This window comes from Pseudomonas sp. B21-032, from assembly GCF_024748965.1.
Taxonomy (GTDB): domain Bacteria; phylum Pseudomonadota; class Gammaproteobacteria; order Pseudomonadales; family Pseudomonadaceae; genus Aquipseudomonas.
In genome coordinates this window covers 860,741-971,592 of the sequence record NZ_CP087180.1, presented here as the reverse complement: position 1 = coordinate 971,592, position 110,852 = coordinate 860,741, and the positions used below count along the sequence as shown (strand labels likewise).

The 110,852-nt window shown below is 62.1% G+C and carries 113 protein-coding genes, 5 pseudogenes and 1 riboswitch (1 of these 119 cut by a window edge); of the genes and pseudogenes, 38 read left to right on the top strand and 80 right to left on the bottom strand.

Annotated elements, in window-relative coordinates; all coding sequences use genetic code 11:
• Positions 1-204: 204 nt before the first annotated feature.
• The 8 genes from LOY54_RS04375 to sodC form a co-directional block, all read right to left on the bottom strand.
• Entirely contained in the window at positions 205-564 is a 360-nt protein-coding gene (locus LOY54_RS04375; protein ID WP_095190026.1) for a hypothetical protein, read from the bottom strand.
• A complete protein-coding gene (locus tag LOY54_RS04370; protein ID WP_258609456.1) occupies positions 561-782 on the bottom strand; it encodes a hypothetical protein in 222 nt (73 codons plus the stop codon). Before LOY54_RS04370 ends, LOY54_RS04375 begins: the two co-directional genes overlap by 4 nt.
• Positions 783-884: 102 nt before the next feature.
• Positions 885-1,511 (bottom strand): hypothetical protein, encoded by a 627-nt coding sequence (locus LOY54_RS04365; protein ID WP_258596496.1) that lies wholly within the window; start codon positions 1,509-1,511, stop codon positions 885-887.
• A gap of 185 nt (positions 1,512-1,696) precedes the next feature.
• Positions 1,697-2,104, bottom strand: coding sequence for a hypothetical protein (locus LOY54_RS04360; RefSeq protein ID WP_258609454.1), 408 nt, complete (start codon positions 2,102-2,104; stop codon positions 1,697-1,699).
• A 196-nt stretch (positions 2,105-2,300) separates the two neighbouring features.
• Positions 2,301-2,534 carry a hypothetical protein gene (locus LOY54_RS04355; RefSeq protein ID WP_258596492.1) on the bottom strand — a complete coding sequence of 78 codons (234 nt, stop codon included), beginning with the start codon at positions 2,532-2,534 and terminating at the stop codon, positions 2,301-2,303.
• 840 nt (positions 2,535-3,374) lie between these two features.
• Positions 3,375-4,049, bottom strand: a complete 675-nt coding sequence (locus LOY54_RS04350) for a site-specific integrase (RefSeq protein ID WP_258596490.1) — start codon at positions 4,047-4,049, stop codon at positions 3,375-3,377.
• A 1,163-nt stretch (positions 4,050-5,212) separates the two neighbouring features.
• Positions 5,213-5,518 carry a HigA family addiction module antitoxin gene (locus tag LOY54_RS04345; RefSeq protein ID WP_258610688.1) on the bottom strand — a complete coding sequence of 102 codons (306 nt, stop codon included), beginning with the start codon at positions 5,516-5,518 and terminating at the stop codon, positions 5,213-5,215.
• Between the two features lie 72 nt (positions 5,519-5,590).
• Positions 5,591-6,103: a superoxide dismutase family protein gene (sodC, locus tag LOY54_RS04340; RefSeq protein ID WP_093388085.1), complete on the bottom strand. Its 513-nt coding sequence runs from the start codon at positions 6,101-6,103 to the stop codon at positions 5,591-5,593.
• A 137-nt stretch (positions 6,104-6,240) separates the two neighbouring features.
• On the opposite strand from sodC, the gene LOY54_RS04335 reads away from it, so the two are divergent.
• From LOY54_RS04335 to LOY54_RS04320, 4 genes are all read left to right on the top strand, one after another.
• Positions 6,241-6,717, top strand: a complete 477-nt coding sequence (locus tag LOY54_RS04335) for a GNAT family N-acetyltransferase (protein ID WP_258609452.1) — start codon at positions 6,241-6,243, stop codon at positions 6,715-6,717.
• 76 nt (positions 6,718-6,793) lie between these two features.
• The gene (locus LOY54_RS04330; protein WP_258609450.1) at positions 6,794-7,672 is read left to right on the top strand and encodes a bestrophin family protein; all 879 of its coding nucleotides are present in this window, start codon (positions 6,794-6,796) and stop codon (positions 7,670-7,672) included.
• A 392-nt stretch (positions 7,673-8,064) separates the two neighbouring features.
• Positions 8,065-8,301 (top strand): hypothetical protein, encoded by a 237-nt coding sequence (locus LOY54_RS04325; protein WP_258609448.1) that lies wholly within the window; start codon positions 8,065-8,067, stop codon positions 8,299-8,301.
• 275 nt (positions 8,302-8,576) lie between these two features.
• A complete protein-coding gene (locus LOY54_RS04320; protein ID WP_093388073.1) occupies positions 8,577-9,242 on the top strand; it encodes a hypothetical protein in 666 nt (221 codons plus the stop codon).
• A 14-nt stretch (positions 9,243-9,256) separates the two neighbouring features.
• On the opposite strand, the gene phnE is transcribed toward LOY54_RS04320, so the two are convergent.
• The 4 genes and pseudogenes from phnE to LOY54_RS04300 form a co-directional block, all read right to left on the bottom strand.
• Positions 9,257-10,024 carry a phosphonate ABC transporter, permease protein PhnE gene (phnE, locus tag LOY54_RS04315; RefSeq protein ID WP_258609446.1) on the bottom strand — a complete coding sequence of 256 codons (768 nt, stop codon included), beginning with the start codon at positions 10,022-10,024 and terminating at the stop codon, positions 9,257-9,259.
• On the bottom strand, positions 10,021-10,848 hold the full coding sequence (locus tag LOY54_RS04310) for an ABC transporter permease (RefSeq protein WP_213602383.1): 828 nt from the start codon (positions 10,846-10,848) through the stop codon (positions 10,021-10,023). The genes phnE and LOY54_RS04310 overlap by 4 nt, the downstream gene beginning before the upstream one ends.
• 253 nt (positions 10,849-11,101) lie before the next feature.
• Positions 11,102-11,636: pseudogene (locus tag LOY54_RS04305) on the bottom strand (phosphonate ABC transporter ATP-binding protein); the annotation flags it as partial.
• Positions 11,633-12,487 (bottom strand): putative selenate ABC transporter substrate-binding protein, encoded by an 855-nt coding sequence (locus LOY54_RS04300; RefSeq protein ID WP_258609438.1) that lies wholly within the window; start codon positions 12,485-12,487, stop codon positions 11,633-11,635. The pseudogene LOY54_RS04305 and the gene LOY54_RS04300, both read right to left, overlap by 4 nt.
• A gap of 121 nt (positions 12,488-12,608) precedes the next feature.
• On the opposite strand from LOY54_RS04300, the gene selD reads away from it, so the two are divergent.
• A complete protein-coding gene (gene selD / locus LOY54_RS04295; protein ID WP_045196165.1) occupies positions 12,609-13,643 on the top strand; it encodes a selenide, water dikinase SelD in 1,035 nt (344 codons plus the stop codon).
• Positions 13,643-14,746 carry a tRNA 2-selenouridine(34) synthase MnmH gene (mnmH, locus tag LOY54_RS04290; protein ID WP_258609436.1) on the top strand — a complete coding sequence of 368 codons (1,104 nt, stop codon included), beginning with the start codon at positions 13,643-13,645 and terminating at the stop codon, positions 14,744-14,746. Before selD ends, mnmH begins: the two co-directional genes overlap by 1 nt.
• Positions 14,747-14,748: 2 nt before the next feature.
• Here the strand turns inward: mnmH and LOY54_RS04285 are convergent, their stop codons facing one another.
• Complete coding sequence (locus LOY54_RS04285) at positions 14,749-15,132, bottom strand: lysozyme inhibitor LprI family protein (protein ID WP_093388055.1); 384 nt, start codon at positions 15,130-15,132, stop codon at positions 14,749-14,751.
• Positions 15,129-16,100 carry a LysR family transcriptional regulator gene (locus tag LOY54_RS04280; protein ID WP_258609433.1) on the bottom strand — a complete coding sequence of 324 codons (972 nt, stop codon included), beginning with the start codon at positions 16,098-16,100 and terminating at the stop codon, positions 15,129-15,131. The genes LOY54_RS04285 and LOY54_RS04280 overlap by 4 nt, the downstream gene beginning before the upstream one ends.
• Before the next feature lie 88 nt (positions 16,101-16,188).
• Here LOY54_RS04280 and LOY54_RS04275 point away from each other — a divergent pair, with 88 nt between their 5' ends.
• Positions 16,189-16,671, top strand: a complete 483-nt coding sequence (locus LOY54_RS04275) for a DMT family transporter (RefSeq protein WP_045196159.1) — start codon at positions 16,189-16,191, stop codon at positions 16,669-16,671.
• Here the strand turns inward: LOY54_RS04275 and LOY54_RS04270 are convergent.
• The 18 genes from LOY54_RS04270 to LOY54_RS04185 all read right to left on the bottom strand — a co-directional run bounded on the left by LOY54_RS04270 (position 16,668) and on the right by LOY54_RS04185 (position 35,356).
• Positions 16,668-17,222 carry a hypothetical protein gene (locus tag LOY54_RS04270; RefSeq protein ID WP_258609431.1) on the bottom strand — a complete coding sequence of 185 codons (555 nt, stop codon included), beginning with the start codon at positions 17,220-17,222 and terminating at the stop codon, positions 16,668-16,670. The two genes, LOY54_RS04275 and LOY54_RS04270, sit on opposite strands and share 4 nt — an antisense overlap.
• Complete coding sequence (locus LOY54_RS04265; RefSeq protein ID WP_258609429.1) at positions 17,222-17,749, bottom strand: hypothetical protein; 528 nt, start codon at positions 17,747-17,749, stop codon at positions 17,222-17,224. Before LOY54_RS04265 ends, LOY54_RS04270 begins: the two co-directional genes overlap by 1 nt.
• 73 nt (positions 17,750-17,822) lie before the next feature.
• Complete coding sequence (locus LOY54_RS04260; protein ID WP_258609427.1) at positions 17,823-20,342, bottom strand: TonB-dependent receptor; 2,520 nt, start codon at positions 20,340-20,342, stop codon at positions 17,823-17,825.
• A gap of 80 nt (positions 20,343-20,422) precedes the next feature.
• The gene (locus LOY54_RS04255) at positions 20,423-21,397 is read right to left on the bottom strand and encodes a FecR domain-containing protein (RefSeq protein WP_258609425.1); all 975 of its coding nucleotides are present in this window, start codon (positions 21,395-21,397) and stop codon (positions 20,423-20,425) included.
• Positions 21,398-21,403: 6 nt separating this feature from the next.
• Positions 21,404-21,922 (bottom strand): sigma-70 family RNA polymerase sigma factor, encoded by a 519-nt coding sequence (locus tag LOY54_RS04250; protein WP_045196152.1) that lies wholly within the window; start codon positions 21,920-21,922, stop codon positions 21,404-21,406.
• 88 nt (positions 21,923-22,010) lie between these two features.
• Positions 22,011-22,580 (bottom strand): GNAT family N-acetyltransferase, encoded by a 570-nt coding sequence (locus LOY54_RS04245; protein ID WP_258609423.1) that lies wholly within the window; start codon positions 22,578-22,580, stop codon positions 22,011-22,013.
• A gap of 54 nt (positions 22,581-22,634) precedes the next feature.
• Positions 22,635-23,009: a YkgJ family cysteine cluster protein gene (locus LOY54_RS04240; protein WP_045196148.1), complete on the bottom strand. Its 375-nt coding sequence runs from the start codon at positions 23,007-23,009 to the stop codon at positions 22,635-22,637.
• Positions 23,010-23,189: 180 nt separating this feature from the next.
• Positions 23,190-24,410: an alanine transaminase gene (gene alaC, locus LOY54_RS04235; protein WP_045196146.1), complete on the bottom strand. Its 1,221-nt coding sequence runs from the start codon at positions 24,408-24,410 to the stop codon at positions 23,190-23,192.
• A gap of 112 nt (positions 24,411-24,522) precedes the next feature.
• The gene (locus LOY54_RS04230; RefSeq protein WP_258609421.1) at positions 24,523-25,656 is read right to left on the bottom strand and encodes a hypothetical protein; all 1,134 of its coding nucleotides are present in this window, start codon (positions 25,654-25,656) and stop codon (positions 24,523-24,525) included.
• Positions 25,657-25,770: 114 nt separating this feature from the next.
• A complete protein-coding gene (locus LOY54_RS04225) occupies positions 25,771-27,531 on the bottom strand; it encodes an L-tyrosine/L-tryptophan isonitrile synthase family protein (RefSeq protein ID WP_258609419.1) in 1,761 nt (586 codons plus the stop codon).
• Between the two features lie 27 nt (positions 27,532-27,558).
• Positions 27,559-28,263, bottom strand: coding sequence for an HAD-IA family hydrolase (locus LOY54_RS04220; protein WP_309475659.1), 705 nt, complete (start codon positions 28,261-28,263; stop codon positions 27,559-27,561).
• Positions 28,263-29,258 carry an isocyanide synthase family protein gene (locus LOY54_RS04215; protein ID WP_258609415.1) on the bottom strand — a complete coding sequence of 332 codons (996 nt, stop codon included), beginning with the start codon at positions 29,256-29,258 and terminating at the stop codon, positions 28,263-28,265. The genes LOY54_RS04220 and LOY54_RS04215 overlap by 1 nt, the downstream gene beginning before the upstream one ends.
• 194 nt (positions 29,259-29,452) lie before the next feature.
• A complete protein-coding gene (cyoE, locus tag LOY54_RS04210) occupies positions 29,453-30,340 on the bottom strand; it encodes a heme o synthase (protein ID WP_258609413.1) in 888 nt (295 codons plus the stop codon).
• An 11-nt stretch (positions 30,341-30,351) separates the two neighbouring features.
• Positions 30,352-30,684 (bottom strand): cytochrome o ubiquinol oxidase subunit IV, encoded by a 333-nt coding sequence (cyoD, locus tag LOY54_RS04205; protein WP_038997063.1) that lies wholly within the window; start codon positions 30,682-30,684, stop codon positions 30,352-30,354.
• The gene (locus LOY54_RS04200) at positions 30,685-31,314 is read right to left on the bottom strand and encodes a cytochrome o ubiquinol oxidase subunit III (RefSeq protein WP_026001353.1); all 630 of its coding nucleotides are present in this window, start codon (positions 31,312-31,314) and stop codon (positions 30,685-30,687) included. It lies immediately after the preceding gene.
• 3 nt (positions 31,315-31,317) lie between these two features.
• Entirely contained in the window at positions 31,318-33,336 is a 2,019-nt protein-coding gene (gene cyoB, locus LOY54_RS04195; protein WP_045196135.1) for a cytochrome o ubiquinol oxidase subunit I, read from the bottom strand.
• Positions 33,337-33,339: 3 nt separating this feature from the next.
• Positions 33,340-34,284, bottom strand: coding sequence for a ubiquinol oxidase subunit II (gene cyoA, locus LOY54_RS04190; protein ID WP_045196132.1), 945 nt, complete (start codon positions 34,282-34,284; stop codon positions 33,340-33,342).
• A 565-nt stretch (positions 34,285-34,849) separates the two neighbouring features.
• Positions 34,850-35,356, bottom strand: a complete 507-nt coding sequence (locus LOY54_RS04185) for a disulfide bond formation protein B (protein WP_045196130.1) — start codon at positions 35,354-35,356, stop codon at positions 34,850-34,852.
• A gap of 226 nt (positions 35,357-35,582) precedes the next feature.
• Here LOY54_RS04185 and LOY54_RS04180 point away from each other — a divergent pair, with 226 nt between their 5' ends.
• Positions 35,583-35,846 carry a YebG family protein gene (locus tag LOY54_RS04180; protein WP_045196128.1) on the top strand — a complete coding sequence of 88 codons (264 nt, stop codon included), beginning with the start codon at positions 35,583-35,585 and terminating at the stop codon, positions 35,844-35,846.
• A 7-nt stretch (positions 35,847-35,853) separates the two neighbouring features.
• Here LOY54_RS04180 and LOY54_RS04175 read toward each other — a convergent pair whose 3' ends face one another.
• Entirely contained in the window at positions 35,854-36,873 is a 1,020-nt protein-coding gene (locus tag LOY54_RS04175; RefSeq protein ID WP_258609410.1) for a Glu/Leu/Phe/Val dehydrogenase dimerization domain-containing protein, read from the bottom strand.
• 125 nt (positions 36,874-36,998) lie between these two features.
• Here LOY54_RS04175 and LOY54_RS04170 point away from each other — a divergent pair, with 125 nt between their 5' ends.
• A complete protein-coding gene (locus tag LOY54_RS04170) occupies positions 36,999-37,805 on the top strand; it encodes a SirB1 family protein (protein ID WP_045196124.1) in 807 nt (268 codons plus the stop codon).
• Positions 37,806-37,833: 28 nt separating this feature from the next.
• Here the strand turns inward: LOY54_RS04170 and maiA are convergent, their stop codons facing one another.
• From maiA to hmgA, 3 genes are read right to left on the bottom strand one after another with little or no spacing between them, the layout of a single operon-like run.
• Complete coding sequence (gene maiA, locus LOY54_RS04165) at positions 37,834-38,460, bottom strand: maleylacetoacetate isomerase (protein WP_093388023.1); 627 nt, start codon at positions 38,458-38,460, stop codon at positions 37,834-37,836.
• Positions 38,461-38,472: 12 nt separating this feature from the next.
• Complete coding sequence (gene fahA, locus LOY54_RS04160; protein WP_213602401.1) at positions 38,473-39,765, bottom strand: fumarylacetoacetase; 1,293 nt, start codon at positions 39,763-39,765, stop codon at positions 38,473-38,475.
• Positions 39,766-39,768: 3 nt separating this feature from the next.
• Positions 39,769-41,070 (bottom strand): homogentisate 1,2-dioxygenase, encoded by a 1,302-nt coding sequence (gene hmgA / locus LOY54_RS04155; protein ID WP_045196118.1) that lies wholly within the window; start codon positions 41,068-41,070, stop codon positions 39,769-39,771.
• A 173-nt stretch (positions 41,071-41,243) separates the two neighbouring features.
• On the opposite strand from hmgA, the gene LOY54_RS04150 reads away from it, so the two are divergent.
• Entirely contained in the window at positions 41,244-42,023 is a 780-nt protein-coding gene (locus LOY54_RS04150; RefSeq protein WP_045196116.1) for an IclR family transcriptional regulator, read from the top strand.
• Positions 42,024-42,033: 10 nt separating this feature from the next.
• Here LOY54_RS04150 and LOY54_RS04145 read toward each other — a convergent pair whose 3' ends face one another.
• From LOY54_RS04145 to LOY54_RS04120, 6 genes are all read right to left on the bottom strand, one after another.
• Positions 42,034-45,090: a hypothetical protein gene (locus LOY54_RS04145; RefSeq protein ID WP_258609408.1), complete on the bottom strand. Its 3,057-nt coding sequence runs from the start codon at positions 45,088-45,090 to the stop codon at positions 42,034-42,036.
• A 503-nt stretch (positions 45,091-45,593) separates the two neighbouring features.
• Positions 45,594-45,947, bottom strand: coding sequence for a hypothetical protein (locus LOY54_RS04140; RefSeq protein ID WP_045196112.1), 354 nt, complete (start codon positions 45,945-45,947; stop codon positions 45,594-45,596).
• 75 nt (positions 45,948-46,022) lie between these two features.
• On the bottom strand, positions 46,023-46,931 hold the full coding sequence (locus tag LOY54_RS04135) for an SDR family oxidoreductase (RefSeq protein ID WP_408980555.1): 909 nt from the start codon (positions 46,929-46,931) through the stop codon (positions 46,023-46,025).
• 129 nt (positions 46,932-47,060) lie between these two features.
• The gene (locus tag LOY54_RS04130) at positions 47,061-47,966 is read right to left on the bottom strand and encodes an alpha/beta fold hydrolase (protein WP_258609406.1); all 906 of its coding nucleotides are present in this window, start codon (positions 47,964-47,966) and stop codon (positions 47,061-47,063) included.
• A gap of 186 nt (positions 47,967-48,152) precedes the next feature.
• Positions 48,153-48,839, bottom strand: coding sequence for an LrgB family protein (locus tag LOY54_RS04125; RefSeq protein WP_093388009.1), 687 nt, complete (start codon positions 48,837-48,839; stop codon positions 48,153-48,155).
• The gene (locus tag LOY54_RS04120) at positions 48,829-49,215 is read right to left on the bottom strand and encodes a CidA/LrgA family protein (protein WP_258609404.1); all 387 of its coding nucleotides are present in this window, start codon (positions 49,213-49,215) and stop codon (positions 48,829-48,831) included. Before LOY54_RS04120 ends, LOY54_RS04125 begins: the two co-directional genes overlap by 11 nt.
• 96 nt (positions 49,216-49,311) lie before the next feature.
• Between LOY54_RS04120 and LOY54_RS04115 the strand changes: the two genes are divergently transcribed.
• Positions 49,312-50,199 carry a LysR family transcriptional regulator gene (locus LOY54_RS04115; RefSeq protein ID WP_258609402.1) on the top strand — a complete coding sequence of 296 codons (888 nt, stop codon included), beginning with the start codon at positions 49,312-49,314 and terminating at the stop codon, positions 50,197-50,199.
• Here the strand turns inward: LOY54_RS04115 and LOY54_RS04110 are convergent, their stop codons facing one another.
• Positions 50,200-50,655, bottom strand: coding sequence for a flavodoxin (locus tag LOY54_RS04110; protein ID WP_258609400.1), 456 nt, complete (start codon positions 50,653-50,655; stop codon positions 50,200-50,202). It abuts the gene before it with no gap.
• A 142-nt stretch (positions 50,656-50,797) separates the two neighbouring features.
• Between LOY54_RS04110 and LOY54_RS04105 the strand changes: the two genes are divergently transcribed.
• Together LOY54_RS04105 and LOY54_RS04100 are read left to right on the top strand one after the other, a co-directional pair.
• Complete coding sequence (locus tag LOY54_RS04105; protein ID WP_258609398.1) at positions 50,798-51,259, top strand: PAS domain-containing protein; 462 nt, start codon at positions 50,798-50,800, stop codon at positions 51,257-51,259.
• 68 nt (positions 51,260-51,327) lie between these two features.
• Complete coding sequence (locus tag LOY54_RS04100) at positions 51,328-51,945, top strand: hypothetical protein (RefSeq protein ID WP_093387998.1); 618 nt, start codon at positions 51,328-51,330, stop codon at positions 51,943-51,945.
• Here LOY54_RS04100 and LOY54_RS04095 read toward each other — a convergent pair.
• Positions 51,930-52,880, bottom strand: a complete 951-nt coding sequence (locus tag LOY54_RS04095; RefSeq protein WP_258609396.1) for a MerR family transcriptional regulator — start codon at positions 52,878-52,880, stop codon at positions 51,930-51,932. The genes LOY54_RS04100 and LOY54_RS04095 overlap by 16 nt on opposite strands.
• 238 nt (positions 52,881-53,118) lie before the next feature.
• Here LOY54_RS04095 and LOY54_RS04090 point away from each other — a divergent pair, with 238 nt between their 5' ends.
• The 4 genes from LOY54_RS04090 to LOY54_RS04075 are packed head-to-tail and all read left to right on the top strand — an operon-like array spanning position 53,119 to position 55,097.
• Entirely contained in the window at positions 53,119-53,688 is a 570-nt protein-coding gene (locus LOY54_RS04090; protein ID WP_045196096.1) for an antibiotic biosynthesis monooxygenase, read from the top strand.
• 55 nt (positions 53,689-53,743) lie between these two features.
• Positions 53,744-54,442, top strand: a complete 699-nt coding sequence (gene folM, locus LOY54_RS04085) for a dihydromonapterin reductase (RefSeq protein WP_093387995.1) — start codon at positions 53,744-53,746, stop codon at positions 54,440-54,442.
• 24 nt (positions 54,443-54,466) lie between these two features.
• Positions 54,467-54,763 (top strand): DUF1244 domain-containing protein, encoded by a 297-nt coding sequence (locus LOY54_RS04080; protein WP_045196092.1) that lies wholly within the window; start codon positions 54,467-54,469, stop codon positions 54,761-54,763.
• On the top strand, positions 54,756-55,097 hold the full coding sequence (locus LOY54_RS04075) for a HopJ type III effector protein (protein ID WP_258609394.1): 342 nt from the start codon (positions 54,756-54,758) through the stop codon (positions 55,095-55,097). Before LOY54_RS04080 ends, LOY54_RS04075 begins: the two co-directional genes overlap by 8 nt.
• On the opposite strand, the gene LOY54_RS04070 is transcribed toward LOY54_RS04075, so the two are convergent.
• From LOY54_RS04070 to LOY54_RS04040, 8 genes and pseudogenes are all read right to left on the bottom strand, one after another.
• Positions 55,081-56,025, bottom strand: coding sequence for an alpha/beta fold hydrolase (locus LOY54_RS04070; RefSeq protein WP_258609385.1), 945 nt, complete (start codon positions 56,023-56,025; stop codon positions 55,081-55,083). The two genes, LOY54_RS04075 and LOY54_RS04070, sit on opposite strands and share 17 nt — an antisense overlap.
• A gap of 9 nt (positions 56,026-56,034) precedes the next feature.
• A complete protein-coding gene (locus tag LOY54_RS04065; protein WP_045196087.1) occupies positions 56,035-56,721 on the bottom strand; it encodes a GNAT family N-acetyltransferase in 687 nt (228 codons plus the stop codon).
• Positions 56,722-56,902: 181 nt separating this feature from the next.
• The gene (gene fabV, locus LOY54_RS04060) at positions 56,903-58,117 is read right to left on the bottom strand and encodes an enoyl-ACP reductase FabV (RefSeq protein ID WP_123564434.1); all 1,215 of its coding nucleotides are present in this window, start codon (positions 58,115-58,117) and stop codon (positions 56,903-56,905) included.
• A gap of 171 nt (positions 58,118-58,288) precedes the next feature.
• On the bottom strand, positions 58,289-58,993 hold the full coding sequence (locus LOY54_RS27565) for a methyl-accepting chemotaxis protein (RefSeq protein ID WP_371128694.1): 705 nt from the start codon (positions 58,991-58,993) through the stop codon (positions 58,289-58,291).
• 150 nt (positions 58,994-59,143) lie between these two features.
• Positions 59,144-59,350, bottom strand: a pseudogene (locus LOY54_RS27560) (HAMP domain-containing protein); the annotation flags it as partial.
• Between the two features lie 1,122 nt (positions 59,351-60,472).
• Positions 60,473-61,306, bottom strand: a complete 834-nt coding sequence (gene ampE, locus LOY54_RS04050; RefSeq protein ID WP_258609381.1) for a regulatory signaling modulator protein AmpE — start codon at positions 61,304-61,306, stop codon at positions 60,473-60,475.
• On the bottom strand, positions 61,303-61,869 hold the full coding sequence (ampD, locus tag LOY54_RS04045) for a 1,6-anhydro-N-acetylmuramyl-L-alanine amidase AmpD (RefSeq protein ID WP_093387983.1): 567 nt from the start codon (positions 61,867-61,869) through the stop codon (positions 61,303-61,305). Before ampD ends, ampE begins: the two co-directional genes overlap by 4 nt.
• Before the next feature lie 79 nt (positions 61,870-61,948).
• On the bottom strand, positions 61,949-64,147 hold the full coding sequence (locus LOY54_RS04040) for a DUF1631 domain-containing protein (RefSeq protein WP_258609379.1): 2,199 nt from the start codon (positions 64,145-64,147) through the stop codon (positions 61,949-61,951).
• Between the two features lie 253 nt (positions 64,148-64,400).
• Between LOY54_RS04040 and nadC the strand changes: the two genes are divergently transcribed.
• Positions 64,401-65,249, top strand: coding sequence for a carboxylating nicotinate-nucleotide diphosphorylase (nadC, locus tag LOY54_RS04035; RefSeq protein ID WP_045196075.1), 849 nt, complete (start codon positions 64,401-64,403; stop codon positions 65,247-65,249).
• A gap of 62 nt (positions 65,250-65,311) precedes the next feature.
• Here nadC and trxB read toward each other — a convergent pair whose 3' ends face one another.
• Both trxB and LOY54_RS04025 read right to left on the bottom strand, forming a co-directional pair.
• Complete coding sequence (gene trxB, locus LOY54_RS04030) at positions 65,312-66,274, bottom strand: thioredoxin-disulfide reductase (RefSeq protein ID WP_258609377.1); 963 nt, start codon at positions 66,272-66,274, stop codon at positions 65,312-65,314.
• Positions 66,275-66,409: 135 nt separating this feature from the next.
• A complete protein-coding gene (locus tag LOY54_RS04025) occupies positions 66,410-67,009 on the bottom strand; it encodes a peroxiredoxin (RefSeq protein ID WP_038993853.1) in 600 nt (199 codons plus the stop codon).
• A 271-nt stretch (positions 67,010-67,280) separates the two neighbouring features.
• Here LOY54_RS04025 and cysZ point away from each other — a divergent pair, with 271 nt between their 5' ends.
• Positions 67,281-68,009: a sulfate transporter CysZ gene (cysZ, locus tag LOY54_RS04020; protein WP_045196071.1), complete on the top strand. Its 729-nt coding sequence runs from the start codon at positions 67,281-67,283 to the stop codon at positions 68,007-68,009.
• 39 nt (positions 68,010-68,048) lie between these two features.
• On the opposite strand, the pseudogene LOY54_RS27555 reads toward cysZ, so the two are convergent.
• Both LOY54_RS27555 and LOY54_RS27550 read right to left on the bottom strand, forming a co-directional pair.
• Positions 68,049-68,408, bottom strand: a pseudogene (locus LOY54_RS27555) (methyl-accepting chemotaxis protein); the annotation flags it as partial.
• A gap of 231 nt (positions 68,409-68,639) precedes the next feature.
• Positions 68,640-69,275: pseudogene (locus LOY54_RS27550) on the bottom strand (PAS domain-containing protein); the annotation flags it as partial.
• Positions 69,276-69,542: 267 nt separating this feature from the next.
• Here LOY54_RS27550 and LOY54_RS04010 point away from each other — a divergent pair.
• Entirely contained in the window at positions 69,543-70,760 is a 1,218-nt protein-coding gene (locus LOY54_RS04010) for a glycosyltransferase family 1 protein (RefSeq protein WP_258609367.1), read from the top strand.
• Here LOY54_RS04010 and LOY54_RS04005 read toward each other — a convergent pair.
• From LOY54_RS04005 to LOY54_RS03995, 3 genes are all read right to left on the bottom strand, one after another.
• The gene (locus tag LOY54_RS04005) at positions 70,729-71,832 is read right to left on the bottom strand and encodes an NADH:flavin oxidoreductase (protein ID WP_258609365.1); all 1,104 of its coding nucleotides are present in this window, start codon (positions 71,830-71,832) and stop codon (positions 70,729-70,731) included. The two genes, LOY54_RS04010 and LOY54_RS04005, sit on opposite strands and share 32 nt — an antisense overlap.
• A gap of 117 nt (positions 71,833-71,949) precedes the next feature.
• Positions 71,950-72,432, bottom strand: coding sequence for a glutathione peroxidase (locus tag LOY54_RS04000; RefSeq protein WP_045196062.1), 483 nt, complete (start codon positions 72,430-72,432; stop codon positions 71,950-71,952).
• Positions 72,433-72,587: 155 nt separating this feature from the next.
• On the bottom strand, positions 72,588-73,073 hold the full coding sequence (locus LOY54_RS03995) for a peptidylprolyl isomerase (protein WP_045196060.1): 486 nt from the start codon (positions 73,071-73,073) through the stop codon (positions 72,588-72,590).
• Between LOY54_RS03995 and LOY54_RS03990 the strand changes: the two genes are divergently transcribed.
• The 4 genes from LOY54_RS03990 (at position 73,042) to LOY54_RS03975 (ending at position 77,066) form a co-directional block, all read left to right on the top strand.
• Complete coding sequence (locus LOY54_RS03990) at positions 73,042-73,380, top strand: DUF3565 domain-containing protein (protein WP_082075423.1); 339 nt, start codon at positions 73,042-73,044, stop codon at positions 73,378-73,380. The genes LOY54_RS03995 and LOY54_RS03990 overlap by 32 nt on opposite strands.
• A gap of 31 nt (positions 73,381-73,411) precedes the next feature.
• Positions 73,412-75,508, top strand: a complete 2,097-nt coding sequence (pta, locus tag LOY54_RS03985) for a phosphate acetyltransferase (RefSeq protein ID WP_045196057.1) — start codon at positions 73,412-73,414, stop codon at positions 75,506-75,508.
• 2 nt (positions 75,509-75,510) lie between these two features.
• Complete coding sequence (locus tag LOY54_RS03980; RefSeq protein WP_045196055.1) at positions 75,511-76,413, top strand: acyltransferase; 903 nt, start codon at positions 75,511-75,513, stop codon at positions 76,411-76,413.
• Between the two features lie 68 nt (positions 76,414-76,481).
• A complete protein-coding gene (locus LOY54_RS03975) occupies positions 76,482-77,066 on the top strand; it encodes a hypothetical protein (RefSeq protein ID WP_258610686.1) in 585 nt (194 codons plus the stop codon).
• 94 nt (positions 77,067-77,160) lie between these two features.
• Here LOY54_RS03975 and LOY54_RS03970 read toward each other — a convergent pair whose 3' ends face one another.
• From LOY54_RS03970 to LOY54_RS03925, 10 genes are all read right to left on the bottom strand, one after another.
• Positions 77,161-77,466, bottom strand: coding sequence for a DUF3077 domain-containing protein (locus LOY54_RS03970; protein WP_082075422.1), 306 nt, complete (start codon positions 77,464-77,466; stop codon positions 77,161-77,163).
• Positions 77,467-77,878: 412 nt separating this feature from the next.
• Entirely contained in the window at positions 77,879-78,574 is a 696-nt protein-coding gene (locus tag LOY54_RS03965; RefSeq protein WP_045196051.1) for an OmpA family protein, read from the bottom strand.
• Positions 78,575-78,669: 95 nt separating this feature from the next.
• A complete protein-coding gene (locus tag LOY54_RS03960; protein WP_045196049.1) occupies positions 78,670-79,314 on the bottom strand; it encodes an MBL fold metallo-hydrolase in 645 nt (214 codons plus the stop codon).
• Between the two features lie 92 nt (positions 79,315-79,406).
• A complete protein-coding gene (locus LOY54_RS03955) occupies positions 79,407-80,099 on the bottom strand; it encodes a sensor histidine kinase KdpD (protein ID WP_045196047.1) in 693 nt (230 codons plus the stop codon).
• Complete coding sequence (locus tag LOY54_RS03950) at positions 80,096-81,703, bottom strand: tetratricopeptide repeat-containing response regulator (RefSeq protein ID WP_093387961.1); 1,608 nt, start codon at positions 81,701-81,703, stop codon at positions 80,096-80,098. Before LOY54_RS03950 ends, LOY54_RS03955 begins: the two co-directional genes overlap by 4 nt.
• 235 nt (positions 81,704-81,938) lie before the next feature.
• A complete protein-coding gene (locus tag LOY54_RS03945) occupies positions 81,939-84,659 on the bottom strand; it encodes a LuxR C-terminal-related transcriptional regulator (RefSeq protein ID WP_213602428.1) in 2,721 nt (906 codons plus the stop codon).
• A gap of 205 nt (positions 84,660-84,864) precedes the next feature.
• A complete protein-coding gene (locus tag LOY54_RS03940) occupies positions 84,865-86,229 on the bottom strand; it encodes a DUF1329 domain-containing protein (protein WP_093388214.1) in 1,365 nt (454 codons plus the stop codon).
• Positions 86,230-86,256: 27 nt separating this feature from the next.
• Positions 86,257-88,155 carry a DUF1302 domain-containing protein gene (locus tag LOY54_RS03935; protein WP_045196041.1) on the bottom strand — a complete coding sequence of 633 codons (1,899 nt, stop codon included), beginning with the start codon at positions 88,153-88,155 and terminating at the stop codon, positions 86,257-86,259.
• A 334-nt stretch (positions 88,156-88,489) separates the two neighbouring features.
• Entirely contained in the window at positions 88,490-90,172 is a 1,683-nt protein-coding gene (locus LOY54_RS03930) for a fatty acid--CoA ligase (RefSeq protein WP_045196039.1), read from the bottom strand.
• Positions 90,173-90,301: 129 nt separating this feature from the next.
• Positions 90,302-90,931: a LysE family translocator gene (locus tag LOY54_RS03925; protein ID WP_045196037.1), complete on the bottom strand. Its 630-nt coding sequence runs from the start codon at positions 90,929-90,931 to the stop codon at positions 90,302-90,304.
• Between the two features lie 147 nt (positions 90,932-91,078).
• Between LOY54_RS03925 and LOY54_RS03920 the strand changes: the two genes are divergently transcribed.
• From LOY54_RS03920 to LOY54_RS03900, 5 genes are all read left to right on the top strand, one after another.
• Positions 91,079-91,657 (top strand): NAD(P)H-dependent oxidoreductase, encoded by a 579-nt coding sequence (locus LOY54_RS03920; protein WP_258609361.1) that lies wholly within the window; start codon positions 91,079-91,081, stop codon positions 91,655-91,657.
• A 12-nt stretch (positions 91,658-91,669) separates the two neighbouring features.
• On the top strand, positions 91,670-92,038 hold the full coding sequence (locus LOY54_RS03915; protein WP_045196033.1) for a MerR family transcriptional regulator: 369 nt from the start codon (positions 91,670-91,672) through the stop codon (positions 92,036-92,038).
• 20 nt (positions 92,039-92,058) lie between these two features.
• Positions 92,059-93,021 (top strand): 2-hydroxyacid dehydrogenase, encoded by a 963-nt coding sequence (locus tag LOY54_RS03910; RefSeq protein WP_258609359.1) that lies wholly within the window; start codon positions 92,059-92,061, stop codon positions 93,019-93,021.
• A gap of 51 nt (positions 93,022-93,072) precedes the next feature.
• Positions 93,073-94,071, top strand: coding sequence for a class I SAM-dependent methyltransferase (locus LOY54_RS03905; RefSeq protein WP_258609357.1), 999 nt, complete (start codon positions 93,073-93,075; stop codon positions 94,069-94,071).
• Positions 94,072-94,110: 39 nt separating this feature from the next.
• A riboswitch (yybP-ykoY riboswitch) is annotated at positions 94,111-94,230 on the top strand.
• Between the two features lie 88 nt (positions 94,231-94,318).
• On the top strand, positions 94,319-94,906 hold the full coding sequence (locus LOY54_RS03900) for a TMEM165/GDT1 family protein (protein ID WP_045196027.1): 588 nt from the start codon (positions 94,319-94,321) through the stop codon (positions 94,904-94,906).
• A 63-nt stretch (positions 94,907-94,969) separates the two neighbouring features.
• Here LOY54_RS03900 and LOY54_RS03895 read toward each other — a convergent pair whose 3' ends face one another.
• Entirely contained in the window at positions 94,970-95,785 is an 816-nt protein-coding gene (locus LOY54_RS03895) for a M48 family metallopeptidase (protein ID WP_045196578.1), read from the bottom strand.
• Between the two features lie 90 nt (positions 95,786-95,875).
• Here LOY54_RS03895 and LOY54_RS27545 point away from each other — a divergent pair.
• Positions 95,876-97,228, top strand: a pseudogene (locus LOY54_RS27545) (HAMP domain-containing protein); the annotation flags it as partial.
• A gap of 12 nt (positions 97,229-97,240) precedes the next feature.
• Positions 97,241-98,083, top strand: coding sequence for a methyl-accepting chemotaxis protein (locus tag LOY54_RS27540; protein ID WP_371128693.1), 843 nt, complete (start codon positions 97,241-97,243; stop codon positions 98,081-98,083).
• 58 nt (positions 98,084-98,141) lie between these two features.
• Here LOY54_RS27540 and LOY54_RS03885 read toward each other — a convergent pair whose 3' ends face one another.
• Genes LOY54_RS03885 through LOY54_RS03875 form a run of 3 tightly spaced genes read right to left on the bottom strand, consistent with a single transcriptional unit; the run spans position 98,142 to position 99,220 of the window.
• A complete protein-coding gene (locus tag LOY54_RS03885) occupies positions 98,142-98,765 on the bottom strand; it encodes an SOS response-associated peptidase (RefSeq protein ID WP_045196024.1) in 624 nt (207 codons plus the stop codon).
• Between the two features lie 12 nt (positions 98,766-98,777).
• The gene (locus LOY54_RS03880; protein WP_258609354.1) at positions 98,778-99,038 is read right to left on the bottom strand and encodes a DUF2007 domain-containing protein; all 261 of its coding nucleotides are present in this window, start codon (positions 99,036-99,038) and stop codon (positions 98,778-98,780) included.
• Complete coding sequence (locus LOY54_RS03875; protein ID WP_045196022.1) at positions 99,038-99,220, bottom strand: CPXCG motif-containing cysteine-rich protein; 183 nt, start codon at positions 99,218-99,220, stop codon at positions 99,038-99,040. Before LOY54_RS03875 ends, LOY54_RS03880 begins: the two co-directional genes overlap by 1 nt.
• Positions 99,221-99,344: 124 nt before the next feature.
• On the opposite strand from LOY54_RS03875, the gene LOY54_RS03870 reads away from it, so the two are divergent.
• A complete protein-coding gene (locus tag LOY54_RS03870) occupies positions 99,345-100,508 on the top strand; it encodes a 1-acyl-sn-glycerol-3-phosphate acyltransferase (protein WP_258609352.1) in 1,164 nt (387 codons plus the stop codon).
• Between the two features lie 48 nt (positions 100,509-100,556).
• On the opposite strand, the gene LOY54_RS03865 is transcribed toward LOY54_RS03870, so the two are convergent.
• Entirely contained in the window at positions 100,557-100,817 is a 261-nt protein-coding gene (locus LOY54_RS03865) for a hypothetical protein (RefSeq protein WP_045196018.1), read from the bottom strand.
• 167 nt (positions 100,818-100,984) lie between these two features.
• Between LOY54_RS03865 and LOY54_RS03860 the strand changes: the two genes are divergently transcribed.
• Positions 100,985-101,191, top strand: a complete 207-nt coding sequence (locus LOY54_RS03860) for a hypothetical protein (RefSeq protein ID WP_045196016.1) — start codon at positions 100,985-100,987, stop codon at positions 101,189-101,191.
• A gap of 63 nt (positions 101,192-101,254) precedes the next feature.
• On the opposite strand, the gene LOY54_RS03855 is transcribed toward LOY54_RS03860, so the two are convergent.
• Entirely contained in the window at positions 101,255-101,839 is a 585-nt protein-coding gene (locus tag LOY54_RS03855) for a YajG family lipoprotein (protein ID WP_038997150.1), read from the bottom strand.
• 174 nt (positions 101,840-102,013) lie between these two features.
• Here LOY54_RS03855 and LOY54_RS03850 point away from each other — a divergent pair, with 174 nt between their 5' ends.
• Both LOY54_RS03850 and mqo read left to right on the top strand, forming a co-directional pair.
• Positions 102,014-102,247, top strand: a complete 234-nt coding sequence (locus tag LOY54_RS03850; protein ID WP_258609350.1) for a hypothetical protein — start codon at positions 102,014-102,016, stop codon at positions 102,245-102,247.
• Between the two features lie 604 nt (positions 102,248-102,851).
• A complete protein-coding gene (gene mqo / locus LOY54_RS03845) occupies positions 102,852-104,357 on the top strand; it encodes a malate dehydrogenase (quinone) (RefSeq protein ID WP_045196012.1) in 1,506 nt (501 codons plus the stop codon).
• Between the two features lie 52 nt (positions 104,358-104,409).
• Here the strand turns inward: mqo and LOY54_RS03840 are convergent, their stop codons facing one another.
• The 3 genes from LOY54_RS03840 to LOY54_RS03830 all read right to left on the bottom strand — a co-directional run bounded on the left by LOY54_RS03840 (position 104,410) and on the right by LOY54_RS03830 (position 105,882).
• Entirely contained in the window at positions 104,410-104,700 is a 291-nt protein-coding gene (locus LOY54_RS03840) for a PA4642 family protein (RefSeq protein ID WP_045196010.1), read from the bottom strand.
• Between the two features lie 70 nt (positions 104,701-104,770).
• Entirely contained in the window at positions 104,771-105,238 is a 468-nt protein-coding gene (locus LOY54_RS03835; protein ID WP_045196008.1) for a hypothetical protein, read from the bottom strand.
• A gap of 86 nt (positions 105,239-105,324) precedes the next feature.
• Complete coding sequence (locus LOY54_RS03830; protein ID WP_010225758.1) at positions 105,325-105,882, bottom strand: hypoxanthine-guanine phosphoribosyltransferase; 558 nt, start codon at positions 105,880-105,882, stop codon at positions 105,325-105,327.
• 164 nt (positions 105,883-106,046) lie between these two features.
• Between LOY54_RS03830 and upp the strand changes: the two genes are divergently transcribed.
• Together upp and LOY54_RS03820 are read left to right on the top strand one after the other, a co-directional pair.
• A complete protein-coding gene (gene upp / locus LOY54_RS03825) occupies positions 106,047-106,685 on the top strand; it encodes a uracil phosphoribosyltransferase (RefSeq protein ID WP_045196006.1) in 639 nt (212 codons plus the stop codon).
• 2 nt (positions 106,686-106,687) lie between these two features.
• Positions 106,688-107,962 carry a uracil-xanthine permease family protein gene (locus LOY54_RS03820; RefSeq protein WP_258609348.1) on the top strand — a complete coding sequence of 425 codons (1,275 nt, stop codon included), beginning with the start codon at positions 106,688-106,690 and terminating at the stop codon, positions 107,960-107,962.
• A 62-nt stretch (positions 107,963-108,024) separates the two neighbouring features.
• On the opposite strand, the gene hemH is transcribed toward LOY54_RS03820, so the two are convergent.
• Together hemH and LOY54_RS03810 are read right to left on the bottom strand one after the other, a co-directional pair.
• Positions 108,025-109,038 (bottom strand): ferrochelatase, encoded by a 1,014-nt coding sequence (gene hemH, locus LOY54_RS03815; RefSeq protein ID WP_045196002.1) that lies wholly within the window; start codon positions 109,036-109,038, stop codon positions 108,025-108,027.
• A 13-nt stretch (positions 109,039-109,051) separates the two neighbouring features.
• Positions 109,052-109,957, bottom strand: coding sequence for a TIGR01777 family oxidoreductase (locus LOY54_RS03810; RefSeq protein WP_093387946.1), 906 nt, complete (start codon positions 109,955-109,957; stop codon positions 109,052-109,054).
• A gap of 186 nt (positions 109,958-110,143) precedes the next feature.
• On the opposite strand from LOY54_RS03810, the gene LOY54_RS03805 reads away from it, so the two are divergent.
• Positions 110,144-110,852 carry the 5' portion of an NAD(P)/FAD-dependent oxidoreductase gene (locus tag LOY54_RS03805; RefSeq protein WP_045195999.1) on the top strand. 278 nt of this gene lie beyond the right edge of the window, so the window shows 709 of its 987 coding nt (coding positions 1-709); the start codon lies at positions 110,144-110,146; its stop codon lies beyond the right edge, outside the window.

The following is a 110,852-nucleotide window of genomic DNA, read 5'->3' as shown; positions in this document are numbered from 1 at the left end:
AGCACACACCGGACTCCAACTCCTTCGGATAACGCCGTAAAGGTCAGCCAGCCACTAATGACTGAGTGCACATGCACGATGCCATCTTTGTGCGACCACTACGATATACCAAATGAAATTATCGGCCTTTCATGTGTGCCACCAATATTATTGAATCCCAAACTGAAGTTGGGGGTCAGCATACTGGTGATATATTTTATCCTCCTAACTTGGGAAGCGCCCTTGCGTGTAAGTCCTCCAAAGATTTTCAATAAAACCAATGTCAACTCCATTCTGGAATGCCTGCGCAATCAGGCCCAGATCGTCCGATACATATGCTGCGAGATCAGAGTTTTTAGTTATTTGATAAACCTTCTTGAACGCAGCCTCTCTTATTTCCTTAATTGATACATCTTCAGGCGGGCACGACGAAATTATTTTTTCATAGCTAGTGCTCCATGCAGTATCAAACTCTATGGAATCCCTTGAGTCTAATTCAGCATCCCAATCGGTGTTTTTCCGAAAGACAAGCTCAAGAAAAACACCATCATTTATCTTAGATAAAATCTCACTTGTAGTTGTCATCTTAATCCTGCCTCCTTTAACCAGTTCTCTATTAGGTCTACAGCTTTAACTGGTGTGACGTTTTCACCCAAAACATGAGTACCATTCGGAGAGCGCACATCGACTTTTATGTCATTCAGATCTTTGTAAGCATTCCGATACGCAGCAAAAAGCTCATCATCTGTGCCCTTGAAAGCACCTTGTCGAGGACCAATAATGGGCCGCTCCGCGTCGTGCATTCGCCAGTGATCATGTTCCGCATTAGCCCCTCGAGGGAATAAGGTAGGTCTAGTTTTATCTGATCTGCTAACCTCGAAAGGTCTACCCACAGTTTTCCTCGATCAATCGTCGTACCGCGCGTCAGCCTCACGGGCAAGGGCCATTTGGTGGTCATGGCATGGCCTGCAGATCTCGTACTTGCGGCAACACCCTTCCTCGGGGTCGCGATAGTTGACCCGCTTTTCAACCTGCTGCTTACAGAACTGGCAGATCCCAGGATTATTCACACGAGTATAAAAATGCTCGCTGTGGCCCTCTTCGTCGAACTGAGGGAGTGGGTAACGATCACCTGAGTCGTCGGTGATGTACTCCCCGGTTTCATCCGTCACGATGCGGTGAAATTGCTCACGCGGATGCCCTTTCGGAGTACACCACAGGACACCAGGTCGTTCAGCGAATGGATCAATGTTCGGCGCCTTGTCTACCAGCTCGTCAATGCTGATGGTGTTGGCCTTGGCCCAACGAAAGACAGGCACCCACTCACTGGTTTCGTAGCGGTACGTCCAGAGAGCATCCGGCCAATATGGCAAGCTGAGCAGCGCTTGCTCACTGCAATGCGAAGTCTGGATGTAATGCTCCATGCCGTTCTCGATGAATCCGAGGCTGGCCGAGTCACGCAGATCCAACAGCTCAATAATCTGGCGAGTGGTGTAGTCGCGCTCACTGCGGGGCTCGATACGCTTGTTCATGCCTGCCGTTCTCCATGTTCCTGGGCGCGAGCACCGCGCCACTCTTTACGCCTCGACCCAGCGCGTGGCTGGGCTTGTGGTTTTCCGTTGTTCGTGGAGCTGGTGGTGGACGGGGTGACTTGTCGCCCTGGATGGCAGCAGCCAGCAAGCCCATGGGAGCGGTAGCCGATTGTCCTTTGAACGAATCAGCGGTCCCTACCAACGTCTCCTCGCTGTCTGTCAGGATCAACTACAGGGGCTAGTTCTTTGGCTTTAGCGACGAGAAGCTTGATGTCCTCCTCGGTGTTACCTTCAACCTCTATATCCCCAACCTTCAAACGCAGCTTGCGTCCATTTTTTCTGCCTACCCATGCAACAACCGCAGCTGTAAGAAAAGGCACGATGGCTTGAGTCATCGGAATTATGAATTCACCCGTGAGGCCGCCTGTAGCCCCTACGCTGTCAAATACAGCAAGGCGAGGACTTATAGCAGTCCCCGAAGCGTTTACTGCATCCCTAAACTCACGCAGTTCGCCTTGGTAATCCGCTCCGAAGCTGGCCGCATCATCTTGGGAACGCACTAAACTAATGAAAACTTTCAGAGCTTCATTCATACCCGACTCCTTTCTTATCGTGCCAAGGGAGCGAAAGCGACCCTCTACTACTGACCTTGCCCCACGTTTGACGGCGGGGCTTGGGGGTTCCTGGGCGACCTTTCCCATCGAAACGCCTTCAAAGCCGTTCCAGAAGGCCAGCGCAAGACCGCTTGCGCTGTGGGGATCTGTTCCCCATCCGTTACTTTAACAACTGTCAAACATGCGGGTGTTCACGACCACAGGCATCAATAAGCTGCTGCTTAAAATCTCTGTACTCTTCAAGGCTGATGATTTCCGCATCGGCCAATGTGGAGATGATCCCGAAGGCCACACCGTAGTAGTACCCATCATAAGGCACTCCATCTAACTGGCGCTCAAAACACCCATTTATCAGGCTGTTGATGCGTGGTAACTGCATATTACGAATTGCATTTTTCATCTCATTCATTTTGAAGATTTTTCCTACCCAACTAAGCCGTTCTCATGAACATGGCAGTAACCGCCTAGCAGAGCTACCCATCTGCTGGGTGAATCGATAGCATTCCCCCCTGTAATAATATTTCGGCAGGGATTGCCTTCTACTGTGGCATCTGCACAGTAGACGCAATAAGAAGAACGATGCCAACTGAGGTACTGACTTTTTGTCACACCGTAATATTTAGCGGTGTACTCCACCGGATCACGGGAGTAAGCAACAACGTCTTCGGCGGGCAGCGGGATGGATTTACTTCCATATGGACCTGCATGAGTCGCCTGAAAAGTCACTCCTTTCTCAGCCAGGTCCCCAATAAATAACTCGTTACTCAAAGTAATTTCCTCGTCAATTAACTACTTCAAGAAGGAACGCGTATGAGACTCTCGGCCAGTACGACGCTCAAAATCCTTCCGTTTGGCCACGGCCAACAGGTAGCACTGTGTGCATGCCGCATCAGGCGCTGCAGCCTTGATCGCAGCAGTGGAGCGTAGTACGTAGCATCCACATACGCATTTACAAACCCATCGAGCTTTTCTGTCGGCAGAAATCCCGATTACAACCAGCCGTCCCATCCGAATGGATGTGAAGTCTTTGAACGAGGGATTCAATAACTGAGCCTTAGTCGGCGCCGTTATCGGTAACGGTAGATCGGAGTCCTGGTCAGTCTCATTCGCCCTGAACTCAAACGACTCACCGCCTGAAATCACCCGAGCGGCAGTAGCATCAACTGGTATTTCGTTCCCTAATTTCAACTCTGATTCCTCGCGTTTTGCTATCCATGGCATTCAAACGTAAAAAGAGTCGTCGATATCACTATGCCAGCGCAAGTTCAAATGCACGCCGAACTGCCTGCATATCCACCGTTAGGTAAGGCTTGCTGTGATCCAAGCATGCATGCCCTAGCATGGTCTGCACTATCTCGACATCGCCGGTGGCGGCCAAGATTTTTGCAGCAAGCGAGCGCCTGCCACTATGCGAGGAGCCCTGTTTGATACCCGCTTGTCGGTATAACCTGCTGATAGTTTGCTGCAATGAATCACAGGCTTGGTACACCTCCGGCCCGCTGTCCAGCTGGCGATGTTTGAATGCCAGTTCAAAGGCTTGCCCTTTGTGTGTCATGACCAGCTTTGAGCCTGGCCGGAATCCTCGATACTCATCTATGCCTGAAAGCCCCCAGCGGCGCCGAGCGCGCACGCCAAACCACGCATCAAGCGCGGCAAGGCATCGAGCATGAGTCAGATACACGTTTCGCGGCCGACAGCCTTTGGTGATGTCTGCGCGCAAGTAGACCTCGGGCTTGATAGCACCGCTGGCATACAGCACGTCGCCAATCTCCAGCAAAGCCAACTCGGTGACACGAATGCCGGTGGTATGCGTGAGCCACAACAACATCACATCACGCTCCGGCATGCGGCCAGTGACAGAGGCTACGCGGATCAGGTGTTTGAATTGTCCAGGACGAAGGGATGCAGCACGGTGAGGATTCATAGGGGTGGGCTCTCTGTCAGGATTAGACGGGAATCAGGATCAATCCAAAGAGAGTTGGCAGCAGGCCTCCAGCAAAGCCTACCACCAGTGATTTCGCAATGTTCACGGAAAACTCGGGCTAAAGACGTTACACAGTTCGCTATCGTTACACCGCACACTCTGCGCGATACAAAACGGTGTGACCTTGTTTTTTCACAACAAAATCAATAACTTGCTTATAAACGTCACACCTGAAACACCAGTTACACGTCTTTTAAGATGTCCACCCCGCCCCCCATCGGCAATGAGCACCATCAGCGAAGAGATTCCAGCAGGAGCCGGGGGACCCTGAGCAAATGAGACACATACGGGGTCGGAAACCCGCGGGACTTTGTTAGCACCAGGGTGCCCAGCTTAGTGAACAGGTGAATCGGGTGAACACACCCGTCTGGGTGGTGAACCCAATCAATTATTCTCCTGGCTACTGACCCATCTCCTCGGGGACCGTCAACCTCGTCAACTGTCAACCATCGTCAACCGACCAGCCTCTAGCAAGACGGCGAGGGTTTCCGACCCCGTGCCCTTCAGATAGTCCCAGGGGCCCCGGCGGCATTTTGGCGACTGATTGCTTTCTGCCATCCTCCAGCTAACCTCCATCCCTGCTGGTTATCGCGCACCTCAGCCAGCACAACAGACATGGTTAAAAATGTGAGTCATTACCGATCCGACACACGGAAGCGAGGACTAGCAAATGCAATCATTTATCGTGAACAGAAACGTTCAACCCAACGGCGACTACGAAGTGCACAACACGACGACTGGATGCACATTCATGCCGCTGCTGGAGAATCAGGTATCACTCGGAAATCACCTATCCTGTACCGGTGCTGTTAGCGCCGCACGAGGGGCAAATCCCACACTACGAATTAATGGTTGCTACTATTGCTGCAACCCTTGCCACACCAGCTAGGTTCTCCAAGGAAAGCACAGCGGGGTTTACAGGTCGTTTATGCCCAGATCTAGGATTGTGCAGTCATAGGCCCAAGCAAGCTGTATCCCCGCGTGTATCCCTAACTATATAATCCGGCTGTAGGCTGCGGATTATATGGAATACTCCAGTCTCCCTCGGGCACCAAACGCAAAAAGAAACCGACCCTAGGGTCGGTTTTTTTGTGCCCGGCAATTCAAGCACAAGCCACCAGGCGCTGCACTTGCCGGTGGATCTCCTCGCCGTGATTCAACTCGGCCGTGCGCAGGTCAAACGCCGTCTGCAGGTTGAGCCAGAACTCCGGCGTAGTGTCCAGGCAAGTGGCGAGGCGCAAGGCCATGTCTGCCGAAACGCCGCGACGCCGAGAAAGAACCGCATCTATCGCAGAGGCAGACACGCCCAACGCGCGAGCCAAAGCGGCGACACTAACACCCAACTCACTCTGAAAATCTTCGCGCAGGACTTCCCCTGGGTGTACCGGACGCATGGCGTTTTTGCAGATCATGATGCACCTCAGTGAAAGTCCGATATTGCAACACGTGCAGGCCTAGCGCATTGCGCAGTGGATAGCCCTTTATTGCACCACCCCACACGCAATCCGCGCCCCACCACCCCCCAACGCCTGCGGGTGATCGCTGTGGTTATCGCCGCCGCCATGCACCATCAGCGCATGGCCCTTGAACTCGTCGGCCTTCAGGCGTGGGGCCAGGACCGGGTAGCGGGCGGTGCCGTCGGCGCTGACATACAGGGCGGGCAAGTCGCCCTTGTGCCCGGCATCGTCGTACGGACCCAGGTGTTTTTTACTCTGCTGCGGGTCCCAATGCCCGCCTGCAGAACCTGCCGGCGTGGTCTTGCCGTCGGCGGTGGCCGGTGCGCAGGAGGGGTTTTCGTGCAGGTGAAAGCCGTGTACGCCCGGCGGCAAGTCGCGCAGGTCAGGCGTGAGCAAAGTGCCGTACTTATTCTGCTCAAGGGTAATGGTACCGACCGGTTTGGCGCTGCCGTCGGCGCCCACCAGGGCCATTTCCACGGTCTGGGCCTGAGCCAGGCCCGCTGTTGCCAGGGCGGCGGTGAACAGAAGTGCTTTCATGATGTTGCTCCTTGTGGGTCGATGCAGCCGAAGGGCACCTTATCAAGGTGGACCCTGGCGCAGCGTGGGGATTCCATTACCAGCTTTGTCGAAGTGTGTAGGATCACTGTTCCCTCATTTGCTGATCGAGTCGCGCCATGCAATTGACCCACCGCCCCGTCCAGCCTCAGGACATCGCTGCCATCTGCTGCTTCCCCCAAGGCCCGGACGAGCTGTTCTACATGTTCCCCAAAGCTGCGTACCCGCTGACACCCGCGCAATTGAGCGAGGCCATAGCCCAGCGCAGCGGCTCCACTGTGGTCGAGGGTGACGGTACGCTGCTGGCCTTTGCCAACTTCTACAAGGCCGAGCACGGCGGCGTGTGCGCCCTCGGCAATGTGGTGGTGGCCCCCGCCGCGCGCGGTCATGGCGTGGCGCGTTATCTGGTGCAGAGCATGATCGAGCTGGCTCGCAGCCAGTTCGAGGCCCGCGAGGTGCAGGTGTCGTGTTTCAACAGCAATGCCGCCGGGCTGCTGCTTTATCCACAGCTGGGCTTTGAGCCTTTTGCCATCGTCGAACGTGAGGGCCCCGGCAATACACGGGTCGCATTGGTGCAGATGAAGCAGGCGCTGTAGCCGATCGATGAGCTGGAACGAACCTTGAGCGTGCGAGGGCGTCCGATCTTGTGCATTCGCCGTTCGAGGTTTACCTGTGAAAGACGCCATTGCCCGCAAATACCGCCTGATCGTCAAAACCCTCGGCTACGTCGGTTGGTCGCTGTTCTGGCTGCTGATCTGGGACGTGCTGGTAACCATCGATTTCATGCTGTTCTTCAACAGCAAGTTCACCCTGCCCCTGATGCCACTGACCCTGCTCGGTTCAGCGCTGGTGGTACTGGTGAGCTTTCGCAACAGCAGCGCCTACAACCGCTGGTGGGAAGCGCGCACCTTGTGGGGCGGGTTGGTCAATAGTTCACGCAGTTTCGCACGCCAGGTGCTGACGCTGATCGATGATTTGGATGACGGCGTCAATCCGATCAAGACGACGTTGCTGCACCGCCATATCGCCTATGTGAACTGCCTGGCCGCACACCTTCGCGGCGAACCGTGCCCGGATGAACTGATGGCCTTCATCCCGCCCGAAGAATTCGCCCGGCGCAGCCGCTCGAACAACTTCGCCAACGACATCCTCACCGGCTCTGCGGCGCTGCTAACCCGCGAATACAAGGCCGGGCGCCTGGACAGCGTTCGCCTGGCGCGGCTGGAATCGACCCTGGTCGACCTGTCCAACAGCCAGGGCGGCATGGAGCGCATCGCCAACACACCGCTGCCCTACCCTTACGTGTATTTCCCGCGGCTGTTTATTTCGCTGTTCTGTTTGATCGTACCGATCGGGCTGGTCGAATCGCTGGGCTGGTTTACCCCGCTGGCGTCGACCGTGGTCGGGTTTATGCTGCTGGCCATCGAGCGCATCGGCACGGATTTGCAGAGCCCGTTCCGGATCAGTGAGCATCAGATTCAGATGGATAGCATCTGTGAAACCATCGAACGGAACCTGGAATCAATGCAGCGGGATGCGCAGTGCCTGTAGGAGCGGGCTTGCCCCGCGATCAATCCTGCAGCCGCCATCATGCGCAAGTTGCACTGGCCCCATCGCGGGGCAAGCCCGCTCCCACTAGTCCGGTGTGAATACCGCTGTTTCGCTGTTTCGTGTAGTCCATTTCCCAAGCATAATCCCCAGGCACTTCAGTTGTTGCGCCTGCGTCGCTAGCTGCCTAGTCTTGGCCGGTCGTTGCCAAATCAACGACCGGTTTTGACAGACCGTTTCACACTTAGGCGCTACAGCTGTCGATATGGCAGCTGTACGTGGGGCACATTCGTGTGCGCCGGGTTCCTAAGTCCCTGGTCTGTCAACCCGCGTACAGCTGCCACCCTTTCGTTTGACAGCGGCAGGTGGTAGCTCCGATGACTTAGGAGTTGACCATGCTGAAAATAGTCCCCGATCCCCCGCTTCTCCCCACCGATTCCCCTCATTGCCTTGAAGACATCCTCGTACAGGCCGGCGAGCATCTGACTTGTGCTTTGGATGTTGGCCAGCAAGCGGTGTTGTTGCATCCCGATTTGCATGGACAGGCGCTGGTGCGTACGGCCCTGCACGAGATGGAAGCTGCGCGCTGGCGAGTTGAACAGGCACTGGCCTGCGTTCCGGTAGCCCACTGATAGCAAGCGCTTCGCGCTCGCTCGCTGGCAAGGCCAGCTCACGCAGGGTTCGGCGAACACAGGTCCACTGTGGGGGCCGGCCTTGCCGGCGATTGGCGGCGCAGCCGACTCGAGGATCACTCCATGTGCACTGAAACAGTCGGCCCTGCAAGCCTTATCAGGTTGTCCGTGGGACTGGGTTTGCAACAAGCCGAGAACACATCCGCCAAAACCCAGTGATGATTTCCCCGGCGCGGCCGTTATCCTCAAGGTAAGCCCCTGCCCATGAGGTAACGATGTTTCAACAATGGAGCGAAATGCTGCAGCTCTACAAACGCAGCCGCCCGAACTATTGGCACGCCATCCGCAACAATCCGCTGGCCCCGCACCTGTTGCCGACCTGGCTGGTGGTGCTGGCAACCGTCCTGGTGGTCAGCGCCTCGTTCAGCGTGCAACAACACCCCCTAGGCCCGGTCACGGTGATGCTCAGCACCAGCCTGTGCATGTGGGCGATGTTGCTGGCCCGTGAGTACTTTGTCGCCGAGCAGTTCAAAAGCCTGTATCAACGCCACGCCATCGCCAGCCAGCCGCTGCTGCAGCGCGACAGCTACCTGCGCTACGCGCATTTCCTGCAGATGCTTGAGCAGAACGCTGTCAGTGCAGCCCAGGCTGGCGAGATCGCGGCGTTTGCAAAGATCTCCGAAAACCCGCCCAAGTCGTTGAACCTGACCCAGAACGCGATGTTCGTGGCGATCATCACCTTCCTCGCCACCATCGCCGCCGAGAAAGCCAAGCTCACCGAGCTGTGGGCGTTCGGCAAAGGCAACCTGGTCATCCTGTTGACCTTCGCCGTGTTGCTGGTGCTGTGGTTCGGCTTGATGGTGGTGCGTGATCACCTGCACTACAAGGAGCGGATCATCCGCTACCTGGAATGGGCCAGCCATGATCTGCCCAAGCCCTGATCATCCTGCGGCTTTCAAACCCGCACAAAGCGCTGCCGGAGCACATCGCTCAAGGCATCGACCAGCAGCACCAGCACCAGCATGGCGATGATCACCGTGCTGGCCCGGGCTTCCTGGAACAGGCTCAGGGTGGTGTAGAGCATCTGCCCCAGGCCGCCGGCACCGACAAAACCCAGCACGCTGGCCATGCGGATGTTGTTTTCCCAGCGGTACAGGCTGTAGGCAAGCATCTGCGGCCAGAGGTTAGGCAAGGTGCCGAAGCAGAATGCAGTGACCTGGCTGCCGCCTTGCAGACGAATGGCCGCAGCCGGCTCTGGCGGGGCGTTTTCCAGTGCCTCGGCGAACAGCCGGCCGAGAACACCTGAGGTGTGCAAAGCCAGGGCCAGGGTCCCGGCATTGGGCCCAAGGCCCGCGGCCAGGACAGTCAAGGCCGCCCACACCAGCTCTGGTATCGCGCGCAGGGCGTTAAGCAGCAGGCGCGCAACGCCTTGCAGCGGCCAGCCGAACCGCCCGGCGGCAGGCAAGGCCAGCATCAGCCCGAGCACCACCGCTAGCAAAGTACCCAGGCCCGACATGGCCAGGGTTTCCAATGCGCCCTTGGCGACCGCCCGCAGGTGCTCGGGGCTCAGCTCGGGGCTGAGGAAGCGCAGCGCATAAGCGCCCATCTGCCCTAGCCCGCCGTTGCCAAACAGCGCCTGCAGATCAAGTCTCAAGTAAGCGAACGAAGCTGCCACCGCCGCCACCAGTGCCAGCACCAGCGCGGTATTGATCAGCACTCTCATGCCAACCTCCCGCGCAGCAGGCGGCTGAGCTGGTCGGCCAGCCATACCAGCAACAGAAATGTCAGCAGCATGCTCGCCACCTCGGCGCCGGCGAACATGCGCATGGAGAGGTCGATCTGCTGGCCGAGCCCCCCTGCACCGACAAAACCCATCACCACCGAGGCACGGATCGCACACTCCCAGCGGTACACCGTATAAGACACCAGCTCCGCCGCCGCAGTCGGCAGGATGCCGTAGCAGAACGCGCTCAAGCGGCTGCTGCCGGTCTGCAACAAGGCATGCGCCGGGCGCTGGTCGACCGATTCGAAAATCTCGGCATAGACCTTGCCAAGCATGCCGCTGTAGGTGATGGCGATGGCCAGCACCCCGGCGGTCGGGCCCAGGCCCACGGCACGCACGAACAGCAGCGCCCAAACGATCTCCGGCACGCTGCGCAAAAAGATCAACAGGCCGCGCACCGGCAGACGCAGGGTGCGCGACCAGAATCCCAGGCGACCGCCACGGGAAGCGGCGCGCAACGACAGCGCCCGGCTGGCCAGCAGGCTGGCCGGGATCGCCAGCAGCAACGCCAGGGTCATGCCGGCGGTGGCTACGGCCAGGGTTTGCAAGGTGGCCTCAAGCAGCAGCCGAAGAAAGTCCGCTTCATGGGCTGGCGGCCAGAAGGCGCTGACAAAATTACCCATCTCCCGGCGGTTATCGGCCTGCAGAAGCACCCCAGGGTTGAGCTCGCTGAGGCGGATACCCGGCCACAGCAAGGCTATCGCCAGCAGCGCCAACAACAGCCTGGGCAACGCCGCCGGGTCACGGCGATCGGCCTTCAGCATCGGGGAATCTGCAGGTTCAAGGCCGGCAGCGGTAACGCCGGCGGCAGCAATTGCTCGTTGGCATACAAGGCATCGAGCATGGCGCTGGACACCTCGCTCGCCGGGCGGTCAAAGACGATGCGCCCCTCGCGAATACCGATAACCCGCGCAAAATGCGCCAGCGCCAGCTCTACCGCATGCAGGCTGGCGATCAGGGTCACGCGGCGTTCGCTGGCATGCTGGTTGAGGGTTTTCAGGCTGTGTTCGGCGAGCACCGGGTCCATCGCCGAGACCGGTTCGTCAGCCAGCAAAATCTGCGGTTGCTGGTACAACGCGCGGGCAATGCCGACCCGCTGCAACTGGCCACCGGACAATTGCCCGCACTGGACAAAAATCTTCTCGGCCATGCCAAGGGTCGTCAGCACCTCACGCACACCGGCGACATCCGTCGGGTGCAGCAGGTTGAGCAGCCCGCGCAAGGTGCTCCACTGTCCCAGGCGCCCGGCCAGCACTGCAGTTACCACCCGCTGGCGTGGTGGCAACGGCGGCGTCTGGTGGATCAGGGCGATGCGCGCGCGCAGGCGCTGAAGCGCAGCGGCCGACAAGCGCCAGGGTGTCACGCCGAGCAGCTCTACGTTGCCGGTACTGGGCGCGATGGCCGTGCCCAGCAGTTGCAGCAAGCTCGACTTGCCCGCGCCCGACGGGCCGATGATCGCCACCCGCTCGCCGGCGCCAACCTGCAGGTCGATGCCGTGCAGCGCCTGGACCTGGCCGTGGCGCAGGCTGGCGCCGCGCAAACGGATGGTCATTTCAGCAAGTCGGCGGCGCGCGCGGCCTCTTCGATGCCCTTGTAGTTATCCGGGCTGGTTTCGATGAAGCGGCTCGCAGCCTGCAGGTCGAGGATGACTTTGTCGTCAGGTTTGGCCGGATCAAGGTCGAGGAAGGCTTGCTTGATCCTGGCTTTGAGTGCCGGCTCGAGGCTGCCGCGCACGGTCCAGTTGTAGTCGTAGTAGCTTGGGGTGGTGGCGAACACCTTGACCTTGTTGGTATCGACCTTGCCTGCGGCCACCAGTTTGTCCCAGACGCTGGCGTTGAGCACGCCGGCGTCGACCTTGCCGGCCTGGACCCAGGCGGCAGTGGCGTCGTGGGCACCGGAATAAGCGACGCGGCTGAAGTAACTCTCCGGCTTGATGTTGTCATTCTTGAGCATGAAGTACCGCGGCATCAGGCTGCCCGAGGTGGACGAAACAGAACCGAAGGCAAAGGTCTTGCCCTTGAGGTCGGCAAGGCTCTTCACATCAGGATTGGCAGTGATGAATTTGCTGGTGAACTTGGCATCCTGTTCGCGCTGCACCAAAGGCGTGGCGGTCGGGTCCTTGAGATGTACCTGGACGAACGTAAAGCCGCCGAGCCAGGCCAGATCCAGGCGATCGGTGGCCAGCGCCTCGACCACCGCCGGGTAGTCGGCCACCGGCACAAACTGGATCTCCATCCCCAGCTTCTGCTCCAGGTACTCGCCCAATGGCTTGAACTTGCGCAGCAGTTCGGTCGGCGCTTCGTCAGGGATGGCACTGACTCGCAGTGTGTCGGCCGCCATGGCCAGGTAGGACGAGCACGACAATACCAGGCCGGCAAACAGCGCCAGGGGACGTTTGAGCATGGGGATTCTCCGGTTCAATAGCGGGGAAAGGGCCACACGGGCCACCCCGGAAATTATAAGAGGCATCGGCGTAAAGACCAGCTTTGCTACACTCGGGCCTTCACGAATTTTCGAGGTGCGTATGAGCGAGCCGATTCGCCTGACCCAGTACAGCCATGGCGCCGGCTGTGGCTGCAAGATCTCTCCGAAGATGCTCGAGGTGATCCTCGCCGAAAGCGGCACCCAGGCCCTGGACCCCAAGCTCTGGGTCGGCAACGCCTCGCGCGACGACGCAGCCGTCTACGCCCTCGATGACGAACGCGGTGTGGTTTCGACCACTGACTTTTTCATGCCCATCGTCGATGACCCCTATGACTTCGGCCGCATCGCCGCCACCAACGCCATCAGCGACATCTACGCCATGGGCGGTGACCCGCTGATGGCCATCGCCATTCTTGGCTGGCCGGTCAATGTGCTGGCCCCGGAAGTGGCCCGTGAAGTGATCCGTGGCGGCCGCGCCGTCTGCGCCGAGGCCGGTATTCCACTCGCCGGGGGCCACTCCATCGATGCCCCCGAGCCGATCTTCGGCCTGGCCGTGACCGGCGTGGTGCAAAAGCGCCACATGAAGCGCAACGATACCGCCACCGTCGGTTGTCGCCTGTACCTGACCAAGCCGCTGGGCATCGGTATCCTCACCACCGCCGAGAAGAAGGCCAAGCTGCGCGACCAGGACAAGGGCCTGGCCCGCGACTGGATGTGCACCTTGAACACCCCGGGCAGCCGCTTCGGCAAGCTGGCCGGGGTCAAGGCCATGACCGACGTCACCGGCTTCGGCCTGCTCGGCCACCTGGTGGAACTGGCCGACGGCAGCGGCCTCAGCGCCCGCCTGAACTACAGCGCGGTGCCCCGCCTGCCGAGCGTTGAGCACTACCTGAGTGAGGGCTGCGTTCCGGGCGGCACCCTGCGCAACTTCGACAGCTATGGCGAAAAAATCGCCGCGCTGAGCGACGAGCAAAAGCACCTACTGTGCGACCCGCAAACCAGCGGCGGCCTGCTGGTGGCGGTGGCGCCAGAGGGTGAAGCGGAGTTTCTCGCCGTGGCCGGCGAACTGGGCCTGAACCTGGCGCCAATCGGCGAGCTGGTCGAGCGACAGAGCCATGCAGTTGAGGTGCTTTGATGCGCGACAACTGCACCGACTACCGCCAGCTGTTTCTTAACGATGTAGCCATGATGGACATGCGCGCCCCGGTCGAATTCAGCAAGGGCGCCTTCCCCCACGTGATCAACCTGCCGCTGATGAACGACCTTGAACGGCAGAAGGTCGGCACCTGCTACAAGCAGCAGGGCCAGCAGGCCGCCATCGACCTCGGCCATCAACTGGTCAGCGGCCCGCTCAAGGACCAACGCATTGCCGCCTGGGCAGCCTTCGCCCGGGCCAACCCCGAGGGTTACCTCTACTGCTTTCGCGGCGGCCTGCGCTCGCAGATCGCCCAGCAGTGGCTCAAGGCTGAAGCCGGCATCCACTACCCCAAGGTGGTCGGCGGCTACAAGGCGATGCGCAACTTCCTGCTGCATACCACCCAGCAAGCGGTAACCGACTGTGACTTCGTGCTGATCGGCGGCCTCACCGGCACCGGCAAGACCGAGGTCCTGCAAACGCTGGACAATGCGCTTGACCTGGAAGGCCACGCCAATCACCGCGGCTCAAGCTTCGGCAAACGCGCTACCGGCCAGCCGGCGCAGATCGACTTCGAGAACCAGCTGGCCATCGACGTACTGAAAAAACGCGCACGCGGCGTCGAGCAATTTGTACTCGAAGATGAGGGCCGCATCGTCGGCAGTTGCACCCTGCCGCTGGAGCTTTACCAGGGCATGCAGCACTACCCGCTGGTGTGGCTGGAAGACAGCTTTGACAACCGGGTCGAGCGGATTCTGCGCGATTACGTAATCGACCTGAGCGCCGAGTTCGTTGCCTTGCACGGGGATGAAAACGGCCTGCCGCAGTTTGCCGAACGCCTGACCCAAAGCATGGCCAACATCCTCAAGCGCCTCGGCGGCGAGCGTTATCAGCGGTTGTCGGCGTTACTCGAGCAAGCGCTGCAAGAGCAGCTTCACACGGGTGAGGTGGACCTGCACCGAGCCTGGATCAGCGGCCTGCTCAACGAGTACTACGACCCGATGTACGCCTACCAGCGCCAGAGCAAGGCCGAGCGTATCGAGTTTGCCGGCGACCAGCGCGAAGTGCGCGAGTACCTGCGTGCTCGCGCCACCCGGCGCTGACCTTAAGGCTGCAGCAAGGCCTGCAGTTCATCGGCGCGGTCGCGGGTACTGCCGAGGATGCAACCGGCACCATTGAGCTGATCCATGGTGCCGCCAGTGAGGCTGTAATACAGGTTGCAGTTGGCGTCGCGGTACTTGATCCAGGCCCGCTGGGCTTCACGCAGCTGGGTTTGCTGCGGCCCTTCGAGGCCGGCCATGGCCTTTTTGTAGGCACTGTTGAGGCGGCTGTCCTGGCGCTTGATCTCGGCGCCGTTGCAGTTGTTCATGGCCAGGGTGGATTCGGCGGTTTTCATGCAGGCGCTGTAGGCCTGTGAGTATTCATCCTGGGCCTGGGCTATTGAAGAACAACAGACCAACAGGCCGACAAGCAAAAATGGATGTTTCATTCTGCGGACTCCTTCTTGGGTGGGAGCGGCGGTGCGACGCCTCGACTTGCCCCGCGATCAGGCCGGCCATATTGACACACCTGCATCACCTTCTCGCGCAACCAGCGATGCCCCGCCTCCCCTTCGCGGCGCTGATGCCAGGCCTGCTGGAAGGCAAAGGGTTTGATTGCCAATGGTGGCGCAAACCTGCGCAGGCGTGAATCCAGCGCACCGCTGTCCAGGCTGCGGCGGGCCACGGTCAGGATCAGGTCGGTGCCGGCAATCACTTCCTGGGCCGCGGTCCAATGGGGCAAGGCCAGCGCCACCCGGCGCCGGGCACCGATGCCCTGGAGCGCCAGGTCAATCTCGTTGTCGATACCCGGACGCACTGCCACCAGCACATGCGGCCGTGCCAGCCACGCATCCAGGCTCAGGCCGCCCCGCACAGGCAAACTGCTGCGATCGGCGATGCAGGTGAAGGACTCTTCGAACAGCGTCTGCGCCCGCAGCTCCTCGGCCATTTGCGGAAACACCGCCAGAGCCAGGTCGGCCTCGCCGTCGAACAGCTGGCCGAGCATGGCCTCACGGCTGCCCTGGGTGACAATCAGATCGATCCCCGGCGCCTCTTCGCGCAACATGCGCATCAAGCCGGGCAACACTACCCGCGCGCCGTAATCAGACATCGCCAGACCAAAACTGCGCTGCGCCCGACGCGGGTCGAAACCGGGGCTGCCGAGCAAGCCGTCGAGCTGCTCCAGCGCCTGCTGCAAAGGCTCGATCAGGGCCTGGGCGCGCGCCGTGGCGTGCAGACGACCACCGCGACGCACCAGCAACGGATCACCGAACAGCTCACGCAGTTGCGCCAGGGCATGGCTGACCGCCGGCTGGCTACGATGCAGGCGCAAGGCCGCGCGCGAGACATGCTGCTCGGCCAGCAGCGCGTGCAGGGTCAACAGCAGGTTGAGGTCGATCCGGCGCAGATCATCCATCAGACGAATAACTCCTGTGCAGCATTCGAATTTCCATTATTGGGATGGATAGCAAAGACTTTGGCAAGCCACTTTTGAGAGCCATGCCATGAACCTGCCCGCTATTACCGCCACCTTGCTGCCCCTGACCATCGCCCTGCTGGCCGGCGCCGCCGTGCCTTTCCAGGCCGGCAGCAACGCAGCGCTCGGCCGCCTGCTCGGGCACCCGTTGTGGGCGTCGCTGGTGTCGTTGGCGGTGAGTGTGCTGATGGTGATCCCGGCACTGCTGGTTTTGCGGGCGCCGCTGCCGCAACTCAATGCCTTGGCCCAAGCGCCCTGGTGGGCCTGGTTGGGCGGCGTTGCCGGGGTTGCCTACATCACCGCCGCACTGGTGCTGACGCCAAGGCTGGGCGCCGCCGGCTTCATCGTTTGCGTAATTGCCGGGCAGGTGCTGTCGTCGTTGATCATCGACCAATGGGGCCTGATGGGTTTGCCCGAACGCCCGGTCAACGGCCTGCGCCTGGCCGGGGTCGGGCTGATCGTGGTCGGCATGCTGGTAGTGCAGTGGGGAACCTCGGCGTCCGCCCGCTAGATGGCGTCCTTGTCGATCTCGATCGGTGGTGGCGGCGGTTCGATCACTTTCTTTATCTGAAAGTGCAGGCTGGGGGTCTGGATGGCGTAGACGATGACAATGTTCAATACGATTGCCAGGCCGCCATCCAGCCAATTCCAACCGGGTAGCTGCGCGCCCTTGAACCCCTGCCAACACCACCAGGCCTGCATGACGCAGAAGAAGCTGATCGACAGCAACCAGAGGTAATAACCCGGGCCAAAACCGGTAACGTCGAGAAAGCTGTAACTGTGATTGTCGGGCAGGCGCTCCACCATCAAGGCACTGAGGCCCAGGTACAGGGCGCCGAGGCCAAGCACCAGGGCCAGCCAGCGCCAGCGCCGGTGCACAAGGATCGCCAGCCCCAGCAACGGGTTGGCAAACCAGCCGTAGATCTGCATGACGATGCCCCAAGGCCCGAGCAACAGCACCTGCAGGGCATGCAAAGAGCCATCGGCCGACAGGTGAATGGCCTTGCAACTCAGGCTCAGCAGGTACAGCGCCAGGGTGATCGCAACGTAAAAGCGGGCCATCAATTGCCTCCACATTCAATGCACGAGGTTGGCTCGGGGGCCGAGCGAAACGGCACTTTACTCCAGGGCGTGAAGGCCAGCGGCACGGTCAACACGATGCCGGCGACCAGCCCCCAGGCCGGCCAGCCCAGCAGCGGCACCTTGCTGCTGTCCGCAGGTTCGTGGCGGTAACGCCACTGGCCGAGAATGAACACCAGCATCGCCAGCAGCCACACGTAGTAACCGATCAGCAGCCCCGGTCCGTTGGGCGAATCAGGCACCGGGGTCAAGCCGAGCCAGCCCAGCGGCACCATCAGGCCACTGAGCGCCAACGCCGCGCAGCCCAGGTACAGGGCTACCTGCGGCTTGGTCCGGTGCATCACCAGGGCGGCGAAATACAGTGGGTTGGCAAACCAGAAGGACCCGTTCAACACCCCCAGGGCCAGGGCGTGCATGCCGCGCATTACATCGTGCTCACGGGCGCAGGCCTGGAGGAACAGGCTGGTGAGGTAGCAGACCAGGCTTAAGGTCAGATAATTGAACGGCACCAGGCAATCCTTGCTGGTAAAAGAGCGCGCGACAATAGCGCAGACCGGTGGCCTGCGCAAAGTCGCCCGGCGCTTAGTAGGTGCCGCGCAGGGTCAGCATGAAGTTGCGGGGGTCGCCGTAGTAGTTGCCATAGGTGGAGGTTCCCACGGTCTGGTAGTACTTCTTGTCGAACAGGTTGTTGCCGTTGAGGGTCAGGTCCCAGTGCTCGTCGACCTTGTACTCGACCAGTGCACTCCAGGTCGCATACCCCCCTTGGGTGAAGTCGAACGGCACATCACGCTCGGCGATCGAACCATCGCCATTGAAACGGTTGGTGGTGCCGGATACGTAAGTCGCGCTCTGCGCCTGCACGCCGCCACCAACCTTGAAGTCCTGCAACACACCCGGCAGCCGGTAAGTGGTGTAGAGCTTGAACAGGTGCTTGGGCATCACCGTGCTCAGCGAGGTATTGGCACTGCGGTTGCGATTGAGGTTGAAGGTATAGCCACCGATCAGCATCCAGTCCGGCAGCAGTTCCCCCGACGCTTCAATATCGATGCCCTTGCTGACCACTTCACCGTTGTCCAGGTAGCGGCAGCTGCCGGCAAACAGATTGCTCGCCGAGGTGAAGCGCGGGTCACGCACCGCTTCGTTTTCACGGGTGGTGTAGTACAAGGCAATGTTGGTGTTCAACGCGCCGTCGAACAGCTCGCCCTTGAGGCCGGTCTCGTAGGTCTTGCCGGTCATCGGCTGCAACGGGCTGCCCGGTTGCGGGCCGGCCAGCTTGTTGGCCTGCGGCTTGTAGATCTGCGAGTAGCTGGCGTAGGCCGACCACTGCTCATCAAGGTCATAGACCACACCACCAAACGGCGTGAGCTTGGTGCCGATGCGCTGGTCGACTTGCGAAGCCACGTTCCATTGCTCGCCGGTGCGGGTCTGGTACATCTGCTCGAAGTGGTAACGCTGGGCGCGGGCACCGAGGATCAGGTGCAGCGGTTCGGCCAGTTGCAGGCGCAGGCTGGAGTAAAGGCCGTACTGACGCTGGGCGTTGGGGTTGTAGTCGCGGCTGTAGTCGGTGTGGTTGGCAGGCTCTGGCCAGGGCGTGGCGTCGGGGTCGAAGACATTCACCGGCCCGCCAAAGCCAGGATGCGGCGCAGTACCCAGCCAGCGGCTGTCGATGCGCTGGTAGTCAGCCCCCAGCACCAACTGGTGATCCAGGCCAAAGGCCTGGAAGTTGCCGGCCAGGTTGACATCGTACAGGTGCTGTTCGTTTTCCTGGCGGCTCTGGGTACCGTACCAGGTCACGCCGCTGCCGCTGATCGGGTCAACCGCATTGAGGGTCGACGCGGTCTTGAACCAGGACACATCCCAGATGTTGGTGTACGACAGGTTGAGTTTCCAGTCGTCGTTGAAGCGATGGTCGACCTTGGCGAAATACTCGCGCGCCGTGGTGTCGGTGAATGCCCAGGACTGGGTCAGGCCGGTGTGCCGTGGCAGGCCCAGATCGGCGCCATTGCTGTAGCGCGGCACAGCGGCGTTGGTGCCGTTCTCATGGGACTTGTTGTAGCGCACGCCGAAGGTGAGCATGGTGTCATCGCTCATGTCGGCTTCCATCACGCCGTACACCAGCGGCTTTTCCGTGCTGCGCTTGTCGATGAAGTACTGGCGGTCGGTGTTGGCTACCACCAGGCGCCCACGCAAGCGGCCGTCCCAGCCCATGGGCCCGGTGATGTCGAGTTCCTGGCGATAGTTGTCCCAGCTGCCGGCCGACAGGCTCAGTTTGAGCTGGTTCTCGGACATCGGCCGCTTGCGCACCATGTTGATGATTCCGCCCGGGTCGCCCGAGCCGCCGAACAAGGCCCCGCTACCACGCAGCACCTCGACGTGGTCGAACTCGGCCAGGTCGAAGATGTTCGACGAATAGAACGAGCCCATGGCCGTGCCCAGCGCCTGCGGGGCGGCGCCATCGATCTGCAGGTTCTGGATGGAAAAGCCGCGCGAGATGAAATCCTGGATGCGGAAAGTCGTGCTCTGGGTAATCACTCCCGGTGTCGCCTTCATCGCTTCGTTGATGTCGGTGAGCTGCTGGTCTTCGATCAGCTGACGGGTGATCACCGCCACCGACTGCGGCGTTTCGCGCAGGCTGGTCGGTGACTTGGAGCCTACGCTGATCAGCCCCGGCGCATAGGAGCCGGTATTTTCCGTACTTTCGCCCATGCCCTGGCCGGCCACCGTGGTAACCCCCAGCTCCAGCACCTGGGCTGCCGGTGCAGCGGCTTGCGGCAGCAACACATAACCGTTGTCACCCTGGGCAATACGGTAGCCGCTGCCCTCGAGCAAGCGGGCAAAACCGTCTTCAAGGGCGAAGCTGCCCTGCAGGCCGGCTGTGTTACGCCCCGCCAGGTCAGCCGGATCGAAGGCCAGGGCGACGCCGGCTTGCTGGGCGAAGCGGTTGAGCGCTGTGCTCAGCGCACCGGCAGGCACGTCGAAGCGCTGTTGTTGACCCTGGGCCATTGCTGGCACAGCGACTGCAGTCAGCAGCAGGCCGCTGCAGGCCAGCTGTACACAGAGCGCCAGAGGGCTCAAAACGGGGCGGCCAGTAAATCGGCGCATGGTGAAAAGGCTCCTTGTTTAATCATGTTGGCTTCTAGAAGGACGGGCCAAGATGAGAATGAGGAACCAGTCGCGAACAATTACTTATCAGCACTGCGGCGCTCGATACGCGTCCACCAGGCCGTATGCGAATGAATCGATATCGGCAGCACTTCAGCCAGCAGCTGCAGGGCCCGCTCGCTGTCGTCCAGCGGCAGCACTGCCGACACCCGCAGATCAGCCAGCGCCTTGCGGTCGAAGCTCAGATGGCCGCGGCGCTGGCGGGCCAGGGCATCGAGGACATCCACCAGCGGCGATTGCTCAACCACCAGTTGATGACGCTGCCAGGCCTGGTCAACGCTGGCCGGATCAATACTGGCCAGCAGCCCCAGGTCATCCCGGCGAACCCAGGCCCGCCCGCCTTTGGCCACCGCCAGCGACTTGTCCTGCTCGGCACTGCGCACCATCACCTGGGATTCGAGCATGGTCAGTTCGCTGCCGGCACCGCCACGGGCAACCACGAAGCGCGTGCCCAGGGCCTGGAACGTGCCGTCGGCGGTGGCCACCACGAAAGGCCGGCTGCTGTCGTGCGCGACATCCACCAGCACCTTGCCGCGCAACAGTTCGATACGCCGCTCGTGGGCGCTGAAGCGCAAGTCCAGGGCCGAGTTGCCTTCGAGGATGACCCGCGTGCCGTCGCTTAGCCTGTGGCTCTGCCATTGCGCCGGCGCGGTGTGCAGGTCGGCCAGCAAGTTTTGCGGATGCCAGCCGGACAGGCTCAGGGGCACGCCCAGTGCTGCCAGCAAAGCCAGGCCCAACAGCACCCGTCGTGGGTACTGCGCACGCCGCTGGGCATTTGCAGGCGTGCGCAGTGCGGCGCGCACCGGCTGGCGTTGCGGGCGCAGGCTATGCATCTGTTCGAGGATCGCCTGCATGCGAGTGAAGGTGGCTTCATGGCGAGCGTCCTGCCGACGCCAGGCATCCAGCGCCTGGCGCTCTGCCTCACTCAGCTCACCCTCGCCCAGGCGCAAAATCCATTCGGCGGCGTGCTGCTCGATTGACGCTTGGGCCGTCATCGGCAATCAAACATTAACGGCCTGGTGGCAATGCACCAGGGCCTGCATCAGGTACTTGCGCACCATGCGTGGCGAAACCTGCAGGCGCTCGGCGATCTGCACCTGGCTCAGCTCGTCCAGGTAATAGTCGACAAAGGCTTGGCGGGCCTTTTCATGCAAGCCCTCGAGCATGAAGGTAATCTGCTCCAGCGCCTCCAGGGTCAGGAGGATCTGCTCGGGCGACTGGTGGCCCTCCATGACCTCGACAGTCAGGGCCAGTTCGCGCAGGTAGGCGTCTTCGATCTGCTGGCGACGTGCCCGATCGATGATCAGGCGTCGCGCCGTGGTACTGAGGAAGGCACGCGGCTCGCGAATACCCAGGAGCGTGTCGCGCGAGCCGAGGATGCGTACAAAGGTGTCCTGTGCCAGGTCCGCCGCATGCTGTGAACAGCGCAACTTGCGCCGCAGCCAGTTGAACAACCAGCCATGGTGCTCGCAATACAGCGTATGGATCGCGCGTTGCAGCGGCGGCTCGGCGACGGACATGGCGCACTCGCAAGTGTGTAAGTGAGAATTGTTCCGAATAATATCCAGATGCCCGACCGCAACGCAACCGCAAGGCAGCGGTCAGGATTCAACCGTCCAGCGGCGCCTGATCGAGCAGCAGCCCGTACAGCCCCGAGTCCGAAAGCTCTCCGGCCACGCACCAGCGCTGGCGCAACAGCCCTTCAAGGACGAAACCCTGGCGCTCCAGGGTACGCGCCGACCCCTGGTTGCGCGGGTCGATCTCGGCCTCCAGCCGGCGCAGGTGCAGGCCATGGGCCAGGTAATCGATGAAACAGGTCAGCGCCTCGTCCATGTAGCCACGGCCCTGCGCGCAGCTGGCCAGGCAATAGCCGATTTCGCCACGGCACGAGGTGGGCTCCAGGTTGAACAGCTGGGTCATGCCGATCAGCTCGCCATTGTCGCGCCGATAGATTCCCAGCTTGAGCATCTGCCCGGCGGCGTATGCGTCGCGGTCTTCGGCCAGTGCTGCCTGGGCCTCTGCCAGCACTTGCCAGGGGCCGTGGTTCCAGTAACGCATGACCTGCGGATCGGCCATGATGGCAAACCACGCCGCAGCATCCTCGGCCACCATCGGGCGCAGTTGCAGGCGCGGGCTTTCGAGGCACAGGTCAGCGGGAAAACTGTACATGCGGGTCACGCGGGACCTCCTGTCCGATTCATCAACCCGGCAGTGTAACCCTCAAGTCACGCCTCAGGCGACTTCGGCGCCCTCGTCCGGCCAGATCGGCTCGTTGGCCTCCAGCGGTGGCAGGCCATAGGCGGCACGGGCGGCATCGCAGCTGGGGTTGGCTTCGCCATTGACCCAGGCCGCATCGAACTCGCGACAAGGGGTTGAGCGCTGTTCATACAGGCTGCAGCTGACCCCTTTGCCGATCTCGCCCTCAAGCCCGATGCAGCGACAGGGCTTGCTGTCGGTGCCGATCATCGCAACGCGGCTGGGGCTGATCTGGACCACCAGATCGTCGGGCACGACACCACCCGCCGACGTGCACTCACCCCAGAAGAAAGACACACGGAAATACCCGCAGCAGGCGCCGCAGTTCAAACAAGGATTATGTTCGGACATGATGAGAAGGGGGGGAGGTTGATTATCGTTATAGGGAGAAACCCGCCGCCATTCTATGCTTTGCCGGGTGTTTGAGAAGGGGGGTAATGCAGAAATAAATCGCCGCTGACGGACGGTTGTTTCGCGGGAAAAACCTGCTCCAGCTGTAGGAACAGGTTTGACCCGCGCCCGGGTCAGTGCTTACTTCTGGGCCGGCTTGCTGCCGATGCCATCAGCCCGGAACATCTGGCGAATACCGCGTACCGCCTGGCGGATACGGTCCTGGTTCTCGATCAGGGCAAAGCGCACATGATCATCGCCATAGTCACCAAAGCCGATGCCCGGCGACACACAGACCTTGGCCTCGGCCAGCAGCTTCTTGGCGAACTCCAGCGAGCCCAGGTGTGCATACTCTTCGGGAATCTTCGCCCAGACGTACATCGACGCCTTGGGGTTCTCGACCATCCAGCCCAGCTCGTGCAGGCCCTTGACCAGCACGTTGCGGCGCTGGCGATACTGCTCGGCGATATCGCGCACGCACTGCTGGTCGCCTTCCAGGGCAGCAATGGCCGCGACCTGCAGCGGGGTGAAGGTGCCGTAGTCGTGGTAGCTCTTGATGCGGGCCAGGGCGCTGACCAGCTCGGGGTTGCCGACCATGAAGCCGATTCGCCAGCCGGCCATGTTGTAGCTCTTGGACAGGGTGAAGAACTCCACGGCAATGTCCTTGGCCCCCGGCACCTGCATGATCGACGGCGCCTTCCAGCCGTCGTAGACGATGTCGGCGTAAGCCAGGTCGTGGATCACCAGCACGTCGTACTGCTTGGCCAGGGCCACCACCCGCTCGAAGAAGTCCAGCTCGACGCACTGCGCGGTCGGGTTGGACGGGAAGCCGAGGATCATCATCTTCGGTTTCGGAATGGATTCGCGGATCGCCCGCTCCAGCTCATTAAAGAAGTCCACGCCCGGAATCAGCGGCACCGAACGCACCTGGGCACCGGCTATCACCGCGCCATAGATGTGAATCGGGTAGCTGGGGTTGGGTACCAGCACGGTGTCGCCATGGTCGAGGGTGGCGAGCATCAGGTGCGCCAGGCCCTCTTTGGAGCCGATGGTGACGATGGCTTCGCTTTCCGGGTCGATCTCGACCTCGTAGCGGTCCTTGTACCAGCGCGAAATCGCCCGGCGCAGGCGCGGGATGCCGCGGGACGTCGAATAGCCGTGGGTGTCTTCGCGCTGGGCGACCTGCACCAGTTTCTCAACGATGTGCGGCGGCGTGGCCCCGTCGGGGTTGCCCATGCTCAGGTCGATGATGTCTTCGCCACGACGGCGTGCAGCCATCTTGAGCTCGGCGGTGATGTTGAAGACGTAGGGGGGGAGACGATCAATGCGCGCAAAGCGGCGCGGCGAACCTTGGTCAGCCATGGCTTCCTCGAAGACGTAAGCGCCCGGAACCGTCCGAGCGACGTTGGCCACTGCGGTGGCCGAAGCAGAAGATAGGGCCTCGACCGCCGCGCTGTCCAGCACAAAACAGGCGTTAACGGATTTCTTTGTAGGACGATGCCTGCCAGCGCACAGGTGCAGCCAAGCCTTCGACCGGCATCAGGCCGCTGCCTTTGACCGCGCTGAACCCCGCAGTCTGACTGCCCAGAGAAACGGCACGCTCGCCCTTCTCCGACTCGGTCACCAGGGTGTACGAATGCTTTCGCATTGCCTGATATTTGCTCTCATCTTGGACCAGCACCTGATGATAAGCCTGCAGTTCACGTTCGCCCAAGTTAAGCATTTTTTGCAGTTTCACTCCCCAACGAGTCAGGCAGACTTCAGCAAAATGGCGAACGATCAAGCCGGGTTCGGCCAGCACTTTGCTTCCGGCGGCACCGTCGGCAGCGGCATTGCCCACCAGCGTAGCGTGACGCCCGGGCATCGGATAGACGTGGCAGCGGGTACCGGCATGGGTTTTGGGAATCACGCAGGCAAAGCCCTTGGAACGCTCGTCGCGGGAGAAGAAACCTACGTACTGTTTGACGTTCTCGCCCAGTTGCACGCGATGGCGGTCGAAGTTACCAATGCCCGGCACCGGATCGATGGCGAATATGTTCACTGGAAGCTTTTTCAGCTCACTGTCGCCAAGCATGGCATTGGCCAGCATGTGGCAGCTGACGGCGCCCCTGCTCCACCCCACCAGGTTGACCTGGGTGGGAATGATGCCTTCCTTGCGAAACTGCTTGATGATCTGCTCCTGGAGCAACTGCGGGGTAATCTTGCGATTGCCGTAGTTGTAGGTGCGCCAGAACCAGGACGCCGTAGCGGTCGAGTTGGGGATAGGGATGCCAGCAGCCTTCAGGCGCTGATACTCCTCCTCGCTCAGTTCCGTGCGCTGCCAGTTGCTCTGCCCCTTGATGATCTGCAGTGCGTGCTGGACGTTCTCCTCCCAGCCTTTGCCGAACAAGGTCTGGTTCCAGTTGTAATAACCACCGGGTTCGACGAACAGTTCATCGGCTTGCAGGTTGCCACTGCCCGGGCCATCGACGACGATCCAGTGGGCGTACTCCTTGCCCTGGTCGTTTGAAGCGAGGGTCGAAACCAGCTCGCCATTCCAGAAGTTGGGGTTATTGCCGTCGAATCGGTGCGACCCGGTGCCGCAAAAATACACAGTCAAAACACTCATGCCATGATCCTGTCAGGTTGAAGATCACGACACGCTACCGCCAGCACAGCACCCGCGGCAGGCGGAAAGCCTCCCGGGCAGCGGGCACCGAGCCGCTGCCAGGGAGTGCTCGGCTCAGTACACCTGAACCCGCCACAGCTCACGGGAGGCCGAGGCCGGCGACATAGGCAAGCGGCCATGCAGGGTCTGGTAGTTGTCGATCAGCACCAGATCACCTTCGACCCAGTCATGGGCGATCAGGCATTCATCGTCGTAGACCAGGGCATTGAGCTGCTCAAGCAGGGCCTGCTGGGCCTGCGCCTCGAAGCCTTGCACCTCCTGGCTCAAGGTCTGCAGACTGGAGTCGGTGCCTTCCTGATAGCGCAGAATGCGTTCGCCGGTGCGCGGGTGCAGGTCGACCAGGCTGTAGTGACGCGGCGAACCACCAAAGTAAGTCATACGCGTGTAATAGGTGATATCAACCGCCTGCCACAACCGCGCCACCTGGTTGCCAACCTTGCGCAAGGCATTGCGGCTGTCGACGATGGTGGTCTGCCCTTCCCCCGGTTGCGGCGCAGTCTTGCAATAGAGCATGAACTTGCTTGCGCAGAACTTCGGATCGCGCTGAACCTGAGCATCGCTGTCCGGCAGCATGTTCAGGTCCCAATGCAATGGAGTCTTTTCCAGCGAGTGCACCACGCCTTCGGGTTTGTCTGCCGGCTTGACCACATGCACCTTGCCGAACGCCCACTGGTAGATGGTGCCAAAGCGCTCGCAGTCGCGGGCAAAGCTGTCGCGGTCTTCGAAGCGGCAGCCACGCAGGCAGACAAAGCCGAAGGTCTCCACCAGCGCTTCGAGCAGCTGCGTCGAAAAACGTTCGAAGCCCAGCCCCAACGGGTCACGTACCACCAAGCCGAACAACGGGCGCTTCTGCAGTTCGAACTCGAAGCCCTGCAGCGCTTCGCCGGTGCTCTCGTGGTACAGCCACGGGCGCCCCTGGTACTGCACCAGCACATGCTTGTCGATGTCCACCTCGGCACGGCCGCGCAGAGTCTGGCTGCCATCCAGGTGGCGCACCGGCACCGCATGCCAGGGGCTGGACACCCGGGTCAGACCGTCGGCCAGGGCCACGGTGAATTTTGGCCCGGCATTGTCGTACTGATGTACCGACAGGCGGATGTCGTCGGGGAAGAAGCGATTGACCGCGGCATTCAGCGCCTGGCCGCGGAACATCATCTGATAGGCCTTGTAGCCGATCTGCTGCAGGTGCTCGTCTTCGCTCTGCCCAGCTTCGCGGCACAGGCGCAAGTCGTTGTAGAGGTGGCTGCAGAGCTTGTCGTGGGCGTGGCTGAGGGTTTCATCATGGCGGCTCTGCTCGATCAGTGCCTCGACGTTCTTCCACGGCAAACGTGCCTGTTTGACCAGGGTCGCGCGTACGGCATCGGCACTGCTGGCCTGGGGGAACAGGTCTTCCATGCTCACCCAGTTGATCGTGTGGGTGGTGCACAACTCGCGCAGCGCCTGGTTGTAGGCTTTGCGCAGGTCATCAGGTACACCAACGATGTCGTTGAAGGTGGTGCCATCGCTGAGGATCGACACCACGCAGCCCGGCGCATGCAGCGCGGCGATGTCCTGGCCGAGTTGGTCGAGGCGCTCGATGGCCATGGCTTCGCCGTAATCCGGCATCGTGCCGAAGGTCTGGTCGCGGGCGTTCGGCGACTTGCACGGGAAGCCCGGCAGCACCAGGCGCACCGGCGCCTGCTGATCGTAGAAGCGGGCCAGGCTGACGGCCAGATTGGCCCTGCCCGCCGCGTCGAAGCGATCGTCATTTTCCTTGAGCAGATAACCCGCCAGCACGTCGCTGACCGCCTTGATCCAGGTGTCCTTGTGTTGCATGACCTTTCTTCCTTGAGAGGTGGTGTTTCAACGTTGGCTGGCGAGAGTGCCAGCCATGCAAGAAGTGAGTGCCTGTTGCAGGGCCCGCAACAGTTCTGCCGGCTGCTCGCAGTAAAGATCCGCCGCCTGTGCCTGCAAGGCATAGACCGGGCCATAGCCCCAGGTCACGGCGGCGCAGTGCATGCCGGCCGCCCGCGCGGTCATCAGATCGATGACGGTATCGCCGACAAACAGGCAACGCGCGGGCTCGACGGCCAGGTAGCGGGCCGCCTCCAGAGCCGCGTCAGGCTGCGGCTTGAGCGGGTGGCCGCGGCGCTGGCCAAGGACAAGCTCGAAGGTACCCGACGGGAACAGCTGCGCAGCCACCTGTAGCGCCATGTCATGGGCCTTGTTGGTGACGATGGCCATCGGCAGTTGCAGCCGGCGACAGCCTTCAAGCAGCTCCGGCACGCCATCGAACGGTCGCGAGAACTGCACCAGGTGCTGCTGGTAGCAGGCGATATAATGCTCATGCAGGGCCTTGTCGTCGGCAATCCCCAGGCGCGCGGCAACCCGCTCGAGCATCGCCCCGGTACCGCCGCCTACGTAGGCACTGATGGTCTCCAGTGACAGCGGCGGGTAGCCCTGCTCTTGCAGCACGTGGTTCAGGCACCAGACGATATCGGGCAAGGTGTCGACCAGGGTGCCGTCGAGGTCGAAGATCACCGCATCAGCCGCCAGCGCTACCGGCATCATTGCGCACTGGCGTAGTGGCAAGGACGGCCCTGGCGGAACACCAGGCGGCTGTAGCGCTCATCGATGTTGCTGCGCTTGTCGAGCATCACCACCCCGCTACGCTTGATCGCCACCGAGTGCCAGGGCGTACGCCAGAGGTCGCTGGTAGGCACCAGACGAATGCCAATTTTCGCCGATACTGCCAACTGCGGGTGGATCGACAGGCGCAGGCACTGTGGATAACGCGCCTGCAGCAAGGCACTCCAGGCTTCACTGCGCTGGATCACCCGTTGCGAGGCCGGCTTGGCGATCTTTTTCACCGCGTTCAGGCTCATGCCGGCGAACTCGCCAAGGCCCGAGTAATCTTCGGACAAGAAGCGGTGGATGCCGCAGTACATCAGCATCATGTGTGGTTCGTCCTGAAAGCGCTGGCCCAGCGCGATCAGCGACTGGCCGTACTCGATCATCAGCTCTTCGCGCATGGAGTCCAGGCAACCCAGTTGCGGATAGGCATCCTTGAGATCGAACAGGGCGAAGCTGTTCGGGTAGTGCTGCTCGGCGTAGCGCTGGATCTCGTCGGTGTAGGCTTTGACGTGCTCATCCGGCACGCGCACCAGGTCGGAGAACACATAGCCGTCGGAGCAGATGTGAATCAACGCACCCGGTGCGTACAGGGCCTGGATTTCCGCGCACAGCTGCTGCAGCTCGTCGATAGCGTGGCGCTCGGCAAGGTCTGGCAGGTGGCTGAGGGTTTTCTGCCGGTTCGGCGATTTGCCCGGGAAGGCCGGCAGAACCATCTCGATGCGCTGGCCGGCGTCGATGGCGGTGAGGACTTTATCCAGATGCGGTTCGAGCACCTCGGCCGACAGCTCGTCATCCTGCCCAGGCGCCAGGCTGCGACGACGGAACAGGCAATCGAGCACCTGCAAGGCGGTGTCGAAATGAGCGGAAGTGTGGCGTTCGCGCAACAGCGCGAGGCACGCCCGTTGAGCAACGGCGTTTGGCTCGGTCATGAACAGTCCCTTGTGTGATGAATCACGGCCAGCATCCTCTGGCCCTGCGCAGATACTCCTTACCTGCGCGGCGATAAAATCCGGCAAACACGGGGTACTTGTCAACAGCAGTTTCGGTCGTTTGTAGAAACGCCGCACAAACAAAAACGCCCCAGGCTTCGCAGCCTGGGGCGTTTTCATTACACGCTGATGAATCAGTGCGCGTAAGTCAGCAGCAGCTCGGTCGGCACTTTGGTGTCCAGCGACATCATCACGCTCAGGGCAGTGATGGTGAAGATCGAGAACACGAACAGCTTGCGTGCCCACAGGCGGTCATCGACAGCCTTGTAGCCGGTCCAGGCCATGTACAGCCAGTACATGCCCATGGCCGCGGCTACGGCCATGTAGCTCATGCCGGCGTAGCCACCCAGGGTCAGCATCAGGGTCGCTACCAGGAACGCCACGATGTACCAGAGGATGTGCTTCTTGGCCACCAGGATCCCGCGCTTGACCGGCAGCACCGGAATCGATGCGGCCAGGTAGTCGTTGAAGCGGAAAATCGCAATGGCGTAGGAATGCGGCATTTGCCACAGGCTGAACATCACCAGCAGGGTCAGTGCAGCCAGGTCGAAGCTGTCGCTTACCGCGCAATAGCCGATCACCGGAGGCATGGCACCGGACAGGCTGCCCACCAGGGTGCCGTGCACCGATTTGCGCTTGAGGTACAGGCTGTAGAACCCGACGTAGATGACAAAGCCGATCAGGCCGAACAACGCTGCCAGAGCATTGGCCTGCACATACAGCAGGCCAAGGCCGGCCACCCCGAGCAGGGTGGCATAGGCCAGCGCGACTTTCAGCGAGATCTGGCCCTGGACCATCGCCCGGTTCTTGGTTCGCTCCATCTTGATGTCGATGTCACGGTCGATGCAGTTGTTGAACACGCAACCGGACGCCACCACCAACGAAGTGCCAATCACCGTGGCCAGGAACAGCATGAAGTCGACATGCCCTTGCGCGGCAAGGAAAAAACCGCCTGCCACAGAAAGCACGTTACCGAAAATGATCCCCGGTTTGGTGATTTGGATAAAGTGCTTAACGGACATGTCGTCTTACCTCACTTCGCCATCATGCTGGTGTGGATGCTGAACATGATCCACAGCGACAGGCCGACCAACAGTGCAATGACCATCACGGTAAACATGAAGGTCGACACGTTGGAGCGCTGCTCGGCGGAACGGTCCATGTGCAGGAAGTACACCAGGTGAACCACGACCTGGATGACCGCCAGGGCCACCACGACCATGATCGTGATGTCCTTCGGCATGCTCGGGAACATCACCAGGCCGAACGGAATCGCTGTCAGGATGACCGACAGGATGAAACCGATCACATAGGACTTGACGCTACCGTGGTTGCCCTCGGCGTGGCTGTTATGTGCGTTAGCCATTTACAGAACCCCCAGCAGATACACGACGGTGAACACGCAGATCCAGACCACGTCCAGGAAGTGCCAGAACAGGCTCAGGCAGCTCATGCGGGTCTTGGCGGTGCCAGTGATACCGTGCTTGTTGATCTGGTACATCATTACCGCCATCCAGATCAGACCTGCGGTTACGTGCAGACCGTGGGTACCGACCAGCGCGAAGAACGCCGACAGGAAGCCACTGCGCTGCGGGCCGAAGCCCTCGGCGATCAGGTGATGGAACTCATAGACTTCCATCGCGATGAAGCCGGCACCGAACAGGAAGGTGACAGCCAGCCAGCCCAGCACGCCGCCCTTGTTGCCTTTGAACATCTGCAACATGGCGAAGCCGAAGGTGATACTCGAGAACAGCAGCAGTGCGGTTTCGACCGCGACAAAGTCCAGCTGGAAAATGTCGTGACCCGACGGGCCGCCGGCAAAACTGCCGGACAGCACCGCGTAGGTGGCGAAGAGCGACGCAAACAGGATGCAGTCGGTCATCAGGTACAGCCAGAAACCGAATACGGTCATCTGGCCCGAGTCGTGGTGGTGGTCGTCATGCCCATGGTCGTGACCATGAGCATGAGTATCAGCGTTAATTACATGACTGGACATTGATTAAACCCGTTCAAACGATTCGACACGTGCGCCAACCGGGGTACCGGTAGCCAGGCCCAGGGACTTCATGCGCTCACCTTCGATGCGCGCCACTTCCTCGGCTGGAACCATGTAACCCTGGTCGTCACGAGCAGCGTGGGCGACGAAGACCGCGATGGTACCGATCAGGCTTGCGCCGACCAGCCACCAGATGTGCCAGATGAAGGCGAAACCGAACACGGTCAGCAAGGCACCCATGAACACACCGGTAGAGGTGTTGTTCGGCATGTGGATCGCTTCGTACTTGGCTGGAACCTTGTAGGCAACACCGGCTTCCTTGGCTTCGTGCCAGGCATCCAGGCCGACTTTCTCAGGCATGGTGGCGAAGTTGTAGAACGGTGGTGGCGACGAAGTCGACCATTCCAGGGTACGGCCGCCCCATGGGTCGCCGGTCACGTCCATGTTGTCCTTGCGGTCGCGGATCGACACGTACAGCTGGATCAGCTGGCAAGCGATACCGAACAGGATCAGCACGGCGCCGACAACGGCTACGTACAGGTAGGGTTCCCACAGTGGGTTGTCGGAGTGGTTCAGACGACGGGTCATACCCATGAAGCCCAGTGCGTACAGCGGCATGAAGGCCACGTAGAAACCGGAGATCCAGAACCAGAAGGCAGCTTTGCCCCACTTCTCGTTCAGGGTGAAACCGAAGGCTTTCGGGAACCAGAAGGCGAAGCCGGCGATGTAGCCGAATACCGCACCACCGATGATCACGTTGTGGAAGTGAGCGATTACGAACAGGCTGTTGTGCAGAACGAAGTCAGCACCTGGAACAGCCAGCAGTACGCCGGTCATACCACCGATCGAGAAGGTCACCATGAAGCCCAGGGTCCACATGATCGGCGCGGTGAAGCGCAGACGGCCCTGGTAGATCGTGAACAGCCAGTTGAACAGCTTCACCCCGGTTGGGATCGAGATCAGCATGGTCGCCAGACCGAAGAAGGTGTTGACGCTGGCGCCCGAACCCATGGTGAAGAAGTGGTGCAGCCATACCGCAAAGCCCAGTACCGCGATCGCGCCCGAAGCGTAGATCATCGACTTGTGGCCGAACAGGCGTTTGCCGGCGAAGGTCGAGGTGACTTCCGAGAACACGCCGAAGGCCGGCAGGATCAGGATGTAAACCTCAGGGTGACCCCAGGCCCAGAACAGGTTGACGTACATCATCGGGTTCCCACCAAGCTCGTTGGTGAAAATGTGGAAGTCCAGATAACGGTCAACGGTCAGCAGAGCCAGTGCAGCGGTCAGGATCGGGAACGAAGCGACGATCAGCACGTTGGCCCAGGTGCAGGTCCAGGTGAAGATCGGCATGTCCATCAGCTTCATGCCAGGCGCGCGCATTTTCAGCACGGTGGCGAGGAAGTTGACACCCGTTAGCGTCGTACCCAGGCCCGATAGCTGTAGCGCCCAGATGTAGTAGTCGACACCCACGCCAGGACTGTACTGGATACCCGCCAACGGTGGATATGCGACCCAGCCGGTCTTGGCGAACTCACCAACACCCAGCGAGACGTTGACCAGCACAACGCCGGACACCAGCAGCCAGAAGCTCAGGGAGTTGAGGAACGGGAAGGCAACGTCACGCGCACCGATCTGCAGAGGCAGGGCCAGGTTCATCAGGCCGGTGAAGAATGGCATTGCCATGAAGATGATCATGATCACACCGTGAGCGGTGAAGATCTGGTCATAGTGTTCGGGCGGCAGGTAGCCCTCGGATCCGCCGGTGGCCATGGCCAGCTGCGTGCGCATCATGATGGCGTCGGCAAAGCCGCGCAGCAGCATGATCATCGCGACGATGATGTACATCACCCCGATCTTCTTGTGGTCGACCGAAGTCAGCCACTCGGACCACAGGTAGGTCCACTTCTTGAAATAGGTGATAGCACCAACGAGCGCGAGACCGCCGAGCGCGATCATGGCAAGCGTCACCATGACTATCGGCTCGTGATACGGAATCGCATCCAGACTTAGTTTACCGAACATCTCTTACTCCTCTGCCCCAGCAGCTGAATGCATACTCACGTCCATCCCTTCGGTACCGGCCGCTTCTTTGCTCTGCTCTTGTTCGTGGACCGGCCGGCCGCGGTTCATGCCTTCGTACTTGTCGACGATGGACTGGAACTGCTCAGGCGAGGCCACGCTGTACAGCGCGACTGGATTGTTTTCGCTTGTTTTGGCCAATGCTGCGTATTCAGCGGCATCCAGCTTTTTAGGCGATTGCTTGACTTCGTTCACCCATGCTTCGAAATCAGCCTGGGAGGTGGCGGTTGCCTTGAACTTCATACCGGTGAAACCAGCACCGCTGTAGTTGGCGGAGATACCGTCGAACTCACCGTTCTCGTTGGCGATCAGGTGCAGTTTGGTGGTCATGCCAGCCATTGCGTAGATCTGCCCGCCCAGGCCCGGGATGAAGAAGGAGTTCATCACCGAATCCGAGGTCACGCGGAAGTTGACCGGAGTGTTGGCCGGGAAGACGATCTTGTTGACCGTGGCAATGCCTTGTTCCGGATAGATGAACAGCCATTTCCAGTCCAGGGCGACCACGTCGATCTGCACCGGCTTCACGTCGGAAACCAGCGGACGATACGGGTCCAGCTCATGGGTGGTCTTGTAGGTCACGTAACCCAGGGCAATGATGATCAGCACCGGGATGGTCCAGACCGCCACTTCGATCTTGGTCGAGTGCGACCAGTCCGGGGTGTAGGTGGCTGCCTTGTTGGAAGCGCGGTACTTCCAGGCAAACGCCAGGGTCATGAAAATGACAGGAATCACCACCAGCAACATCAAGCCGGTAGCGATCAGGATAAGGTTCTTTTGCTCAATGCCGACCTGGCCCTTCGGGTCGAGCAGGGTCCAGTTGCACCCACTGAGTAAAAGCATGCCTAAAAAGGGCAGAATGCCAAACAGTCTGGGGTAACGCTTTTTACTCATCTCACGACCTCTAGAGCAGCTTGCTTCAATGCAATTTGTGTTTTGGTCGCCAACACTTCGTCCTGCCAAGCGTCAGCATTTATGGGATCGAATACGGTCATACCTTGAGGCCAGCTGCGGCGGCTCGGCATAAACCGGGTATTGCGGTGTTTATTATTTTGACTTCAGTAGGCAACAGGCCTGTGTTCAGACCAATTCCATTTGGTGCGGGAAATCACGGAGGGGGGTCAGCCCGGCATCGCCGCAGGCGATGCTCGTCAGAGTCAGCGAAAAGAGCCCTGGAGCTCCTTTAATCCTGCGACTCGCAAGCGGTGCCGAACGGAAATTGGGGGCGATTGTAGATAGGTAACCTATCGTTGACTATGACTTATTGAGCAACAGTCCTTTACCAATTGTGTAACAATCGCGCCCGAAAAATCAGTTTCGCGACAGTTTGTCGCACCCCTTTCAATACCCCTGGAACGCCCGTTCTACAAGGGTTAGAACTTGATCAGGATCAAGTTTGGTGCGACAAACTTTGCAAATCTCATTGCACAACAGGCTTGCGTCAATACATGACTTTTGTCTAAGCCTGACGGCGGTTGCGGTAGATGCCCAGGGGTACCAGAACGGCGGTCAGTATAAAGGCTACCAGTGCCCATTGCGCCAGGGACAGGCCCATGACCGGCGGGTACGGCGTGGAGCAGAAGCCATCGACCTGGAACACCAGCGGCAGCACCGAAGCCAGCGGCAGGCCGTCGACGATCGGTTGCAAGGTGTCGATGCCACAACTGACCGCCGGATTGGCGAGGATGTACACGTGGTTGCCGGCAGCGGCGATGCCACCGATGGCGCTGAGCACCACCAGGCCTTCGAGCAGGGTCAGGCTGCGCTTGCCGGGCATGGCTGCGCCAATGAAGGCAAACACGGCGATCAGCAGCAACGCATAGCGCTGCAGGATGCACAGCGGGCATGGCGCCTCGCCGAGCACGATCTGCATGTACAGCGCACCGCCGATCAGCGCCAGGCAGATCACCCCCAGCAGTACCAGAAAGCGCCGTTCCCGATTCAGGCGCGATGTTTGCTCGTTCATTGCTGTTCCTTCGTAGACTGGATGGCTCGACTGCCGATGCGCAATTCTACACGCTGAAGCAGACCATAGAGAGCGGCAAAAGTGCCGTCCCAGGCCCTGGTGAAGAATGGGCAACAGCAGAATACTGATTTGCCACTATCTTAGTCCTGTGGATTACCCTATCATTAACACTGTACAAATAAACAGTATCGAATACATCGATTACCAAAGGCATGTGAGGTGATGAATGGCCGTCGAAGTGGTATACCGCAGCAGCCGCGACCTGGAGCGCTTGTTCATGGATAAAGCCGAAGCAGACCGTCACGACAAGATGCTGGAGCTGGCCGAGCTGCTGGCCGAGGTCCTGAAAAAAGCCGTGCCGTCGCTGAGCGAACAGCAGGTCGAGGATGCCGGTATCTATATGGCGAAAAACCGTGACGTGTTCGCCAAGGCCTTCAAGAGCCAGCCCGACGCCCTGTCCGAGCTGCTCGCCGAGGGCGCCGCCGAGTAGGCGCCGTTCAGTTGTAGATCAGCTGCTCGGCGAGCATCTGCGCCACTCGCGCCGGCGAACGTTTTTCCGCCTGGGCGTGGGCGAACACTTCGGTCAGGCGCGAGGGAATGCGCGCCAGGTGCGCGGTAATGGTGCCCAGGTCCTCGCCACGGTGCTTGAGCGCCACATAGATCAACCCGCCGGCATTGATCACGTAATCGGGCGCATACAAAATGCCGCGGCTTTCCAGCTGGTCGGCCACCTGCAGGGTGGTCAGCTGATTGTTCGCCGCCCCCGCCACCGCCGCACAGCGCAACTGCATCACGCTCTGGCCGGTGAGTATCGGCCCTACCCCGCACGGGGCAAAAATGTCGCAGGGCGTGCTGATCAACATCTCGTTGGCCACCGGCCGGGCATTGAACTGCTCGATCGCCAGTTGCACCCGGCCCGGGTCATGGTCGCTGACCAGCAACTCGGCACCGGCGGCATGCAGCTGCTCGGCCAGCGCGTAGCCGACATTGCCCAGCCCCTGCACGGCAATGCGCAAGCCTTCGAGGTTGTCACTGCCCAGGCGCGCCATCGAGGTGGCGCGAATGCCGGCGAACACGCCCATGGCCGCATGGGGTGACGGATCACCGGCAGCGGTGGTGCTGGTGACGTGTTGGGTGGTCTGGGCGATGCAGTCCATGTCCAGGGTCGAGGTGCCGCTGTCCACGGCCGTGATGAAGCGCCCCTGCAGGGTTTCGACGAAGCGCCCGAACGCCTCGAACAAGGCCGCACGGTTTTCCACATGGGGGTTGCGAATGATCACCGCCTTGCCGCCACCCAACGGCAACCCGGCCAGGGCGGCCTTGTAGCTCATACCCTGGGCCAGGCGAATGGCGTCGACCATGGCGCTGTCGTCGTCCGGGTAAGCCAGGTAGCGACAGCCTCCCATGGCCGGGCCCAGGTGTTCGCTATGAATGGCGACCACTGCTTTGAGGCCGGTCGGCGGGTCGATGCACAGGTGCAGCGACTGCGTGCGAGTGCTTTGCATGAGAGCGAACATCGGCAGGCTCCTCGATGAGGTGCTGATCCCAGTATAGGTCGCGCTTTGGCGCCCGATGACAACACTCGGACCACTGGACGAAAGGCCGCGCCAGCGCTACAACAGAAGCTTGAGCGGAGGTTGTCATGAACCCACGTAGTGCCTGTCTGGCTTGCCTTGAACGTGACCCGGTCGCCTTGCTGGAGGCGGCGCTGTGGATCGCTGCCGAGCACGATGACAGCGTGGTGCCTGCGCGCGTCATGGCCGAGGTTCAGGCCCTGCAGCAGGAAGTCAGCACCGGGCTGCCGATGCTGCCGCTCAGCGAACTGGCCCAGCCGTTGTTACGCCGCCTCAACGCCCTGGGCTTCCAGCAGGACGAATACCACCCGCTGCGGCCCCAGGCGGCGCTGCTCGACAAAGTCATGCAACGCCGCCGCGGCCAGCCCCTGGCCTTGGCCCTGCTGAGCCTGGAACTGGCCCGCGGCCTGTCGATCCCTCTTGAGGGAGTGAACTTCCCCGGGCACTTTCTCTTGCGCGTGCCCGGTGCCGACCATCTGCTCGACCCCTGTGGCGGCCGACGCCTGTACCCGGCCGATTGCCGCGAGCTGCTTGGCCGTCAGTTCGGCCCGCAACTGGCCTTGAGCGCCGACCACCTGCTGACCGCCAGCCCGCTGCAGATGCTCCAGCGCCTGTCACGCAACCTGCGCCAGCTGCACGCCAGCCACGACGATCATCTCGAAGCCCTGAAGGACGCTGAACGGGTGTTGCAGCTAGGCCCTGGCACTGCCGCCGACTACATGGCCCGCGCCACCCTGTATCAGCACCTGGAGTGCCCCCAGGCCGAACGTTTCGACCTGGAGCACGCCTTGCTGCTCAGCGACGATCCAATCCAGCGCTTGCGCCTGACGGAACGCCTGAGCCATCTGCCGCCGGCGTCGCAATCGGTGCACTGACATTCTGCTCCGGGCTGAGCCGCATGATTTATGGTGCGTCGGGCTGCCTCGACGGATGAGCCTGGGCAAACGCCGAATGCGCCTCGGCCAGGGCCGCGACCCGGCGAATGCGCGGGAAGCCACTGAGGTCGATGTTGAAGCGCTCGGCGGCGTACAACTGCGGAACAAGGTAGACATCGGCCAGCCCCGGCTCGTCGCCAAAGCAGAAGCCCTGGTCACCGATCAACTGCTCGACCGCGGCAAGGCCTTGGCTGATCCAGTGGCCGATCCACTGGTTGACCTGGGCGTCGTCATGACCCAGGCCGCGCAGCTGATTGAGCACGCTGACGTTGTGCAGGGGGTGGATGTCGCAGCCGATCAGCGCCGCCACGCCACGCACCTGGGCCCGGCGCAGCGGGTCCTGGGGCAACAGCGCGGGTTGTGGATAAACTTCTTCCAGGTACTCGATGATCGCCGGCGACTGCACCAGCAGCTCACCGGAGTCGATCTTCAGCGCCGGCACTCGCCCTTGCGGGTTGAGGGCCAGGAACTGTGCTTCGCGCTGTTCGCCCTTGAGCAGGTTGACCGGCACCTGCTGGACCTCCAGCTGCTTGAGCGCCAGGGCAATGCGCACCCGGTAGGATGAGGTCGAGCGGTAGTAACCAAAGAGTTCCATGGCCCTGCCCTCTCAGTGCGCCGGCAGGATCTTGCCGCGGCACTCGCCGAAGCCGATCGAGGCCACGCCGTCGCGTTTGCAACGGGCACGCAGGATGATTTCGTCGCCGTCCTCAAGGAACTTGCGCACCTCGCCCGAGGCCAGTTCGACCGGTTCCTTGCCGCCCTGGGTGATTTCCAGCAGGCTGCCGAACTGGCCAGGCTGGGCACCGGACAGGGTACCGGAGCCGAACAGGTCGCCCGGCTGCAACTGGCAACCGTTGACGCTGTGGTGGGCAACCATCTGCGCCACGGTCCAGTACATGCTCAGGGTGTTGCTCAGGGTCAGGCGATGGGCTGGCAGGTTCTGCTCGCGCATGCGCTCGGTCAGCAGCAGCACTTCCAGCTCGATATCAAAAGCGCCATTGGCCTGGTCGCGTTTGTCCAGCAGGTACGACAGCGGCTGCGGATCACCTTCCGGGCGCGCCGGCTGGGCGCAGCGGAACGGCTCCAGGGCTTCGGCAGTGACTACCCACGGCGAAACGGTGGAAATGAAGCTCTTGGACAGGAACGGCCCCAGCGGCTGGTATTCCCAGGCCTGGATATCACGCGCCGACCAGTCGTTGAGCAGGCAGAAACCGGCGATGTGCTCGGCGGCTTCGGCCACCGGAATCGAATCGCCCATGTCGTTGCCCTGGCCGATCCAGATACCCAGTTCCAGCTCGTAGTCCAGACGCGCGCACGGGCCGAAGCTTGGTTCGCTCTGGCCAGCGGGCAGGGTCTGGCCTTTTGGCCGGCGCACGTCGGTGCCCGAGGGGCGAATGGTCGAGGCGCGGCCGTGGTAACCGATCGGCACATATTTATAGTTGGGCAGCAGCGGGTTGTCGGGGCGGAACAGCTTGCCGACGTTCTTGGCGTGCTCGATGCCGACATAGAAGTCGGTGTAGTCGCCGATGCGCGCCGGCAGGTGCAGCTGGCACTCGCTGGCCGCATACAGCAGCGGCTTGAGCGCGGCCTGGTGCTCGCTGTGCTCGCCGAGCAGTTGCAGCAGGCGCTCGCGCAGGGCCACCCGGGCGCCACGACCAAGGGCGAAGAAAGCGTTCAGCGCACCACCACGGGTGGCCTCGACTGCGGCGCGGGCCTGGCCGTCGAACAGGCCGGCGGCCAGCACTGCTTCGAGGTCGAGGATGGCATCACCGATGGCCACGCCACAGCGCGGCGCCTGGTCCTTGCGGCTGAAGATGCCCAGCGGCAGGTTCTGCAGCGGGAAGTCGCCGTGGCCGTTGGCGTGTTCTACCCAACTGCGGGCAAGGGCGGACTGATTCATGGGTTATCTCCGATTCGGGGTAAAGGTGCTCGGCAACGAGGCCCAGCAACTATCGTAGTCGGCCTGCAATTGCGGGCATTCGAGCGCATGACGGCTCGGGCGCAGCACCTGGCTGGTCTCGAACATGAAGGCCATGGTGTTGTCGATCTTGTTCGGTGCCAGCTCTACGGCGATAGCCTTGCTGCAGGTCTCGGCATCCGGGCCGTGGGCGCTCATGCAGCTGTGCAGCGAGGCGCCGCCGGGCAGGAAGCCTTCGGCCTTGGCGTCGTACTCGCCCTTGATCAGGCCCATGAACTCGTTCATCAGGTTGCGATGGAACCACGGTGGACGGAAGGTGTTCTCGGCCACCATCCAGCGCGGCGGGAAGATCACGAAGTCGAGGTTGGCCATGCCCGGTACGCTGGTCGGCGAGGTCAGCACGGTGAAGATCGAAGGGTCCGGGTGGTCGAAGCTGACCGTGCCGATGGTGTTGAAGCGGCGCAGGTCATATTTGTACGGCACGTTGTTGCCGTGCCAGGCGACTACGTCCAGGGGCGAATGATTGAGCTGGCAGCCCCACAGTTCACCGAGGAACTTCTGCACCAGCTGCACCGGGGCGTCGGTTTCTTCGTAATGGGCCACAGGCGCGAGGAAATCGCGCGGGTTGGCCAGGCCATTGCTGCCAATCGGCCCCAGGTCCGGGATGCGCAGCGGCGCACCGTGGTTCTCGGCCAGATAACCACGGGCCTTGCCGTCGAGCAGTTCGACGCGAAACTTCAGGCCACGGGGCAACACGGCGATCTCCAGCGGCTCGACTTCCAGCACGCCCAGCTCGGTGACGATGCGCAGGCGACCTTGCTCAGGCACCAGCAGCAGTTCGCCATCAGCGTTGAAGAACACCCGCTCCATGGAGCGATTGGCGCAGTAGGTATAGATGCTGATGCCGGCCGGTTTCTCGCCTGCCGAGTTGGCCGCCATGGCCACCCAGCCGTCGATGAAGTCGGTTGCCTCGCTCGGCATCGGTTGCGGGCTCCAGCGCAGGCGGTTGGGCGTCACCGGGCCCAGCGGGCCACCGGCCAGTTGACGCTGCAGGCGCTCGAAGCGCGGGTGCAGGGCCGAAGGGCGAATGCGGTACAGCCAGGTGCGGCGCTGTTCGTTGCGGGCCATGGTGAAGGCAGTGCCGGAAAACAGTTCGGCATACAGGCCATACGGGGCTTTTTGCGGCGAGTTCTGCCCGACCGGCAGCGCGCCAGGCAAGGCTTCGCTGGCGAATTCGTTGCCGAAACCGCTCTGGTAGCCAAGGACGGGGGTGTTATCGAGGTTCATCGAGCCTCCGGGCCCAGTGCAGGCCGGTCAATGGCAGTTGGCTGCGGGCCTTGAAGGAATGGCAGCGCTTCTGCGTTATTTTTATCGTAATTACATTACGCATAACGTAATTTGATTGGTGAAGACCGTCAAGCTATAAAGACGCCCATCAAACTCCCCGGATCGACTCCCCCATGGCCAAAGCCAGCTCCCCCGCCGACAGCTCCGGCAAACAGAAGGTCCGCTCGGCCGAGGTCGGCACCGACATCCTCAAGGCTCTGGCCCAGTTATCGCCGTCCACCTCGCTGTCGCGCCTGGCCGAGCACGTCGACATGCCGGCGAGCAAGGTCCACCGCTACCTGCAGGCCTTGATCGCCAGCGGCTTTGCCGAGCAAAACCCGGCCACCAACCATTACGGCCTCGGTCGCGAAGCCCTGCGCGTGGGCCTGGCCGCGCTTGGCGGGATGGATGTATTGAAAGAGGCGGCGCTGCCGCTGTCGCAACTGCGCGACGAGCTCAACGAAAGCTGCTTCATCGCCGTGTGGGGCAACCAGGGCGCCACCGTGGTCAACATCGAGCCGGCGGTGCGGGCGGTTACCGTGGTCACCCAGATCGGTTCGGTGCTGCCCTTGCTGACGTCCTCCACTGGCCTGGTGTTCGGCGCTTACCTGCCAGAACGTGAAACCATCGAGTTGCGCGAGCAAGAGCTGGCCGCATCAGGTCACAGTGCCGACGAATACCAGGCATTGTTTGCGACCATCCGCCAACGCGGCCTGCATCATGTGCATGGCCTGCTGATGCCCGGAGTCGATGCGCTTTCCGCTCCTGTGTTCAACGCCGTGGGCAAGATTGCCGCAGTGCTGACCGTGGTCGGCCCGACCTCGATTTTCCACGCGGATGAACAGGGCCCCGCTGCGCAACAACTGCTGGCCACCGCCAGGACCATCAGTTGGCGCATGGGGTATGAGGCCTGAGCCCATCTCGTCAGGCAGGAACCGTTCGCTCCAGGTGTTTGAGGAACAAGGTGAGTTCATCGTCCAACGCCTCACCGACGCTGGAGACTGTTTCCGAACCCGCCTTGCCAAAGTCGGCGACCAGCTTTTTCAGCAGCTCGGTGGTCGGCGAGCCGGGGCCCTTGGACAGCTTCGATAACGCTCTGGCGAAGCGCCCTGCCACGCCGGAAATCGACACGACCCCCACAGCCGTGACAACAAACCACTTCAAGGCTGAAGCCCGATCGCCATCCTCGTAGGCCAGCGCACCTTGCACGAACGAGCGCAAGGTCAGCACCACGTTCAGCGCCAGGGTGGCCGGTGGAAAGGGAATCGAAAGAATCGCCGCAACGCCGATGGCGACCTCGAAGAGGATGCCCCAGATTCGTTCGGCCACACTGGTGGTGTCGGCGTCCACATCGGCAATGATCCGCTCGACCATCACGTCGAATTCATGGGCAAGATCGGTCACGCGCTTACAGTCGCTGATCGCCTCGAGGACCATTGCCTGACCATCAGCTGCTCGTTCAACACTGTCGATCAGGCTGCCGATGGCCGGCTGATCATCGATGCTCACGCGCAGGTAGAAATAGTCCTGCAGCGCTTCCCATTGAAGCGCCAATGCTTGCGGCGTACGGAAGATCAGGTCATCTGGCGCATCGGGGGTGTAGACAAGATCTTCGACGACACTTTGCGATACGTTCCTGAACAGGTACACACCCTCTACCCTGCGGCCCCTCAGGGCCAGCTGGAACAGACCGTTCTTGCCAGAGGTCCGCTCACCGCCAACGACCGCAGGCTCCAGATCAACCAGCTTGTCGACAGCAATGCCCAGCCACCCGCTCTGCTCGGACGTCAGGCGCCCCGCCATGCTTTCACTCAGCCAGGCGCGGTGGACCTGCAAACGCAGCAGCTCGCGGTGAAGCAGGCGACGGCGCTTGTACTGTGGCTCAACGGGGTCGAGCAGGCGCCGGCGAATCATCTGGATGTAGCGCTCACCCAGCCTGGCAGATCGAATGTAGCCATCGACAGAGGCACGATCGAGTCGCGACAGGTCCTGGCCGATGGTGGAGGTGATTCTGGCAAAGTCGGCGAAGTTGAAACTGCTGTCGTAACCTTCAATGACCGTGCGGGTGAGCGTCTTTATGCCACCGTCCTCAAGCTCCACCAGTACGGTATCAGGGTCTATATCAGACGCAGGTAGAAGCTTCTTGATCCAGTCCTGCACCTGGCGATGGGCGTATTTGGCAAAGGGCTCGATAGTGTTGAGCTGTTGGTAGGCGTCCTGGATCGCACCCAGTTGAGCATCAACATGGCTCAGTTGCTGGCGTTGAACTCGGGATGCATCGATGAACCACTGAGGCGTGGCCAATTGCTGTTGGTCAAGTAACGCCGAGACCTTCCTGAAAGCAACTTGCGACAACACCCTCGGCCAACTCGCATCGGGCCAGCGCTCCAGTGCCACTGTTTGTCGGGACCAGGTGCCCGGCAATTTTTGCGTCTGCTTGAGAAACCGACTGAAGCTCATCCTGGCGTTGACCGGCACTTGGCCAAGCAGATAGGTTTGCCCCTGGTCGGTCAGAGCCCAACGGGCAATTTCCAGGCTGAGCTGCCCCACATTGCTGAACACCCGCAGATCCGCTTCCGGCGCGCCAGGGGCATAGAGCAGGAAACGATGATTGTCCTGCGAGCCAAAACTCAGGTAGAGCATATCCTTGAACGCCAACTGCAAGGGCTCAAGGATCACCGCCCCCGCGTCGATCCCAAGCGCAGCCAGAGCGCCGGTATGGTTGCGAGCAGCTTCCAGAGCGTCGCAAGCCTCCCGGTCGAACCCTTGGTAGCGCGCGGCCAGGGCGCTCAAGGCCAACCGTGCATTGACCACGTCGCTCATCAGTTGAGGGCCAGAGCCGTCGAGGTAGGAAGATTGCAGCGCTTGCCGGTAACTCAATCGAACGCCAAGTTCATCGATCATGCGCTGAAGGAAATCCGGCGTCAGGTGCGCGGCCAGCTTTGCATCGATGATTTGCGCTTGAAACTCGCTGCCGGGGTAACCACCGGACAACACCCACTGCACCAGCGACATCTCGCGCTCACCCTGTATCGTTTCACCCTCGACGTCCAGTGCATGCCTGACTCGAACGCGCAGTTGCCCGGCATCTCTCTCGACACCCAAGGCCTGCAACAGGTAAGCGGCGATCTGCGCAGCGGCATAGTCCTCAACGCTGGCCCTACCTTGCAGGTGTTCATCGACCCGTTGCTGGCACAAAGCAACAGCTCGTTCGCGCAACTCGAAGGCGGTACGTTGTTCACCCTCAAGAACACGTAACCATTCAGGCAATTGTGCGTGGCGGTGCTGCCTGAGCCTGATTGCAAGGCGTGGTTGCAGCAGATCGTGGGCAGGAACCCCGCGCAGGGCTTGGCGGACATCGTCTACCTGTTGTCGAAACGGACTATCGCTCAGCGATACCAGGCTCAATAGCGGCGTGTGGCCTTGCGCAAGTAGCTGTTTTATTCCGTGCGGCAACGGCTGCACCAAGGGATCCTTGGCAGCCGGTGCGCACAGGCGCAGCATCATTCTGTCGATGAATCGCCGCGCATCCCCCTGCTCTTGCAACCCCTCCTGCAGGCTGTAAAACCAGAGCTTGCTGGATGATGACGGGTCGAACGACTCGCTGATGACAAACGCCAACGGCAACATCGCCGTCTCTCCCTGGATATCGAGGGTCAGAATGCGAACGTGCTCATCGGGATCGAAAATCTGCTCCTCCAGCGCTGCCATTTCCGGCTGCTGCCAGGGATGGCGCAAAGCAAAGTAACGCAGATCGAAAAAAAACAATTTCGTCAGGTGCACAAACAAGCTCAGCGGCTTTGCACCCGGCTTGCGTGCCCTCTCCCAGAAACTGATCAGCGCTGCATCCTGCAGCGTTGCCACCGACTCAAGCTGGCGCTGGATTTCAAAAGTGCTGCTGGTCATTTCCAGCAGCAGTGTCTCCAGAGTACTGTCGTCGTAGCTCAACGCGAGTGTGTCAAGCGAACGGGTCGATTCCATATGCTGATGTCCGTTGGTGGTTGATAGTCATAACGCGACTAATTGACTTGCCCACCTTCAGGGAAATTTCAGCGAAACCCGTCCCGGTTGCTATCTCTGGAAAGTGCCCAGGCTCCCGTTTTTTCAAACCCAATGAATTGCCCTACAGCTAACTAAAGCAACAGCCCATTTCCATATAAGAATAAAAGGACAGTGTGCACAGTTGCTTACACTCGCTTACTGACTTTCGTGAAACAGCGGGTTACTGTCTTGGGGGCTGACTGTTACCTGAGTTGTAACAGTGAATGTCAGAAATACCTATTTTTCCGATTCTGACAGGCGCCTATTCTGGTTACACCAAGACGGTGCTGACGCCAAATGAAAGCGTCAGCATATTCCATCAACCGGCGTGCACACCCCGCCTGATGGCGTCTTCTCCAGGTTCACCGACGTTGATTTTGAAGCTCCTTGATCTGCGTCTTACTTGGCCGCTGCACTGCAGCGGCCTTTTTTATGCCTGCAACTCAGTCGTCGTCGGCGTCATCAAAGTGGAATCGGTGCAACAATCGGTGAGCGATGGGCGCCAGGATCAGGCCGATGCTGGCGACGAACACCAGGCCGACATACAGGCCGTAACCTGCGAAAAACAGCTTGCCACCAATAGACTCGGGGAGGATCACCGGCCCTACCCCGCCCAGCAGCAAGGTGGCGTTGAACACGGCATCGTGCCAGGGCACTTGCGGCTCGAAGTACAGATGGCCAACCACGCCAAACAGGATCGAGCCGATCAGCAACAGGCAGGCCGCGATCCCGTGCCACATCAGGCGATAGCCAAACTGTCGGGTAGAGATGACAGCGTCCGTTCTGGATTCGTACATCCTCTGTGCTCCTGCAACCAAGGTGGCCGTCCAGCATAGGCAACTTCAGCCGGCGACCACAACCTTGGGCCAGGTTCAGCCCTGTGGATACTTCTGCAGGTTGGCCATCATCTGTTGCAGGGCTTCGAGGCTGTCCTTGGGATGTACGGCGTTGTCAAAGCTGCCGATCTTCTGCCAGTTGGCGGCGATGTCTTCAGGCGAAAAGCCCTCGCGCGGGTCGAAGCCAACACCCAGGCTACGCTCCCAGCGCACCTTGCCGACCCAGCCACCGCCAACTTCATACAAGCCGCCGCTGTCTTGGCAGGCGTCACTGCCCAGGTACACCACCAGCGGGCTAACCAGCTCCGGCTTGAGTTGTTCGAACACCTGTGGCGGAATCAGCCCTTCGGTCATGCGCGTGCCACCCGTGGGGGCGATGGCGTTGACCAGGACGCCGTGCTTACGCCCTTCGATAGCGAGGGTGCGGGTCAGGCCATACAGGCCGAGCTTGGCCGCGCCATAGTTGGCCTGGCCGAAGTTGCCATAGATGCCCGAGGTCGAGGCGGTGAAGATCACCCGCCCCCAGTTCTGCTCACGCAAGTGCGGCCAGGCGGCGCGGGTGACTTTGTAGGCCCCTTCGAGGTGTACCTGGTAGACCTGCTCCCAGTCGCTGTCGTCCATTTTGTGGAAGGTCTTGTCGCGCAGGATGCCGGCATTGTTGATGACGATATCGACGCGGCCGAAGCTGTCCAGGGCCTGTTCGACAATGCGCTGGCCATCGGTGACCGAGTCATGGTTGGCCACGGCCATGCCGCCCGCTTCACAAATCTGCGCCACCACCCGGTCGGCAGCCGAGGCGCTGGCGCCTTCACCGTGGGTCGAGCCGCCCAGGTCGTTGACCACCACTCGCGCGCCATGGCGGGCAAACAGCAGGGCATGGGCGCGCCCCAGGCCACCGCCAGCGCCGGTGACAATCACCACTTTATCGTCCAAGCGAATCGTCATGCTCAGTTCTCCAGCAGAACAAGGGAGGGATGCCCGAGTGTCGACCAGCCGCGGCTGGCACACAATCAAGCGGGCAGGCGCTGAATGGCAGGCGATAAGGCCAGGCGATGATTGCGCACGCCGGGCCGCTCAGGACCAGGCGACTTTCTGCGGCACACTCACCAAGGGTTGTTCACGAAACGCCAGGTAATGGCGCAGCACCTGTACCGGTGCTTCGGTATGGGGGTAATGACCGATGCCCTGGAGCATCACCGTATCGGCATTGGGCACCAGCTCCTGATAACGCTCGACCATATGCGCGCCGGACACCGGATCGACCGCGCCGTTGATCAGCCGCAGCGGCACCCCTTCGGCCTGCATCGCGCCAACCCAGCGCTCGCGGTGGGCGACCCGCTCGGGCAGGTAGGCAATGAGCTTGTGCAGGATACGCGTGCCACGGTTGGAAGCAATCAGGCTCCAGTAATCGTCCAGCGCACTCTCGCTGGGATGGGTGCAGGGGCCGTAGATCTGGGTAACGTGGCGCACCAGGTCATCGCGCCCGAACGAGCGCCCGACCAGCCAGCCCAGGCGGCTGAGCAGCAGTTTCTGGATCATCAGCGGCCGATGACGCTCGGGGAACAGGCCGCCATTGAGGAACACGCAACTGGCGATCTGCACCCGGCCCTCATGGTGGCGGGCGAGCAACTCCTGGGCGACGCTGCCGCCATAGTCATGGCCGAGCACATGCACCGGCTGCTCGACCTGCAGGTGCGCCAGCAGCGCCTGTTGCAGGTCGGCCTGTTCCAGCAGGCTGTAGTCATGATGCAGCGGTTTGGCCGAATCGCCAAAGCCAAGCATGTCACAGGCAATCACCCGGAAACGCTGGGCCAACGGCGCCCACAGGTAGTGCCAGTCCCAACTGGCGGTGGGAAAGCCATGAATGAGCAGTAGCGGTTCGCCCTGCCCTGCGCTCCAGTAACGAATGGTCTGGCCACGGAACGCGAAATTCAGGCCCCGGGTCCGCCAGACGCACAATGGAATCTCGGCCAAAGGCATCACAGTGGTCCCGGTAAGTGACAGGTAGTCGTGTTGGGCAAGGCATCGGCTGCGATCATTGCAATCACCTCGGCACATACGTGTGCTCTATTGATCGTCAGTCTAGTCAGGCAGGCCCTGGCCGAGAGTTGCGTTGGCAGCCAGCTTATTGACCTTGGGAGTCAGGGCGCAAAATAGCGAGGTGAATCACAGCAGCAAGGTCAGCAACGGCGCGGCAAACAGATTGAGCAGGCCGGTGAGAACCATCACCAGGCCGGCCACCGAACCCTCTTCACCGCCCACTTCATGTGCGCGGCTGACACCCGCCCCATGGGCGCCGACGCCGAACAGCGCGCCACGGGCCAACGGCGTGCGCAGCGGCAGGTACTTGAGCAGCACGCCACCAAACATCGCCCCGAGCACTCCGGTGAACATCACGAACACCGCGGTCAGCTCCGGCACGCCGCCCAGGTCCTTGGCCAGCGGCATGGCAAAGGGCGTGGTGATCGAGCGCGGCACCAGCGACAGGCTCACCGAGCTGTCCAGTGCCAACAGCTGCGCCAGGCCCCAGGAACTGCCAATCGAGGCCGCACTGCCGACCAGCATGCCGAGGGTCAGGGCCGGCCAGTGGCGGGCGAGCAAGGCGCGCTGTTGCCAGATCGGTACGGCAAAGGCCACCGTGACCGGGCCCAGCACCGACATCAGCCAGTGAGTGTTGCGCGCGTACTCGGCATAGGCGGTGTGCAGCGGCACGGCGATCGCCAGCAGCACGGCCGGCACCAGGATCAACGGTGACAGCAGGTAGCGCCCGGTGCGCCGGTACAACCAGCGGCTGCCAAGATAGGCCAGCAGGGTCAGGGCCAGCCAGAACAGCGGCATCGGCTCAAGCGTCATGGCGCAACCTCCAGCGGCAGATCCACTCCACCGTCACCGCCGTCACCACCATCACCAGCAGGGTACTCACGCCAATCACCAGCAAAATCCGCCAACCCTCATCGCGCAGCAGGCTGCCGTAATCAAGCAGGCTCATCAGCGCCGGAATAAAGAACAGCAGCATCTCGGCCATCAACAACCCGGCACCGAGCTGCAACATGGCCGGCTTGAGCACACCCAAAGCAAACAGCAGCAGCAACAGCGCAAGGCCCATGACCCCGCCGGGAATCGGCCAGGCCAACCAGGCGGCCAGCAGGCCACCGACCTTATAAAGAGCAAGCAACACCGCAAGCTCGGCGAGCAGGCGGACAAATCGGTTTAACACAGGGGGTTTCATCGCGGGGGTCCTCTCAGGCCCGTATTTTAAAAGCCTGCTCCCCACGCCAAAAGCGAATTGTTAGACTGCCAGCTATTCCAGATTGGAATTCAGGCTATGGAATTCAAACAGCTACGCAGTTTTCTTGAAGTGGTGCACCGTGGCGGCTTTACCCAGGCCGGGCAAACCCTGCACATCAGCCAGTCGGCGGTGAGCAAGCAGGTTGCGCAACTGGAGCAGGACCTGGGCGTGCCGCTGCTGGAGCGCCAGGGCTCGCAGTTGCACCTGACCGCTGCCGGCAAGATCGTGCTTGAACGCGGCGAGGCCATGCTGCGCCTGCGCCAGGAACTGCTCAGCGAGCTCGATGACCTGAGCCAACTGGCCCGCGGCGAACTGAGGCTGGGCTTGCCACTGCTGGGCAGTGATGCGCTGTTCGCACGGTTGTTCGCCGAATACCGGCGGCGCTACCCGAACATCAGCATTCAACTGTTCGAAGGCGGCAGTCGCAGCGTCGAGCAGGCCGTACTGAGCGGTGAACTGGAACTGGGCGGCAGCCTCACCCCCAGCGACCCGGCCTTTGCCTACCAACCATTTTGCAACGAGCCCCTCGATGCCCTGCTGCCCACCGAGCACCCTTTAGCCGCTGCCGGCCAGGTCAGCCTGGTGCAACTGGCCGACACGCCGTTCCTGCTTTATCAGCGCAGCTTCGTGCTCAATGACCGATTGCTCGGCGCTTGCCAGCAGTTGGGCTTCACCCCCAGGGAGGGTGGCCGTAGCGGCCAGGCCGACTTTCTCGCCGCGCTGGTGGCGGCAGGCCAGGGGGTGGTGCTGTTGCCCAGTGTGGTGGCCCGCGGCCTGGAACGACCGGGGGTAGTGCGCCTGGCCCTGAGCGCGCCGACCGACCTGCGCTGGGACATCGCCTTCATCTGGCGCCAGGGCGCCTACCTGTCGCGCGCCGCCCAGGCCTGGCTGCAGCTGCTGCGCGAGCAGCCACAGGCGCAATGATCAGCCGCGCAGCTTTTCAGCCAGCTCGGCAAGCCACGGCTCGGCGTCGGTTTCCGGGGTAACGGTTTCGCTGGCATCCAGGCGCAGCATCGGCTGAACCTCTACCAGGCCCATCTCGGCAAACAGCTCGCGCAGTTGCTCGCCGCCACCGCAGAAGGTATCGCCATAGCTGGAATCGCCCAGGCCGATCACCGCGCCCTTGAGGCCGCGCCACTCGGCCGGCAGCACATCGCGAATGGCACTGAACAGCGGCATGAGGTTGTCCGGCAGCTCGCCCATGCCGGTGGTCGAGGTCACGGCCAGGAATGCCTGCGGGGCAAAGCCCTGGATGTCCTGCAGGGTAGCCCGGTGGGCGTGCCAAGCCTCGAAACCCGCTTGTTTGAGCAACTTCTCGGCATGCCGAGCGACTTCTTCGGCGGTGCCATAGACCGAACCGGAAAGGATCACGACTTTCATAGAGGTTTCCGAAACTGAGTAAAAACGTAGGATACTAGCATCAGGCACTGGCAAAAGGCCTTAATCTGCCGCTGTACAGCGACGGCCAATCCACTAGAATCAGCCAGCATGCCCGATCTACAGCCCTTGCGGACCTAACAAGATGATCAATGCCACACTGCTGCAGCGCATGATTGACGCCTCTAACGACGGGATCGTGGTGGCCGAACAGGAAGGCGACGACGACACCATCCTGATCTACGTCAACCCGGCCTTCGAGCGCCTGACCGGCTATGACGCCAACGACATCCTCTACCGCGACTGCCGCTTCCTGCAGAACGACGATCGCGACCAGGGCGCCCGGGCATTGATTCGCCAGGCGATCAAGGATGGCCTGCCAAGCCGGGAAATCCTGCGCAACTACCGCAAGGACGGCAGCGCGTTCTGGAATGAACTGTCGATTACCCCGGTGCTCAATGAGGCTGACAAGCGCAAGTATTTCATCGGCATCCAGAAGGATGTCAGCCGCCAGGTCGAAGCCGAACAGCGGGTAGTCGAGCTTGAGCGCCAACTGGCCGACGCCCGCGCGCGCATCGCGGCGCTGGAAGCCGACCAACGGTCTTAACAAACACGCCGTTTGGTTGTCCATGACGGTGAAGAAACGCATTCACGATTGTAACTTCGAGTTCGACCATGCAAGCAGATGCCCTTCTGACCCAGGATGAGCTGGACTTCATCCGCTCCATGCAGCACGCGGCCCAGCCCATCCCGGCTGAACCGGCGTCGCGCCTGATGGTCAATGGCGGCAGCGCAATCAAAAACCTGCTGACCCGACTGATCGCCGACGAGCAGGTAACCCTGCAGGCCCAGTTCAACAACCAGCAGATGACCTTTCCGCTGCAGTTGGTTGAAGACGAGTTCCATGCCCTGCACCTGCAACTGGGTGCACCGAACATCTATGAAGAAGGCGCCGTGGTTCGCCCCTGGCGCCTGACCCTGGAGCAACCGGTGGCACTGGAAGACGAGCTGGGCCTGAGTACCGGCTTGTGGGTGCGGGAAATCTCGTTCAAGGGTGTGTTGCTGGAAGTGCGCGAGCTGCCCGAACCACCAAAACACTTCGACCTCTGGTTCAGCCCCGACGGCGATGCCCCGATTGCCTTGCACGGCACCCTGCAGCGGCGCACCGGCGAACGCCTGGCCGCCTATAACCTGGGCCAGAGCTTGCCGGCTGAAATCGAGCGGTTACGCGAATACATTCTCCAGGCACACCGGCGCGCCCATCCGGAGCTGCACCCTCAAGAATCCAGGTGACCGGCCAGGTACTGCTGCAGCCGCCGGCGCATCAAGCGTCCTTCGCTGCCCAAACACGCGACTTGCGAGCCGATCAGGCTGTCCTGGGCCAGGTCCGCCGCCTCTCCCGCCAGCAACAACGGACACTCCAGTGCCAGCGCCAAGCGCGCCAGGCGCTTGGGTAAATCACTGGCCGGCGGATGATTGGAAAACAGCACCAGGGCATGCGGGGTCATGCGCTCGCAGACCAGGCCAAGCTCTTCCAGCGGCTGACCGAGGCCGAGCACGCTGATGGCGATTTCGCTGGTGCCGAGCAACAGCGCCGCCACCAGCAACTCAAGTTCGCGGCACTGGCCGGGGATCGCCGCCAGCAGCACGCGCACTTCCTGCTGCTCACGCGCCAGCTGCAAACGTTGCAACACCCGCCCGCGCAGGAAGCTGTCGAGAAACAGCCATTCACTGGCCTGGCCGAAAGCTTCGTGGGTACTGCGCAGCTCCTGCCAGACCGGCATAACGATGTCCTGGAACACCACCAGCTGTGGATAACTGCTGAACACCTGGCCGTACACCCGCTCAAGGCGGCGCTCGTCGAATGCCCTCACGGCCTGGCGCAGCTGGGTTTGCCATTGGTTGAAATCGGCCTGGGATTCGTCGCTACGCAGTGGCTGGCTTTCGCTCTTCAGATTCTGGCTTTTGGCCAAAATGCGCCCGACCTTGCTGACGGCAACCCCGCGCTCGATCCAGCCGAGGATGCTACGTACCTCGTCGATGTCCGCTTGCGAGTACAAACGGTGCCCACTTTCGGTGCGCGTGGGCTGAATCAGCCCATAACGGCGCTCCCAGGCACGCAGGGTGACCGGATTGATACCGGTCAGGCGGGATACTTCGCGGATCGGGAACAGTTCTTCGTGGTCAAACTCACGGGAATTCAATGAAGGCTGGTCTGGTTCGATCATTGCCGGGAAACCGCGGGTTTATGGGCCAATTGTCATTCTACTCCGCCAATCACCAGCACCACCATTGGCATTTCTAACAGGTGGGCGAGTACCAGCACTGACGAGTCAGCTTATTTAAGGAATAATCCGCGCCCGATTCTTGCATCGATTCTTGCACAGAAGCGAATACCGCCCAGCACCCCGGGCGGCGTTCAAGGGGCAGGCCTACCCGCCACGCCCAGTTGCTAGGAGATATACCATGTCTACCCCACCCGTAACCCTGATGGTTACCCGCCGCGTCGCCGATGGTCGCTACCAGGACCTGATGGCCTGGCTGCACGAAGGCGAACAGCTGGCCACCGACTTTCCCGGCTACCTGGGCTCGGGCGTGCTCGCGCCGCCGCCGCAAGGCGACGAATTCCAGATTATCTTCCGCTTTGCCAACGAGCAGACCATGCATGCCTGGGAGCATTCGGCCTCGCGCAAGGCCTGGCTGGCCCGTGGCAATGGCCTGTTCGCCGAGCCATCGGAACAGCGGGTCAGCGGCCTGGAAGGCTGGTTCGGCAATAACCCGGTGCAGCGCCCGCCGCGCTGGAAGCAGGCGGTGGCAATCTGGCTGGCGTTCTTTCCGGTGTCACTGCTGTTCAACCTGATCTTCGGCCACTGGCTGGGCGCGCTGGAGCTGGTGCCGCGCATCCTTCTCAGTACCCTGGGGCTGACGCCGTTGATGGTGTATTTCTTTATTCCTTTGTCGACCCGCCTGCTGGCCAACTGGCTGAACGCCAGCCCCGCCCGCCCGGGGCCGCAGGGCGCGCGCAATCCCGCTTAGTTCGGGTATGCTGGGGGTTATCCAAGCGAACCAGTAAAAGTTGACCGCCCCCACCATGAACAGCCCAATTCTTGTCACCGGAGCCAGCCAGCGAGTCGGGCTGGCGCTGGCCCTGAACCTGGCGCAGGCCGGCCATACCGTGGTCAGCGCCAGCCGCAGCAAAAGCCCCGAGGCCGCGCACCCGAACATCATCCAGTTCCAGGCCGACCTGTGCCAGGAAGCCGACCGCCTGGCCCTGATCGAGCACCTGCAAAGCAATTACGACGGCTTGCGGGCGATCGTGCACAACGCCTCGTTGTGGCTCGACGATGACCTGGCCAACCTCAACACCATGTTCAAGCTGCACGTCGAGGCGCCCTATCACCTGAACCTGGCCCTCGGCGCGCAACTGGCCAAAGTCGACAAAGCCGACATCATCCATATCTGCGACGAGACCTCCTCGCGCGGCAGCGGCAGCCATATCGGCTATGCCGCCACCAAGGCCGCGCTGCAGAACATGGTGCTGTCGTTCGCGGCCAAGTACGCGCCGAGCATTCGCGTCAACGCGATCCTCCCGGGCTTGCTGATCCTCAAGGAAAACAGCGACGAGGCCTACCGCCAGCAGACCCTGAGAAAGGCCCTGCTGGAATTCGAGCCCGGCGCCCAGCCGCTGATCGATGCCGTGCGTTTTCTGCTCGACAGCCAGTACAGCACCGGCAGCAACCTGGTCATCAACGGTGGCCGCCACCTGAAAAACCGCATCGCGGTAGACTGACCTACCGCTGTCACGAGAACGTCCATGAACGATCAACAGAAACTCGAACTTGAAGCCGCCGCCTTCCGCCGCCTGGTTGCCCACCTGGACAGCCGCAAGGACGTGCAGAACATCGACCTGATGAACCTCGCCGGCTTCTGCCGCAACTGCCTGTCCAAATGGTACAAGGCCGCCGCCGACGAAAAGCAGATCGAGCTGAGCATGGATGAGGCCCGCGAAGTGGTCTACGGCATGCCTTACGCCGAATGGAAATCCCTTTACCAGCAAGAAGCCAGCGCCGAACAACAAGCGGCGTTCGCCAAAGGAAAACCCAATGACTGACCTGAGTACCCTGCGCGCCAGCCTGAAATCCGGCGAACATGCCTTCGCCGACACCCTGGCCTTCATCGCCGCCAACTACAGCTACCAGCCACAAGCCTTCAACAACGGCGGCGTCGACAACGCAGCCGGGCAAAACGAAGGTTCGTGCAAGACCCTGGGCCTGGCCCTGCTTGAGGGCCTGAGCGATGGCGAAGCCCTGCTGGCGTTTGGCGAGCACTACCGCTCGGTGCTGGCCACCCCGCAAGGCAGCGACCACAGCAACATTCGCGCGTTGATCGAGCATGGCCTGGCGGGCGTCAAGTTCGCCGCCCAGCCGCTCAAGCGCCTGGGCTGATCAAGCGCCCTGGCGTGCCTTCGGCCAGTTGCCCGTGCTGCAACCAGTGCAGGGCAATTGGCCACAGCCGTTCCTGGAAGCGGCTGTGGAAAAAGGCGAAATGACCGATCCGGCTTTCATCGATATCCCCCGGGGCGATGCGCAGATGGCTGCGCTCACTGGCCTCGAAGTACGCCAGTAAGCGCTCGATCGCCGCCACCGTGCCAAACGGGTCGTCACTCAGGCTGATGGCCAGGGTTTGCGCCCTGACCCGGGCGAAGGGCAATTCACCCAGCGCCCGGCCACTGGGGCGCTGCTCATACGCCGCCGTGCGCGTACTCCAGTCGCGAACCACCCCGGCCGGGGTGTCTTCCAGCCAGCCCAGGCGCTTGCCGGGAAAGTAACCGAACACGCGGGTCAGCAACGGCATCAGCACGTGCCATTTGCCGAACAGTTGCCAGCGGCTGTCGGCGGCATAGTCGCGCCAGTAGGCAAACTGCGCGCCCACTGTGACCAGCCGGCGCAATTGCCCCGCCGAAGGCGCCAGCCCCGCCGCGCAACCGCCAAAACTGTGGCCGACCACATCGATGGGCTGGCCGCGGAACTCGCGCTGGGCACGTTGCAGGATGGCTTCGAAATCCAGCACGCCCCAGTCGCTCCAGGACGCCTGGAAATGGCGCATGGACGCCGGGCGCGACTCGCCGATGCCACGATAGTCATAGGTGATGACATCCAGGCCATGGCCGAACAGGTACTGGGCAAAACGGGCGTAGTAGCTGCAGCGCACTGACGTGGCGGCATTGATGATCACCAGCGGGCGCGTGGCGTCCGGCACCTGCTGGCGCCAACAGAAACCGCCGAGGGCATAGCCATCGGCGGTGATCTCACGAAAGGCCTCGCCGCAGTTGCTGGCAACGGGCAAAGCCGGGAATGCTTCGAGACTGCTCATCGACCTCTGTCATGCCGAAGCCGCTACCCGCGGTGCAGGGACCTTGCGCAAACCGCTCAGTCGCGAGCCATCGTAGCGGGTTTCACGGAACAGGCGCCAGCGTCCGAACAGGCCATACACGTGCATCACCCGCCCCTGCTCGTGATAGCCCATGCGCAGATGCAGCTTGAGCGCCGGAATGTTGTGGGTTTCGCAGACGTCCACCACCTTGTGGCAGCCCTTTTCCCGCATGGCTTCCCACAAATTGACCTGGGCATCCACCGACAGCCGGGTGCCAAAGAAGGCACGGGTCATCTCGCCGCCGAACTCAAAGAACTCGCCGGGCTTCACCGGGAAGGTACAGCCGTAGTAATGACGGTCGTGATAGTCGCGCATGCTGGCAAAAATAAACGCCACGGCGTCGCCCTGCTCGTCCAGGTACATGTGCCCGGTGTGACCTTCGGCGGCCAGTTCGCGCATGGTCTGCACGCGGTCGCCAAAATAGCGGGCGAAGGCATCGGCGTTGTCCGTGGTGATTTGCACCAGGCGCACCGCAGGATGCTCACGCAGATTGTGCGGCGGTACCGGGCTGATCAGGTCGCGCTCCATCCACAGCAACTCCCAATGGAAGAAGATGTAGCGCTCACACAGGGTTTTGAGGACCTTTTGCAGACCCTTTTGCCTGATCCGCTCTTTTAGTTTTTGCAGTCCACTCATGGTGCCTCCTGTCGAAACCTTGACGGTTTAAAGGGCATTTGAATGAGTGGTATAGATCAGTGCCGAGGAGGGGGTAGCAAAAGGCCACTGACATACTTGTTTCAAATTGTGTTTCGAGTTTGAAACTGTTGCCGCACCTGAGGAAAAACAGGTGCGACAACAAAGAGTTAGCAACGCCTAATTACAGCTCGACGCAGTCGAACCGTACGTCGGTAGCCACATCGGCGTCGTAGTCAACATCCTGACGCTCGAAACCGAACAGGTTGAGGAACTGCTTCTTGTAACCGGCGTAATCGGTCATTTCGAACAGGTTCTCGGTGGTCACCTGCGGCCACAGGGCCTTGCAGGCATCCTGTACATCGTCACGCAGTTCCCAGTCGTCCAGGCGCAGGCGGCCTTTCTCGTCCAGCTGCGGCGCAGCACCGTCCGCACGGTACATACGGTCACGGAACATGCGATCCAGTTGATCCTGGGTCCCTTCGTGAACGCCCTTTTCCTGCATGATCTTGAAGACCATCGACAGGTACAGCGGCATTACCGGAATGGCCGAGCTGGCCTGGGTAACCACCGACTTGAGCACCGCCACGTTGGCGCTGCCACCGACCTTTTTGCTCAGGCGCAGGGCAGTTTCGTCCAGGTCCTGCTTGGCCTTGCCCAGGGCACCGTGCCAGTAGATCGGCCAGGTGATCTCGGTGCCGATGTAGCTGAAGGCCACGGTGCGCGCTTGCGGCGCCAGAACACCGGCGGCGTTCAGGGCGTCGATCCACAGCTCCCAGTCCTGGCCGCCCATGACGGTGACGGTGTCGGCAATTTCCTGTTCGGTAGCCGGCTCGATGGACGCCTCGATGATGGTGTCCTTGTTGGTGTCGATGGCGGTCGACTTGTACGGCTGGCCGATTGGTTTGAGCGCCGAGCGAACCAGCTCGCCGGCGCGCTCACCGGCCGAGGCAGGCAGTTTGCGCACTGGCGAGGCCAGCGAGTAGATCACCAGGTCGACCTGGCCGCCCATTTCGTTCTTGATCAGCTCGATGACCTTGGCCCGCGCTTCGTCAGAGAAGGCATCGCCATTGATCGACTTGCTGTACAGGCCTTCGGCCTTGGCGAACTTGTCGAAGGCGGCAGCGTTGTACCAGCCCGCGGTGCCGGCCTTGGTTTCAGTGCCCGGTTTTTCGAAGAACACGCCCAGGGTGTCGGCCTTGAAACCGAACGCTGCGGTGATGCGCGCTGCCAGGCCGTAGCCGCTGGATGCACCGATCACCAGTACTTTTTTCGGACCATCCTCGCGCACGCCCAGCTTGCGGGTGGCTTCGATCTGATCACGTACGTTCAGCTCGCAACCGGTCGGGTGCGTAGTGGTGCAGATAAAACCGCGGACTTTGGGATGGATGATGGCCAATGTCTGTACCTCGTCAGTGAATTTGCTGAGGGAGCCGAATCGCGTGGACTCGAGGTTCCGTTTGCTGTGAGGGTGAGACTACACCCGCAGCGTTGCCGACACATCCGGCTCCCTGGAATCCTGCAGGGCGCTACTTTGTCACAGCGCGGAAAACTTCAGCAACCGCTGATCTCAGACCCGGAACGCACCGATCAGACGCTTGAGTTCCAGCACCTGGGTCGACAGCTGGCGGCTGGCGTCCTCGGTCTGGTGCGCGCCCTGGGTGGTGTTTTCCGCCGCCCGGTTGATCTCGACGATGTTCTGGTCGATGTCATGGGCCACCGCCGTCTGCTGCTCCACTGCGGCGGCGATCTGCTGGTTCTGGTCGACGATACTGCCGATGGCGCCAAGGATGTTCTCCAGCGCCTGCTGCACCTGTTGCGACTCGCCGACGGTGCCCGAGGCCATCTGATGGCTGCTGTCCATGGCCTTGACGGCAGCCCCTACCCCGCCTTGCAGGCGCGAGATCATCTGCTCGATCTCCTCGGTGGAGTGCTGGGTGCGCTTGGCCAGGGTCCGCACTTCATCGGCGACCACGGCAAAGCCACGGCCCTGCTCACCCGCCCGGGCCGCTTCGATAGCAGCGTTGAGGGCCAGCAGGTTGGTCTGCTCGGCGATGCTCTTGATCACCTCCAGCACCCGGCTGATGGCCTTGCTGTCGCTGGCCAGCTGGTTGATCACCGCCACCGACTGGTCGATTTCGCCGGCCAGGCGGGCGATATTGCCCTGCTGAGTTTGCACCAGGCCGCGGCCGCTGACGGTTTCGCGGTTGACGCCGTGGGCGCTGCTGACTGCCGCCGCGGCGCTGCGCGCTACCTCCTGGGCGGTGGCCGACATCTGGTTCATGGCCGTGGCCACCTGTTCGATCTGTCCACGCTGGCCGCTGACCGCCTGGTTGCTGCGCGCCGACACCGCGTACACCTGCTCGGCCTGGCGCTCGACCTCGGCGACGGTGTGGCCGACCTGTTCGATCAGGTCATGAATGCGCCGCACGGTGCCGTTGAATACCTGGCCCAACTCACCCAGTTCATCGCGGCTGCTGGCCTGGAAGTTCACCGTCATGTCACCGGCAGCGACCTTGTCCATCACCGCGCCGAGGCTTTTGAGGGTGTTGCGGGTCGAGGCGTAGAAGCCGCTGTAGAGGTAGACAATCAGCAGGAACACCGCGGCCAGCGCGCAGACCTGCAGGACCATGTGCGAGCGGTGTTCCGCCAGGCGTTGCTCGAGCTGGTGGCCGAGGAACTCGCCAACGGCGCTGTTGAGTGTGTAGGTCTGCTCGATCAAACCGCTGAACTGCTTGTAGAACCCCGGCCAGGGCGCGTCGAGGGTGTCGGCGACGACGACCTGCTCCTCGATCAGTTCACTGGCCTGCTTGAGCGACGCCTGGCTGCTGCTGGCCAGGCTGCCCAGCCGCGCTTGCGCGCCGGGCTCGGTAGCCAGCGCTTCATCGAGGCGGATGGCGTAGTCGGCGCCGAGTTTTTCCAGTTTCTGCAGCAGGTCATCGAAGCGTGCGCTGGACGCCGAATTGACAAAGCCCTGGCCGAGCGAATACGAGCCGATCGCCCGTCCCTCGCCGAGGGTCTGGGTCACCTGCGCAGTGACCGTGGTCATCAGTTCACTGAGCTGGCGAATCGCCGAGTCACTGTCCTGGCTGAGCCCGGCCTGGCTGGCAATCACTTTGCTGAGCACCTGGGCCTGGCCCAGCAGCTTGTCGAAAAACGCCACCTTGCTGGACAGCGAAGACTCGCCCTGGGCCGCCTTGAGGGTCTCGAGCATCTCGCTGCGCTTGTCATCAAAAGCCTTGACCTGTGCTTCATCGCCGCTCATTGCCGCCAAGGCGGACAGGCGCCGCTGCACCTGTTGCTCGACGCCGGCTATCTGCGTCTCGAGATCCGCGGCCTTGCCCGATTGGCCGAGCACGGCATTGATCTGCACCAGGTTGCCGAGGGCTTCCACCTCGCCGCGCAGGGCCAGGCTGCTGGCCAGCAACTCCAGGCTCTGCAGCTCGGTGCGGGTGGCGTGGAACTGCGCATAGGAATCGCGGACCAGGTAATAGTTGGTCACCAGCATGGGCAGGAAAAACAGAATACTGATCAGGCTGAACTTCATCCCGAAGCTCAGTCGGTTCATCAACGCGATGGCCGGATACAACAGGCTGTTCACAGGTGGCGCCCTCCGATTCTTATTGTTCTGCGCACAGTGGCACAAGGCCACTGAGTGTATTCAGCAGCACCTGTATAGCGCATATCGGATCGGGGGTTTGTAACTTAAGGTTAACCGGCTGCGGAGCGACCAACGGCCGCTCCGTCACGACTCTTAGCCAAGCACGGTCCACAGGGCGAAACAGGCGTACCAGAGCACTGCCGAGCGCAGCAGCAACTCCCACAGGTTATCCAGCCCGAGCAGACCATCGGGGCCTGCCGACGTGCTGGCCGGCAAATCACCGGCTACACGGCCAACTGTGCTGATCAAGCCGGCGGCACTGATGTGCCAGTTGAGCAGTTCGTGCAGCATCACCCGGCTGACCGCGACGAAGTTGCCAACCAGGGCAAAACTCACGCCCAGCACGCGCACCGGCGCCCAGTCAAAGGCGTGGCGCAGTTGCAAGGCATGCTCGCGCAACGCAGGGGTGCGCCCATGTTCGGCGGTCAGCGCCAATAGCCGATAGGCCAGGGCAGCCGCCGGGCCGAGCAGGAAGTACCAGAAAATCACCGCGAAAAAGCTCTGGTAGGCCTGCCACAACAGGTTGCCCTGCACCCGCTCCAGCAATGCCTGGGCATCGTCGGCGGTCAGGCCCAGGTCGCGCTCGGCGACATGCACTGCCGCTTGCTCGTCACCACGGCGCCAGGCATCGCGAAACGGTCCTTGCGCGGCCTTGATGTCGCCACGACCGAGGCTGTAGATCAGCACCAGCAGGTGCACCGGCAAGGCCAGCAAACCGTAGGCCACCGGCTCCAGCACGTGCAGCAGCAAGGCCAGCAGGCCCACCGGCAGCAACACCAGGATGCCCATAACCCACCAGGGGTGGCGTCTGCCGTCACGCTCCAGGCGCGCAAGCTCGGTGACGAAAAAACCGTCGCGTTGCAGGCGCTGGCGCAGGGCCGAGAACTTCTCGAACCACAGCACCAGCAACAGCACCAGAAAACTCATGGGTGTTCCTCCTTGTCCTTGAGGCCGGCGCGGTAGCGCGGCCAGTCAAATGCATCACCAGGGTCGGTCTTGCGTCCCGGGGCAATGTCGCTGTGGCCCTGAATCCGTTCAGTGCCAATGGCTGGCCAGGCAGCCTGGATCTGCCGGGTCAATGTTTGTAGCGCCTGATACTGGGCATCGGTGAAAGGCAATTCATCAGTGCCTTCAAGCTCGATACCGATGGAAAAGTCGTTGCATGCCTCACGCCCGTCGAAACAGGACACCCCGGCATGCCAGGCGCGGTCCAGACAAGAGACAAACTGAGTGACCTTGCCGTCACGTTCGATGAGAAAGTGCGCCGACACGCGCAGGTGCTGGATACCTTCGAAATACGGGTGTTCGCTGGCATCCAGGCGGTTCTGGAAAAATTCCTGGACCTTGCCGGTACCGAACTGCGCTGGCGGCAAGCTGATGTTGTGGATAACCAGCAGGGAGATGACTTCACCCTCGGCGCGGGCATTGCAGTTGGGCGAGGGACAATGGCAAACGCCGGCGAACCAGCCAGTAGCGCGGTCCAGTTGCATAGAAAATCCTGAGACACGGGGGCACTGGCTCAGTATGCCCCGTGGTGACGCGGGATGCATCGTTAAAACGCGCAGGAAACTAGCGTGCCTGCGCCTGGCGTAACTGGCTGAGCACAGAGTCCAGGGCCCGGTCGAACAGCAGGGTGTCGTCCAGCTGGCGCACATGCCCGCGGCGCAAGGCCACGGCCAGGGCCATGCGCGACCATTCGCGGACCTTGAGGCCGGTGCGGTTGACGAAGATGAAACGGTCGGTGCTGTCGATCTGGGCAATCAGCTTGCAGCGCTGCACCTCGTCTTCATCGAGCAGCTCGACCCAGGCACCGATGCGCAGGCGCTCGACCTGCAGCAATGCCGGGTCGTCATCGGCCAGGCGTACCTGGGCTGCTTGCGGCTCGCCGGCCTCAGGCGCGCGCAGGACGATTTCATCAAGCACCAGCACCCGCTCGCTGACGTCGTTGGGCACCACCCGCCCACCGACCACCGGCGTATCGAACATCTGCACATGGAGAATTTCAAGCTGGGCAAAGAATTCGCTGGTGGCAAACGGATCGAAGGCGGCGCTGGCCAGGCCATCGCGCAAGGCCTTGAGCAGGCCCGGCACCAGCTCCAGCAGGCGCAGGCGCGCTGCGTCTTCAGTGTGCGGTTGCACGCTCCAGATCAGCTCATCCATGGTCTCCAGGGCTTCGAGCCACTGGCTGGAGGTGTCGCCATGCTTGAGGCAGGCCAGCAACAGCACCTGGCTCCAGGCCTCTTCAAGCAAGCGCACCACCACCCGCGGCAGCGAGCGGCCGAGCAGGCGCCGGTTGAGCTCCTGCTGCACCCGCTGACGGGCCAGGGCAGTACGTGCGCGGCCTTCTTCGGCGTCGCGGGTGCGTTGTTCGAGCAGCTCATTACGACGTCGCTCATCACTGCTGAAGGCGAGAAATTCGGCGAGCAGTTCGGAAAATATCGCCGGGTCGTCGACAAAGTCGCTGAGCAGGCGCTGGACGATTTTTTCTACCCGCAGGTACAGGCTGTCACGCTGGCAATCATCGCTGGCACCCCAGCCCATGGCCGCCGTGGCGATTTCGTTGAGCAGGCGCCGGGCCGGGTGGCTGCTGCGGCTGAAAAAACTCTTGTCGAGGACCGCGACCTTGAGCATCGGGATTTGCATGCGGCCGATCAGGGCGCGCAGTGAACGCGGCAGGTTGCGATCGGCGAGGATGAACTCGAAGAGCATGGCGATCAGGTTGATGACATCTTCGTCGACCACCTCGATCTTGCGGTAGGTGCCGCTCTTTACGCTGACCCGGGTCAGCAACTGTTCAAGCTGCTGGTGCAGGTCGAAGTCATCGGTCTGCGCTGTCGGCGGCACGTAATGCTGCAGGTGCGAAAGCAGGCGCAACAGGTCACGGGTGCTGATCGCCTGGACCTGCTCACAGGCCTCCAGGCGCGGGGCAACTCGCCCGCGCACCGGCGATAGCAGCGCCTGCAACGAGGCAAATACCGCCTGGCCGTTGGCATCCAGCGGATCACTGGGCGATTGCTGGTCGGTTGTGCTGGCCGCAGCCTCGCGCTCAGCCGGCGGGCGGTCCTGGGCGCGGCGTCGCGGCACGGCCTTGAGTTCGGGCAACACGCCGGTGGCAATCAGCAACTGGTTGGCCTCGCCGTACAACTGGTCGACGTCGTGCAGCACATAGCGCTCAAACAATTTGAGGATGATCAGCTTGACCTTGATGCCCACGCCCAGGCTGCGCCCGGCGCGCAAAAAATAATCGCACAGCATCGCCGGGCCCAGCGGGTTGCGCGGATCGTCCAGGGCCTGGCCGACCAGGGCGCTGAAGCGCAAGGTCAACTGGTTGAGGGCGATACCGTCGCGGGCCAGCACCCGCGCGACCATGGCATCCAGGGCCACGGTACGTTCCAGCTCGTCATTGGCCACCAGCGCCAGGCGGTCGTAGCCATGGCTGTGCAGGGCCGGCAGGGCATCGGGCTGGCCGATCTGCACGAATGCTTCATAGAAATGGTCGAGGTAACCGCGCTCGATGTTCTTGCGCTTGAGGCGCAGGTCGCGCATGGCTTCGAAAAGGATGTTCTGTTCAACGTTGCTCGCGGCCTTGTCAGCCATCTCGAACAGGGTGTCGTCGGCGTTGTCGAACAACGCCTGCAGGCCCTGGCGCAGTTGCAGCGCGGCCTTGTCACGTACCTGCAGAAGCACCACCGGCAGACGAGCGAGGGGCGCTGTGTGCGCCTGATCGGTGATGGCCTTGATCGGCACCACCTTCCCGTCGTTGTGCATCCTGGTCTCCTTGCAGGTTCGATTTTGAGCTTTTTAGCGGTCGTCAAAGCTATGACGCCAAATACAAGGCGCATTATCGAGTAAAAACCTCCTGCTCGCCAGTGCGCACATGCCGCTGCTGATAGACCGGTGCCCGGACAAAAAGCTCAGTTGGCCTGACCAAAGGTCAAGCTTTGGCCGCCACTACAGTGTTTGCTGCAAGCGCGGGCTGCCCTGCCCTATAATCGCCAGCACTTAGCTTGTGGAGCCCGCCATGCCGAATTTACGCCTCGCCGACCTGACCGCCGAAATCGAAGCCAACGTGCGCCGTGCGTTGCTTGAAGACATCGGCAGTGGCGACATCACCGCCCAGTTGATCCCGGCCGAGCGCCTGGCCAAGGCCACCATCATTACCCGCGATGACTGCGTGATTGCCGGCACGGCCTGGGTCGACGCGGTGTTCCGCCAACTCGACCCACGGGTTGCGGTGCACTGGCAGGTCGCTGATGGCGAGCGTGCCAGCGCCAACCAGGTACTGTTCCACCTCGAAGGCCCGGCCCGATCCTTGCTCAGTGGCGAGCGCTCGGCGCTGAACTTCCTGCAGATGCTCTCAGGCGTCGCCAGCCACGCGCAGTTCCTCGCCGACAAGGTCGCCGACACCCAGGTCAAACTGCTCGACACTCGCAAGACCCTGCCCGGCCTGCGCCTGGCGCAAAAGTACGCGGTTACCTGCGGCGGCTGCCATAACCACCGCATCGGCCTCTACGACGCCTTCCTGATCAAGGAAAACCATATCGCCGCCAGCGGTGGCATCGCCCAGGCGATCAGCGCCGCGCACCGCATTGCCCCGGGCAAGCCGGTAGAAATCGAGGTCGAAAGCCTGGATGAGCTCAAAGAAGCGCTGGAAGCGGGCGCCGACATCATCATGCTCGATGAACTGAGCCTGGACGACATGCGCGAAGCGGTGCGCCTGAATGCCGGCAAGGCCAAGCTGGAAGCCAGCGGCGGGGTGACGGAAAGCACCTTGCGGGTAATCGCCGAAACGGGTGTCGACTACATCTCCATCGGGGCGATGACCAAGGATGTAAAAGCGGTGGACCTGTCCATGCGCCTGAGCCTCTGAGGCAGAATGCAGAGACAAAAAAACCGGCCATCAGGCCGGTTTTTTGTTCACCATCAAACCTGTCAGAGCGCTGCGTTCTGCAGCCCATCCAGGTAACGCTCGACATCCAGCGCGGCCATGCAGCCGGCACCGGCCGAGGTGATGGCCTGGCGGTACACGTGGTCAGCCACGTCACCGGCAGCGAACACACCTTCAACGTTGGTCGCGGTGGCGTTGCCGTCACGGCCACCGTTGACTAACAGGTAGCCGTCTTTCAAGGTCAATTGGCCTTCGAACAGCGAGGTGTTCGGGGTGTGACCGATGGCGATGAACACGCCGTCGACCTTGATTTCGTCGAAGCTGCCGTCGTTGTTCTTCAGGCGCGCACCGGTGACGCCCATGTCGTCGCCCAGCACTTCGTCCAGGGTGGCATTGAGTTTCAGCTCGATCTTGCCTTCGGCCACGCGGGCGTTGAGCTTGTCGATGAGGATCTTCTCGGCACGGAAGGTCTCGCGGCGGTGAACCAGGGTGACCTTGCTGGCGATGTTGGCCAGGTACAGGGCTTCCTCGACGGCGGTGTTGCCACCACCGACCACGGCGACCGGCTTGTTGCGGTAGAAGAAACCGTCGCAGGTCGCGCAGGCGGAAACGCCTTTGCCCATGAACGCTTCTTCCGATGGCAGGCCCAGGTAGCGAGCGCTGGCGCCGGTGGCGATGATCAGTGCGTCGCAGGTGTAGGTGGCGCTGTCGCCCTTGAGGGTGTACGGCTTGCTGGCCAGGTCAACGGCGTTGATGTGGTCGAACACCACTTCGGTTTCGAAGCGCTCGGCGTGTTCCTGCATGCGTTGCATCAGCGCCGGGCCGGTCAGGCCGTGGGCGTCGCCCGGCCAGTTGTCGACTTCGGTGGTGGTGGTCAGCTGGCCGCCGGCCTGCATGCCGGTGATCAGCAGCGGCTTGAGGTTGGCGCGCGCGGCATAGACGGCGGCGCTGTAACCGGCAGGGCCGGAACCGAGGATGATCACTCGCGAATGGCGTACTTCAGACATGTCACACTCCTGTCGAGCTGGCACTTGCTGGCCAGCATCGTTTTGCCGGGATCGCCGGCTGGAATAAAAAAGAACCTGCGAAGCACTTGGGGAAGGCTTTGGGTCGCAGGTCCTGAAAAGCGTTAAGCCACAGCCTTACAGGCTGGCAGCGTTCTCGGCCAGGTAGTCGGCAACGCCCTTGGCGTCGGCCTTCATGCCTTTCTGGCCCTTGCGCCAGCCGGCCGGGCAGACCTCACCGTGCTGTTCGGTGAACTGCAGGGCTTCGACCAGGCGGATCATCTCGTCGACTTCACGGCCCAGCGGCAGGTTGTTGACCACCTGGTGCTGGACAACGCCTTGCTGGTCGATCAGGAACGAGGCACGCAGGGCCACGCCGTCATCGTGCTCGATACCGTAGGCACGGGTGATCTCGTGCTTGACGTCGGCGACCATGGTGAACTCGACCGCGCCGATACCGCCCTTCTCCACCGGCGTGCTGCGCCAGGCGTGGTGGGTGAACTGCGAGTCGATGGAAACACCGACCACTTCCACACCCAGCTCGCGGAACTTGTCCATGCGGTTGTTGTGAGCAATGATTTCCGACGGGCAGACAAAGGTGAAGTCCAGCGGCCAGAAGAACAGCACGACGTACTTGCCGCGCAGGGAAGAAAGCTTGAAGCTGTCGACGATCGAACCGTCGCCCAACACTGCCGCCGCGTCGAAATCAGGGGCTTGCTTGTTGACCAGAATGCTCATGGAAACTCCTTGAAAGTCAGAATTCGAAGGCGTTGAAAAGATGTGCGCACTTTAGCGAGGTGGCAGAGATTAAGGAAATATCCTTAGACAATCCACCTTATAGGCCGGCTCTATTCATCAGCAAAGGCGCGCGCGGTTTATCTATGAGCCCTGGCCGCAGATGCTGCTGAGGTTTTGTTACAGCCCGTTTCTCGCTCTGCGCCGCGCTTTCGCCCGTCGCGCAAACTCGGTAAGGTCAGCGCGTTTGCCTTTACCCGGAGCCTTCCCTTATATGCAAGCCCCTGTCCTCTCTGGCCCACAGTACCTGCGTGAAGGGCTGAAACTGGTCCTGAGCCCGAGCCTGCGCCTGTTCGTGTTGCTGCCGCTGGCAGTCAACCTGCTGCTGTTCGTCGGCCTGATCTACCTGGCCGGCCACCAGTTCAGCCTCTGGGTCGACTCGCTGATGCCCAGCCTGCCGAGCTGGCTGAGCTTTCTCAACTACGTGCTGTGGCCGCTGTTCGTGGTGCTGGTGGGGCTGATGGTGTTCTTCACCTTCACCATGCTGGCCAACATCATTGCCGCGCCGTTCAATGGTTTCCTCGCGGAAAAGGTCGAAGTGGTGGTGCGCGGTACCGATGACTTTCCGGCCTTCAGCTGGGCCGAACTCACCGCCATGGTGCCCCGTACCCTGGGCCGCGAAGCGCGCAAGCTGGGCTACTTCCTGCCACGGGCGATCGGTCTGTTCATCCTCTCGCTGATCCCGGTGGTGAACATCATCGCCGCGCCGCTGTGGCTGCTGTTCGGGATCTGGATGATGGCCATCCAGTACATCGACTACCCGGCCGACAACCACAAGATGAGCTGGCAGGACATGCTTGCCTGGCTGCGCGAAAAGCGCTGGCAGAGCCTGGGTTTTGGTGGCTCGGTGTACCTGGTGCTGCTGGTGCCGTTCCTCAACATCCTGATGATGCCGGCAGCAGTGGCTGGCGCCACGCTGTTCTGGGTCCGCGAGCGTACCTGAAGCAGCGCCGCGTAGCCGCCCGGCTACGCGGCCCTACCATCAGCTCGACAGCTGGTTGGAAAACTGCCCTACCGCGTTGACCACCTTCTGTGCACCGTCCTGAATCTCGACGATCACCGTGCCGGTCTGCCCGGCCAGTGACAGGCCCTGCTCGGCCTGGCGCTTGCTGCTGTCGATGATGTCCACCGCCGCCTTGGCCAGTTGTTCGTTCTGCTGCACCACCCGGGCGATTTCCTCGGTGGCGGTGCTGGTGCGCGAGGCCAGTTGCCGGACCTCGTCGGCGACCACGGCAAAGCCGCGGCCCTGCTCACCGGCACGTGCGGCCTCGATGGCGGCGTTGAGGGCCAGCAGGTTGGTCTGCCCGGCAATGTCGCTGATGGTCTTGATGATCGAGCCGATCACCTGCGACTGCTTGTCCAGCGCCTCGATGCCTTCGGCAGCCTCCTGCATGTAAGTTTCCAGGCCGCGCATGACGTCAACGGTCTGGGTCACCACTTCGGTGGCCTTGCGCGCACAGGCGTCGGTTTCCAGCGAGGTGGTGTAGGCAATGTCGGCGGCCTGGGCCACGGCCGTTTCCTGGTTGACCTGATCGGTGATCACGGTGGCGAACTTGACCACTTTGTAGAGCACGTCGTGGGCATCGATGATCGGGTTGTAAGACGCCTCCAGCCACACCACGCGGCCATGGGCATCAATGCGCTTGAAGCGCTCGGCGACGAATTCACCGCGGCGCAGCTTGTCCCAGAACGCGTGATAGCCCACCGAGTTGTACTCTTCCGGTTCGCAGAACAGGCGGTGATGCTTGCCCACCACCTGGTCGAGCTTGTAGCCCATGGTCTGCAGGAAGCGCTCATTGGCCGTCAGCACTTCACCGTTGAGGTTGAACTCAATCACCGCCGTGGAGCGCATCAGCGCCTTGATCAGGCTCTCGTGCTCGCGGGAGGTTTCGATGGTGCGGGTCAGGTCGCTGGAGTGCAGGGTGAAATACTTGATGCGCCCTTCGCTGTTTTTCACCGGCTGCAGGATCGAGCGCAGCCAGGCCTCTTCGCCATTGCCCCGCAGCAGGCGGAAAGCACCATTGAGATGCTCGCTACGGGCAATGGCGTGCTTCATGCGCTGGTAAAAGTCGAGTTGCTTGACGTGCGCCGGGACGATTTCCTCGATGTTGCGGCCAATCAGTTGATGGCTGCTGTAGAGCATCTCTTTTTCGAAATTGCTGTTGACCGATTCGATGCGCCCCTGCGGATCGAGCTGCAGCACCAGCATCTCACTGTCGAGGCTGCACTTTACTTGCTCTACCGATTGCAGTTCTTCGCGCAGCCGGAGGATTTCTTGCTTGAGTTTGCTGTTGAACATGACGCTCTCCCGGAGCGAAATCAGTCATTCGAATGCTTCTGCATCGGCTGGCGGACCTGCAATCTTGAGTCACTTGCTGGGAAATATTTGCGCACCTGCAATCGCCAGTAATCAGGCGTCATCGATCTGTCATTTAGCTGTCACAGAGCGGCAATCGGCACGGTCGAAACTGGTTTCATGAGCACACCGCCCCTGCATGTCACCCTGATCAGCGAAACCTTCCCACCCGAGATCAACGGCGTGGCCAACACCCTTGGCCGCCTCAGCGATGGCTTGCGATCGCGCGGCCATCGGGTCGAGCTGGTGCGCCCGCGGCAAGCGGCCGAACTGCCCTCGGCCAACGACGACAACCTGCTGCTGTGCCGCGGCTGGCCGTTACCGGGGTACCCGGGTTTGCAATGGGGCCAGGTGTCGATGCACAAGCTGCTGCGCCGCTGGCGCCGGCAGCGCCCGGACGTACTGTACATCGCCACCGAAGGCCCGCTGGGCCTGAGCGCTCTGCGCGCGGCGCGGCGCCTGGGGATCGCCGTGGTCAGCGGTTTTCACACCAATTTCCAGCAGTACTCCAGCGAATACGGCCTGGGCCTGCTGGCGCGCCTGCTGACCCACTACCTACGCTGGTTCCACCGGCGCACCCACAGCACCCTGGTGCCCAGCCCAAGCCAGCGCCTGGAGCTGGAACGGCGCGGCTTCGACAACCTCAGCCTGATGGCCCGGGGAGTCGATAGCCAGTTGTTCAACCCGGCGCGGCGCAGCCAGGCGCTGCGTGAGCAATGGGGGGTGGGCGCCGATGATATTGCCCTGTTGCATGTCGGACGCCTGGCCGCCGAGAAGAACCTAGGTTTGCTGCAACCTTGCCTGGACGCCCTGCAACAGCAGTATCCGCAACGGCGCATCAAATTGATCGTGGTCGGTGATGGGCCGCAACGCAGCGTGCTCGAACAACGCCTGCCGGACGCAATATTCTGCGGCGCCCAGCGCGGCGAAAGCCTGGCTGAACACTATGCATCAGGGGATATTTTTGTGTTTCCCAGCCTGACCGAAACCTTCGGCAACGTCGTGCTAGAAGCCTTGGCCTCAGGCCTGGGTGTGGTTGCCTACGATCAAGCCGCGGCAGCCCAGCACATTCGCCACGGGCATAGCGGTGCGCTGGCCATGCCGGGGGATGCAGCAGCCTTTATCGATGCCGCCTGCTGGTTGCTGGAAGAGCCGGAAACTCTGCGCCGGGTGCGCCTCAATGCCCGCCAGCATGCCAGCCGTCAGGGCTGGCCGGCGATTGTCGAACAGTTCGAAGCGCACCTGCAGGCAGCCTGTCGCCAGGACCAGGGCAGCATTGCGCGCCCAGGCCCGGCGACGCTTGCGATCAAACCAGGGTCGTCAACGCCTCACGGCTGAACGGCAGGATGTCTTGCTCGCGGCCATCGCGCACCTTGGCGGCCCACTCCGGGTCGACCAGCAGCGCCCGGCCCACCGCCACCAGGTCGAACTCATCGTTGGTCAGGCGCTTGAGCAGGTTCTCAAGCCTGGCCGGTTGCGCCACCTTGTCGGTCGCCACCATGAACTGCAGGAACTCGCCATCCAGGCCGACGCTGCCGACGGTGATGGTCGGCTTGCCGGTGAGCTGGCGGGTCCAGCCGGCCAGGTTGAGGTCCGAGCCTTCGAACTCCGGCTCCCAGAAGCGCCGGGTCGAGCAGTGGAAGATATCCACGCCGGCGTCTACCAATGGCTGCAGGAAGGCGCCGAGGGCCTCGGCGCTCTGTACCAGGCGGGCGCTGTAGTCCTGCTGCTTCCACTGCGAAAAGCGGAAAATGATCGGGAATTCCGGGCCCACCGCCGCACGCACCGCCTGGATCAGTTCGATGGCAAAACGCGAACGGCCGGCCAGGTCGCCGCCGTACTCATCCGTGCGCTGGTTGCTGGCCTCCCAGAAGAACTGGTCAATCAGGTAGCCGTGGGCACCGTGGATCTCGACGCCATCCATGCCGATGGCCTGGGCATCGCGAGCGGCCTGGGCAAACGCCTCGATCACTTCGCGGATATCGGCCTTGCTCATGCCGTGCACCACAACCTGGCCATCCTTGAGCTTCTCGCTCGGGCCATAACCCGGCACGCTGGCGTCCGGCTCGGTGCCCAGGCGGCGCACGCTGCCCACGTGCCAGAGCTGCGGCACGATGCGCCCGCCTTCGGCGTGCACGGCATCGACGACATTCTTCCAGCCAGCCAGGGCGTCGTCGCCGTAAAAACGCGGCACATTCGGGTAGCCGTTGGCAGCCTGGTGACCGACGGTGGTGCCTTCGGTGATGATCAGCCCAACGCCGGCAGCGGCGCGGCGGCGGTAGTACTCGACCACTTGTGCGTGGGGCACGCCGCCAGGGCAGAAGGTGCGGGTCATCGGTGCCATGACCACGCGGCTTGGCAGCTCGAGGGCGCCCAATTGGAAGGGTTTGAACAGTGCGGTGGCGGACATGCGGCGCTCCTGGGAAGAGGGAATGCGCCTGAGGATAGGGTGAGCCGTTCGGGTGGCCCAGTACTATTGATCTGGGTGATTAAACAGCATCGCGGGGCTAGCCCCGCGATCAACCGATCAGGCCAAGGCCTTCTCGATCGCCTGCACCACCGCCGGATCATCCGGCGCGGTACGCGGCGAGAAGCGCGCCAATACCCGGCCGTCCTTGCCAACCAGAAACTTCTCGAAGTTCCAGGTGATATCGCCAGGGAACTCGGCACCTTCACCGGCCAGCAAACGGTACAACTGATGGCGGTCATGACCATTGACCTCCAGCTTGCTGCCCAACGGAAAGGTCACGCCGTAGTTCAGACTGCAGAACTTCTGGATTTCTTCTTCAGTGCCCGGCTCCTGCCCGGCAAACTGGTTGCACGGCAGGCCCAGTACGCTGAAGCCTTTGCCCTTGTACTGCTGATAGAGGTTTTCCAGCGCCGCGTACTGCGGGGTCAGGCCACACTTGGAGGCGACATTGACCACCAGCACCACCTGGCCCTTGAACGGCGCCAGAGGCAACTCCTGGCCATCCAGTGCCTGCAACTTCAGGTCGTGAAATGCACTCATGACGTACTCCCCTTTCCAGATCCCGGTTGTCGCTGCGGGCTGCAATCAGTAAAACCAGCCCATTAAAAAAGCGCCCTGCCAAGCCGTCTTCCCCTGCTGGAGTGCGACGGACTTGCCCGGGCGCCTTCGCGACTCTCTGAGCTTAGCGCAGAAAATCAGTGGTGATGGCCACCTTCGCCATGGATGTGACGATGAGCGATTTCTTCTTCGCTAGCATCACGAACATCGACGACCTTGACCTTGAAGTTCAGGCGCTGGCCAGCCAGTGGGTGGTTGCCATCAACGGTGACGTCGTCGCCGTCCAGGTCGCGAATGGTGACGATCTGCATCTGGCCATCCGGCGCCGAAGCGTGGAACTGCATGCCCACTTCCAGCTCGTCGACACCTTCGAACATGCTGCGGTTCAGGGTGCTGACCAGCTCGGCCAGGTATTCGCCGTAGGCGTCTTCCGGCTCGACGGCAACGTCCAGCTCGTCACCGGTGGTTTTGCCTTCCAGGGCTTTTTCCAGGCCCGGGATGATGTTGCCTGCGCCATGCAGGTAGACCAGCGGAGCGCCGCCGGCGGAGCTGTCGATGACCTCACCAGCGTCGTTGGTGAGGGTATAGTCGATGGAGACAGCCTTGTTGGCGGCGATCAGCATGGGGCGAGACCTTTTGCATAAGAATGTAGAACGAACAAGTGTAACCAAGGCATCGCCTGAAAGCGAACGCAACCCGGACAAACGGGTTGCCGGATACTTCAGCCAGGTGCTGGGTTTCCATCAGGACGAGGACGGCCACTGGGTGGTCGAGCTGTCGTGCGGACACACCCAGCACCTGCGCCACCAGCCGCCCTGGCAATCACGCAGCTGGGTGCTCGACCCCGAGCAACGCCAGCAACGCATCGGCCAGGCATTTGCCTGTGGCTGGTGCGCTCAGGGGGCCGATAGCGCTACCCTTGGCAATTGATTCTTTGCACAGCTCATTTCGAGAAGCTCGCATGCAGACATTTTTTATCGCGCCGACCGACTTTGGGGTCGGCCTGACTTCGATCAGCCTGGGCCTGGTGCGCACCCTGGAGCGCGCCGGCCTCAAGGTCGGCTTCTTCAAGCCGATCGCCCAGCCGCACCCGGGCGATACCGGCCCGGAACGCTCCACCGAACTGGTTGCCCGCACCCATGGCCTGAAGCCGCCCCAGCCGCTGAGCCTGGCCCATGTCGAGCGCATGCTCGGCGATGGCCAGCTGGATGAACTGCTCGAGGAGATCATCACCCTGTACCAGCAGGCCTGCGTCGGCAAGGACGTGGTAGTGGTCGAAGGCATGGTCCCGACCCGCCACGCCAGCTACGCCGCGCGGGTCAACCTGCACCTGGCCAAGAGCCTGGATGCCGAGGTGATCCTGGTCTCGGCGCCGGAAAACGAAGTGCTCACCGAGCTGTCCGGGCGCGTCGAGCTGCAGGCCCAGTTGTTCGGTGGCCCGCGCGACCCGAAAGTGCTTGGGGTGATCCTCAACAAGGTGCGCACCGACGAAGACATGAACGCCTTCGCCGCGCGCCTGACCGAGCATTCGCCGCTGCTGCGTGGCGGCGACTTCCGCCTGCTCGGCTGCATCCCGTTCCAGGCCGGCCTCAACGACCCGCGCACCCGCGACGTCGCCGAGCTGCTCGGTGCCCAGGTGCTCAACGCCGGTGACTACGAAACCCGGCGCATGAACAAGATCATCATTTGCGCCCGGACCGTGGCCAACACCGTGCCGCTGCTCAAGCCCGGCACCCTGGTGGTGACCCCGGGCGATCGCGACGACATCATCCTCGCCGTGAGCCTGGCGGCGATCAACGGCGTACCGCTGGCCGGCCTGCTGCTGACCAGCGACAGCAAGCCCGACCCGCGCATCCTCGAACTGTGCCAGGGCGCGCTGCTGGCCGGCTTGCCGATCCTTTCGGTGAGCACCGGCTCCTACGACACCGCCAACCAGCTCAATGGCCTGAACAAGGAAATCCCGGTGGATGACCGTGAGCGCGCCGAGCTGATCACCGATTTCGTCGCCAGCTACCTGGACGCCGACTGGCTGCACCAGCGCTGCGGCACCCCGCGCGAACTGCGCCTGTCACCAGCGGTGTTTCGCTACCAGTTGATCCAGCGCGCCCAGCAGGCCAACAAACGCATCGTCCTGCCCGAAGGCGCAGAACCGATGACCGTGCAGGCCGCCGCCATCTGCCAGGCTCGCGGCATCGCCCGCTGCGTGTTACTGGCCAAGCCCGACGACGTCCAGGCCGTGGCCCGCGCCCAGGGCATCACCTTGCCCGAGGGCCTGGAGATTCTTGACCCGGACCTGATCCGCGAGCGCTACGTCGAGCCAATGGTCAGCCTGCGCAAGAGCAAAAGCCTCAATGCACCGATGGCCGAGCAACAACTGGAAGATCCGGTGGTGATCGGCACCATGATGCTCGCCCTGGACGAGGTCGACGGCCTGGTCTCGGGCCTGGTGCACTCCACCGCCAACACCATCCGCCCGGCCCTGCAACTGATCAAGACCGCCCCCGGCTGCAGCCTGGTGTCATCGGTGTTCTTCATGCTTTTTCCCGAGCAGGTGCTGGTGTACGGCGACTGCGTGATGAACCCGCACCCGACGGCCAATGAACTGGCGGAAATCGCCCTGCAGAGCGCCGATTCTGCCGCAGCCTTCGGCATTGCCCCGCGGGTGGCGATGATCAGCTACTCCAGCGGTGATTCGGCCACTGGCGAAGAGGTCGAGAAGGTCCGCGAAGCCACCCTGCTGGCCCAGGAAACCCAGCGCGGCCTGCTGATCGACGGCCCGTTGCAATACGATGCCGCCGCCAACCTGGAGATCGCCCGGCAACTGGCGCCCAACAGCCAGGTGGCTGGCCGCGCCACGGTATTCGTGTTCCCCGACCTGAACACCGGCAACACCACCCACAAGGCCGTCCAGCGCAGCGCCGATTGCGTCAGCCTGGGGCCGATGCTGCAAGGCCTGCGCAAGCCGGTCAACGACCTGCCGCGCGGCGCCCAGGTCGACGACATCGTCTACACCATCGCCCTGACCGCCATTCAGGCCAACCGCTCACTGGATAGTTGAACATGCTCGGATTGCTACCCGCGCCACTGCGCGGGGTTATCGCCTCGCTGCTGCTGGGGCTCAACACCATCGTCTGCTGCACCCCGCTGTTCATCGTCAGCCTGTTCAAGCTGTTGCTGCCGTTCGCCGCGGCGCAGCGCCTCACCGATGAACTGATGCGCCACATTCACGAGGCCTGGATCAGCAACAACAATGCCTGGATCAACCTGCTAGGCAAGGCCCGCTGGCAGGTCGAGGGCCTGGCCGGGCTGGATTACCAGCACAGCTACCTGGTCACCAGTAACCACCAGAGCTGGGTCGATATCCTGGTGCTGCAATACGTGCTCAATCGGCGTATCCGCCCGCTGAAATTCTTCCTCAAGCAGGTGCTGATCTGGGTGCCGGTGATTGGCCTGGCCTGGTGGGCGCTGGGCTTCCCGTTCATGAAGCGCTATTCCAAGGCGTACCTGGCCAAGCACCCGGAAAAGGCCGGCAAAGACCTGGAAACCACTCGCCGCACCTGCGCCAAATTCCGCGGCAAGCCGACGGCGATCTTCAACTTCGCCGAAGGCACGCGCTTCACCGCAGCCAAGCATCGCCAGCAGCAGTCACCGTTCAAGCACCTGCTCAAGCCCAAGGCCGGCGGCATTGCCTTTGTGCTTGATGCCATGGGCGAGCAATTGCAGTCGATCGTCAATGTCACCATTCATTATCCGAACGGTGCGCCAGGGTTCTGGGACTTGTTGTGCGGGAGGGTCAGGCACATTGTCGTGCACTTCGAGGAGCTGGCGATTCCGGCCGAGTTCCTCGGCAGGAACTACGACCAGGATGAAACCTACCGCCTGGCTTTCCAGCAATGGATCAACCAGCTGTGGAGCGACAAGGACGCCTTGCTGGAACGGCTGCGACAAAACGCCGACGGGTAATTTGCCAGACAGCATCTATGCTCACTTCCTACGATGATTTCACTAGCAATCACAAGGAACGTAAGCCTATGAAACCGCTGCGCCGCTTCGCCCATGCTGTTGCTGTCGTTTCGCTTCTGTCTGCAGCCAGTTTCACGGTGCAGGCAGAAGACATCCTGATCGACGCTGTCGCTACACAAGATATGGTGGATACCAAAGTCCTTGCCATCGACCATGACAAGCGCATCGTTACGGTGGCTGGCCCTAAGGACTCCGAGGTGCCGATCCAGCTGAGCGAACAGGCCAAGGACCTGCATAACCTCAAGGTCGGCGACCTGGTCAACATCACCGTCAACCGCTCGGTTGCTACCGTGCTCGAAACAGACCTTAGCAAGGCCCCGGGCATCAGCAAGGACGCTGGCGTCATCCGTGCCACCAAGGACAACCCCAACCCGGGTGGTGAGGCATTCCGGCAGATCAAGGTCACCTCGAAGATCACCAAGATCGACCTGAAAACCCACGAAGTCACGCTGATGCCGCCTGAAGGCCCGCAAAGGGTCGTGAAAGTCGAAGACCCTGAACTTCAGGAGCGCATGAAGAATCTCGAGGTCGGCCAGTCTGTGGTCATCGTGTTTACCGATGTGCTGAAAGTCACCACCAAAAGCCCAAGCTAAGTACATCGCGGGTCAAGTCGAGACGTCGCACCACCGCTCCCACAGGATTTTGTGCAGTCTCTGTGGGAGCGGGCTTGCCCCGCGATCAGCCGCCTCAAGCCTTGATTGCCCGGCTCTCCAGCCCATCGAGCAAGGCATCGATCAATGCCTTGGCCATTTCATGGGAATGCAGGGTCGCCTGAAGAAGCCCTCGCCCCGGCTCACGGGTATGCTCAACCGCCAGCGGCCCGGTCAGGCTCGCGCACTTCAAATACAGCGATGCATGCACCAGCGCATCTTCGACATTGACCCCGGCGCGCACGGCGAATAACTGTGGATGACCGACATCGCAGAGGCCGAATGGGGTTTCTGTGGTTTCGAGAAGGTGGAATTCAGGTGGGTCTGGAACGATCTTTTTCATGATGAAGCTCCTGATGTGAAGGGAGCTGCACCACCTCTGTCGCCAAACAGAAATGGTGGCAGCTGTACGCAGGTTGGCGAACCGAGACATCAGGACAACCCGGCAGGGCCGAAGCCCTCCCGCGCACAACTGCCATAACGACTGACGTCATGGAAGCAGAATGATGTACTCGGGTCGCCAAACCCGATCGCTGATACTTCAGCGACCCGGTGAGCCTAGTGGCGTACTTCCCCCGGAGCAATCCTCTGCAGGGCGACAGAATTCGTAGGATAGGTCCTAGGACACTCAAACCACCAGCACAAGGCTGTTGCAGGATGCTAGCCAGGCCTCTGTGGGAGCTGGCTTGCCAGCGATGAGGCCGTTACAGGCACAAAAAAAGGGGAGCCTGGCTCCCCTTTTTTACACCCTCAATTTACTGATACTGCTGCCCGGGAATCGGCTTGAGGTTGACCTCTACCCGACGGTTCTGCGCGCGGCCGTTGGCGTCGGCGTTGCTGGCGATCGGCTGGTCCGGGCCCAGGCCGCGGGCGCTGACGCGGCTGCCATCGACGCCCTGGGAAGTCAGGTAGGTAACCACCGATTGTGCACGACGCTGGGACAGGTCCATGTTGTGCTGGCGGCTGCCGGTGCTGTCGGTGTAGCCGACCACTTCAATGGTGTTCTGGTTGAACTGTTTGAAGGAGTTTGCCAGGTTGTTCAGCGGCGAGTAGAAGCTCGGCGCGATGTTGGCCGAGTCGGTGGCGAAGGTGATGTTACCCGGCATGATCAGTTTGATCTGGTCGCCCTGGCGCTGCACCTCGACACCGGTGTTGGCCATGCTTGCACGCAATTCGGCTTCCTGTTTGTCGGCGTAGTAGCCATAACCTGCTGCGGCAGCACCGACGGCGGCAGCGCCGATCAGCGCACCCTTGCCGCGGTTGTTATGGTCGATGGCGGCGCCCGCGATGGCACCGGCCAGCGCACCCAGGCCGCCGTACTTGGCGGTTTTGCTCATCCCTGTGGAACCCTGCTGCGCCTGACCCTGGCTGTCATACGGGTTGGGGCTGGCGCACCCGGACATCAGCGCGGCAGCGGTAGCGACGATAATCAAACGACGCATGGTGAACATGGACAAGCTCCTACTGTAATTCGAAAGTGCAGCGGATCTGATTCGGATCTATGCCAGCCTTGGATTGCAGCAAAGCAGAAAAATTCCCTGGAATCTCAGGCGCGCACAAACGGGTTCTGACGCATCTCATCCCCCAGGCGGGTGTCCGGGCCATGGCCGGTGACCACCGTAGCCTCTTCATCCAGGCTGTACAGGCGCTGCTTGATGGAACGAACGATAGTCGCCTGGTCGCCACCCCACAAATCGGTGCGACCAATCCCACGACGAAAAAGCGTATCGCCTGCAATCAACAGCTTGGCCTCGGCGAACCAGAAGCTCATCGAGCCCGGTGTGTGCCCCGGCGTGTGCAAGGCCACGCCACAGCCGCAGGCCAGCTCTTCGTCGTCGGCCAGCCAGCGGTCCGGCGGCGGAACCGGGGTGTAGGGCACGCCGAACATCTGGCACTGCATTTCCAGGTTGTCCCAGAGGAACTGGTCGTCCTTGTGCAGGTGCAAGGTGGCGCCGGTCATCTCCTTCAACTGCCCGGAGGCGAGGAAGTGATCCAGGTGCGCATGGGTATGGATGATGCTCACCACTTTCAGGCCATGGGCATCAAGGCGGGCGAGGATCTGCTCAGGGTTGCCGCCCGGGTCGACGACGATGGCCTTTTTGCTGATCGGGTCGCCGATGATCGTGCAATTGCACTGCAGCGGGCCGACGGGGAAGGTTTCGCGGATCAGGGTGGGCTTGGCCGGGTTCATCGCAGCAGTCCTGTGGAGCAAATGACGGAGTGTCGCACAGGCCGGCAAAGCCTGCGACGACACTCGTCAGCCCAACCACGCCTCGCCAGGCGTTACGGCAGATACAGCCTGAACAGCCCGCCGCCCAGGACCCCGCCGTTGGCAATCTCGATCCGCCCTTTGACCCCGTTGCGCTCATGCAGGCCGGCAATCCGTGCGGCAAAGTACAAACCCAGGCCGGTACTGCCGCTCTGGCCATCGATACCCTGCACATATTCCTGCTGGCGCTCGAGCATGCGCGCCGGGAAGCCCGGGCCGTCATCGTTGATGCTCAGCACCAGTTGCTCGCCCTCGTCATTGACGCTGATCAGCAAGGTGTGGCCAGCGTAGCGAATGGCGTTGTTGAGGATGTTGGCGACCACCGAACCGACCAGTTCACGGTCGAAAAAGCCCAGCGGGCTGGCCGTTTCGATGCGCCAGCTGGCGAGGATGTCGCGATGCTGCAGCAGGTTCTGCTGGGCCGCCAGCTGGGCTTCGATGAAGTCGTCGAGCTCGTGGTAGTCGGGGCACATGGGCAATTGGTTGACGCCCAGTTTGTACAGCCCCAGCAACTGCACCAGCATGCCGTTGAGGTGGCTGAACTCATGCTCCATCACCCCTTGCTCGCTGCCGCTGCGCAGCGCCTCGGGCAGGCGCGCCAGCCACTGGCTGTGGGCCTGGGTCAGGGCGGCGAGGGAGTTCTTCATGTCATGTACGGTGGAGGCGATCACCGTCGAGAAATCCAGCCCCTGATTGTCCTGGTTCATGCGCCGAAAGCCCGGATGTGCAGTTTGCGGTAGCGATCATAACGGTTATCGCTTTTCGGGATGCCGGTGACGCTGCCCAGGCACGCGCGGCATTCGTCCATGATCGCCGGTGGCGGTGTCTCACCACCGATGCGCAACAGCGCCTGGGCGGTGTTGAGGGCGATACTGATGTTCTTCGGCTGCAGCGTCAGTGCCCGGCGGAACTGCGCCAGGGCTTCGCTGAGCTGGCCGGCCTGGTAGCTGCGCACGCCCTGGCGGTTGAGGTCGACCGCTTCGGTCACCGCGCCGAGCACGCTCGGGTCATCGGTCAGTTGCGCCACGCTCTGCATGACCTTGGGGTCGTCACCGTAGGTTTCCACGCAGCCCTTGAGAATCGCGGTACCGGCAGATTCCTGGCCGAGTTTCTGCAATTGCGTAGCCACCACCAGCGCCGCCTCGACCGAGAAAAACTGGTCCATCTTCTCCAGCCGGGCCATGGCCTGCTCGGTCAGCTTGGCGGCGGTTTCGGCGTCGCCGGCCTGCTGCAGGCTGGCGGCTTTCATCAGCCGCGCACGCACCTGCAGGCCCTGGTCTTCGACGTTCTCCTTGGCCACTTCGCTGAGCACCGTGTTGATCTCGACCCGGGTGCGCGCATCCAGGCCGTTGCCGGCGTTCTTGTTCATCAATGCCTGGACCAGCCCGAGGTTGCTTTCCGGGTCTTTGTAGCGCGAGCTCTGGCCCTGGTTGACCGCATGCCGGTAGGCCTTGGACGAAGTGTCGTAGTCATCGTTACTCAGGGCCAGCTTGCCCAGCATCATCTGCCGGCGCACAGCCAGGGGCGAGAGGCGCACGGCCTCTTCCAGCACACCCTGGGCACGCTTGCTTTCGCCCTGGGCCACCAGCACTTCGGCCAGGCCGTCGTACAGGCCGGGCATCATCGGGAAGGCCTTGAGCGCCTGCTCGTACACTCCCTGGGCCTGGGCCAGCTGGTTGCGCTTGTACAGCAGGCCGCCAAGGGCGGCATAGGCCCAGGGCGTGGCCCGGCTGGCGATGATGGTGGTGAGAAATTTCTCCAGCTCATCGAAGCGGTTCAGGTCGCGCAGAGCATCGGCGCGGTAGCGCAGGCACAGCGGGGCGAAGCGCGGGTCCTTCTTGCACAGCTCGGCGCAGGCCGCCAGCACCTCGGCCGGGCGGCCGCGGTCCAAGGCCTGGAGGATCGGCTTGAGCAGGGTCTTGCGCTGCACCAGTTTTTCCAGGCGCTGGGCCAGGCCGATGCGGTTGAACGGCTTGGTCAGGTAAGCGTCGGGCTCATGCTCCAGGGCACTAAGGACTATCGCCTGGCTGCTTTCGGCGGTGACCATGAGGAACACGCACTCATGGCTGATCAGCTTGTCGAGGATCAGGTCTTCGAGCACCTGCTGGCCATTCTTCTTGCCATCACCCAGGTGGAAATCCTGAAGAATGAAGTCATAGCGTTTTTGCGCACACATGCGCAGCGCCTGTTCGCCGCTGTCGGCGGTATCGACATCACGCACGCCAAGCTCGCGCAGCATCGAGCGGGCCGAACTGCGAAAATCAGAGAAGTCATCGACGATCAGAAAGCTTTTTTGGCTGTAGACCTGCATCCACGAAACCTGTCATGGCAAATAAAAAAATAGACGCAGAGACACCTTCACGGACAGGCTCGGCTTCGCGGGTAGATTCGCTGCGGCGCTTAATCGGGCCGCACTCGCAGAGTATCGGCCACACAGGGCGATAGCTTGAGGCGTACAGAGCGCATATTTGCTGGACGCAAGTACCAGCAATGGAACAAATAATGGCATTGCGCCATCATCGAGGATGTTCACCGCCGAGTCAAAACTAGTGCAGCATGCCTAATGCCTTGGCCCGGGCCACCGCCTGGGTGCGTCGCTCGACGCCGAGCTTGCTGTTGATATGGCTGGCGTGGGTTTTCACCGTGTGCAGGGAGATGAACAGGCGCTCGCTGATTTCCTGGTTCGAGCAGCCCTGGGCGATCAGTTCGAGCACAGCCATTTCCCGGGCGCTCAGGGCCTCGCCGCTACCGCCCGCTTCAGTCGATTCAAGCGCGGGCAACAGCGCCAGCAAGCTGCTTTGCGCAGGCCCCTGGGGTTGCAGCAGCAACTGCTCGCGCAGCCATTGCGGGTGATCCTGCAACAGCCGCTGGAACGGCTGCAGGACGCCGCCGCGCGCGGAATCGAGCGCCAGCGCCAGCAGGCCGCGCGCCTGGGCTTCGTTGTTGTTGGCCAGCAGCAGCAACGTCCACTGGCACAGCGCAGTAACGCAAAGCATCTGCCCGCCACTGGCCTGGCCGCGCTCCACCAGTGCCTGCAAGCGCCTTGCGGCCTGTTCCAGGCGGCCCTGGGTGCGTTCCAGCAAGGCCTGCTGCAATTCGATATGCAGCGGCAGCAACGGGTGGAACTCCGGGGCGGCCGCCGCCTGCTCGCCCCCGTAGGTCTGGCCCAGGCGCAGCAGCCAGGATTCGGCCAGGTCGGTGCGCCCCTGGGCCAGCCACAGTTCGCATTTGACCAGGGTGATCATCGCCAGATAGAAAATCGGCGGCACGTCCCAGATGTGCATCAGCCGTTCGGCTTCGGCGAGCTCGGCAAAGGCTTCGGCAAAGCGCCCTTCACGGCCATCGAGCGAAGCGATCACGCAGTGGCCGATCAGTACGCTGATATCGCGACAGGCGCGCGCCTCGATCAACCCGGCCCGCAGGCGACTACGGCCGGCCTCCGGTTGCAGCCGGGCCGCCAGCAGGTAGCCTTCGTACAGGGTCAGGCGTGCCCGCGCCGCGTACAACCGTTGCGCCGACAAACCCTGCAGGCGCTGCAGGCCCTGGCGCACTTCATCGAGGGCGCGCAACACCTCGCCACGGGCGTGCAGCACCCGTGCCCGGTCGTAATGGGCCAGGGCTTCGAACAACGGGTTGCCGACCCGCTGGGCCAGCTCCAGTGCTTCGCGATTCCAGCCACGGGCACGCCAGAAATCGGCATCGGCGATGGCCAGGTTGGACAACGTCGAGAGGCACACCAGGCGCTGCCCGTAACGCTTGAACGGCAAGCTGTGCAGCGCTTCGGAGCAATATTCGAGGGTACGCTGGCGGTCGCCGCGACCACGGGCGATCACCCCGCTGAGCGCCAGCCACTGAGCGAGCATGGATTTCTGTGCGGTGGCCGAAGGCGCCGGCAAGAAGCGGCTCAGGTGGCTGGCCAGTTCTTCGGCGGCATCCAGCTGCCCGGCCAGGCCCAGGGCCCAGCTGTACAGCACGATCAGCCGCGGTGTGCTGATCAGCAGGCTGTCGGGCAGGTCCATCTTCCAGCGCAGCAGCATGCCGACGTTCTGCTCGGCCAGCAGTTGCTCTTCGGAGAGGTTCTGCACCAGGTTGGCGGCCACGTCCAGGTGGCCGGCGCGCAAGGCCTGCTCAACGGCTTCATCGAGCAGGCCCTGGCCATGGAACCAGCGACAGGCGCGCAAATGCAGGCTCGACAGCGGCAGGCTGGCCTGACGGGTGCGCAGCAGATCGGAGAACAAATGGTGATAGCGAAACCACCGCCCATGTTCGTCCAGCGGCACCAGGAACACCTGGTGGGCCTGCAGGTAACGGAGAATCTCGGCGCTGTCGTGGCTTTCGCGCAGGGCATCGCAAAGCTCGGCGCAAAAGCGCTCCTGGCAGGCGGTGTCGTAGAGAAAGCCTTGCACTTCGGCGGGCAGCATCTCGATGACTTCCTCGAGCAGGTAGTCGCGAATCAGCCCCTCGCCACCGTGCAGGGCCTGGGGCAAGGCGCTGTCGGCACCGGCCTCGTTGGCCGCCAGCAGCCAGAAACGCAAGCCGGCGACCCAGCCATCGCTGCGCTGGATCAGGTTGTCCAGCGCCTGGCCGCGCAACACCGTCGGTTGCTGGCCCAGCACGGCGAGGGACTCATCGGTGGTCAGGCGCAGGTCCTGCTCGTTGAGTTCAAGCAACTGGCGCGACAGACGCAGGCGCGCCAGGTGCCAGTCCGGCCGCTGGCGGCTGGTGACCAGCAACACCAGGCCGGGCGGAAGGTGATTGAGGAAAAACTGCAGGCAGCGGTCAAGCACCGGCCCCTGGGCCAGGTGGTAGTCGTCGAGCACCAGTAGCAAGGGGTTGTGTGGCTGCAGGTGACGGGCCAGTTCATCGAGCAGGCCGTCGAGCCATTCTTCGAAGGCAAACGGCTGGTGCCGCTGGCGCATCTTCAGCAGGCCCAGGGCCTGGCCGCCGAGGGCCGGGCAGTATTGCTGCAAGCCTTCGAGCAGGCGCTCGAGGAAGCGCCCGGGGTCGTTGTCGCGCCGGCTCAAACCCAGCCAGAGGCTGCTCCAGTGGTTGGGCAGGCCCTGGCAGAACTCCACCGCCAACGAACTTTTACCGAAACCCGCCGGTGCATTGACCAGCAGCAAGCGCCCGCCGAGCCCCGCCTGCAAACGCTGACACAAGCGCGCCCGCGGCACATGGCCTTCGGGCAGCGGCGGGCGAAAGAAACGGCCCTCCAGGACGCTCATGGCCTGGCTGGCGAACCCTTGCGTACGGGACAGATCAGTCATGGCCGGCTCGTTTTTAGTTAGGGAATCGTCGGCAGTACGGATCAGCGCAGACTAGCGGGTTAAACAGCACATTTGAAGACAATTGCCGCGCTTTGCGGAAAAAAGACTACAACAAAAAACGACAAGGCTCAGCCGACACGCATGCGCAAACAGAAACGCCCCGGCAAGCCGGGGCGTTCTGGGAGATCACACGGAGGTTTGAAACTTAGCGCACACCTTCCTGGCGAAGCGCTGCAGGCTGGAAGTCAGCCTTGGAGGCAGTGAACCCGAAGTCGTAGGCTCGCTTTTCCTCGTTCTTCATGCCCAGGGCCAGGTAGCGACCGGACTGCAGGTCGTAGATGGCTTCCAGGGTGTACCACGGCACCTGGACGTTGTAGTAGTCCTGGGAGTGGGCTTCGGACACGCGCCACAGCTGGTTGCGACCGTCGTACTGGTCGATCACCGCCGCTTGCCAGGTGTCTTCGTCGATGTAGAAGTCACGCTTGGCGTAGATGTGGCGCTGGCCCGGTTTCAGGGTTGCGACCACATGCCATACCCGGCGCAGTTCGTATCGGGCGAGGTCCTGGTTGATGTGCCCGGCCTTGATGATGTCGGCGTACTTGAGCTTGGGATCGTCAAGCTTGTAGCTGTTGGAGGCAATGAACAGCTCTTTCTTGCCTTCCAGCTTCCAGTCGTAACGGTCCGGCGCGCCGTTGTACATGTCCAGGTTGTCGGAGGTGCGCAGGCCGTCGGCGGCGGTACCCGGGCCGTCGTAGGACACTTGTGGCGCTGCCCGTACCCGGCGCTGGCCGGCGTTGTAGACCCACGCCTTGCGCGGCTCCTTGACCTGGTCGAGGGTCTCGTGCACCAGCAGTACGGTACCGGCCAGGCGCGCTGGCGCCGTCACCTTCTGCTTGAAGTAGAACAGCACGTTGCCCGGGTTGGCCGGATCGTAATCTTTCATCCGGTCGCGGAAGACGAACTGGTCCTGGAAGTACACCAGGCTGAACGAGCCGTTCTGCTGCGGCGTGGCCTGGGTCACCAGGCGAGTCACGCTGCCGCCACGGTAGCGGGTGATGTGGTTCCAGATCACCTCGACGCCGCTTTTCGGAATCGGGAACGGCACGGCGGTGTCGAAGTTTTCCAGACCGTTGCCGCCGCCAACCAGGTTGGTGCTGGTGGCGTTCTTCTTGATCGCCGCGAACACCGCATCCGGCACGGTAGCGCCCCGGTGGGTCGGGTACACCGGCATCTTGAAGGTGTCCGGATAGCGCTTGAACATGGCGACCTGGCCAGGGGACAGTTTGTCCTTGTACTGGTCGACGTTCTGCGCGGTGATGGTGAACTTCGGTTGTTCGCTGCCATACGGGTCGGCAAGGAAGCCCTTGCTATCGACGCTACCGGCACTTTTGGCAAGCGGCTTCCAGGCCGTGATCGAGCCGTCGGCGTTACCGGCCTTTTCAGCACCCATCGGCGTCAGGCTGGCGCCCAGCTTGGCCGCCTCGTCGGCGGAAACCGCCGCCATGACACTGGTCGCCAACAGGGACAGGCCCAGTACACCGGCTTGCAGCAGAGTCTTGGTTGTTTTCATCTTCATGGTCGTCCTGAATCCGAATTCTTAGAAGTTCACGCCGAAGCTGAGGGCGATGAAATCGCGGTCATCCACGGTGGTGTACTTGCCGTCGAAGAAGTTGGTGTACGACAGGCTGGTGGTGTAGGTGTTCTGGTACTCGGCGTCCAGGCCCAGGCTGATCGCCTTGCGCCCTTCCTCGAAGTTGCTGCCAGGGCCTGGCGAGTAGCCCGACACGTCATGGGACCAGGCCACGCTCGGCTTGAGGTTGACCCCGGCGAATACATCCGGGTAGTCCCAGATGGCGCGCGCGCGGTAGCCCCAGGAAGTACTGGTGGTGTAACCGTCGTTCTCGCAGTTGCGGCTGCGGTTGGCGTCCGAAGCGCCAGGGCCTGCGCCGTTGATGGTGCCGGTGTTGATGATCGCCGAGCAGGTATCGAGATTGCCTGCCCCTGGGGTTGCCGGCAGCGGGCCTGGGCCGTAAACCGGGTCGCGGCCGTAACGCACATCGTGGGCGCTTTCCAGGCCGCCGACATGGGTCACGCCGACTTCACCCACCACGGTCAGGCGGCTGGCGCCCATGACCTGGTCGAAGAAGTGCGTCAGGGTGGTCTGGAACTGGGTGATTTCCTTGCGCCGGTAGCCGTTCAGGTCCTGGCCCGGTACACCGTTGAGCAGCGAGGCGTTGGCCAGGGTGCCGCCAATCGGACGCACGCCGGCGTAGAGGATATCGGTGGTGTTGAGCTGCACCGGGGCGTTTGGCCGGTAGCTGATTTCACCGCTCCACGCCGTGCCGGTAGGCAGGGTGGTGGAGAAGCTCAGGCCGTACAGGCGGATGTCTTCCGGGTACTCGACAAAGTAGCTGGAGTTGCCGGCGACGATCAGCGGTGCCAACGGACGCAAGGCTGCAGGCAGCCCGGCCAGGCCGGCATAGACCCGCGGATCGGCACCGTGGGCGCTGAAGATCGGCGCACGGCTGTGGTAGTTCATAAAGTAGGCGCCGAACTCGGTGCCCAGCGGGTCGTACATGTAACGCAAGGCCACGCCGAACTGGCCGCTGTCTCGCGCATCGCGGTCAGGGCCACGGGCGACCCGCACACCTTCGCCATTGACGTCCACACCCTGGCTTGCGAGGAAGCCGCGGGCGGCCGCTGGCAACGCGTTGGCACTGTTGAGTACGCGCAGGTTATCGGTGCAGCCGTCGGCAATGATGTCCGGCTGGGAGAAGAAGGTGCCGCAGTTGTCGACGACGGTCTGGTCCCATTCGAGCTGGTAGAAGGCTTCGCCCGAGAGGTTGTCGGTCAGGCTCTGGGACACGTAGAACATGTTGACCGGAATCAGGCCTTCCTTGATTTCGGCACCCGGACGGCGGAAGGCCGCCACGTCGATCGGGTTGATCGAGTTGATACCGTTACCGATGAAGGTACTTTCACCCCAGCTGACCACCTGCTTGCCCAGGCGCACCGAGCCCGGCTGATCGGCGATCGAGTAGTTGTGGTAGACGAAGGCGTCGAGGATCTGCCCGCCGGACGACTTGGCGCCCTCTTTGCGGTTGGTGTCGCTGATGTCCTTGAACTCGCGATGCTCATCCTTGAGTTCGAAGTCGTACCAGTACTTGCCACGGACGAATACCCCGGTATCGCCGTACTTGAGTTCCAGGTCGTGGATACCCTTGAAGATTTTCGAGAAGGTCTCACCGCGCTTGAAGTTCAGGTGGCCGTCATCGGAGGTCTGCGACAACCCCTTGCCGCCGTTGTTGACGCCGATCAGGTTCTTGTTCGGGCTGGCTGTCGACCAGCTCGCCCCCACCGACAGCGACGAGTCGAACGAGCCTTCGATTTCACCGATGTTGAAACTGACGCCGAATGCAGGACCGGCGAGCGTAGAAGCGAGGCTGACGGCCAGGGGCAGTTTCGCCCGGCGCCAGAACAGATTTGCTGATGTCATCGACGCTACTCCATGTACTTTATTTTTATGGCAGTGAGTCCTTTGCAGAAACGCATCGCTCGAGCGGTGTGAGCGCACCTTTTTGCTCGAGCGAGTGGCTAGGCACATGCATGTGCGATCCCCCGTTCCTGAAAATCCCCTGAACCGACTATAGCCAGCAGGTTGAACTGCTTGATCCCTCTAAAGTGTGATTTGCATCCCAACCCCTCTGGCAGGGTCTGCATGACCGGCCACTACGCTGGCTGGGGGAAGAATGGCTTAATTTCGTCATTTGACAAGGCGCCCATGCGTCTGGCGTGCGGGTCGCGCCGCTTCAGGCGCGACCCGCCAGGCATTACAGGGTCGAGAGGAAGGTGCTGTTACTGGCTTGCCACTGGCTGATGTCCAGGCGGATGCGCTTCTTGTCGAGCTTGCCGACACTGGTCTTGGGAATTTCAGTAACAAGGGCGATCTGGCTGGGGATCGCCCACTTGTTGATGTGCCCCAGCTCCACGAACGGCTTGAGGTGTTCCTTGAGGACCTTGGCGTCGATGCTCTGGCCTTCGTGGATCACCAGCAGGGCAAACGGCCGCTCGCCCCACTGCGGGTCGGCGACACCGACCACCGCCACTTCGCGGATCGCCGGGTGGCGGCTGATCAGGTCTTCGAGCTCCAGTGACGAGATCCACTCACCGCCGGTCTTGATCACGTCCTTGATGCGGTCGCGGATATCGATCACGCCCATGCTGTCGAGGGTGGCGACGTCACCGGTGTGCAGCCAGCCGCCCTGCCAGAGTTCGGCGCCCTTCTCGGGCTCGCGGAAGTAACCCATGGTCAGCCACGGCGCGCGCAGCACCAGTTCGCCCTGGGTCTCGCCATCGGCCGCCAGGAAGTTGCCGTTGCCATCGACAATCGCGGTTTCCACCAACGGCACCGGCACCCCGGCCTTGATCCGGTAGGTGATGCATTCGTCTTCGCTGCCAGCCAGCAGCTCGTCGTTGAGGTGAGCGCAGGACACCAGCGGGCAGGTCTCGGACATACCGTAAGCGGCGGTCAGCTGAATTCCGTGGGCCTTGGCCGCCTCGTACAGGGCGCGGTTCAGGGCACTGCCGCCAATGATGATTTTCCAGCCGCCGAAGTCCTGTTGCTGGGCACCCTTGGCATTGAGCAGCATCTGCAGGATGGTCGGTACGCAATGCGAGAAGGTCACCTTTTCGTTGCGCCACAGCTCACAAAGCATCTCCGGCTCGTAGCGCCCGGGGTAGACCTGCTTGATGCCGAGCATGGTCGCCACGTAGGGAATGCCCCAGGCATGGACATGGAACATCGGCGTGATGGGCATGTACACATCATTGCTGCCGAGCAGGCGCACGCTGTCGATACTGCCGGTGACCGTCGCAGCCGCCAGAGTGTGCAGCACCAGTTGCCGGTGGGTGAAATACACCCCCTTGGGGTTACCGGTGGTACCGGTGGTGTAGAACGTGGTGGCAACCGAGTTCTCGTCGAAATCAGGGAAGTCATAGACCGGGCTGGCCGCCGCCAGCAATTGCTCGTACTCGCCGACCAGGTTCGGCAGGTCGGCGGTTTTCTGCTCGCCATCGGTCAGCAGCAGGGTTTTCTCCACCGTGGTCAGTTGCCCGGCGATGGCCTGGTAGAGGCCGACAAAGTCGCTGTTGACCAGCACGAAGCGGTCATCGGCGTGATTCATGGTGTAGAGGATCTGCTCCGGCGACAGGCGCACGTTGATGGTGTGCACCACCGCGCCAATCATCGGAATAGCGAACATGCATTCGAGGTAGCGATGGCTGTCCCAGTCCATCACCGCCACGGTGTCACCCGCCTTGACCCCCGCCTCGGTGAGCACATTGGCCAGCCGCGCGATGCGCTCGTTGAGGGTCAGGTAGCTGTAGCGCAGCTGATCGCGGTAGACGATCTCGCGGGTTTTCTCGTAACGGCTGCCGGACAGCAGCAGGCGCTTGATCAACAGCGGAAACTGGTAAGCGTCCTCGGCAGGAGGAATGACGCGAGTCTGCAACATAGGAGTCCCTTTTCTAGAGTGCACAGGCTGGGCAAGACATGCCTTACTCTAGAACGCCTCCACAGCGGCCAAATCAGCCAAAGGAATGATTTGACCGCTGCAGGGATTAGTGGCGTTTGAACATCATCGTCAGTGCATTTCGGTGAAAGCGATCTTCACCCCCAGGGCAATCAGCACCGCGCCCATGGTGCGGTCGAACCAGTGGCCCATGCGGGCAAAGCCGGCACGCACCCGCTGCTGGCTGAACAGCATGGCCACCAGGCAGAACCACAGGCCGGTGGCCACGGCCAGGTACAACCCGTAACCGGCCTGGATCGCCAGCGGCGTGTGCGGGTTGATGACCACGGTGAACAGCGACAGGAAGAACAGCGTCGCCTTGGGGTTCAGGCCATTGGTCATGAAGCCGGCGACAAAGGCCGCCCGCGGTGTGCGCTCGACCGTCGAAGCCTGCACGGCGTCGCTGCCAGGCGCGGCCGGGCGGGCGCGCAGGGCCTTGAAGCCGATGTACAGCAAGTAGGCGGCAGCCAGCCATTTCAGCGCATTGAACAGCATGATCGACTGCGACACGATCAGGCCGATACCCAGCAGCGAATAGCCGACATGCAGGAAAATCGCGGTACCGACGCCAAAGGCCGTCCAGGTACCGGCGCGCCGGCCGTGGGTAACACTCTCGCGCACCACCACGGCAAAGTCCGGGCCGGGGCTGGCTACAGCCAGCAGGTGGATCAAGGCGACAGTCAGAAATTCGGCCCAGTACATGGGGGCTCCTTGCGGCAAAAGGTCAAACGGGTGCAACACACTACGCCCTCGCAGACCTTTGAAACAATCCCTGTGGGTGCTGGCGCCTTGACTCTCCCCCTTGGGGCAGGCGTTAGCCTCAGCGCTTTGCCCCTGGAACTGCCTTCGATGAGCAAACGAATCCTGGTGATACTCGGCCACCCTTCGCGTAACAGTTTCTGCGCAGCAGTGAGCGACAGCTACATCAGCAGTGCCCGCGACAAAGGCCATGAAGTCTGCCTGCTGGAGCTCGGCGAGCTGGCCTTCGACCCGATCCTGCGCGAGGGTTATCAACAGGTACAAGCTTTGGAGCCCGACCTGCTGCACGCCCAGCAGCTGATCAGCTGGGCCGAGCACCTGGTGCTGGTCTTCCCGGTCTGGTGGGGCGGGATTCCGGCGCTGCTCAAGGGCTTTCTCGATCGCATCCTGCTGCCCGGCTTTGCCTTCAAGTACCGCAACAACTCGCCCTTCCCCGAACAGTTGCTCAAAGGCCGCAGCGCCGACCTGCTGGTGAGCATGGACACCCCGCCCTGGTACTACCGCTGGGTCTACCGCATGCCGGCGCTGCAGCAGATGCGCCGCACGACCCTGGGCTTCTGTGGAATCAGGACGCAAAAGACGTTAACGTTTGGCCCCATCATCAGCTCGAGCGCAGGCCAGCGCGATGCCTGGCTGCAGCAGGCGCGCAGGCTGGCTCACCGGCACTAACAAGGACGTTCGATGTACATCGGCAAAGCCGCGCAGCTGTCCGGGGCAACCATCAAAAGCATTCGCCATTATGAGCGCATCGGCCTGCTGCCGGCGCCCAGGCGCCAGGGCCGTTATCGCCTGTATGACCAACACAGCGTCGCCCTGCTGAGCCTGATCAAGTGCGCGCAAAAGCTCGGCTTCAGCCTCAAGGAGATGCAAGCGCTGGTGAGTGATGATCAGGCCGGCTTGCCGATCGAGCGGGTGCGCCAGGCGATTGCCGGCAAAAGCGCCCAGCTGCAGGCGCAGATCCAGGCACTGCAGCAACAACAGCAAGGCCTGCTCGAACTGCAAAGCAGCCTTGAGCACAGCCATTACGATTGCTTCGCCTACAACGCTTGAGCCCTTACTGGAGCCACCCTATGTCCACCTCCCGTCGCGCCGTGTTTCTCGACCATAGCTCCCTGGACCTCGGTGACCTGGCGCTGGATCGCCTCAAGGCCTGTTTCGATGAGCTGCAGCTCTATCCGGCCAGCGCCCCCGGGCAGGTCGCCGAACGCCTGCAGGGCGCCAGCGTGGCGATCAGTAACAAGGTCATGATCGACGCCGCCACCCTCGCCGCCTGCCCCGAGCTGAAGCTGATTCTGGTGGCCGCTACCGGCACCAACAATGTCGACCTGCAGGCCGCCCGCGCCCAGGGCGTGGTGGTCAGCAACTGCCAGGGCTACGGCACGCCGTCGGTGGCCCAGCACACCCTGGCTTTGCTGTTGGCCCTGGCCACGCGCCTGAGCGACTATCAAAAGGCCGTCGCCAACGGCCAGTGGGGCCAGGCCAAACAGTTCTGCCTGCTGGACTTCCCCATCGTCGAGCTGGAAGGCAAGACCCTCGGCCTGCTCGGCCATGGCGAGCTGGGTGGCGCCGTAGCGCGCCTGGCCGAAGCCTTCGGCATGCGCGTACTGCTTGGCCAGTTGCCCGGGCGCCCGCCCCGCGAAGACCGAATTGCGCTGGATGAGCTGCTGCCGCAGGTCGACGCGCTGACCCTGCACTGCCCGCTCAACGAGCACACCCGCAACCTGATCGGCGCCCGTCAACTGGCCCTGCTCAAGCCCGGCGCCTTTGTGATCAACACCGCCCGCGGCGGCCTGATCGACGAGCAGGCCCTGGCCGATGCCCTGCGCGCCGGCCACCTGGGCGGCGCGGCTACCGACGTGCTGAGTGTCGAACCACCGGTCAACGGCAACCCGCTGCTGGCAGCCGATATCCCGCGGCTGATCGTCACCCCGCACAGCGCCTGGGGCGCGGTCGAGTCACGCCAGCGTATCGTCGAGCAATTGAGCGAGAACGCCGAGGCGTTTTTTGCCGGCAGCCCGCGCCGCCAGGTCTAAGCCCGGCCAGGCTCTGGTAAACTGCGCCACTTTTTTCAGGAGTCGCCGTCCATGGACCCGCGCAGTGAAGTGTTGCTTCGTCAGGCCGATCTTTTCCAGGGCTCGCTGTTGCTGGCCGGTTTGCCTGCCGACGACCTGCTCGGCAAGTTGCCTGCGGCCCATGGCTGGAGCTGGCACGCCGGCGATCATGCAGCGCTCGAGGCACGCTTCGCCGGGCGCAGCCACTTCGGTGTAGAGGCACCGGCCCAGGCTTTCGACGCCGCCGTGCTGTTCTTGCCCAAGTCCCGGGACCTGGCCAACTACTTGCTCAATGCCCTGGCCTCGCGCCTGGCCGGTCGCCAGCTGTACCTGGTCGGCGAGAAACGCGGCGGCATCGAAGGCGCGGCCAAACAACTGCACGCCTTCGGCAAGCCGCGCAAACTCGACAGCGCCCGCCATTGCCAGCTGTGGCAGGTCACCGTCGAGCACGCCCCTGAAGCCAGGCCGCTGGAAAGCCTGGCCGAGCATTTCCAGCTGGAGCTGGCCGATGGCCCGCTGCATATCGTCAGCCTGCCGGGCGTATTCAGCCATGGGCGCCTGGATCGCGGCAGCGCCCTGCTGCTGGAAAACCTCGACCAGCTGCCAACCGGCCACGTGCTGGATTTTGGCTGTGGCGCGGGTGTTCTCGGGGCGGCGATCAAACGCCGTTATCCGCAAAACCGCATCACCCTGCTTGATGTCGACGCCTTTGCCGTGGCCAGCAGCCGCCTGACCCTGGCCGCCAATGGTCTGGAAGGCGAGGTGATCTGCGGCGACGGCATCGATGCCGCGCCGCGCGAGCTGGACGTGATCATCAGCAACCCGCCGTTCCACACAGGTGTTCACACCAATTACCAGGCCTCGGAAAACCTGCTGCGAAAATCAGCCGATCATCTGAAAAAAGGCGGCGAAATGCGCTTAGTGGCCAACAGCTTCCTGCGCTACCAGCCGCTGATCGAAGCGGCCCTGGGCAACTGCCGGATCCGCGACGAGGGCCAAGGCTTTCGCATCTACCAGGCAACACGCGGTTAAAAAGAGCGCTTGCCGAAACGGATTTGCCTAGGCAGAATCCGCTCCGTCCTAGGGGAGTAGTCTCCCGCGAGCACCCAGCTCGCCCGGTACGCGTCAACATACTTGGTCCACAGACCATGGCGCGTGCGACCCACGGTCCGCACAGACGGACCCAGGGTTTGACAAGACCTATGACACGAACACCTTACCCGGGGCGGGAAGGCTGTACGTGTCATAGCCGTGTCGACCCGCCCCCGTAGGAATCCTGATGCTGGAATCATTGCTCGTCCCCACCGCGATCGTGGCCCTCGCCGAAATTGGCGACAAAACCCAATTGCTCGCGCTGATCCTTGCCGCGCGCTTTCGCAAGCCCTGGCCGATCATCGCCGGTATCATTGCCGCTACCCTGGCCAACCATGCCGCGGCCGGTGCCGTCGGCGCCTGGTTCAGCACCTTCTTCTCCGCCGCCACACTGCACTGGATTCTCGCCGCAAGCTTTGCCGCCACGGCACTGTGGACGCTGATCCCGGACAAGATGGACGATGACGAAGCCAGCACCGCACGGCGCTTCGGCCCGTTCCTGACCACCCTGATCGCGTTCTTCATCGCGGAAATCGGCGACAAGACCCAGGTCGCCACGGTGATGCTGGCGGCGCAGTATCCGCACCTGATCATGGTCATTATCGGTACCACCCTGGGCATGCTGATTGCCAACGTGCCGGTGGTATTGGCGGGGAATTTTGCTGCAGAGAAACTGCCACTGACCCTGATCCGCCGCCTGGCGTCGGCTGCATTCTTCGTCCTGGCCGCGGTGGCGGTGTATTCGGCGATGCAGGTCAGTGGCTGGATCGGCTGAATACAATCGCAGGTCAAGCCCGCTCCTACAGTGGCCTGTGGGAGCGGGCATGACCTGCGATTTTTACTTGCGGGCCTGCTCGTACAACGGCATCACCTTCGGAATCGCCGCCTGCAACGAAGCCTGACGGCTGGCCGACGCCGGGTGAGTGCTCATGAACTCCGGCTGCGAGCCACCCGAGGCCTGGGCCATCTTGTCCCACAGGCTGATCGCCGCATTCGGGTTGTAGCCGGCGCGGGCGGCCAGCTCCAGGCCGATCAGGTCGGCTTCGTTCTCGTTGGCGCGGCTGTTGGGCAGGGTCATGCTGTACTGCACCACCGTGTCGGCGATCGCCATGCTGTCCTGGCCCAGGCCCAGCAGGGCACCGGCGCCCTGGCGAGCCATCTGCACGCCATAGGCCTTGGACATCGCCTCACGACCATGCTCACGCAGGGCGTGGGCGATTTCATGGCCCATGACCGCAGCGAGCTCGTCGTCGGTCAGCTTGAGTTTTTCGATCAGGCCGCTGTAGACAAAGATCTTGCCACCCGGGCCGCAGTTGGCGTTGAGCTCGTCGCTCTTGATCAGGTTGACTTCCCAGTTCCACTGCGCCGAGTCCGGGCGGAACTGCGGGGCCTGGGCAATCAGGCGGTCAGCGATCAATTGCACGCGCTTGGCGTTGTTGCTGGTCTTGTCGAGCACACCCTTGCTGGATGCCTCGCCCAGGGTTTGCTGGTAGGACTGGGCATACATCTGGTTGACCTCATCGGTCGACAGCATGCTGAACATGTATTGCTTACGCTCGACACCCACGGCGCCGCCGCTGGTGGTGTTCACCGCCTGGCAGCCAGCGAGCAGGACGCTGGCGCTCAATGCACCGATTACAAATGACTTACGCATGAAAACACTCCCTTCGAACATGCCGCGTATCCTAGGCCGACTCCGTTGAGCCCGCCATATCCCTGACGAAGAATTCTCCAGACGGTGCTCATGCTTTCGCCCGGCCGGGCCGATAACGCAAGGCAGACGCCTTTCCTTGCGCTTGGAGCCCCCCTCATGAAGTTCCGGTCGATCCAGTTTTCCGTCGCCGCCCTGGCCGGCGCCATTGTCCTGAGCATTGTCGCCGCCCTGGTGCTGTACGCCGTGTATTCCGGCGAACGTACCCAGGAGCTGGTGCAAAGCCGCACCCAGCAGCAGTTCGAGGCGGTGATCGAGCAGCGCCTGACCGCCCTGGCGCGGACCCAGGTCAGCGAGATCCAGCGCGGCCTGGAAGCACCGCTACTGATTGCCAGGGGCCTGGCTACCAGCAACGCCATGCTCGGCATGCAGGACGCCAGCGGCAATCCGCTGCTGAAGATCGAACGCCAGCAAATGATCGCCCTGCTCAAGCAGACAGCACTGACCAATCCGCTGATCCTCGGCACCTACCTGGGCTGGGAAAGCAACGCCCTGGACCACGACGACGCGCGCTTCGTCGGCACCTCGATCACCGGTATCGACAGCGCCAGCGGGCGCTTTCTGCCCTGGTGGTTCCGCAACGAAGACGGCAGCCTAGGCCTGGACAAACTGGCCGACGTCAACGACCAGACCGTCCTCGCCACCGGCGTGCGCGCCAGTGAGTACTACCTGTGCCCGCGGGAATCAAAGAAAGCCTGCGTGATCGACCCGGCACCTTACAAGGTAGGCGACAAAGTGGTGATGCTCGCCTCGTTCGTCGAGCCGATCATGATCGACGGCACGTTCCAGGGCATTGCCGGCGCCGACCTGTCGGTGAACTTCATCCAGGAACTGCTCAATACCGCCGACCGCCAGCTCTATGACGGTGCCGGCGAGCTGGCACTGGTGTCCGGCAACGGCCGCCTGGTGGCCTTTACCAAAGACCCGGGCAAATTCGGCGAGAAAGCCAGCGACGTCCTCGACGCCAATGCCGCCGCCACCCTGGCGCAACTGAGCGGCGAGAACCTGCACTACGAAGTCGACCAGGGCGCAGGCCGCATCGAGCTGTACTTGCCGTTCAAGATCGCCAATACCGACGCGCGCTGGACCCTGCTGCTGGAACTGCCGATCAGCGCGGTGATGGCCGATGTGCAGAAGTTGCAAAGCGACCTCAGCGACCAGCGCCGCACCGACATCACCGGCATGACCGTGGTCGGCCTGGGCATCGCCGCCCTTGGCCTGCTGGTGATCTGGCTGCTGGCCCACGGCATTGCCCGGCCACTGCGGCAGATGGTGGCGATGCTCGATGACATCGCCCAGGGCGAAGGCGACCTGACCCGCCGCCTGAGCAGCGACCGCGCCGACGAACTGGGCTCGATCGCCAAGGGCTTCAACACCTTCTTGAGCAAGCTGCAGGCGATGATCAGCCAGGTGGTGGCCTCGGTGCAGAAGGTCAGCGACTCCTCCGAGCACACCGCCGACATCGCCATTCGCACCAACCAAGGCGTACACAAACAAATGGCCGAGATCGATCTGGTGGCCACCGCCGTGCACGAAATGACCGCTACCGCCCAGGACGTCGCGCGCAACGCCACCCATGCTGCCCAGGCCGCCAGCAATGCCGACCAGGCCGCACACCAGGGCCTGGCGATCGTGCGCGATACTTCCAGTTCGATCAGCGCCCTGGCCGAGGAAATCGGCCGAGCGGTGGGTGTGGTGCAGAACCTGGCGCGCGACAGCGAAAACATCAACGCCATCCTCACCGCCATCCGCGCGATTGCCGAGCAGACCAACCTGCTGGCGCTTAACGCCGCCATCGAGGCCGCTCGCGCCGGTGAGCAGGGCCGTGGTTTTGCCGTGGTGGCTGATGAAGTGCGCAACCTGGCGCAGAAAACCCAGCAGGCCACCGAAGAAATCCAGCAGATGATCCAGCAACTGCAGCAAGGTACCCGCGATGTGGTGCGGGTCATGGAAGACAGCCAGGGCAAGACCGACGACAGCGTGCAGCAAGCCGCGCGCGCTGCCCAGGCGCTGGAAAGCATTACCCAGGCAGTGTCGGTGATCAATGACATGAACACGCAGATTGCCAGTGCTGCCGAAGAGCAGAGCGCGGTGGCCGAAGACATCAACCGTAACGTGATCAATATTGGCCAGGTGGCCAACGAGGTGGCTGGCGGGGCGGATGAGTCGAGTACCGCCAGCGCCGAGCTGACCAAGCTGGCCGAGCAACAGCGGCGCTTGATCAATCAGTTCAGGGTGTAAAGCCAGCCCCCACAGAGCAAAGGGTCAACTGTGGGAGCGGGCTTGACCCGCGATGCTTTTAAGCCGGGGTCAGACACTCCGGCCCATTGAGCTTGGGATCATTGACCATATTGGCCAGCACCCGCTCACGCAGCGGCGCCTGGCCGCCCGCCAGCAGCTCGTACAAGCGCGCCGGCGGGGTTTCGGGATCGAGCCAGGCAGCCTGCCCGGCCTCATCGAGAATCAGCGGCCGGCGCTGGTTCAGCGCCGCCTGGGTTACCACCGCGGTACTCAGCCAGACCTGATCCTGCACCGGATATGCCTCCCAGATCGCTGCAAAAAACAACGACGAGCCCTCCCCCGGCGTCAGCCAGTACGGCCGCTTGCGCTGGGTGCCGCGCCATTCGTAAAAGCCGTTGGCCGGTAGCAGACAGCGACGCAGGCGAAACGCCTCACGGAACATCGGCTGTTCGGCCAGGGTTTCGGCGCGGGCGTGGGCCGGGGTGCGCGACAAGTCGGTGAGCCAGGCCGGGGTCAGCCCCCAGCGCGCCCGCGCCAGCTCCAGCTGGCCACCCTCGAGGCGGCGCTGGATCAGCACCGAGGCGCCGGGGGAGATATTCCATTGCGCCTGCTGGTCACTGGGAAATCCCGGCAGGGCAGCAAAGGCGGGAGACCAGCGAAACAGCGCATAACGTCCACACATGAGGGCAAAAACCTAGCAAATCAGGGTTCCGGGGATGATCTCCGGTTCGTCGCCGGCAAGTGGCTGGGCGCTATTGTACGCGGCGATCAGCTCGCGTGCGCAGGCAGCCTGCTCATCGGCCACCGCCAAACCGAGCAAACCGTGCATCGGCAGGTCGCCCATGGCGCCCATCAGGTCGCGGCCGACCAGATGCACTGTGATGCCTTCGCTGGCGAGCATGCCGATAAGCATTTGTGCTTCGAGCAGGCTTTCAGGGTCGTAGATTCGCTGCATCAGTCATTCTCACCATAAACGTCCAGCATCCATTCCTCGCCATGCACCTGCAGCACGAAACGGATCGGCTTGCAGCACACCTGACAGTCTTCGATGTACTCCTGATCACCGCCCGACAGGTCCACTGTCGTCTCGACTTCTTCACCACAATAAGGACAATCGTAAAGCGCTGTCTCCAGCATCGCGGCCTCCCGAGTGACTTGTGCGTATAATTGCCGGTCTATTTACAGGCCCTGAGTGTGTCTGAGCCGTTTTTCAGACCCCGGCCCTACCTATTACCCTAGCCGTTTCCAACAAGAGAGCATGATGGGCGAATTCGATGCCATCCGACCGTACGACGACGCTGAAGTCCCTGCCGTTCTGGCACGGCTGCTCAGCGACCCGGCATTCCTCGATATCCTCACCCACTTCCGCTTCCCGCGCATGGCCGGGGCCTTCGGCTGGCTGCTCAAGCCGCTGATCGCCCGGCGCCTGCGCAAAGAGTTTGCCGGGGTCACCTGCGTTTCGACCCTGCAGGACAAAGTCGAGTACTACGTCGACCATACCATCGAGCGGGCAACCGACGGCGTGACCTACACCGGCGTCGAGCAGCTCAAGGCCGGTACCGCCTACCTGTTCCTGGCCAACCACCGCGACATCGTCATGGACCCGGCCTTCGTCAACTATGCCGTGTACCACGCCGGCCTGCCGACCCCGCGCATCGCCATCGGCGACAACCTGCTGCAAAAACCGTTCGTCAGCGACATGATGCGCCTGAACAAGAGCTTCATCGTGCACCGCTCGATCACCGGCCGGCGGGAAAAGCTCGCGGCTTACCAGCTGCTGTCGGCCTACATCAACCATTCGATCCGTAACGACGGCCAGTCGATCTGGATCGCCCAGGCCGAAGGCCGGGCCAAGGATGGTGATGACCGTACCGATTCGGCAATCCTGAAAATGTTCCACATGAGCCGCAAGGACGAGCCGTTTGGCGCCGTGATCCAGTCGCTGAACCTGAGCCCGGTGTCGATCAGCTACGAGTACGACCCCTGCGACCAGGCCAAGGCCCGCGAGCTGTATATCCGCGCCACCACCGGCACCTACAGCAAGGCGCCGGGTGAAGACGACATCAGCATCGCCCAGGGCATCACCGGCTACAAAGGCCGCGTGCACATCAACTTCGCCCCGCCGGTGACGGAGTTCGTCGAGGACACCAAGCAACTGGCAGCAGAGATTGACCGGCAGATTCTGGCCGGCTACCGGTTGTTCCCGGTGCATTACCTGGCCTATGCGCAGTGGGCCGATGCCGACCCGGCGCTGGAGGTGCCAGCAGCGGCCAAGGTGTTTGCAGCCGATGAACTGGCCCGCGCCCAGGCCGAATGGCAGCGCCGCCTGGACGCCTGCCCGGCCGAACAGCGGCCGTACCTGGTGCAGCAGTATGCGATGCCGGTACGCAATCAGTACCGGGTCAAGGCAGGGTTGACGTTGTAAATTTATCGCGGGTCAAGCCCGCTCCCACAATTAACTTGGGAGCAGGCTTCACACCCAGGTGCTGAACCAGGACAACAGCAAGGCCAGCGCCAGGAAGGCAAAGCCAAGAATGTAGTAGAAGCGGTTGATGCGCAGGCTCATGCCATCGATCACCGCTTCATCACCAGCCAGGCCCGCCAGGGTTTGCGCCGCGCGGCGGCGGGCACTGTGCAGCAGCAGGCCGCCCGGGCAGGTCAGCAGCAGGGCCAGCAGATTGATCAGCTTGGCCGGATGGGCGGCGAACAGCCCCCAGATCACTTGCAACGACATCGCAAAACCTCAAAGAGTACATCGATACTTTCGACACGGCGGGCATTCTACCCAAGCGCCGAGCCCTTGCCTGTGCTTTGCGACAAATGACGATTAATTCCCGGCGTCACACGCTCGTCATCAAGACACGCCACTCTGTTGGCCGTCGCCACTTACCGGAGCTTGTCATGCTGCACGCCGAAAACCAGGACCGCCTCTACCTGATCGCCCAGAGCGATGAGCAGCAGGCGTTGATCGACGGCCTGGCGTTCAACGTCCAGGACCGCCAATGGCTGGTGTACTGCGCCCTGGGCGGGCATGCCCATGAAGACCTGCCCGAGGTCGACGGCCCTACCGGCATCAGCGTGCTGGACTTCTACGTCGAAGCCGCCTGAACCTGCAAAAACACAAAAGCCCGATGCCTGCCATGCAGACATCGGGCTTTTTGCTGGTGAGGCTTATTCGCCGAGGATCTGGCCGATGGCCTGGTCCTTGAACAGGCGGGTCAGCGCATCGCTGAGCACATCACCCACCAGCTTGGTGTTGGTTTCCTGGTTCGGCGCCATGCCGAAGCGCTGGTCCAGCGACGCGCCGTAGCGGCCGCTGTAGCGACGGTTGGCGTTGGCCACGTCAGCCTTGAAGGTTGCGCCGATGGTGGCTTCGGTCACGTACATGCCTTCTTTGGGCGACTGGTACTTGAGTTCAGCCAGGGTCACGGTCAGCTGCGGCGCGTTGTAGGCGTTCGGCGTCGGGGTAAAGCCCAGCAGGCGCACAGCTGCTTCGGCCTGGGCCTGCAGTTTTGGCAGGATGTCGTTGCCGGTCACGGTGATGGCGCTGGTTTCAGGGTACAGGCCGCCACGGGTGCCGAGGGTTTGCGAAGCGCGGCCATCGACCACCTTGACCACCACTGGCTGGCCATGACCGACCGGCGCCAGCTGGGCGTTGAGTTTCGGTTGCGGGCTGAGTTGTTGCGGGCTGTGGGCACAACCGGCCAGGGTCAGACTGGTCACCGCGATCAAACCGAACAACAAACGTTGCAACATGCTCATCTCTCCAGAATAGGCAGCAAAGGCCGCCAGTATAACCAGCACGGGGCAGCCCAGCTATCGGCGTGCCATTAGTGAATAAGACAGGCATCCCCGGGCCCGGTTCGCTGTCACAATCGTTTCATCACTGCCCGGTTATCCTAGGCTCAGTTCTTCACAGGGATACCCGCCATGTCCTCGCTCCTGGCCCTGCTGTTCAAACGCAACCCGCAACGCTGCTTCGCCCGCCTCGACGCCCACGGCCTTTGCCAGGCCTTCAAGCAGTGCGCGCAGGCCCCGGCGACCAGTGGCTGGGTGGAAATCAATGAAATTCGCCTGGCCTGGCTCAACCGTCCGCTGCCCGCCAGCGCCCGTGTTTCAAAGCGTGTCAGTGGAAACTGGCTGCAACGCAGCCTCGCCGCCTGAGTTTTGCCTCAATAAAAGTCGCTAATAAAGAGCTTTTCTGCCCGCGACATCGCTATAATCTCCCCCCGATTATAAGGACGTCTCCTGATCGGGCCTCGCAGTACCGCCAATGCCCAGCATTGCGCATCCCCCGCACCGCCCACAGAGAGCCTTCCACACAGGTCTTGCACCAGCCAGTGTGCCTGCGTCATTCGGCCATCTGCTCTGCCTGAACCTGCCGGGTCTGCCATCGCGCAGCCCATTTTGAGGTTCACGTCTCAAAAGGGCGTGAAAAAACGGGTTTTCACAACTTCACGAGAGTGTGGCGAGCAATGAACAGTCTGGCATGTGCAAAAGCACCTAAAGTGTCCCGAACAGCCCTGAACAGCTGGCAACAGCGCTCATTTGCAATGGGTGCCTGAAACCGGTCCATAACGCACGACGGATACCTTGACCATAAGTCGAATTGCCGCACCGGCTGTAAAATGCGTTCATAGGCAACGCAAAGCCCGGTTGGTGGTGTCCGCTGAAGTTGCAAAAACTGCGAATAATCGGACATGGCGATCCTGGCAAGCCAGGGATCCTATGCTGTCAATTTGGTGCTGAAGATTTTGGAGACGCGTTAATGGCGCAGAACGAAGCAGTCGATGTAGTACTGGTAGGGGCAGGCATCATGAGTGCCACCCTGGCCGTACTGCTCAAGGAACTCGACCCGGCGATCAAGCTGGAAGTCGTCGAGTTGATGGATTCGGGTGCCGCGGAAAGTTCCAACCCGTGGAACAACGCCGGGACCGGCCATGCCGGGCTGTGTGAACTGAACTACACGCCACAGGCCGCCGACGGCAGCATCGATATCAAGAAAGCGGTGCATATCAATACCCAGTTCGAGGTGTCCCGGCAGTTCTGGGCCTACCTGAGCAAAAAGGGTGCGTTCAGCTCGCCGCGGGCGTTCATCAACCCCGTGCCGCACCTGAGCTACGTCGAGGGCGAGAAGGGCATCAGCTTCCTCAAGAAGCGTTTCGAGATGCTCAAGCAGCACCACGCCTTCAGCGAAATGGAGTACACCGAAGACAAGGCGGTGATGAACGAGTGGATGCCGCTGATGATGCCGGGTCGCCCTGCCGACCAGCAGATCGCCGCCACCCGCGTCATGAAAGGCACCGACGTCAACTTCGGCGCGCTGACCAACAAGCTGCTCAAGCACCTGGCCAACGCCCCCGAAGCACAGGTCAAGTACTGCAAGAAAGTCACCGGCCTGCGCCGTAACGGCAGCGGCTGGACCGTCAGCATCAAGGACGTCAACAGCGGCAGCAGCCGTGAAGTCGATGCCCGCTTCGTGTTCCTCGGCGCCGGTGGCGCGGCCCTGCCGCTGCTGCAACTGTCGGGTATCGAAGAGAGCAAGGGCTTTGGCGGCTTCCCGGTCAGCGGCCAGTGGCTGCGTTGCGACAACCCGGAAGTGGTCAAGCGCCACCAGGCCAAGGTCTACAGCCAGGCCGCGGTAGGTTCGCCACCGATGTCGGTGCCGCACCTGGATACCCGCGTGGTCGACGGCAAGACCTCGCTGCTGTTCGGCCCGTACGCAGGCTTCACCACCAAGTTCCTCAAGCACGGCTCGTTCCTCGACCTGCCGCTGTCGGTACGCATGGGCAACATCGGCCCGATGCTGGCCGTGGCCCGCGACAACATGGACCTGACCAAGTACCTGGTCAGCGAAGTGATGCAGTCGATGGAGCAGCGCCTGGATTCACTGCGCCGCTTCTACCCCGAGGCCAAGGCCGAGGACTGGCGCCTGGAAGTGGCTGGCCAGCGCGTGCAGATCATCAAGAAAGACCCGAAAAAAGGCGGCATCCTGCAGTTCGGTACCGAACTGGTTGCAGCCAAGGACGGCTCCCTGGCCGCCCTGCTCGGTGCTTCCCCTGGTGCTTCGGTAACCGTGTCGATCATGCTGGATCTGATCGAGCGCTGCTTCCCCGAGCAAGCCAAGGGCGCCTGGGCGGCCAAGCTCAAGGAAATTTTCCCGGCCCGGGAAAAGGTCCTGGCCACCGACGCTGCCCTGTACCACAAGATCAGTGCGTACAACGACGAGGCCCTGGGCCTGGTCGAAAGCAGCCCGGCGCAGAGCTACGCATAATCTGCCGGCATAAAAAAACGCCCTTCGGGGCGTTTTTTTATGGGCGCTGGTATCAGCCGCGAGCCTTGTCGATGATCTCGGTGTACTCGGGCGCATTGCGCTGATCCGCGATGGCTTCGACGAAGGTCTTACCGTGCTCGTCCTTGCCGTCCAGGTCATAACCAGCCTCGACGAAGAAGCCGACATAGCGCTCGAAGTCATCGACGCGCAGGCCGCGGTAGCCCTTGATCAGCTTGTGATGCGAAGGCGAAGTTACGCCATCGGCCGGCTCGTATTGCAGGAACGACTTGATGTAGTCGTCACTGATCTCATCACCAATCACTTGCTTCTTGTCTTTACGCATTGCCGACTCCAACTGAACCATCACGGACATTTTCACGGGCCGGCAGTTTACCCCCGGGCAACGCCGGCACTCAACGCGCGCGTACGCTTCCGGTATGCAGATCGGCCCAGATGTGACCGTTGGGGTAGCTGAGGAACTGCACATAGACGGTATCGTTGCGCAGCAGGTCGAGCATCACCCGGTACTGGGCCAGCGGGTAGTTGAGTGTGAGGGTTTTGCTTTTGTCGTCGAACACCGGCTTTTTCAGGCTTTTGCTTTCGGCATCGAAGCTGACCAGTACCTGGCTGATGGTCGCGCCCTTGCTCAGCGGCTTGCCCTTGAGGCGCAGAATCAACGGTGAGGTGACCGGAATCGGTTGCTGGTTGGACTGGCGCTGGTTGCCCACTACCACCGAATAGCTGGTGACCTGCAGCAACTGCTGCGAATCGGCAACTTCCTTACGCAGCCCGAGGTCGTCGGGCGGCAGGAACTGGCTGTGCAGGGGCGCCGCGGCCAGCGGCATGCTCAGCAGGAACAGCAGGGGGAAAATCGCACGCATGTCAGGCTCCTTGGGGGCAGCCTGGCACTCTAGCATGGGGTAAGGCAAACGGGGCAAGCCGGGTCGACCGGCCCCGCCTGTGAACCTCAGAGACCCTTTACAGCGTAGATACCGTTAGCGTTGCGCCAGTAGCCTTTGTAGTCCATGCCATAACCGAACACATAGCGGTCAACACAGCTCAAGCCGCAGAAGTCGGCCTTGAGGTCGGCGCTGGCTTTGCGGTCGTGGTCCTTGTCGATCAGCACGGCAGTGTGCACGGCGCGGGCACCGGCATGCTTGCAGAAATCGATGATTGCGCTGAGGGTATGACCTTCGTCAAGAATGTCGTCGATGATCAGCACGTCACGATCGATAAACGAGACTTCCGGCTTGGCCTTCCAGAACAGGTCGCCGCCGCTGGTCTGGTTGCGGTAGCGGGTGGCGTGCAGGTAGGACGATTCCAGCGGGAATTGCAGATGGGTCAGCAGTTTGCCGGCGAAGATCAGGCCGCCGTTCATCACACAGAACACTACCGGGTTGCTGTCGGCCAGCACCTCGGTGATTTGCGCGCCCACGCGGGCGATGGCGGCCTCGACTTCGGCTTCGGTGTGCAGGCAGTCAGCCTCGCGCATGACTTGACGGATGTGCTCGAGATCGGCGGACATGGCGCTCTCCAAGGGGCGGCAATTGAGAAAAGCGGGCAAAGGTACGCATCCCGTCGCATCAGATCAAGCATTTCTGGACTAACGTCCAGTAAGTCTGAGGACATGCATGGCTGAATAGATTAATCTAGCGCGGTTTTTTTGCCCGCCCCCCGGAGCTTTTCCCTATGCCTACCCGTGAGATCCGCCATCCGCTGATCCGCCACAAGCTCGGCCTGATGCGCCGCGCCGACATCAGCACCAAGAACTTTCGCGAGCTCGCCCAGGAAGTCGGCACGCTCCTGACCTACGAAGCGACCAAAGACCTGCCGCTGGAAAGCTACGAAATCGACGGCTGGTGCGGCAAAGTCCAAGTCGAGAAAATCGCCGGCAAGAAGATCACTGTAGTACCGATCCTGCGCGCCGGCATCGGCATGCTCGATGGCGTGCTCAGCCTGATCCCGGGCGCCAAGGTCAGCGCCGTGGGCGTGGCCCGCAACGAGGAAACCCTCGAGGCGCACACCTACCTGGAAAAACTCGCCCCGGAAATCAACGAGCGCCTGGCGCTGATCATCGACCCGATGCTGGCCACCGGCGCCTCGATGGTCGCCACCATCGACCTGCTGAAAAAAGCTGGCTGCAAGGATATTCGCGCGATGGTCCTGGTTGCCGCCCCCGAAGGCATCGCCGTGGTCGAGAAAGCCCACCCGGATGTGCAGATCTACACCGCCTCGATCGACCAGTGCCTTAACGAGCACGGCTACATCATCCCGGGCCTGGGCGATGCCGGTGACAAGATCTTCGGTACCAAGCAGAAGGACGCCTGAACATGCAGGATGAGTTCAACGACCCGCTCTGGCGCCAGGTCGTCTCCGGCGCACAGATGCTCTTCGTCGCCTTTGGCGCGCTGGTATTGATGCCGCTGATTACCGGCCTCGACCCCAACGTCGCGCTGTTCACGGCGGGTTTGGGAACTCTGCTGTTTCAGATAGTAACCGGCCGTCAGGTGCCGGTGTTCCTGGCCTCGAGTTTCGCCTTCATCACCCCGATCATCCTCGCCAAGGGCCAGTTCGGCCTGGCCGAGACCATGGGCGGGGTCATGGCTGCGGGCTTCGTCTACACCTTCCTCGGCCTTGCGGTAAAAATCAAAGGCACCGGCTTTATCGACCGCCTGCTGCCACCGGTGGTGATCGGCCCGGTGATCATCTCGATCGGCCTGGCAATGGCGCCGATAGCCGCCAACATGGCCATGGGCAAGGCCGGTGACGGCGCCGAGCTGCTGCCGTATAGCACCGCGATGATGATCTCCATGCCGGCGCTGCTGACCACCCTGATCGTCGCGGTATTCGGCAAGGGCATCTTCCGCCTGGTGCCGATCATCGCCGGGGTGCTGGTGGGCTTTGCCCTGTCGTTCTACTTTGGCGTGGTCGACACCGCCAAGATCGCCGCAGCGCCCTGGCTGGCGTTGCCGCACTTCACCGCGCCAGCGTTCAACTGGCAGGCGATCCTGTTCATCGTACCGGTGGCCCTGGCGCCGGCGATCGAGCACATCGGCGGGGTGATTGCGGTGGGCAGCGTGACCGGCCGCGACTACCTGAAAAAGCCTGGCCTGCACCGCACCCTGCTCGGTGACGGCATCGCCACCACCACTGCCGGCCTGTTCGGCGGGCCGCCCAACACCACCTACGCCGAAGTGACCGGCGCGGTGATGCTGACCAAGAACTACAACCCGAAGATCATGACCTGGGCGGCGATCTTTGCCATCACCCTGGCCTTCATCGGCAAGTTCGGCGCGCTGCTGCAGAGCATTCCGGTGCCGGTAATGGGCGGCATCCTCTGCCTGCTGTTCGGCTCGATCGCGGCGGTGGGCATGAACACCATGATCCGCCACAAGATCGATCTCAGCGAAGCGCGCAACCTGGTGATCGTGTCGGTAACCCTGGTGTTCGGTATCGGCGGCGTGCTGATCGGTAGCGGCACAGGCCCCGATGACTGGGGCCTGAAGGGCATCGCCCTGTGCGCGGTGGTGGCTATTGCCTTGAACCTGCTGCTGCCGGGTAACGACAGCTGGAAGAACAAGGCGCTGGACGATCAGTTGCCTTGATCTGAAGGTCTAGCCCCCTCCCAAGCAGTCTGTGGGAGCGGGCTAGACCCGCGATGAGGCCCTCAAGCCTCTTCACACATCCCCTTCAACGCCTGCACCCACTGCGGGTGATCATTCAGGCACGGCACCAGCACCAGCTCTTCGCCGCCGGCCTCGACAAACTGCTCGCGCCCGCGGTCACCGATCTCTTCCAGGGTCTCGATGCAATCGGCGACAAACGCCGGGCACATTACCAGCAGCTTTTTCACCCCTGACTTGCCCAGCTCGTCCAGCCGCGTTTCGGTGTACGGCTCGATCCACTTCGCCCGCCCCAGCCTTGACTGGAACGACACCGACCACTTGCCGTCGGGGATGCCCATCTTCTGCGCGAACGCCTGGGCGGTGCGCAGGCACTGGCCGCGATAGCAGACCGCAAGCACCTCGGGCGAAGCGGTGCGGCAGCAATCGGCGTCCTGGAAACAATGCTTGCCGGTGGGGTCGAGTTTTTTCAGGTGTCGCTCGGGCAGGCCATGGAAGCTCAGCAGCAGGTGATCGTAATCCTCCTGCAAGTATGGCTGCGCGCTGGCTACCAGGGCGTCGATGTATTCCGGCTTGTCGTAGAACGGCTGCAGAATCGCCATCTCGAGCGGCAGCTTGTGCTCGCCAATCACCTGTTTCGCCTGCTCGATGACCGTGGTCACGGTGCTGTCGGCGAACTGCGGATACAGCGGCGCCAGGGTGACCTTCTTCACGCCCTGGCTGGCCAGGCGCGTCAGCACCGTCGGCAACGAAGGCTCGCCGTAGCGCATGGCGATTTCCACCGGCCCATGGCTCCACTGCTCGCGCATTGCGGCCTGCAGGCGGCGGGTCAGCACCACCAGCGGCGAACCCTCGTCCCACCAGATCGAGGCATAGGCATGGGCCGATTGCTCCGGGCGCTTGATCAGGATCAGCGACACCAGCAGCCGCCGCACCGGCCACGGCAGGTCGATGACATAGGGGTCCATGAGAAACTGATTGAGGTACCGGCGCACGTCGGCGACAGAGGTGGAGGCCGGTGAACCCAGGTTGACCAGCAGCAAAGCGTGATCGGTCATGCAACGTCCTATTTCAGAGGCGCCTGGACAGTTCATCCAGGGCCGATTGCAGATCATTGAAGCGGAAGGTAAAACCGGCCGCCAGCAAACGTACCGGCCGCGCCCGTTGCCCGCCCAGTAGCAAGGTCGACAATTCGCCCAGCCCGGCCTTGAGCAGCAGCGCCGGCATCGGCATCAATGCCGGGCGGTGCAGGGCCCGGCCCAGACGCCTGGCGAACTCGCGGTTGCGCACCGGCTCCGGGGCGCAGGCATTATAAGGACCGCTGGCATCCTTGTGCTGCAAGAGAAAATCAATCAGGGCGATCTGGTCGTGTATATGGATCCACGGCATCCACTGCCGACCGTCGCCGATAGGCCCGCCCAGCCCGAGTTTGAACGGCAGGCGCAGGCGCGACAAAAAGCCGCCCTCGCTCGCCAGCACCAGCCCGGTACGCACCAGCACCACGCGAATCCCCAGCGGTTGCGCGGCCATGGCGGTTTCTTCCCAGGCGATGCACAGCTGGCTGGCGAAATCCTCCTTGACCGGCTGCGAAGCCTCCGTGAGTTCGCGCTCGCCACCATCGCCATACCAGCCTACCGCCGAACCCGAGATCAGTACCTCGGGGCGCTGCTGACGCTTCTCCAGCCAGGCCAGCAATTGCTCGGTCAAAGTGATACGACTGGCCCAGAGCAAGGCGCGACGGCTGGAGCTCCAGGGCCGGTCGGCAATCGGTGCGCCGGCCAGATTGATCACCGCGTCCACGCCGTCGTCATCGGCCAGCTCATCGAGCCGGGCTATGCCACGCACCCCGGAGCCACACAACTTGCCCACCTGTTCAGGGCGCCGACTCCATACCGTCAGCCGATGTCCCTGGGCCAGCCAGTGCTGACACAGGTGTTGGCCGATCAACCCGGTACCGCCGGTCAGCAATATATGCATGGCTGTGTCCTCGCATGGCGCGCCAGTGGTCTATTTTTAACAACAAGGCACTTTTTTGACCGATCGCTCTCGGATAAACATAGGCCAACCTGTGGTAACGAGCGGAATCATCTTATACAGGATTCGTGCATTGTACAGGTTTGCCGGGCAGCGTAGTCTGCAACCATTAGGTTCGAAGAGGCCATCATGACTGTACCTATTGCCATCATCGGGGCCGGTATCGCCGGCCTGTCCGCCGCCCAGGCGTTGCAAAAGGCCGGGCAGACCGTTCATTTGTTCGACAAGGGCCACGGCAGCGGCGGACGCATGGCCAGCAAACGCAGCGATGCCGGCGCCCTTGATCTCGGCGCCCAGTACTTCACGGCCCGCGACCGGCGCTTTGTCGACCAGTTGCAGCAATGGGTAGCGGCCGGTTGGGCGGCCGAATGGAAGCCGCAGCTGTATCACTATCAGGATGGCGTACTGAGCCCCTCCCCCGACGAGCAGACGCGCTGGGTTGGCGTGCCGCGCATGAGCGCCATCACCCGCGGCCTTCTCAAGGATGTCACGGTAAACTTCAGCTGCCGTATTGCCGAAGTCTATCGCGGCCAGAAGTACTGGCACCTGCAGGACACCGACGGCTGCAGCCACGGGCCGTTCAGCCGGGTGGTAGTCGCCGTGCCGGCGCCTCAGGCCACCCAACTGCTCAGTGCTGCGCCCAAGCTGGCCGCCACTGCCGCCGGCGTGCAGATGGACCCGACCTGGGCCATCGCCCTGGCGTTCGACACCCCGCTCGACACCCCGATGCAAGGCTGCTTCGTACAAGGCAGCGCCCTCGACTGGCTGGCGCGCAACCGGAGCAAACCCGGGCGCGACGAACACATGGACACCTGGGTGTTGCATGCCACTTCCAGCT

Bases quoted from the DNA above. Each gene is read 5' to 3' on its own strand.
- LOY54_RS03880 (WP_258609354.1), bottom strand. From the start codon at position 99,038: ATGCAGCGAATCTACGACCCTGAAAGCCTGCTCGAAGCACAAATGCTT.
- LOY54_RS04145 (WP_258609408.1), bottom strand. From the start codon at position 45,090: ATGGAATCGACCCGTTCGCTTGACACACTCGCGTTGAGCTACGACGAC.
- phnE (WP_258609446.1), bottom strand. From the start codon at position 10,024: ATGAGAGTGCTGATCAATACCGCGCTGGTGCTGGCACTGGTGGCGGCG.
- LOY54_RS03965 (WP_045196051.1), bottom strand. From the start codon at position 78,574: ATGTTCACCATGCGTCGTTTGATTATCGTCGCTACCGCTGCCGCGCTG.
- LOY54_RS04110 (WP_258609400.1), bottom strand. From the start codon at position 50,655: ATGAAAGTCGTGATCCTTTCCGGTTCGGTCTATGGCACCGCCGAAGAA.
- LOY54_RS03875 (WP_045196022.1), bottom strand. From the start codon at position 99,220: ATGCTGGAGACAGCGCTTTACGATTGTCCTTATTGTGGTGAAGAAGTC.
- LOY54_RS03975 (WP_258610686.1), top strand. From the start codon at position 76,482: ATGAAACCGCTGCGCCGCTTCGCCCATGCTGTTGCTGTCGTTTCGCTT.
- LOY54_RS04350 (WP_258596490.1), bottom strand. From the start codon at position 4,049: ATGAATCCTCACCGTGCTGCATCCCTTCGTCCTGGACAATTCAAACAC.
- trxB (WP_258609377.1), bottom strand. From the start codon at position 66,274: ATGTCTGAAGTACGCCATTCGCGAGTGATCATCCTCGGTTCCGGCCCT.
- LOY54_RS03885 (WP_045196024.1), bottom strand. From the start codon at position 98,765: ATGTGTGGACGTTATGCGCTGTTTCGCTGGTCTCCCGCCTTTGCTGCC.
- LOY54_RS03955 (WP_045196047.1), bottom strand. From the start codon at position 80,099: ATGAACCAGGACAATCAGGGGCTGGATTTCTCGACGGTGATCGCCTCC.
- LOY54_RS03830 (WP_010225758.1), bottom strand. From the start codon at position 105,882: ATGTCCGCCGATCTCGAGCACATCCGTCAAGTCATGCGCGAGGCTGAC.
- folM (WP_093387995.1), top strand. From the start codon at position 53,744: ATGAACAGCCCAATTCTTGTCACCGGAGCCAGCCAGCGAGTCGGGCTG.
- LOY54_RS04135 (WP_408980555.1), bottom strand. From the start codon at position 46,931: ATGACGATTCGCTTGGACGATAAAGTGGTGATTGTCACCGGCGCTGGC.
- LOY54_RS03930 (WP_045196039.1), bottom strand. From the start codon at position 90,172: ATGTTGCAGACTCGCGTCATTCCTCCTGCCGAGGACGCTTACCAGTTT.
- LOY54_RS04275 (WP_045196159.1), top strand. From the start codon at position 16,189: ATGAACCTGCCCGCTATTACCGCCACCTTGCTGCCCCTGACCATCGCC.
- LOY54_RS03905 (WP_258609357.1), top strand. From the start codon at position 93,073: ATGGACCCGCGCAGTGAAGTGTTGCTTCGTCAGGCCGATCTTTTCCAG.
- LOY54_RS04095 (WP_258609396.1), bottom strand. From the start codon at position 52,880: ATGATCGAACCAGACCAGCCTTCATTGAATTCCCGTGAGTTTGACCAC.
- LOY54_RS03855 (WP_038997150.1), bottom strand. From the start codon at position 101,839: ATGTTGCAACGTTTGTTGTTCGGTTTGATCGCGGTGACCAGTCTGACC.
- fahA (WP_213602401.1), bottom strand. From the start codon at position 39,765: ATGAATCAGTCCGCCCTTGCCCGCAGTTGGGTAGAACACGCCAACGGC.
- LOY54_RS04185 (WP_045196130.1), bottom strand. From the start codon at position 35,356: ATGAACGAGCAAACATCGCGCCTGAATCGGGAACGGCGCTTTCTGGTA.
- LOY54_RS04005 (WP_258609365.1), bottom strand. From the start codon at position 71,832: ATGTCCGCCACCGCACTGTTCAAACCCTTCCAATTGGGCGCCCTCGAG.
- LOY54_RS04065 (WP_045196087.1), bottom strand. From the start codon at position 56,721: ATGAGTGGACTGCAAAAACTAAAAGAGCGGATCAGGCAAAAGGGTCTG.
- LOY54_RS04365 (WP_258596496.1), bottom strand. From the start codon at position 1,511: ATGAACAAGCGTATCGAGCCCCGCAGTGAGCGCGACTACACCACTCGC.
- alaC (WP_045196146.1), bottom strand. From the start codon at position 24,410: ATGGCTGACCAAGGTTCGCCGCGCCGCTTTGCGCGCATTGATCGTCTC.
- LOY54_RS04140 (WP_045196112.1), bottom strand. From the start codon at position 45,947: ATGTACGAATCCAGAACGGACGCTGTCATCTCTACCCGACAGTTTGGC.
- LOY54_RS03925 (WP_045196037.1), bottom strand. From the start codon at position 90,931: ATGTACTGGGCCGAATTTCTGACTGTCGCCTTGATCCACCTGCTGGCT.
- LOY54_RS04270 (WP_258609431.1), bottom strand. From the start codon at position 17,222: ATGGCCCGCTTTTACGTTGCGATCACCCTGGCGCTGTACCTGCTGAGC.
- ampD (WP_093387983.1), bottom strand. From the start codon at position 61,869: ATGCAACTGGACCGCGCTACTGGCTGGTTCGCCGGCGTTTGCCATTGT.
- LOY54_RS04220 (WP_309475659.1), bottom strand. From the start codon at position 28,263: ATGCCGGTAGCGCTGGCGGCTGATGCGGTGATCTTCGACCTCGACGGC.
- LOY54_RS04130 (WP_258609406.1), bottom strand. From the start codon at position 47,966: ATGCCTTTGGCCGAGATTCCATTGTGCGTCTGGCGGACCCGGGGCCTG.
- LOY54_RS04120 (WP_258609404.1), bottom strand. From the start codon at position 49,215: ATGAAACCCCCTGTGTTAAACCGATTTGTCCGCCTGCTCGCCGAGCTT.
- LOY54_RS04150 (WP_045196116.1), top strand. From the start codon at position 41,244: ATGGCCAAAGCCAGCTCCCCCGCCGACAGCTCCGGCAAACAGAAGGTC.
- LOY54_RS04100 (WP_093387998.1), top strand. From the start codon at position 51,328: ATGCAAGCAGATGCCCTTCTGACCCAGGATGAGCTGGACTTCATCCGC.
- LOY54_RS03810 (WP_093387946.1), bottom strand. From the start codon at position 109,957: ATGCATATATTGCTGACCGGCGGTACCGGGTTGATCGGCCAACACCTG.
- LOY54_RS04280 (WP_258609433.1), bottom strand. From the start codon at position 16,100: ATGGATGATCTGCGCCGGATCGACCTCAACCTGCTGTTGACCCTGCAC.
- LOY54_RS04215 (WP_258609415.1), bottom strand. From the start codon at position 29,258: ATGACCGAGCCAAACGCCGTTGCTCAACGGGCGTGCCTCGCGCTGTTG.
- LOY54_RS03960 (WP_045196049.1), bottom strand. From the start codon at position 79,314: ATGAACCCGGCCAAGCCCACCCTGATCCGCGAAACCTTCCCCGTCGGC.
- LOY54_RS04010 (WP_258609367.1), top strand. From the start codon at position 69,543: ATGAGCACACCGCCCCTGCATGTCACCCTGATCAGCGAAACCTTCCCA.
- LOY54_RS04180 (WP_045196128.1), top strand. From the start codon at position 35,583: ATGGCCGTCGAAGTGGTATACCGCAGCAGCCGCGACCTGGAGCGCTTG.
- LOY54_RS03945 (WP_213602428.1), bottom strand. From the start codon at position 84,659: ATGACTGATCTGTCCCGTACGCAAGGGTTCGCCAGCCAGGCCATGAGC.
- LOY54_RS04090 (WP_045196096.1), top strand. From the start codon at position 53,119: ATGTCTACCCCACCCGTAACCCTGATGGTTACCCGCCGCGTCGCCGAT.
- LOY54_RS04335 (WP_258609452.1), top strand. From the start codon at position 6,241: ATGCAATTGACCCACCGCCCCGTCCAGCCTCAGGACATCGCTGCCATC.
- LOY54_RS04230 (WP_258609421.1), bottom strand. From the start codon at position 25,656: ATGAGTGTTTTGACTGTGTATTTTTGCGGCACCGGGTCGCACCGATTC.
- mqo (WP_045196012.1), top strand. From the start codon at position 102,852: ATGGCGCAGAACGAAGCAGTCGATGTAGTACTGGTAGGGGCAGGCATC.
- LOY54_RS04370 (WP_258609456.1), bottom strand. From the start codon at position 782: ATGCACGACGCGGAGCGGCCCATTATTGGTCCTCGACAAGGTGCTTTC.
- LOY54_RS04285 (WP_093388055.1), bottom strand. From the start codon at position 15,132: ATGAAACATCCATTTTTGCTTGTCGGCCTGTTGGTCTGTTGTTCTTCA.
- selD (WP_045196165.1), top strand. From the start codon at position 12,609: ATGAGCGAGCCGATTCGCCTGACCCAGTACAGCCATGGCGCCGGCTGT.
- LOY54_RS04200 (WP_026001353.1), bottom strand. From the start codon at position 31,314: ATGTCCAGTCATGTAATTAACGCTGATACTCATGCTCATGGTCACGAC.
- LOY54_RS27565 (WP_371128694.1), bottom strand. From the start codon at position 58,993: ATGTCGGCCACCGCCCAGGAGGTAGCGCGCAGCGCCGCGGCGGCAGTC.
- LOY54_RS03990 (WP_082075423.1), top strand. From the start codon at position 73,042: ATGGAGACAGCCTTGTTGGCGGCGATCAGCATGGGGCGAGACCTTTTG.
- cyoE (WP_258609413.1), bottom strand. From the start codon at position 30,340: ATGTCCGTTAAGCACTTTATCCAAATCACCAAACCGGGGATCATTTTC.
- LOY54_RS04075 (WP_258609394.1), top strand. From the start codon at position 54,756: ATGACTGACCTGAGTACCCTGCGCGCCAGCCTGAAATCCGGCGAACAT.
- LOY54_RS04025 (WP_038993853.1), bottom strand. From the start codon at position 67,009: ATGAGCATTCTGGTCAACAAGCAAGCCCCTGATTTCGACGCGGCGGCA.
- LOY54_RS04255 (WP_258609425.1), bottom strand. From the start codon at position 21,397: ATGACGGCCCAAGCGTCAATCGAGCAGCACGCCGCCGAATGGATTTTG.
- upp (WP_045196006.1), top strand. From the start codon at position 106,047: ATGCCTACCCGTGAGATCCGCCATCCGCTGATCCGCCACAAGCTCGGC.
- LOY54_RS04240 (WP_045196148.1), bottom strand. From the start codon at position 23,009: ATGTCCGAACATAATCCTTGTTTGAACTGCGGCGCCTGCTGCGGGTAT.
- LOY54_RS03950 (WP_093387961.1), bottom strand. From the start codon at position 81,703: ATGCAGGTCTACAGCCAAAAAAGCTTTCTGATCGTCGATGACTTCTCT.
- nadC (WP_045196075.1), top strand. From the start codon at position 64,401: ATGCCGAATTTACGCCTCGCCGACCTGACCGCCGAAATCGAAGCCAAC.
- cyoB (WP_045196135.1), bottom strand. From the start codon at position 33,336: ATGTTCGGTAAACTAAGTCTGGATGCGATTCCGTATCACGAGCCGATA.
- LOY54_RS04355 (WP_258596492.1), bottom strand. From the start codon at position 2,534: ATGAATGAGATGAAAAATGCAATTCGTAATATGCAGTTACCACGCATC.
- LOY54_RS04080 (WP_045196092.1), top strand. From the start codon at position 54,467: ATGAACGATCAACAGAAACTCGAACTTGAAGCCGCCGCCTTCCGCCGC.
- LOY54_RS03870 (WP_258609352.1), top strand. From the start codon at position 99,345: ATGGGCGAATTCGATGCCATCCGACCGTACGACGACGCTGAAGTCCCT.
- LOY54_RS03920 (WP_258609361.1), top strand. From the start codon at position 91,079: ATGAGCAAACGAATCCTGGTGATACTCGGCCACCCTTCGCGTAACAGT.
- cysZ (WP_045196071.1), top strand. From the start codon at position 67,281: ATGCAAGCCCCTGTCCTCTCTGGCCCACAGTACCTGCGTGAAGGGCTG.
- hmgA (WP_045196118.1), bottom strand. From the start codon at position 41,070: ATGAACCTCGATAACACCCCCGTCCTTGGCTACCAGAGCGGTTTCGGC.
- LOY54_RS04225 (WP_258609419.1), bottom strand. From the start codon at position 27,531: ATGCAACACAAGGACACCTGGATCAAGGCGGTCAGCGACGTGCTGGCG.
- LOY54_RS03820 (WP_258609348.1), top strand. From the start codon at position 106,688: ATGCAGGATGAGTTCAACGACCCGCTCTGGCGCCAGGTCGTCTCCGGC.
- LOY54_RS04170 (WP_045196124.1), top strand. From the start codon at position 36,999: ATGAACCCACGTAGTGCCTGTCTGGCTTGCCTTGAACGTGACCCGGTC.
- cyoD (WP_038997063.1), bottom strand. From the start codon at position 30,684: ATGGCTAACGCACATAACAGCCACGCCGAGGGCAACCACGGTAGCGTC.
- LOY54_RS04260 (WP_258609427.1), bottom strand. From the start codon at position 20,342: ATGCGCCGATTTACTGGCCGCCCCGTTTTGAGCCCTCTGGCGCTCTGT.
- cyoA (WP_045196132.1), bottom strand. From the start codon at position 34,284: ATGAGTAAAAAGCGTTACCCCAGACTGTTTGGCATTCTGCCCTTTTTA.
- LOY54_RS03895 (WP_045196578.1), bottom strand. From the start codon at position 95,785: ATGCGTAAGTCATTTGTAATCGGTGCATTGAGCGCCAGCGTCCTGCTC.
- LOY54_RS04360 (WP_258609454.1), bottom strand. From the start codon at position 2,104: ATGAATGAAGCTCTGAAAGTTTTCATTAGTTTAGTGCGTTCCCAAGAT.
- hemH (WP_045196002.1), bottom strand. From the start codon at position 109,038: ATGACCGATCACGCTTTGCTGCTGGTCAACCTGGGTTCACCGGCCTCC.
- LOY54_RS04105 (WP_258609398.1), top strand. From the start codon at position 50,798: ATGATCAATGCCACACTGCTGCAGCGCATGATTGACGCCTCTAACGAC.
- LOY54_RS03935 (WP_045196041.1), bottom strand. From the start codon at position 88,155: ATGACATCAGCAAATCTGTTCTGGCGCCGGGCGAAACTGCCCCTGGCC.
- ampE (WP_258609381.1), bottom strand. From the start codon at position 61,306: ATGAGTTTTCTGGTGCTGTTGCTGGTGCTGTGGTTCGAGAAGTTCTCG.
- LOY54_RS03860 (WP_045196016.1), top strand. From the start codon at position 100,985: ATGCTGCACGCCGAAAACCAGGACCGCCTCTACCTGATCGCCCAGAGC.
- LOY54_RS03940 (WP_093388214.1), bottom strand. From the start codon at position 86,229: ATGAAAACAACCAAGACTCTGCTGCAAGCCGGTGTACTGGGCCTGTCC.
- LOY54_RS04070 (WP_258609385.1), bottom strand. From the start codon at position 56,025: ATGAGCAGTCTCGAAGCATTCCCGGCTTTGCCCGTTGCCAGCAACTGC.
- LOY54_RS03850 (WP_258609350.1), top strand. From the start codon at position 102,014: ATGTCCTCGCTCCTGGCCCTGCTGTTCAAACGCAACCCGCAACGCTGC.
- LOY54_RS04000 (WP_045196062.1), bottom strand. From the start codon at position 72,432: ATGAGTGCATTTCACGACCTGAAGTTGCAGGCACTGGATGGCCAGGAG.
- LOY54_RS03995 (WP_045196060.1), bottom strand. From the start codon at position 73,073: ATGCTGATCGCCGCCAACAAGGCTGTCTCCATCGACTATACCCTCACC.
- LOY54_RS03900 (WP_045196027.1), top strand. From the start codon at position 94,319: ATGCTGGAATCATTGCTCGTCCCCACCGCGATCGTGGCCCTCGCCGAA.
- LOY54_RS04125 (WP_093388009.1), bottom strand. From the start codon at position 48,839: ATGACGCTTGAGCCGATGCCGCTGTTCTGGCTGGCCCTGACCCTGCTG.
- LOY54_RS03980 (WP_045196055.1), top strand. From the start codon at position 75,511: ATGCTCGGATTGCTACCCGCGCCACTGCGCGGGGTTATCGCCTCGCTG.
- LOY54_RS03835 (WP_045196008.1), bottom strand. From the start codon at position 105,238: ATGCGTGCGATTTTCCCCCTGCTGTTCCTGCTGAGCATGCCGCTGGCC.
- LOY54_RS27540 (WP_371128693.1), top strand. From the start codon at position 97,241: ATGATCAGCCAGGTGGTGGCCTCGGTGCAGAAGGTCAGCGACTCCTCC.
- LOY54_RS03865 (WP_045196018.1), bottom strand. From the start codon at position 100,817: ATGTCGTTGCAAGTGATCTGGGGGCTGTTCGCCGCCCATCCGGCCAAG.
- LOY54_RS04040 (WP_258609379.1), bottom strand. From the start codon at position 64,147: ATGCACAACGACGGGAAGGTGGTGCCGATCAAGGCCATCACCGATCAG.
- LOY54_RS04375 (WP_095190026.1), bottom strand. From the start codon at position 564: ATGACAACTACAAGTGAGATTTTATCTAAGATAAATGATGGTGTTTTT.
- LOY54_RS04250 (WP_045196152.1), bottom strand. From the start codon at position 21,922: ATGTCCGTCGCCGAGCCGCCGCTGCAACGCGCGATCCATACGCTGTAT.
- LOY54_RS04320 (WP_093388073.1), top strand. From the start codon at position 8,577: ATGTTTCAACAATGGAGCGAAATGCTGCAGCTCTACAAACGCAGCCGC.
- LOY54_RS03910 (WP_258609359.1), top strand. From the start codon at position 92,059: ATGTCCACCTCCCGTCGCGCCGTGTTTCTCGACCATAGCTCCCTGGAC.
- sodC (WP_093388085.1), bottom strand. From the start codon at position 6,103: ATGAAAGCACTTCTGTTCACCGCCGCCCTGGCAACAGCGGGCCTGGCT.
- LOY54_RS04115 (WP_258609402.1), top strand. From the start codon at position 49,312: ATGGAATTCAAACAGCTACGCAGTTTTCTTGAAGTGGTGCACCGTGGC.
- mnmH (WP_258609436.1), top strand. From the start codon at position 13,643: ATGCGCGACAACTGCACCGACTACCGCCAGCTGTTTCTTAACGATGTA.
- maiA (WP_093388023.1), bottom strand. From the start codon at position 38,460: ATGGAACTCTTTGGTTACTACCGCTCGACCTCATCCTACCGGGTGCGC.
- LOY54_RS03970 (WP_082075422.1), bottom strand. From the start codon at position 77,466: ATGAAAAAGATCGTTCCAGACCCACCTGAATTCCACCTTCTCGAAACC.
- LOY54_RS04300 (WP_258609438.1), bottom strand. From the start codon at position 12,487: ATGCTCAAACGTCCCCTGGCGCTGTTTGCCGGCCTGGTATTGTCGTGC.
- LOY54_RS03840 (WP_045196010.1), bottom strand. From the start codon at position 104,700: ATGCGTAAAGACAAGAAGCAAGTGATTGGTGATGAGATCAGTGACGAC.
- LOY54_RS04325 (WP_258609448.1), top strand. From the start codon at position 8,065: ATGCTGAAAATAGTCCCCGATCCCCCGCTTCTCCCCACCGATTCCCCT.
- LOY54_RS04175 (WP_258609410.1), bottom strand. From the start codon at position 36,873: ATGTTCGCTCTCATGCAAAGCACTCGCACGCAGTCGCTGCACCTGTGC.
- LOY54_RS03915 (WP_045196033.1), top strand. From the start codon at position 91,670: ATGTACATCGGCAAAGCCGCGCAGCTGTCCGGGGCAACCATCAAAAGC.
- pta (WP_045196057.1), top strand. From the start codon at position 73,412: ATGCAGACATTTTTTATCGCGCCGACCGACTTTGGGGTCGGCCTGACT.
- LOY54_RS04310 (WP_213602383.1), bottom strand. From the start codon at position 10,848: ATGCTGAAGGCCGATCGCCGTGACCCGGCGGCGTTGCCCAGGCTGTTG.